Below are 115343 nucleotides of genomic sequence, written 5' to 3'. Positions count from 1 at the left end.
AATGACGACGAATGAGTCGTTCTTCTTCCGGGACAACACCCCTTTTGATCTGTTCAAAAATCACGTGCTGCCCGCAATGGAAAAGTCGCGTGGGGGGCAAAAGCGCCTGCGTATCTGGTGTGCGGCAGCGTCTACTGGCCAGGAGCCTTATTCGCTGGCGATTTTGCTACGCGAAAACTGGATGAAATGGCAGAATTGGAAGATCGAGATTATCGGTACCGATATCTGCACCCAGGTTCTGGAAAAGGCAAAAGCCGGGACATATAGCCAGTTTGAGGTTCAGCGGGGCCTGCCCATCCAGATGCTGATCAAGTATTTCACCCAGGAAGGCGATACCTGGCAGCTTAATAATGACATTCGCAATATGGTGACCTTCCGGTCCTTTAATCTGTTGAACAATTTTATCGGGCTTGGGTCCTTTGATGTGATCTATTGCCGGAACGTTCTAATTTATTTTGACCAGAATACGAAGAAGCAAGTTCTGGAACGCATGCGGAAGGTTTTGTCGGATGACGGCACCTTGTTCCTTGGGGCAGCAGAAACCGTCCTTGGTATTACCGATGCCTTCAGGCCTGTGCGAGGCCAGCGCGGCATGTATGTGCCCAGCGATGGGTCGGCGGAAAAGCTCATGGGGCTTGGCTAAGACCAAAAGAAAAGGCGGCACCGGTGCCGCCTTTTACCTTTTATAGATTGCCGTGGATTGGTTAGCTAGCAGCGGCTTCCGTCTCTTCAGAAGGATTCCGCAGCACATAGCCTCGACCCCAGACGGTCTCGATATAGTTTTCTCCGTCGGACGCTGCGGCCAGCTTCTTCCGCAATTTGCAGATAAAGACGTCGATAATTTTCAGCTCAGGCTCATCAATACCGCCATATAGGTGGTTCAGGAACATTTCTTTGGTCAAGGTACTGCCCTTCCGTAAAGACAGCAACTCAAGCATTGCATATTCCTTGCCGGTCAGATGAACGCGCTGATTATCAACTTCAACTGTTTTAGTGTCCAGGTTGACGGCCAATTTACCGGTCTTGATGATCGACTGCGAATGGCCCTTGGAGCGCCGAACGATCGCATGAATACGGGCGACCATCTCTTCCTTGTGGAAAGGCTTGGTCATATAGTCGTCAGCGCCAAACCCAAGCCCCTTGACCTTGTTTTCCATCTCAGTAAGGCCAGACAGGATTAGAATAGGTGTGTTGACCTTGGCTGTCCGAAGCTTTTTCAAGACATCATAGCCATGCATGTCGGGCAGGTTCAGGTCGAGGAGGATAATGTCATAGTCATAGAGTTTGCCCAAATCCAGACCCTCTTCGCCCAGATCGGTGCTATAGACATTAAACCCTTCCGCATTGAGCATCAATTCGATGCTGCGGGTCATAGTTGGGTCATCTTCGATTAGAAGAACACGCATAATTATTCCCCATGGATTCTAGAGGGAAGACGATTGCCAGGATCGCGCATTCCCCCAAATTCTTCCTGTTGAAACACTTCCGGGAACCCAAAAATACGGCGACCCCATCCCCGGATGGCGCATGTTTCTATGGTTAATGTTAACGAAGGTTAACGAATTGTCCAAGAAAAATCGAGTGAAGTGCAAAGAGGTTTGACTAGTTAACCATGGGCTTTTACCAATCTTTAAAGTGATTGAGCCATTATAATCGCTGCCAGTTGAGAGAACTGCCATAGACTAGGGGTAGTCTGGCCAGATGGGCTATCAGGCAGTTGGGGTTACACGAGGGACAATGCGCAGTCTAATTCAGGAAATTGAGCGAGTTCAGACCGAACGTCGTTATGGACGTGTTACTGGTGTTCGCGGCCTGTTGGTGGAGCTGGCAGGTATCGGGCAGCATATCTCGATTGGGTCGCGGCTTGAGGTAGAGACCCGTAGTTACCGCAAGGTTCCTGTTGAAGTTGTCGGCTTTCGCCATGAGACAGCACTGGCCATGCCATTTGATGCCCTGGAAGGTGTTGGTGTTGGCTGCCGTGCAGTCCTGACCCAAAGCGAACCGGTCGTCTTCCCGTCAAAAGCATGGCTCGGCCGTGTTGTGAACGCGCTGGGCGAACCGATCGACGGTAAAGGGCCAATCCAGCATGGCACCCGGCCTTCGCTGCTCAGAGGAAGCCCGCCACCGGCGCATAGCCGGCAACGTGTGGGCGGTAAAGTTGATGTAGGCGTCAGGGCACTGAATACCTTTATCACCTGTTGTCGTGGTCAGCGACTTGGCATCTTTGCCGGGTCAGGCGTCGGTAAATCAGTTCTTCTGTCGATGGTTGCGCGGCATTCTTCCGCAGATGTCAGCATTATCGGCCTGATCGGTGAACGGGGGCGTGAAGTACAGGAGTTTATCGAGGACGATTTGGGTGAAGATGGCCTGGCAAAATCTGTTGTTGTTGTAGCGACATCTGATGAATCGGCTTTAATGCGCCGTCAGGCAGCTCATCTTACCATAACCCTGGCAGAATATTTCCGCGATGGCGGGGCCGAAGTGATGTGTATGATGGACAGCGTCACTCGCTTTGCAATGGCACAGCGTGAAATCGGCCTGGCCGGTGGCGAGCCGCCCACCAGCAAGGGTTATACTCCAACTGTGTTTACCGAATTGCCAAAGCTGCTTGAGCGTGCAGGGCCCGGGCCTCGGGGCTCTGGAAATGTGACAGGATTGTTTTCTGTGCTTGTTGAAGGTGATGACCACAACGAACCGGTCGCGGATGCCGTTAGGGGTATTCTGGATGGCCACATCATTATGGAACGGGCCATTGCCGAGCGCGGGCGGTTTCCCGCAATCAATGTCCTGAAGTCGATTTCCAGGACCATGCCGCGCTGTAACTCTGACGACGAAAACTTGATCGTGCGTGAAGCAAAAAAATTCATGTCCACGTATGCGGATATGGAAGAAATGATCCGATTGGGGGCATACCGGCGGGGAAGCAACCCTGATGTCGACGCAGCAATCGGATATCATGATTCCTTTGAAGAGTTTCTAAGCCAATGGAAAGACGACAAGACGTCACTTGCTGACGGCTATCTTCAGCTTAAGCAAATTCTCGAAACAGGACCCGCGCAACTGAACCTGTCCGGCGCAGCATAAAGGATAGCTGTGAGCAAACTGGCAAATATTATTAGGCTGAGAAAGTGGGAGCTGGATGAAAAGCGTCGGCGCCTAGCTGACCTCCAGGGCGAGCGGGAAGAAATAGTCTCAGCTATTGATGCCATGGAAGCGGAGGTAATCGAGCAGTCTCGCAACAGTGGACTGGAAGTTTCGGCAGTGGCCATAGGTGCTTACATGGAAGGTGTTCGGATTCGCCAGGATCAGCTTTCCCAAATGTTGGCTGCAAAAGAACGGGAAGTCAGCAAGCATCAGGATATTGTGGCTGAGGGGTTTCGCGAGCTAAAGACCTTCGAGATTGCACAAAGCCGGGAAAAAGCCAGGGTCGTTGCAGCCGAAGCTAAAGTGGAACAGGATGCTTTTGACGAACTCGGGATTCAGAACCATGCGCGGGAGGAAGCTCTAGCTGATCCGCGCTATGTCAACATGCGCCGAAGATAAGCTTTTCCCTGAAGAGCCATCCTGAAATTCCCAGTAGAATCATTTTCTTACGTCACTGTTTCTGGTATTAGGAAAGGAACAGGGGAGAAAATGATGAGCCTTTCGGATCAGGCAATATTGGAACAGCTGCAAGCGCTGGACCGGATGCATCACCTGCATCCCTTTACCGACCCCCAAGCAGTGAAGAAGGCCGCCCCATTCGTAATTGAGCAGGCCAAAGGTGCGTATATCACCGGGCAAGAAATACGGCTGCTTGATGCCATGGCCGGGCTAGGTTGTGTAAATATCGGGTATGGCCGGGAAGAAATGGCTGACGTCGCAGCCGAAGCGATCCGAACGCTCAGCTATTATCATAGCTTTTCAGCTGTTTCTAACCCTTATGCTGCTGCGCTTGCGGGTAAAATTGCGGCGCTTGCTCCAGGTGACCTGAACAAGGTTTTTTTCGCTAACTCTGGTTCCGAGGCTAATGAGACCCTGATGAAGCTGGCGTATCTCTATTGGCGGCGGAAGGGGAGGCCCAACAAGCGTATCCTCATTTCGCGAGAATATTCCTATCACGGCAGCACATTGGCGACCACGCGGTTGAACGGCAACAGGCCAATGATTGAGGACTTCGGTCTCGATGGCGGTGCGGATGTCATCAAAGCAATCTCACCCTTCTGGTACCGTTGCGGTGGCGACCTGGAGCCAGAAGAGTTTGGCCTTCACGCAGCGAAAGAGATTGAAAAAAAGATTTTAGCTGCCGGCGCCGACAATGTTGCCGCCGTGATTGCAGAGCCTGTTCAAGGCACGATGGGCGCCGTCGTGCCGCCCCAGAGCTATTGGCCAGAGGTCGCCCGCATATGCAAGGAGCATGATGTCCTTTTAATCGCTGACGAAGTGGTGACTGGTTTTGGCCGGACGGGAAACTGGTTTGCGCAGGAAACCTTTGGTTTCCAGGCTGACATGATGACCCTGGCAAAAGGTCTGTCTTCCGGGTATGCGCCCATTTCGGCATCCGTGGTATCAGATGAGATCGCTGACGTTATTGAAGGGCAGAGCGGCGTACTACAGCATGGTTTCACCACGTCAGGGCACCCCTTGGCATCTGCATTGGCACTTAAGAATATCGAAATTATCGAAACCGAAGACCATGTTACGAGGGTGCGGACGGATATCGGCCCATACTTTGCTAAGACGCTGAAATCACTTGAAGATCATCCCCTTGTCGGGGAGGTGCGTGTATCTGGCCTGATCGCAGGCATAGAGCTGGCGAAGGATAAGGAAACCAGAGAGCAATACCCATTGGAGGCAAACATATGTAACCATGTTAGCCAGATGGCTTTGGTTCGAGGTTTGATCGTTCGACCTGCAGGTAATGTCGTGGTTTTATGTCCGCCTTTCGTTATCACCCATGCAGAGATCGACTTTATGGTCGGTGTTATGCGGGATGCCCTTGATGAAACCTATAAGGCCATTCATCAGTCTTAGGGTTTCACAGGTTGCGCTTGTGCCGTTTTGCCGCGGCTCCAGGCGACCAGCAAGTTGCCGCCCATCACTAGCGCAAGGCCGACAAAAGCATACATATTCCAGATGTATCCTTCGAACACCGTCGAAATAAGGAGGGCAATCACCGGCGTTAGTACGCTCATGTATGCAGCACGGCCAATACCAATTTGTTCAATCAGCCAGATATACATAGAAAAGGCGATTACTGTACCAACAATGGCTAGATATAGCAGTGACCCTACATAGGACACTGTTGGGTCAAATCCCGCTGGCTTGCCGCTATACAGGGCATAAATGACATTGAATAGCGCGCCATAACCCAATGCCCAGGCGTTGAAAGAAAACAAGGGCATCTGCCGCGAACCACTCGTTCCGGCAAAAGTGTTGCCGAATGAGCAAACAATCGCTGCGCCAAGGCACAAGAGCAGGCCGCGAAAGGCCTCATCATCCAAAGTGAAGCTGTCAATTTCCGGTTTGAAAATAAGGACTAGGCCGAGGATGCCGAGCAAGGCTGCAACCAGTGCGCTGGGCTTTATCGTGTTTCCCAGAAATAGCCGCCCATTGATAATATTCAGGAAGGAAAGCAGCGCAAACGTGATAGCCACAAGTCCGGAAGTGAGATATTCAGCGCCGCTATATGTCAGCACGTAGGTCGCAGAAAACAGAAATAAGCCGGTACACGCTGGCCACAGGTGCTGGTGCAGCGGGAACCTTAATCGTTCCTTCCTGATCAGGCAGACGAGGAAGAGCGTGCTTGAAGCGATGCCAAAGCGGTAAACAAGCGACCATTCCTTAGGAACGACACCGAGCTGTAGCTCAATCGCGTACCAGGTAGACCCCCAAATCAATACACAACCAATAAATGCCAATGTTACGCGCACATCAGTACCCCTAAAAGAACCTTAAATTGAGATACGCTAATTTGTGAATGGTTCAAGTCAGTTATTTCTAGGCAGCCAGTTTTATGCCGACTGTAGCAGGGCTTCGATCTCTACGGGGAAAGGTTGTGCTTCGGTGATGGTCAACTGCCCGTTATAGCCATTTGCGGCCAGGGCAGAATTGAACAGGTCAGAAGCTTCATGGCGGAGCGCCGCCGGCAGAGGCTTTTCTGATCGCATCGCAAGGTCGAAACGATTCTCTCTGACAAGGCCATCCAGCTGAATGGCGCCAAGAATGGAGAATTGGACTTCGACGACGAAACGCTGGGCATCTCCATTTTCATCGTCCTCGCCACTCATATTGTCTTTGCCGCTACCTGTACCCTCTTCTCTCGGCGGCGGTCCGAACAAGAAGGCTACCAACGGCATGTCAGGAAAGCGCAACTCTAGAGGAATTAGCATGGGCCTCCATTCACGCGTCGTGTCAGTGGCAGCAAGCATCAAGCGGCTCAGCTCTGACTTCATTGCGTCAAAAAGTGACTTGTTGGCCTGTTCCAGAGCCCGGGATGCCTCTTGCCCCAACCAAGCTTCGGGGCTGCCACGTCCGGCTGCACTCAGGAAAAATAGCAGGCTGTTCACCAATTTCCCGCCGCCTTGGGCACCTTTGCTTGCGAGTTGGCCAGCCAAGGCGGGGTCAGCTCCCAATACAGTGGCAAAGCTTTGCTCTAGCGTGGGCCATTGATGGGCCCCCAACGTGCTGAGGGCGGAGCCTGCGGCCAGTTGGGAGGCCACATCTACCAGGGGCGTAGGTAATGGGCCGTGCTGCAATTGTGTGGCTTGGCCGGGCAAGATGGTAATCAGGTCTTCGGTGGTGGGGCGCATGCCGTTGGGCATTGTCAGAAACAGGTCACCGCGCGTAGTTTCTATACGGAAATCAGCGCTGGGGCCTTTTGGGGTCAGAAAGGCTCTGACTGTGTGCACGGCCTTGACCTGGGCTTCTCCTGGCGCGCCCGTTGGAGAGGTGTTCTGGCTGACCGTGATCGTTACGGGCCTGCGCTGGCCAGAGCCCGGCGAAGCCAATATTGCATTGAATGTCGCCTGTTTGGTTTGCTGTGCCGTGACTTGGGATTCCTCAGCGACTGATACCTTTATCTGTTCGCCAGAAAGGTTTTGAGCCTGGGCCAGTGGGATTATAAAATTTCCTTTTGACGTTTCGATGGTCGCAAGCGTTCCTGCTGAGGGACCAAATGCGGATATGGCCAACGGAAGGGTCTTAGCCTCATCCGGCGGCAGTGGGCGAACCGACAGAACTGTCGCGACTTGTGCTGGCGAGACCTGACTTATCCTGGCATCCATCACCTGAAGAGAAAGCGCTTGGCCTGACGCTGAAAATGCCTTGATCGATGGCCCCAGGCCATCTTGAGGTCCAGGTGTGCTGATTTCAGTGAGGGATGATCTGGGAATAAAATGGCTGGGGTCAAAGGCTTTTGGCAGGCCTATCTCCTGGCCTCCTGCTCGCATGTATCCTGCGCCTTTGTTGTTACCCTGTTGGGCTGCGATCAGAGTGGCCAGGTCTGGACTACTGTTGCGACTTGCGAGGAAATCTGGATTCCCAGTCTGTCCCGGGTTCGACCCGCTTTTTTGGGTTGAAGCTGTGGCATTATCTTCCGTCGAAACACTGGATATCGATTGATTGGCGTTCAAGGAAGCCGAGTTGCTTGATTGCGGGGTGCGTCCCAGCACATTCACCAGTGTGTCTGTAGGTGCCAGTGAGCTTGATTTTGTTTGGGCGGTAGGTCCATATCCAGTTTTGGTGGGCAGCGGTGCGGTGTTCGGTACTTGTTGGTCCGACGCCGGAGTTGATGGCTGTTGTGGTACATGAATGGCAATGACGATTAAAGAAAGCCTTACCGGAGGGTCAATGATTAGACCGTTTCGCTCGTGGAGGTCTGCGGATACTTTGTGTCCAGCTTCAACGATTTCCAGTTTAACGTCATCTCCGGGACGTAATCCGGCATCAGGTCGCAGAGCGAAGGTTGCTGTCTCGGTTACAATGATTGGCCGGCCTTCGTTATCGATCTTGCTGACCTGTTCCTTGAGGCGTTCGCCAACTTCCAGGTGGGCTGCAGTTGCAGAGATTGAAACGGCGGGTTCGCGGCCCCGCAGTTGTTCGGCCTGTTCATTTTTTGCGGACTGATCGCCCTTGTGCTCGCGCGCTTGTGTTTGCGCCTGCTGCGGGTCCCTGGACACACTGCTGGTTTTGCCGGTCGTTCTCGTGACCGGTTCGACGGGTTTTGGCAGGGGTGGCCCGGAGATATCACTCATTCCGCAGTCCTTTTAACCCGGGCTGCTGAAAGGACGGTTTATCGTCCGGTAATTGCTGCAGCCAGAGCTTTGATGTCCGTTGCCGCCTCCGATTGAGGGTGTCTAATCAGAAGAGGCACTTGGGACCTTATCGCGTCAACGACTTTTGGGTCATTTTTGATAATACCGCTAAGTGGTGGTGAAATCTTCAAAAAACCTTCGCAAGCTCGTTTGATGGCTGCAAAGGCTTTCTCGCCTTCCTTCTTGGATGCGACGTTGTTGACCACAATTGAAATGTCAGCTGTAGGGTTGCGCATATGAGTTACTTTGATGAATGCATATGCGTCCGTCAGGGATGTCGGATCTGCCGTCATCACCACAAGAACGCGCCCCTTGTGCTTGGATAGCGTGGTCACAGAAGGGTCAATGCCCGCGGCCAAGTCCAGCAAGACATGGTCATAATTGTCTGCGAGACGGGTCAGGTCGCTACGCATGCCGACAAGTGTTTCCTTGGACAGTGATCCAAGAGCTCCTGACCCGGATTTACCGGGAAGAACATCAAATCCGGCGCCTGCAGTATCTTTAAAGGGCGTAATGATATCTGCCATCGCAGCATCTTTTGTGATCACTTGGCCGAGGTCTTTGTCTGGCATCATCCCCAATTGGATATCGACGTTGGCTAGACCCAAATCACCATCAAACAACAGAACCTTCTTGCCGGCATGCGAGAGGGCGTGGGCCAGTGAAACCGAAACCCAGGTTTTACCAACACCACCTTTACCCGACGCAATTGTGATCAAGCGTCGCTCCAACGTTTCTTTGCGATCTGTAGTCACAGGGTCATTCATGATTTCTTATCCGTCAGTGGGTCGGTTTTGCTACGACGAGGTAGGGCTGTAATCAGCTTGGAAAGCGCCATCGGTGTGGCCGGATCAAGGCCATCAGCCACAAATGGACTTCTGCTGAGTGCTGCCAGGGATAGGTGGCCGGGCCGGGCGGCCATGATGATGCTGGCGTAGCGACGCGAAGCATCCAGGCGAGTGGCAATAAAGCGCTGGCAGCCCAGCCGGGAAAATACACCTGCAATTTCCTGGGCATCCAGCGCATCAAGCCCAGCCGGCATCACCAGTACGGGCTCAGCGTCTACGGATCTTATGAAGCTCAATATTTCGCGTAGATCGTCCATATCGAACGGGTTGGTTCCTGGGGTATCAATGATAGTCAGCCCGCTTTTATTACTGCTTGAGCGGACCACAGCGCTTAGTTCTTCCGGCGAAGCTGCAGTTGAAACCGTTTGTTTCATTAGCTGAGCAAAGTGGTCCAGTTGCTGGATACCTGATGCCTTCACGGTGTCTGTGGAGATGAGCTTTACGGGGCGTTCATGAAGAACGGCATCTGCTGTAAGTTTGGCTGCGCAGATGGTTTTCCCAGCCCCGGGTGGGCCTACAAGCATGATTGGCCGCGTGGTGCTATCCGTCAGTGGGCTGAAACGAATGGATGTCTCAAGGGCAACGGAAAAGGCGTCAATAAGGCTTCCACCATCAACCGCGCGGGCAGCCTCGCTTATATGAGATGCCGTTTCAAACGGGAGTCCATGATGGTTCAGTACTGCGTTTATGTCAGCTGCATCAAAATCCCGAGATTGCGGGACTGGGTGCGAAATCTCGAACGCGGCAGGCGTTTGTTTCGGTTCGGGAGCCGTCTCAGGTGGTGCAGGTGTTGCTCCCGCTTCTAGTGCCGCCGTCACTCGTACGCCACTCTTGCCTTCCTCTATCTGAATGATAATGGCATCCGGCCCCAGTTCGTTCCGGACCAGCCCCATTACCTCGGACATTGTCTTGGCATGAAAGGTTTTTAACCGCATCGCGTTTGTTTGTCCTTGTGCGAGCCGACCTAGGCTCAGCTATCGCTTAAATTTGGCCGAGAGTTCGAATTTTTGCCTGCGGATGAATTTCGTTCTGGCTCATCACAACGGTGGCGGGTCGGAAACGCTCAACAATTGACCGAACATATGGGCGAACCAGTGGACTTGTAAGCAGGACAGGCGCTTCACCGCGTTCTGCTTGCTGGTCATATACCATACGAACTGAATTGATAAACTCTTGCAGCCGTGTAGGGGCCATCGCCAATTGCTTTTCTTCGCCCTGGCCTACAAGGCTTTCTGCGAAAGCCTGCTCCCACTCTGTTGAAAGGGTGATGAGGGGTACCAGACCTTCCACATTTGAATAGGCTGCGCAAAGCTGTCGCGCCAGTCGCGTACGGACGTGCTCGGTGATGGAAACAATGTTTTGCGTGAACCCTGTAGCCTCGGCGACGCCTTCGAGAATTGTAGGAAGGTCGCGAATCGAGATCCGTTCGGTGAGCAGGGATTGCAGAACCCTTTGGATGCCAGACGTTGTGATTTGATTTGGCACAATATCGGCCACCAACTTTTGGTGATCTGACGGCAGGTCGTCCAGCAACTTCTGAGTTTCCGCATAAGACAGCAAGTCAGACATATTGTCCTTGATAACCTCTGTCAGGTGGGTGGTGATCACCGTAGCCGCGTCTACCACTGTGTAGCCACGGAAGCTGGCCTCTTCGCGTGCGCCAGAGTCCACCCAGGTGGCAGGTAGGCCAAACGCAGGCTCGGTTGTCGCCTCGCCTGGAATCTGAACCGGTTGGCCCTGAGGGTCCATGACCAAAAGCATACCCGGCCGGATATCACCGCGGCCAACTTCGGTTTCTTTTACACGCAAAACGTAGGTGTTCGCCGGTAGCTGCATATTATCCAGAATACGGACAGAAGGCATTACAAAGCCCATTTCTGTTGCCAACTGGCGCCTAAGGGCTTTGATCTGGTCTGTTAGCCTGAAACCGCTATCGTCATTGATCAGCGTGAGCAAGCCATAGCCAAGCTCAAGCCTGAGCTGGTCAATGGCAAGTGCTGACGAGATTGGCTCCTCGGCCGGGACGGCAGATTTCTTTTCTGCATCCTCTGCAATTGCAACTTGTTGGGCTTCAACAGTTTTCTTGTTCGTCAGCATAAATGCTGAAACGCCCAGGATGGAGCCGAACAAGGCAAACGGCAGAAGTGGCAGGCCTGGCATCAAACCCATTGCGAGCAACAGTCCACTCGAAACGCCCAAAGCCCTGGGGTAGCCGCTGAGTTGGCCAAACAAGGCTTTGTCTGTCGCGCCGGAGATACCCGCTTTAGTCACAAGAAGCCCCGCAGAGGTAGATACGATAAGAGCGGGAATTTGTGAGACAAGGCCGTCACCAACCGTCAGGATCGTGTATCGATTAACGGCATCACCGAAGCTAATATCGTTGATGACCACACCTACAATGATCCCGCCGACGATATTAATGATGGTAATCAGGAGGCCGGCGATGGCATCACCGCGTACGAACTTCGCGGCACCGTCCATCGAGCCGAAGAAAGTGCTTTCGTCCTCCAGTTCTTGCCGTCTGCGCCGCGCTTCGGGTTCATCGATCAAGCCGGCGGACATATCGGCATCAATGGCCATCTGTTTGCCAGGCATGGCGTCCAGGCTGAAGCGTGCCGCTACTTCTGCGATCCTTCCCGAGCCCTTCGTGATGACCACAAAATTCACAATGACGAGGATGGCAAAAACAATGATGCCAATGACAACTTGTCCTCCCATCAGGAAGTTACCAAAAGCCTCGATCACTTTCCCAGCAGCATCTGTACCTGTGTGGCCTTCAGCCAAGATCAACCGTGTGGATGCCAGGTTCAGGGATAGCCGCAGCATGGTGGCAATAAGCAGAATGGTCGGAAAACTGCTCATTTGCAGCGGCTTCTGGATAAACAGGGTTGTCATCATCACCATGACCGAGAAGGTGATTGATGCCGCCAGCATGATGTCGAGCAACCAGCCAGGCATCGGCATGATCAACATCATAATGATGGTAACCATTCCAAGGGCAAAGGCGATGTCGGAGCTCTTCAGGCCGGCCATCACTGTGCTGAAGCTCATTCCGCCTTGCTGCCCACCTGGAGCTGAATCATTCATTTGCTACCACTCATTCAGTTGCCCAAAATCCTGCACTAGACAGAGGCCCGATGGTTGCTATCACCGGGTTGTGGAATCGAAACACCGTCTGCATGATATTGGTTCAATTTGTTTCTGAGTGTTCTGATGGAAATTCCCAAAATATTCGCAGCATGGGTACGGTTGCCAAGGCAATGCTTCAGGGTATCGATGATGAGATCTCTTTCAACTTCAGCGACAGTTTTGCCAACCAGAGTTGCTGAAACTTCAGGGTCCACGCCGCTATCGTCGTTGGTATCACCATAGGCAGGCCCTTCCGGAGCACGACTTTCGCCAGACCCAGTAACCGCGAGATTGCCACTTGCATCCGGTAAAAGAACTGCAGCGGCGGAGATCTCATCACCCGACGCCAGCAGTACTGAACGGTGCATCGTATTTTCCAGTTCACGAACATTCCCGGGCCAGTTATGGGCTTTCAGAACCTTCATTGCATCCGCGCCGATGGGCCGCTCTTCAACTTGGTTCACTTCCGCATATTTCTTGGCGAAATATTCAGCCAAGGCCTGGATGTCTGAAGGGCGCTCCCGCAATGGGGGCACCCGCAGATTGACCACATTGAGGCGGAAGAAAAGGTCTTCGCGGAACTTGCCGTCTTTAACCTCTTGTTGCAGATTTCGGTTGGACGTCGCGACAATTCGAATGTTGACATTCACCAACTTCGAGCCGCCGACACGGTCTATCTGGCGCTCTTGGATGGCGCGTAAAAGCTTGGCCTGCAGACGAACATCCATCTCCGAAATCTCGTCCAGCAACAGCGTGCCGCCGTCAGCTTCCTCGAACTTGCCAATCCGCCGTGCAACAGCACCGGTAAAGGCCCCTTTTTCATGGCCGAACAGTTCTGATTCCAGAAGGTTTTCTGGGATTGCAGCACAGTTTACAGCGACAAAGGGTTTGTTCGCTCTGCGGCTCTTTTGGTGCACAAAGCGCGCCATGACCTCTTTACCTGTACCGGATTCGCCGGTGATCAGGATGCTGGCTTCCGACGGCGCAACTTGTTCCGCGAGCGCTGCTACATTTTTCATGACCGCATCGCGGTAAATGAAAGACTGACTATCCTCAGCAACGGCTTCCAGAACAGCGGCAATCAGTTCAGCATCTGGTGGCAACGGAATATACTCTTTCGCGCCCCCACGAATGGCGGCGGCGGCCGTCTTTGGATCCGTCCCAATGCCGCAGGCAACAACGGGGATTGAGAAATGTTCTGCCCGAAGTTTTGGGATGAGCGAGGGGATATCCAGAGAGATTTCAACCATCAATAAGTCTGCGCCACGGCTCCGCAATATCGATAGGGCGGTATCCGTGTCCGGCGCGTGGGTGACTTGGGCACCACGGTCCATCGCAATCTGGCTGGCCGCACCCAATTGGCCATTAAGCGTTCCTACAATCAGCAGTCGCATTTTATAGTCTCCGTTACGTCAATCCACACACTAAGCGGATCACACGCTTCATAGCTGTTATTGCCTGGGCAATTGACGTTTTCGCAAATGATCATTTGAAAAATGTTATCCTTTGGGCAGGCGGTAAAACGGTATTCAGGAGCATCTCAAGGCGCCGCGGATTTTCCTTGCGACGAATAGATGTTGCTCCCATGGCATAAAGGTTGTTCACCAGTGCTTCTTCGTCTGTACAGTGCTCGGTCTTCGCCGCGAGCGGGATGAAGAACAGATGAGCCATCAGGGCACCGTAAAATGTAGTCAGCAAGGCGACGGCCATAGCGGGGCCAATCTGCGCAGGGTTATCCAAATTACCCAACATCCGCACCAGTCCGATAAGCGTTCCGATCAGTCCCATTGCCGGAGCAACATCTCCAGCTCGCCGAAGAAAGTCGACTGACCTCATGTGGCGTGAAGAAGCCGTGCTTGCCTCACGTCTAAGGATCTGTTCGATCTCTTCCGGTTCAGTAGCGTCCACCACCAACTGAATGGCTTTCATCAGAAAAGGTGTGTCTTTTAACTTGGGCAATAAACGTTCCAGTAACAAAATATCATTGTGTTTCCGAGCTTCCACAGCGATCTTCATGATCTTGATGGCTTCTTCGGAGGGATCGCGTTGGCCATGACGAAGCAGCGTCCATATGTTGACTGGCAATGTCATCATTTCCTGAAAGCGGAAGCTGATGGCTGTAACAGCAAAGGTTCCCAGGACGACGATCATGACTCCCTGGAGGTTGATGAAGGCCCATGGCGACCCACCAAGCCAAATGGCGCCTGCAACCAACAGGAAGGCTGTCAACATACCTAAAATCGTGCTCATAAGCCGTCTGTCCCCCTTGAAATCACGAACTTAGTTCGCGCCGCCGTCCAGCTTGATGATTTCTGTCATGGTCACGCCCAAGTGATCTTCTACGAGCACGACCTCTCCGCGGGCTACCAGCCGGTTATTCACATAGATATCAATTGCTTCGCCGACTTTTCGGTCCAGTTCGACGACCGCTCCCGGCGCTAGTTTCAGCAGTTGGCTCACCTCAAGGGTCGATTTACCAAGGACAGCCTGAACCCTAACGGGTACGTCAAAGACGGGTTCCAATTCCTGGGCGGACCGGACCTGTCCATCTTCTTTGGGGGCAAGGTCAGGACTGCGGCTGGATCCATCGTCCAGATTTTGCAAGCCAACGTCGCCTGAATTTTCGTCTTCGTTTGCCATTCAGTAATTCCTTATTCAGGTCCACCCAATGCTACTGGTTCAGCAGCGTCGTCATTCTCAATTATTGGTTCTTTTCCAGCTTCAGCCTGTGAGCCGCTGTCTGCATCAGACATGACGAAACGTTGTACGGCTGTTTCTACTTCTCTCATGATGGTGTCATGTTTTCTTTCCGTGCCGCCGTCAGGCCATTCAACTCTGCAATCCTGCGGGCCTAGCCCAGGTTCTCCGATCAGCACGATATCGCCCGGAAAGCCAGTTGATGCCTTCAGGTCTTCCAGCCGTTCGTTTACCGGGTCCAGCAGTGCCTCGGATACCCGCACAACCAATCTGGGCTCCTTGTGGGCTGTCGCCAAACAGTCTTCAATCAGGGCTTCGATTTCAGCCATCGGGTGTGCCCGGATCAATGCAGGAGATAATTTTGAAGCAATTGCATATGCCAGTTGAACCATGTCCTGCTTGATGCCGGACTCGAGCTGAGACTTCTGCGAAAAGAGTGCATGGGCACCTTGAGCAATCTGGCTCAGGGTTTCCTTCGTTGCGGCTTCAATATCCTGCAGCGCCTGATTGCGGCCTTCTTCGAAGCCGTGGGCATATGCCTCCGACTTGATCGTTTCAGCATCCGCGCGCAGCCGTTCAAGCTCCTCATCGAAGCGGCTTTTGGCACCGCCATCAAAGGCTTGATCAAATCGATATTTTACTGGTTCAGCCATTCGTCATCATATCGCTTCTAATAGATCAATTCGTCTTCGCCTTTGTTATCCGACAGCAGAATTTCACCTGCTTCAGCCAGATCCTTGGCTTTGTTCACCATATCCATTTGGGCTTCATCCACATCCCGCAGGCGTACAGGACCCATGGCTTCCATGTCTTCCCGAAGGATTTTCGCGGCCCGTTCCGACATATTGGAAAAGAACAGATCCCGCAGGGTGTCGGATGCGCCTTTCATTGCGAGAGCCAGTTTGTCCTTGTCCACATTCCTGAGCAGCGTCTGAACGCCACTTGGGTCTAGGTTCGCAAGATCTTCAAATGTGAACATCAGCGCACGGATACGCTCTGCAGAGTCTCTGTTCCGGTCCTCGAGAGCAGCCAGGAACCGGGATTCAGCGCTACGATCAAGGAAGTTGAAGATCTCCGCGATGGTTTCGTGACTGTCGCGGCGGCTGGTTCGCGCCAGATTGTTCATAAACTCGACGCGAAGTGTCTGTTCAACTTTGTCCAGAATATCTTTCTGAACGGCCTCCATCCGCAGCATCCGCATGATGACTTCCATCGAGAAATCCTCAGGCAACACAGACAGGACGCGAGCGGCGTGTTCAGCTTTAATTTTTTGAAGAACAACAGCAACCGTTTGCGGATATTCATTCTTGAGATAGCTGGCGAGAACGACCTCGTTCACATTACCAAGCTTATCCCACATGGTCCGCCCAGCTGGGCCACGGATTTCATCCATAATTTGCTGCACGCGGTCGCCGGGCAGCATTTTCGATAGCAGCCTTTCAGTGCTGTCAAACGACCCGTTCAAGTTCCCAACGGTTGAAACTTTGGACGCGAATTCAACAAAAAGTTCCTCGACATCCGTTGCCGCGACTGTGCCCAAAGTCGACATATGTTGCGACAGTTCCTTGATCTCGTCTTCCGACAGACCTTCCCAGATATTCCGTCCATGCTCATCACCGATCGCCAGCATAAAGGCTGCGGCTTTCTGGGCTCCGGACATTTTGGTCAATTCTGGCATTTGTACACCTGTTTCAATTTAAGTCGCAGGGTAGCGATATCATTCGGCATAGAGCCACGTCTTAACAATTGCTATTGATTCATCCGGATTGGACCTGATGATGTCAGCGACCTTCTTGATCGCAGACTCCTGAATACGGCCTTCAACCTGGGCTACATCAATTTTGGCGTCTGTGCGCATGTCGTCACGCACTAGTGCGCCGGTCTGCTGGGCGTATCTTACTGCAGCGGCAGCGTCTTCGTCGCCAGCAGCGGCTGCGGCCATAACTTCAGCAGTCACTGCACTGCCAGGGCCCATAATTGCAGGCGCTTCTTTCGTCCGGTCTTCTATCTGTCCAGGATCGGGCTGCGCAGGCGCGTCTGGAATTGCTTCAACCAGGCGCATAACCAATGGCCGGACGACCATCAAAATCACCAGGATGATTGAGATAATGACGCCGCCCTGAGTGACGATATCAAGCAAGTCCTGTTTATTCAGGCCCAGGAGGCTGAATTCCTGTGTGGCCTGTGTGATGGGCGCAGGATCGACAAAACGCATTGAGGTAACCGTCACTTCGTCGCTCCGGCCAATACTGGCATCGTCAACGAACGGAATAGCGGTCAAAACCAAACTGCGGAGCTGATCAATTTCGGCCTCGGGCCGCTCTTGATAACTCACGGTATTGCCTTCTTCGTCCAACTCGCGAATGCCATCAACCAAAACGGCCACCCGAAGCTGGGTTATTTCCCCCGGCTCTTTGATTGTTACGGTTTCTGTTTTCGAGTTTTCGAAGTTTGTGACTTCTTCTGTCTTGCTAGCCGTGTTTGACGGCGAGGAGCCAATCCCTTGTGCGTCAGGAAGATTGTTGGCGGTGGTTACTTGTCCGCCTACCTGGTCCGTCTCACGCGATTCTTCCTCGACAACATTTTGGGACAGAATGACCTGATTGTCTGGGTCAAACCTGACGGCGTTGGTTGTGGTTCTGCTCATGTCCATCTGAACGGATACTTCAGCACGCACGCGGCCATCCCCGACCCGGCGGGCCAACAGTTGTTCGATTTTGTTGCGGTACATGCGCTCTTTTGCGAGGCGTGCTTCCTCAAGACTTGTAAAGCTGGAAAACTCACCCTGTTCACTGGCACCGTCCACAAGCAGGCGGCCCGAGGTGTCTGAAATTGTAACCCGCTCGGGAGAAAGGCCCGGAACTGCGGTTGCTACCAGCGACTGGATTGCCTGAGCTTCGCGTCGGCCGAGGCCGGCGCCGGTGGTGCGGATCAGGATTGAAGCAGTAGGTTCAGATGCTTCGCGCTCAAAGGGGCGCCGCTCCGGCATCACGATATGGACACGGGCTTCGCTGACAGAACCCAAATACTTGATGGTTCTGGCGATTTCGCCTTCTACCGCTCGCACATAGTTCACATTCAGTTCGAAGCTTGTGCGGCCAAAGCTGCTTTCCTGGTCAAAGATTTCTTTGCCAACAACACCACCCGTTAGACCATCACCAGCCAGGGTCAAGCGCAACCGGTCAACCTGATCGCGCGGTACCTTCAGAACCCGACCGCCTGCGTCAGTCTCATAGGGGATACCCTCAGCTTCCAGGCGTTGCGCGATCGTCGAAGCATTCGCTGGGTCCAGGTCAGTATATAGCACTGTCATGGGCGCGTTTTGCCAACGGCCCACAATGGCAATGAAAAAGAAAACCGTCAGGGCACCTACTAGGCCGATAAGGATCAGCCGACCGGTGCCGAGATTTCGAAGAAATTGCAGAAAATTTTCCAACGCCCACCTCGGATACAAACACCCAATGGGGATACTCGCCCCAAGTTCACTCTTCAAATTAGTCTGTCAGAGTAAACAGATAGTTAAATCTAGGCAATTTTTGCCTATAATTGTAAAGGAAAAAGTCGAGATGCGTTGAAATTTGTCGATGGATGGGCGGCTAATCAGTTCGATATTGCTGTACGCGGGTGGCCCGAAGCCCGGGCAGGCCGTTCTTGGTGATGGCTTGTTGCCACGAGAGGAATTCTTCAACCGAGAGAGAATAGCGGTTGCAGGCTTCTTCCAGGCTCAGCAAGCCGCCTTGCACCGCAGCTACCACTTCGGCCTTGCGGCGGATAACCCATCTCTGGGTATTGGCCTTCGGGAGATCGGCAAGGGTTAGGGGCTTGCCAGTAGGTCCAATGACATTTGCTCTGCTCGTTCCATTTTGCATAAGATAGTACCTCACCCTAGGTGGTAGGGCGATTATAGGATCAGGTCCTTTAAAAAAACCTAATGGCTACAGTTAAAAGGCCGTTAACTTCTGGCTCCATGCGAAAACCGGGCAGCCAAGGGCTACCCGGTTCCGTGCAAAAGAGTGATTTCAGGCTAGGTTAGCCCAAGTCCTAGAGCCTGGTCAGCTCTTCCAGGATCTCATCGGAAGTCGTAATGATCCGGGTAGAGGCTGAGAAGGCACGCTGTACCTTGATCAGCTCCGAGAACTCGTTGGCGAGGTCAACGGTAGACTGCTCAAGCGAATTTGGTGAGATCGAACCCGCGCCGCCGCGACCGGCTTGCTGGAAGGATGGGTCACCGGACAGGTCCGAGAGGCCAAAGGCATTGCCCTGACGGCGGGTAAGGCCGTCAGCGTTCTGGAATGTGGCGACCGGCAGTTTGAACACTGTCAGGGTCAGACCGTTATCAAAGATCGCGGTTACAGACCCGTCTTCACCGATGGACACACCGTTGACGTTTTCAAAATTCGCACCGTCCACGGCGGAGCTCAGCAGGTTTGATGAGTTGTCGGTCTGGGAGAAACCATCGGATTCGCCATCTGTACCGAAGTCAAAGGCGATGGAGCCACCTTCGACGGCAACAGTTGCGCCATCTGCAGTGCCAGCATAAGTGAAGGTCAGGGATTCACCTGCACTTAGGTCTACTGCGGTGCCCGTGATGTCATTCATCGTTGTGCTGGCCAGATCAATCGAGCCATCATCGTTGAAGATAAGCTGGCCGCTGCCAATGAGACCGTCAGTGTGCGGATCGGCGCCGGACTGCGATAGCACGCTGTCATCGTCAAAATACAGTTCATACTGCCAGGTGTTGGCACCGGCATCAGTTTTCGCTGCGGCCACAACAACAGTGTGCTGGCGTCCAAGCGAGTCATAAACCTGAATGTTTGTTTCAAGCTCTGGCGTCACGGTGCCAGCAGCCAGATCACCTGTACTATAAGTGGTGTTATCGATATCCGTCGCACTTGCGTTCACGTTGGCGCGCAGCGAAACATTTTGAGTGGCAGAACCAAGGCTGTTCAACTCATTGATGTTGATCGGGCTCAGTTCGCTCAGGTCGTTCTGGTTGGTAGTGATGCTGCCGTCTGCTGCAACCGGCCACCCCATCAGATACAGGCCTGCTGTATTTTTAAGGAAGCCTCGGGAATCCTGCGTGAATGACCCAGCGCGGGTATAGAGAACTTCTCCATCTGTGTCTTCTGCGCCTGTGCCGTCCCGGACGACAAAGAAACCATTGCCGTCAACTGAAAGGTCTGTCGCCGAAGCAGACGGCTGCAGCAAGCCCTGCTTGGATACCAGTGTATCCGAAAAGGCGCGGACACCACCTGGTGAGTATGATGAAAGGGCTGCCGTCTCGGTCACGAGGGTCGAAAAACGGGCCCGGGTTTCTTTGTAACCAATCGTGTTAACGTTGGTGATGTTATCGGCGATGACGCCAACGCCCTCTGTAAAGGACTGGAGGCCTGATACGCCTGCTGCCAAAGCAGTGAATGCCATTTTACTTCTCCTACACTCTTTTGCGTTTTCGCGTGCTTTGGGCTTTCTGCTCACTAACCGGGCACTTCAGTCCGGAATTCAATTCAGCTAGTTCCGATGAACAAGCTGCAAGATATCCGACTGCCCAACTTCATTCGGGCCGACGGTAAATATTGGTTCAAGGCCACTGGTGTCGACGGCGGTAATCGTGTCCCTCACCGCAATTGGTGGGCTCAATGCAGCGCCGTCAGCGTTCGTGGCTGAAATGTTCAGGGTGTATTCCCCGGGTGCTACTGGGTTGCCGGCAGTGTCGATACCCGCCCAGTCGAAGGTATGGAGACCAAGCGAAGTCGAGCCAGCCTCTGAGTATACCAGGGTGCCAGTCTCATTGCGCACCTGAACAGTCAGGTCCTCAGTTGCGGCGGTATTCTGGTACTGCCACGTAATCCCGCTGGAGCCATCATGGTCGCCTTTATTGCCCATGATCAGGGCATCGCTACCAAGGAAGGTGGCGGCGCTTGCAATGTTATTCATTTCCAGTAGTGACTGGAGCGACTCCAGGTTCTGGTTGGTCTGGATCTGTTGTTCCACGCTGGAGAACTGCACCAGCTGGTTGGTAAACTCGTTGCTGTCCATTGGATCTGTCGGATCCTGGTTCTGGAGCTGCGTGGTAAGCAGGGTCAGAAAATCATCGAAATCGTCAGCGAGTTTAGTCGCAGAGTTATCACCCCGCGTCGTCCCGGTTCCGGTTGCTGATGTAATGCCTGTAAGATCTACCATAATCTTGCTCTCATTTCGGGTCTGAATTCAGTCCCGTTCCTTAAACTTTAATATCCAAGCCGGTTTCCACGCTCACGTTGGCGAGAATGGTCTCAAGGGGAACTTCTTCCTCCAGAAGGTCATCTTCAGCGGTGGACGCATTTTGATGTCCCATGCCGGAACGTGCTGCCAACTCGTCGCGCATCTTCTCCTGTTGGACAGCTTCAGCGAATGCGCGCCCTGCGCTTTCTTGATCGTTGGTGTCCAGGCTGAATTGAATGCTGCCATCTGTTTTATGGCCAGCGGCTTCGATCGCTTTCTCAAGGCCGCGGGTATCGCGCTGCATAAGCTCCAATGTTTCGGGGCGTTCTGCCATGACCTGAGCGTGTACGCGGCCTCCTTCAAGGAAGCTCAGCTTCACGCGCACGCGCCCTAGTTCCGCCGGATCAAGGCGCATGGTGAATTCTTGCTGGCCGTCTTTAAACGCTTTGGTGACATGCATGTTCAGCTGTTGGCTGACCTGATGAGCAAGCTCCGGCGTTGGTTTGCCGCCCAAAAGTGACATGCTTGCCATGAAGCCGGTTTCCCCTTTGAGGCCAGTCAGTCCCGCTGCCACGGCATTTGCCGACGTACCATCAAGGAAACCGGAAAGGCGTTCTGGGGTCAGTGGCGCGTGAGATTCGCGTGCGGGCAGTGGTGCCTGGGTGTCCGGCAGGGACTGGACAGGTTCGACAGGTTTTGCTGTTGCCGCGTCTTTCACCGTGGCAGTCGCAGTTGCTGCTCCAAGCTTGAGGTCAAAGGCCTCTTTTCCGGCATTCCCGGCTTTATGGCCGGTTTGTAGGTTACGGTCCGCAACTGTCGCTTTGGGTGCTGCTGCCGCCACCTGCTGCTGGGCTTGCTGTGTCATCACACCATTGCCTTCAGCGTCATTCGATTGAGCTTGTGCGCCGGCTGCTGCGGGCGTGGGCTGCGCCTGGTTTGGTTGCGCTGGTGCGTCAGACACCGCCTGTGGCGTCGGAGGTTGGATCGGCGCAGGTGCGCTGACCGGCGTGTCTGGTGATCCAGCTATCGGCGCAGAAGGCTGGCCCGAACCAGCGGCCAGGGCTTGTTCAACTGTTGGCACAGCTGCTTGGCCTGTGGCGCCATTCATTGCGGGCCCGACCGCATCAGGGGTCACTTGGACGGCACTGCCATCTGCAGTCTGCGCCAGGACAGGTGCATTTTCTACTGCCGCGCCAAACAGGCCTTGTGCGGCATCAGCGGGCAGAATGTGGCTATTGCTGGACGTGCCGGCTTGAGCAACTGCGGCCAGTTCTTCCGATGAAGGAAGAGCCGGTAGCTGCTCCAGCTTCAGGCCAAGCTTCTCAAGCGCTGCTTGAGGCAGCATAGGGATGTTTTGTTCAGCCTGTTGTCCGCCGGATGCGGACCATACAGGTATTGCCGGATTGCCTTCGCTGTTGGCAAGGGCCGCCTGGATGGCGAGGCCGGAAACGCCGTTTTTCGCCAGCAAGGCTGAATTCGGATTGCTAGCAGCATCGCCACCAGAACCCGCTGGTGTCAGGCCCATCAGTTGATTGGTCTGCATTTGGGCAGACATCGCATTGGGCGCCAATGTCATTTGAAGGCTGGCAAGCATTTCAGCCTGGTCGGCAGTCAGGTCCTGCGCGGGGGACATTGTGCCCATTTCAATAGCCTGCAGGGCCTCGGCAAACTGGGCCGCAGAAACGCTAGAATCGCCTTGTGCGGTGCCCGATGATTGCCCTGTCCCGATCAATCCAGCGATGGCTGGAGAGGGGGAGGTGGCAAAGCTCTGCATTAATTGATCAATAGGGTTCATGTCTAACTACCAATTTGTTCGCCTCGTTACCCGGCAGGGTTTCGTTCGACCAGATAGAAGCAAAGCGCGGGCCAGTTTTTGTGAAAAATGTGAAACGCCTTGAATCCCAAGGACTCTTCGTATTGGAAGGCCTATTCTAATCGAACGGGTGAGCGGTTCTTGCCGGGCAAAAATAGGATCATTCATGCCGAATGGGCGGAATCACTTGCCTCCGGAAGCCCAAATGCCTATATCCACAGCCAAGGAGCGAAAGCTGACGAAAGTAGTAAGATAATGCCAATGAGCCATGACCAAACAGAATTGAACAGCCTGGGCTTTCCAGGGGCACCAGCCGACACCCGCGTTGTGGTGGCCATGTCCGGCGGCGTGGATAGTTCTGTGACGGCCGCTCTTCTTAAAGAGCAGGGCTATGATGTGGTGGGCATTACGCTGCAGCTGTATGATCACGGCGTCGCGGTTCAGAAAAAAGGCAGCTGCTGTGCGGGGCAGGATATCCATGATGCCCGCCGCGTGTCCGAGGCGCTGGGCATCCCGCACTATGTGCTGGACTATGAAAGCCGCTTCAAGAACCAGGTGATGGAAGAGTTCGCCGATAGCTATATCAAGGGCGAAACACCGATCCCGTGCGTGCGCTGTAACCAGACTGTGAAATTCAAGGACCTGCTGGACACCGCCCGTGACCTCGGCGCCGACTGTATGGCCACCGGCCACTATGTGCAGCGCGTGGTGGGTGAGGACGGCAAAGCCCAATTGGTGCGCGGCATTGATAACGGCAAGGACCAAAGCTACTTCCTGTTCGCGACCACGCAGGAGCAGATGGATTTCCTGCGGTTCCCCCTTGGCCATATGGACAAGGAGCAGACGCGGATCGAGGCTGAGCGCTTCGGCCTGACCGTTGCCGACAAGCCGGACAGCCAGGATATCTGCTTCGTGCCCGAGGGCCGCTATGTGGATGTGATCGAACGGCTGCGCCCCGGCGCGCTGGAGCCCGGCGATATTGTCGATATCGACGGCAACGTCCTGGGCCAGCACGAGGGCATCGTCAAATACACCATCGGCCAGCGCCGCGGCCTGGGAATCGGCGGCTTTGAAGACCCCATCTATGTGGTCAAGCTGAACGCCGCGAAAAAGCAGGTCATCGTTGGCCCCAAGGAAGCGCTGCTGACAACCGAGATCGGCGTCAAGGACGTGAACTGGATTGGCGAAGACGTGCCGGCTGACGGGCTGGCCGTGATTGCCAAAATCCGCTCCACGCGCCCCGGTGTGCCGGCAAGGATTTTCCTTGAAGGCGGCCGCGCCCGCGTGCAGCTTGATGAGCCGGAAGCCGGCGTTTCACCGGGCCAGGCAGCTGTCTTCTATGACGGCGACCGCGTGCTGGGCGGCGGCTGGATCGACAGCGCCACCAGCGCAGACCCGCGCCTCGCAGCCGCCTGATCCCCCAATAAAAAAGCCCCCGGCAATCCTGCCAGGGGCTCTCAACGCACTGAAATATTTGATTATTCCGCAGCCTGCATCACGCCTTCAGGGTGATGGAACCGCTTCATGATCCGGTCCCGCTTCTTGGGGTGGATATAGGCTTTGGTCATGTCATAACCATGCTGTTCGGCCACGCGCTTGTCCATAATAGCGAACCAGATGGGCGGGTTCCAGGCGGCCATGAACATGGTGAAATAGCCCGCCGGCAGCTGCGGCGCGGTATCAAAGTGCCTCAGGCACTGATACGGACGCTCGGCATGCGCATGGTGATCCGAGTGGCGCTGCAGGTGATAAAGCATCACGTTCGACACCGTATGATTGGCGTTCCAGCTGTGATGGGGCTGAACGCGCTCGTATTTTCCGTCGTCGCGCTTGGGGCGCATCAAGCCGTAATGCTCAATATAGTTGGCGGATGACAGCATCAGGTTCGAGAGCAGCGCACCCACCAGCAGGTACGGCAGCACGATCCAGCCCAGCCACAGCACGAAGGCCGCATACATGCCAAGCGTGATCAGCGTGTTCAGGAATACCTCATTCTCAAGGCTGAAAGCCGACTTGCCCTTACGGCCAAGGCGCGTTTTCTCAATGGCCCAGGCGCGCTTGAAACCGCCAGGAAGTTCATGCAGAACAAAGGCATAGAAGCTTTCGCCCATCATGGCGGTGGCGCTGTCTTCGGGCGTTGCCACCTGCACATGGTGGCCCAGGTTATGCTCAATGCGGAAGTGGCCCATGCCGCACAGGCACAGGAGGAAACGCGCCACATTGATGGAAGTCCTGTCCCGCCGGTGGCCAACCTCATGCGCGGTATTGAGGGCCCCCGCACCCATCAAGCCGTTGGCCACGGTCACCGCGATATAGGCGGTGAGCGTGAGATCCATGTTGGCCACATACCAGGCGCCGACAATCCACACCAGATAGGCGGCGGGCAGGGCACTGAAGGCCGACCAGCGATAGAAGGGGTCGTCCCGGAGCCGCGGGATGGCTTCCTTCGGCGGGTTCGACGTATCCTCGCCGAACGCCATTTCAATAATGGGAATAAGGACATAGAAGAAAACAGGCGACAGCCAAAGCCAGGCTTCAAGCCGCGTATCGGCATACAGATACCAGCTCAGAAGCGGAATGCCGGTCAGGAGGACCGGCAGCGGCCACAAATACCGTTTGGTGTCGCGCCAGTCGGCCGCGGCAGTTTCAGCAGACATTGATCTCTCCCTCATGTCCCATTTGGCGGTATCCTCTCATTTATTGATAATATTGTCAATAGAAGGTCAGGCGGCCCAAAAAGGGCACACGAAGGGCACACCCATAGGGCCCAAATGGTCGCAGAAATCTGCGGTTCGCAAAAGGGCATGCCCAAAAGTGCCCGTGCCCCAGTGTGCCCATGCCCCAGTGTGCCCGAACCCCAGTGTGTCCGAACCACATGTGCACTCTTTGATCAGGCTATGCGTTTTCCAGCCGGGTTATGGCGGCCACAAGGCGGGGGGCAATGTCGCTGGTGATATGGCCGCCGAAGGCCTGCGCAAGCAGCGCCGCTTCAGCGGTGACCACGGCCGCAGTGGCTTTCTCACCGATCTCGGCGCCCCGATCGGTCAGCAAGATGCGTTTGCCCCTGCCGTCACTCGGGTCCGGTTTTGTACAGATCAGGCGTTTGTCCACTAGCAGGTTGATCAACTTGGTGACGCCACCGGAACTCATCAGCAGGGCCTGATAAAGCTCGGACGGGCTGAGGCCCCTGTCCCGGTCCGCGAGCAGCAGGCTTTGGAGAATTTCGAATTCAGTGGGGAGCAGATTATAGGGCTTCACGGCACCTTCGGCCACGCCGCGCAGGCGTTCGGACAGCCGGTGGATTGGCACAACCAGCGACGCTACCTGGTGCACCTCAGCACCGGCACAGGATTCGGTCTGTTCCAGGATCCAGGCAGCAGAGCCGAGCTTGCCGCTGGCCGCGTTGATATCCCGTTTCTTCAATGACATGGCGGAGGCCTTCTTTATTTATCTTGACAGAAAGATATTTGTCACCATTTATCTTCCTAGAAAGATAAATAAAGGATTTGACCGATGTATGCAACAACTTGGCAATATCGGGTGCGCCCCGAACATGTTGACACATTCAGGGAAGTCTATGGCGCGAAGGGCGACTGGGCGCGGTTGTTTGCCCGTCATCCTGGTTTCCGGGGCACCAGGCTGTATCAGGACCTGGATAATCCTGCCGGCTTCGTGACAGTGGATGTCTGGCAGGACGAAGCTGCCTTTCTTGACTTCAAGCGCCTCTACGGAGCCGCCTATCAGGCGCTGGATGACCGTTTCATCGGCATGTCTGAACAGTGGCACCTGGGAACAGGGGACGCCGCGGCATGGACAGGCGAGGGGTAACACACCATGTGGCTTTATATCTTACCCGCTATCGCACTCGAGGCTGTGTTTGTGGTCGCGCTGTCTGAAAGCCAGGCTTTTCGGAACGTCTGGCCGTCGCTCATCACCGTTGTCGCGGGGCTGGGTAGTCTCTATTGTCTGGCCAGGGCCGCTGACATGGTGCCTATTTCCGTTGCTTACCCTGTCTGGGTTGGCGGCGGCGTGTTTGCAGCGGCTTGCGTGGATGTCGTCCGGAAAGGCGCGCTGCCATCGCCCCAGCAGGCGGGGTGCCTGCTTCTTCTTCTGGTTGCCATTGCCGGAATTGAAGCGGGCAGGTCAGCGTAACAGCTGTCATCATTGCTGCTTGATTGCCGCCCACTCTGCCGGGTAGAAGAGAAGGGAGAGGGCAATAGGGGTTTGTATGAGTGACAGGCAGAAACGCACCCGGCTGAGCCCGGAAGAACGCAAGCGCCAGCTGCTGGACGCGGCGGTGGAACTGTTCGCCGAATGCGGCATCGGCGAAGCCAAGCACGCCGACATCGCCAAACGCACCGGCGTGTCTGTTGCCACCACCTTTGTCTATTTCCCGACGCGCGAGGAACTGATCGACGCCGTGCTGGATGACGTGGCCGAGAAGAACCTGGCGGTGTTCGATGAGGTCGACCCCACGGGGCTGACGCCCGCCGAACTGCTGACGGCGCTGGCGGAGCATGCCACCAGCCGGCTGGACGAAGACCGCGCCTATGCGCAGGTGTGGCTGAACTGGAGCACCAATTTCGCCCCGCACATCCGCGAAAAATTCCTGGAATGCCAGAATATCGTGCTGGATAAGCTGACGGCCATTCTTGATGCCGCCACGCCCGGCAGGCAAAAGGGCAAGGGCGCGCGCGACGATGCCCGTATCCTGCTGGCCGCCAGCCAGATGCTGACAGTGATGAAGCTGGACGGCATTTCAAAAGAACGCCGCGCCCGCTTCACCGAACACACCATCGACGTGGTGCTGGCCTATACGGGCGAGAAATAGGGGTAAACCCTCCGCCATGCTGAACTTGGTTGGCGTACCGCCAGCTTCGCAAACAGCATCCACGCAGTGCTTGATGCAGCCACACCATGGAAAGGCTTGTGCAATGGACCCTGAACCAAGTTCAGGGTGACGGACTATATAATATGGTATTGCGGCGGGCAGCTTCCGACCCAAGGCGGACTTACCCCTGAATGTTTAAAATCGAACACTTGGGACTTTTTGGAAATTAGATGAACGTAAATAACGAGAGCAATGTTCGGTGGAGCATGGAGACATAAATCATGTTGGTAGTCTCCATGGTAGGTACATTTCCCCTACCTTGGAGGAAAAGGGGCCGTCAATCTCTATAAAGCTTAGCTTTGGGCTCTGCATGGTCCATAAGTTCAGAAATGATAGGTTTTCCGTATTTGGCTTTCAAAGATGTGACAGCATCTGGTTCAACGCTATATAGGAATGCCAATAGTCCACGGAGATAATCCACTCGTTCCAATTCCAATTCTCCCGTTCCATATTTATGAATGAGCGCTCGAATTTCGCGTTTCCGAGAGCGACCAATAGAGACCTTCCCATCTGTAGTGAGGACTAATCCTGTAACCGTTCGTTTCCTCTTCTTGGAAACTGAGACGAGCTTTTGTTCGTTAATTTTCAGGTTCGGATAGGGGATCTCTTCAATCAAGTCGCGGACAAACTGTACGGACTGACCTACCGTGTTTTTCGACTTACATGAAAAGGTCAGGTCATCTGCATATCTGGTGTATGCAATACCATGTTGGTCTGCAAAATCCGAAACTGCGCAGTCAAATTCATATAACATTGCATTTGATATAACTGGTGAAGATGGGGCTCCTATAGTCAAACGGTCGTACCTGCAGACAATGCGGCATAAAGTTTGGGCATCCTGATCGGAAAGGCGAAGCTCATCAGTAAATGGATAAAGTAATCTCAAAATATCTTCGCTTTTGATGCTTTCAAAGAAATTCGAGAAGTCCATTTTTTGCACAAAGTTGCTAGATGTATGAGGTAGGGCATTATCAGAAATACTCTTCCCTTTTATATATGCGGTAGCAGAAGCGTGAACGGGCAATTGCGCGAAAATTCTTTGGGCTGTCCATTTTTGAACCGCCTTCAACCGCTTCGCCGGGTGATATATGTGTCGTAGCCCACCATCACGTTTCTTTAGCGTGTAGAATTTATAAAGATGGTTGGCTGAATTTACGATGTTCCATACACGATTGGGGTCTAGCCCCAATTCTCTCGAAATTCGATCTATGATCATGCGGCTTCCTCCTCGAACAAATCTTGGAAGGAGCCCGTTTCGTAGTAATAGCTATTGATTTCAGCTTTGAGTTCAATTTCTTCTGTTATTGTGGAGTATTGGACAAAGTCAGAGCTTCTTTCTGCTGCAGCAAGTAATTCTCGATCATTTATGTATCGGCAAAATCCACTGCCAATCAAAATACTGACCAGATCAACAACTTCTTGCTGAGGAGGCCTAGTCCTAAAGATAGAAAAAAGAATACGACCCAAGGCGTCTAAATTGATAAACCTAGTTAAATCTATAATGGCATAAATTACTGAAAGTTTTAGAAAATTACCGGTTTCGTTCCAAGTGCTGAAGGAGTGCTTGAAGCGGCGTTTATTCAGGCGCGGATCACCTCGATCACCCAAGCGTCTCTTGATTAACTCAAAATTTGGTGTTTCATAGTCTATGTAGACACATGGCTTGAAATCAGAAACGTCATTGTATTTTGAAACCGGCCCTTGGGATATAAAACTATCTCCAACCTGATACTTGAGATCAATTGCAACCAAGGTTTTCTTGCTAATTTCATCTTTCGCAGAAAACATCCCCAATTCTGTATACGATCCCTCGGCTTCGGGAAATATAATGACACAGTGCGATAAGTCTGCGATCAAGGCTTCAAATTTACCTAGATCAATGTACCTTGCCGGAGCCGCGCCTACGTTGTCACGAATTGCGTCCTCAGGCTTGATGAGTTGATATTGTGGAAGCTGATCGCTAGCAAATCGGACAAACTGCGTACGCATGTGGTTGTCGGTGTTTCCTCCACATACAAATATGATGTTGCTATGCCTGCGCCACTTCGCACAATTGATGAGCTGACGAATTGTAGCTCTAATTTCTGCCGCATCATCTTCCAATAACGGGTGCGTCACAAAAATTCTCTTACCAAGAGCGGCCGAGTTACCCCCCAGCCGGGAAAGTTGAGCAAGTGGCCAAGTTTCCCGGCTGGGGGGTAACTCGGCGCCTGCATGACGTACAATTTTTTCGACCCGGCTAACCACCAGGCACAGTGTGTTCGTTACTTTGATAGTTCGAGCATCAAGCTTAAACAAACATCACCACTAAGAGAATTTGTACTATTATTGAGGGAGTTTGTGAAATCAAGCCAAATCAGGCCTAGAGCAAAGGGGAACTCATGCTGTCATCTGTCCCCTCCTGGCCGAAAGCGGCTCAAGGGAGGCAATGGCTCCCTGTTATAGAAGCGCACAACCGCATTGCCCCGAAATCAGGGGCGCTTTTATGAGAGGCGGCCCAAAGCCGCCCCTTATCTCCGACTTATTTGCGCTTTAACGGCGTGTTTCCACCAGTTTTTTGAGCCTTTTTGGCTTCGTCCCGGGCTCGTTTCTGTGCCGCCGTCCATTTTGGCTTTTTCTTGGCCCCTTTGGCTTTCTTGGCCTTCGGCTTGCTATCCGCTTTTTTCACCGCGCCTGTTTTTTCAGCAGCGTCCGGTGCAGCCGCCCGGTTCTTGGCCTCCTCAACAGGGGACTTGTCCTCTGCTTGAGGGGGCTTGTCCTCACTGTGGGGGCGTTTGGAACGAACCTTTTCATCTTCAATCGGCTTGCTGCGCTGCGCCTTCCGGTCATCCCGCCTGCCGTCAGGCGCACCTGCGGGGCCGCGCTTTTCATACGCTCTTTTTTCCCGAACAGGCATTTTGCTGCGGCTGCTTTCGGCTTCAGGTACAGGACCGCGGAGCTTGTCGACCGTGATGGTTTTCTCCAGTTTGCGGCTGGGGCCAAGGGCCGCAAAAAACTGGTCAACGATATCGGGCGCGAGCTCGACATGCGTTTCATTTTCATGAATGCGGATCGAGCCAATTTCTTTTTTGGTGATATGGCCTGCCCGACAAAGGGTTGGCAAAATCCAGCGTGGTTCGGCGTTATGTTTGCGCCCAACCGACAAAGACACCCACGTCCCGTCACTGAAGTCCTGACGGTTCTTTTGGGGGCGCTCTGCCCTGTCTCTGCCTTTAGACCTGTCCCGGCTATTGTCCCTATCCCGACCATAATCCCGTGTCGGGCCGGTGTCCGACAGCTCTTCCGGCACGGGTTGACCTGTCTGCTGCAAACGAACCAGGGCTGCGGCAATCTGTTCGACACTATGATGGTCAAGAAGTTCCTGGACATGAGGGCGTTCCTCATCGGTCACAGCTTCCGTCAGCACGGGATCATTCAGGAAACGCTCGCGGTCGCGGGCGGCGATTTCCTCCATCGTCGGCGGCTTGGCCCAGGTCGCATCAATCTGGGCGTTGCTGAGCAGCCTTTCCGTGCGCCTGCGTGCCGGATAGGGCACCATCAGGACACAGACACCTTTTCGCCCGGCCCGGCCCGTGCGCCCGCTGCGGTGCAGCAGTATTTCCTTGTTCTTCGGAATATCCGCATGGATCACCAGCTCAAGCCCGGGCAGGTCAATCCCGCGGGCAGCAACATCGGTGGCAACACAGACGCGCGCGCGCCCATCCCGCATCGCCTGCAGGGCATGGCTGCGTTCGTTCTGGCTCAGTTCACCCGACAAAGCCACAACCGAAAATCCACGGTTATTGAAGCGGCTGGTCATATGGTTCACTTCAGCCCGGGTGCTGCAAAAGATGATGGTGTTCGGCGCTTCAAAATAACGGATCACATTGATGATGCCGTTTTCTTTGTCGTTGGGGGCAAGCATCAGGGCCCGATATTCGATGTCCTGGTGCTGCTTGGTGTCGCTTTTGGTTTCAATGCGGATGGCATCGCGCTGATAGCGTTTGGCAAGTCCCATGATGGATTTCGGCACGGTCGCCGAGAACAGGAGCGTCCGGCGGTGATCCGGCGCTGTATCCAGCATATATTCCAGATCATCCCGAAAACCGAGATCAAGCATTTCGTCGGCTTCATCAAGAACAACAGCACGCAGCGCTGTCATATCAAGCGAGCCCCGTTCAATATGGTCGCGCAGCCGGCCAGGTGTGCCAACCACGATGTGCGCGCCCCGGTCCAGATTACGGCGCTCAGTGCGCATGTCCATCCCGCCGACACAGGTGGCGATATCCGCTCCTGCCAGTTCATAGAGCCATTCCAGCTCGCGCTTCACTTGAAGGGCAAGCTCACGCGTGGGCGCGATCACCAGTGCCAGTGGCGCGTGCGCCTGGGTGAGCCTCTCGGCCCCCTCGAGAATATCGGGCGCAAGCGCAAGGCCAAAAGCAACTGTCTTGCCGGACCCCGTTTGAGCAGAAACGAGAGCGTCAGCGCCAATAAGGCCCGGGGCCAGCATTTCTTTCTGCACGGGCGTGAGAGAAGTATAGCCGCGCTTTGTTAACGCCTGGCCGAGCGCCGGAACGACACCATCAAAATCTGTCATCATATTCTTTCGGAAACGGGGTTTAACCGCAAAACTGCCGGCTAATCGCATTAAGAAGCCTGCACGGATACTGCCAAGTGTGCGTTGAGGCAAGCTCAATCTAGCCTGCCTATTGTAGACAGAGTTCAGGCAGTGTCAAAATAATCCCAGATCCTGTGCCCGATGGAGCCCCTGAAAAGGGGCGCGCTGTCACCAAGATGTGTCATTTATCATCCTTTTGAGAAAATGACTTTCCTGGTCACCAGAATCCATCTGAGGCGGCGATGACATACTATGCAACAGGGCCCTGTGGCGGCTTAGTGGTCGTGCTTCTTGGGCTTATAGTCGCGGCTTGAAGAATGGGTGTGCACCACTTTCCATGCGTCCCCGACCAGGCGGAACAGGAATGTCTGGCGCCCGGCCTTGTCGAACTCGCGCCCATTTTTCCGTACCTTGCCTTTGACGCAGCCGACCTAAATGATCATACAGGGACACCGCGCGCGCCGGGCCCATATCCGGCAGCCGCGCCACAAATCGCAACCGCGAAAGGGAGACTTTGGTATGAGCACGACGGGTAAGCAACTTTTCACCACGCTTGAAAGCAACGGCACACTGACCGTCGCGATCGAGGACGTGACTTTCCCTGATCCCACGGGCAATCAGGTGCTGGTTAAAATGGAAGCCGCGCCGATCAATCCGTCGGACCTGGCCATCCTGACCAGTGCTGCCGACCTTGAGAATGCGGACTATTCGCCCGGCAAATATGTTGCCACCATGCCCGAGCCCTTCAACAGCGGCTCGAAGGCACGGCACGGGCTGAAGCTTCCTGCGGGCAACGAAGGCGCGGGTACCGTGGTCGCAGCCGGTGACAGCGATATGGCCAAGGCTCTTGTGGGCCAGCGCGTCGCGTGTGTGCCGGGCAATGCCTACAGCCAATATTGTATCGCTGATGCGGGCATGTGCCTGCCGCTTGGTGATCATTCGGCCGAAGACGGCGCAAGCGCCTTCGTCAATCCGATGACCGCCCTTGGCTTTGCGGAAAACGCGAAAATGGACGGGCAGGAAGCCATCCTGCACACCGTGGGCGCGTCCAACCTGGGTCAGATGCTGACCCGCATCTGTAAGGAAGACGGCCTGGGCCTTGTCAATATCGTGCGCAAGGACAGCCAGGTCGAGCTTCTGGAAAAGCTGGGCTCAACGCATGTGGTCAATTCCGCGGCAGACGGTTTCATGGGTAGCCTTCGGTCCGCAATCGATGACACGGGTGCCTTCTATGGCTTTGATCCGATTGGCGGTGGGCAAGCAGTTGACACCGCCTTCAAGGCGATGGAACAGGTCGCGGTCGGCAGGATGACCGAATATTCGCGTTATGGCTCCAACCAGCCGAAGCGCATGTTCATCTACGGGCGGCTGGATGTTGGGCCGACGATCCTGTCGCCGAGCTATGGTTTTGGCTGGACGCTGTCTGGCTGGCTGTTGTTCCCGTTCCTCCAGTCGGTTGGCATGGAAACGGTTGGCCGGATGCGCAAACGCGTGCTTGAAAACCTGACCACCACCTTTGCCAGCAGCTACAAGAAGCACGTCAATCTGGAAGAAATGCTGACCAAGGAAGCGGTGACGGACTACCGGGCGATGAGAACCGGCGAGAAATATCTGGTGACACCTTGGTCGTGACCCAGGCAGGTGCCCGCAGTCGCCAAGGCGCTGCAAACTTGAATGCATAGTGACAGAGCGACTCTCCGGGGTCGCTCTTCTTTTTTCAGAGGGGGGCTGGTGCCCTTCAAACGCCTGATTGCTGCCGATTGTGGCCCACTTGCCCGGCCTAAGAGCCGCGTGGTTTGGCGCGGGATGTGGCCTGTGCGGCTGCCGGGTCATCCGGCCAGAAATGGCGTGGGTACCGGCCCTTCATGTCTTTGGCGACAGCGGCCCACGAGCCGTGCCAGAAGCCCGGCAAATCCCGGGTCATCTGTATTGGGCGATGGGCTGGCGACAGCAGAATGACCAGAAGCGGCACCTTACCGCCCATGATGGATGGGTGCCCCGTCAGCCCGAATAGTTCCTGTACGCGCACCTCAATCGCGGGGGCTGTCTCATGAGCGTAGTTGATGGGAATGCGCGACCCAGTCGGGGCTTTGAAATGGGAAGGCAGCAGGGTGTCGATCTGCGAGCGCAAATCCCACGGCAACAGGGCCGACAGCGCCCCCTCCAGCATATCAGGGGTGATCTTCGAGATAGCCGTTACACCAGACAGATAAGGCAGCAACCAGTCCGGGACGTCCTTCCCAAGGGCCTGGTCGCTCAGGTCCGGCCAGGGCACGCCAAGGGCTTCATGCAGATAGGTCGCCCGCGCGCGCAGCGCCAGCTGCCCTTTGGTCCAGGGCAGGACATCAAGCCCCAGGTCTTCAATGGCCGAACACAGCAGTTCCGCGGCGGTGTCTGTGTCCTCAACCTTGGCGGAAGCGTCTGCGAGGATAACCTGGTCGATCGCCCGCACCCGGCGCGCGCGCACGCTACGGGAGCCGCGGTCAAACTCAAGACGGGTTTCCTCGGCGATGTGGGCTGAGAAGGTTTCTTCAATCTCCTCCATATCAATCGGTGCTGCCGCGCGGATGCGGCCGTTCGCGGCCTGGCCGGTGATGTCTGTCACCACCAGGAACTTGTGCCGCGCCAGCGCGTCCGTTTCTGGCAAGCTAGCGGCACGCCCGCCCACAAGGCGGAAACGTCCGGGTTTTCCTGCCGCTTGGGCGAGGCGGTCCGGGTAGGCATAGGCGAGCATCTGGCCGATGCTGATCGCCTGTGGCTTTTGCGCTGCGCTGCCCGCCAGTTTTGCCCATCGCCGGGCGAGGGCTTTAGCGTCTTTGGCGCGCGGGCTGCTGTCGGCACGGAACCGGCGCAGTCTTTCGTCAAGATCGATCGCATCGCCACCAAGCCCATGCTCCGACACCAGGGCAGCAACCTCCGCCGCTTCCCCAGCATTGCCACTGATGCCCGCGCGGTGGATCATATGCGCCAGTCGAGGGTGGAGGGGGAAGGCCGCCAAAGCGAGCCCTTCATCGGTGATCTGGCCAGAACCGTCGATGGCATCCAGTTTCCCTAGAAGCGCCGTAGCCTCAGCCCAGGCGGGCGCGGACGGCTGGTCGACAAACTGCATCTGTGCGGGGTCCGTTACGCCCCATGCCGCGAGGGTGAGCGCAAGCGGAGTCAGGTCAGCCGACAGGATCTCCGGCGTGTCGAAGGCCTGGAGGGCTGCGTGCTGGCCCTTGTTCCAGAGCCGGTAGCAGACGCCGTCTTCTGTGCGGCCAGCGCGGCCCTGCCGCTGGGTGGCGGCGGCCTTTGAGATGCGTCGGGTCTCGAGCCGCGTGAGTGCCGTTGCAGGCTCATAAACCGGCACGCGCGCCAACCCGCTGTCGACCACCACGCGGATGCCTTCAATCGTCAGGGACGTTTGCGCAATCGTGGTGGCCAGGACAACCTTGCGCCGTCCGGTGGCTGCCGGGGCGATGGCCCGGTCCTGTTCTTTGGGGGTGAGGCGCCCGTAAAGCGGCGCGATGTCTGTGGTGTCTGTAACCTGCCCGCTCAGGCGTTCTGCCACGCGGCGGATTTCCGCCTCGCCGGGCAGGAACACCAGGATGGAGCCGTGCTCTTCCGCAAGCGCCGTCATCACCGTGGAGACGACATGGTCCTCAATCCGGATCTCCGGTTTTGGTGGCACAAAGCGGGTTTCCACGGGAAAGGCCCGCCCCTCGCTTTCAATCAGCGGCGCATCCGAGAGCAGGCTGGACATGCGCGTGCTGTCCAGCGTCGCGGACATGATAAGGATGCGCAGGTCCGGCCTGAGGATGGCACTGTCGAGCGCCAGGGCCAGGCCGAGGTCTCCATCCAGGCTGCGTTCGTGAAACTCATCGAAAATGACCGCAGCTATGCCTGAAAGTTCGGGGTCGTCCAGGATCATGCGGGTGAAGACACCCTCGGTCACCACTTCAATCTGCGTCCTGGCGCTCACCCGCGTGTCAAGACGCACCCGGTAGCCGACGGTTTCACCGACCTCTTCGCCAAGCGTTCGGGCCATGAAGTGTGCGGCTGCCCGGGCGGCAATGCGCCGTGGTTCCAGCATGATGATGCGTCCCTTGGCCCGCCAGTCCGCCGCCAGGAGCTTGAGCGGCACGCGTGTGGTCTTCCCCGCGCCAGGTGCTGCCACCAGAACGGCAAACGCACTGTCACGCAGCGTGGCGTCAAGCTGCGGCAGCATGGCGTCAATCGGAAGGGGAGAGCCAGCCTTAGTCATGGGTCCTGCCTATTTGAAGCGCTTCACCCACCGTTGGTGATCAGCGTCGAATAGATGTAGCCTGCATAGAGCGCGAGGAACAGGATGCCCTCGCGGCGCGAGAGGCGCTTGCCGCTTCGGATCGCGAGCAGCAGAATGGCCGCCACGCCGATACCAACCCAGACGTCAAAATGGGCGATCTTGCCGTCAAGCGGCACGGTGGCCGCCATGGCGGTGGCCCCCAAAACCCCGAGCATGTTGAAAAGGTTGCTGCCCAGCACGTTCCCAAGCACCACGCCCGCATGCCCGCGGTAAGCGGAGACAAGCGCCGTCGCCAATTCCGGGAGCGACGTGCCGACCGCCACGATGGTCAGGCCGATCACGGCTTCCGACACCCCGAAGGCGAGGGCGATTTCAGTCGCGCCCTGCACCAGCAGATGCGCGCCACCCGCCAGCGCCACAAGCCCCGCGAGCCCCACCAGGAGGGCGCCCGTGAAGCCGAGGCCCGCGGCGGGGATGTCTTCCTCCACATCATGCGCCACCTTCTTCGAGACGCTGAGCTGGGCGCGGCGCTCGGATTTATAGACGAACGTCAGATAGCCGACCAGCGACAGGAGGAGCATGAGGCCAAAGATAAAGGAAATCTGGCCCAGGAAGGTCAACAGCCCCAGAAGCAGGGTGGCGACAAACACGGCAATCGCGTCGCGCATGATCTGGCGGTCATCGCACGCCACGGGGGCGATGGCGGCCGACAGGCCCAAAATCAGCAGGATGTTGGCGATGTTGGAACCCACCACGTTACCGAGCGCCAGGCTGGGCGCGCCCTGAAGCGCCGCCAGGATGGACACCAGGAATTCTGGCGCCGAGGTGCCAAAGCCCACCACGACCATGGAAACCAAGAGGGTTGAAAGGCCGAATCTTTTCGACAGGGCAACACTGCCGCGCAACAGGGCTTCACCGCCCAGGAACAAAAGCACCAATCCGCCAATCAGCTGCAGGTACGCCATAATCTAAACTCTTCTTTCGTTACATCTATGGTGGTCGGGGGTTATCAGTCGCCAGTGCTTTCAAGCGCACCGTTCGCCAGCGCGTGGATCAGAAGCGCGGCTTTCTGGATGTTCTTCTTGAAGCTGGTCATGTCGGCCATTTCGTCCTTGGTGTGGCCGCCCGTGCCCATCAGCCCCATGCCGTCCAGCGCCATGTCTACATGGTCCGCCGCGAAGGAGATATCCGCAGCGCCCGCCTTCCGGGGGTTAACGGCTTCGATCTTGCCGTAGCCGAGGCTTTCGCTGATCTGGCTATAGAGCGCCAGCAGCCTGGCGTTGCCTTCCGTCGGCGCCATGGGTGGATAGCCGGGCGCGAAGGTCAGCGAGGCGCTGGTGTGCAAAAGGCTGTCGGCCACGATGGCCTGCATTTTGGCCTTGGCGTCCGCCAGTTGCTTTGGCGACTGGGCGCGGATGCCGCCCGACACCTTCAGCGCCTGCGCCACCACATTGTTCTTGCCGAAGCCGGAGGTGGTGGCCGTCGCGGCATCTTCCGTCACCCGCGTGCCGCCAACAATGCGCCCGGGGTTGAAGGTCAGGTTTTCCATGCCTTCAAGCTCAAGCCGGAAGCTGTTCAGGATGCGCGCGGCCTCAAGGATCGCGCCGTAGCCAACGTCCGGCGTGAAAATCTGGGAGCTGTGCGCCGGGCGGCCCGTGACTTCGAGCGTCCAGTCTGTGCTGCCGCGCCGGGCAGTCACTGCCGTCTGGATGTTGCCGTCACCGTCCTCGAACCCCAGCGCGATATCGGCCCATACGGCTGCGTCAATGATGGCTTTCTTCGAGAGGCTCAGCGGTTTGCCGCTGGCTTCCTCATCGCCGGTCATGACAATGCGGATGCTGACACCGTCCAGCACGCCCGCGGCCTTCAGCGCGCGCACCACTTCAATGATGATCACGTCGCCGCCCTTCATGTCGGTGATGCCGGGGCCGGCAATCTTGCCTCCCTCAAGCGGGGTGAAGGCTTGGAACGTATCGTCCATGGCGAACACCGTATCCAGGTGGCCGATCATCAGAATTTTGGGGCCCTTGTTCCCAAAGGAAGCCACCAGATGGCCCGCGCGGCCAAAGGCGCTGCCGTCCACCCATTCGGTCTCAAACCCGATGGCCTTGAGTTCCGCACCGAACAGCGCGCCCACCTTTTTGACACCATCAAAATTGAGCGTGCCGCTGTTGATGGTCACGGCTTTTTCAAGCAGGCGCTCCGCCGCCGGCAGCTGGCCCTCAATCGCCTCCAGGATGGCATTTTCTGTTGCGTCGTCCGCTTTGAGGGCAGGGGCGGCGGTGAAAAGGCTGGCAATCAGGGCTAGGCAAAGCGCACGCATGGATGATCCTTCTGGCTGGTTGGGGCGCCCGAATTCGGGTCGCCCCGACCCTGCCAAAAGATGCCATGAAGGGCAATGGCTTTTGGGGAAAAGGCGCGCGTCCTTCTATATCTCGACCTGCAGTGTCTTCATTGATTTGCCATAGCCGCCAGCCATCAGCCCGGTGATGCGTCCGTCTGTGACCGAAAGGTCCACTGTGATCAGGCTGGGGGAGGTGGGGGTCATGAAGTGGCCTTGCTCTATCTCAAGCCTTTGCGTTTTCGCGTCCAGTCGGTCAAACAGAAGGCAGGCCAGCGGCCCGGCGGCCATGCCGGTGGCGGCTTCCTCATCGATGGCATAGCGCGGCGCGAACATGCGGGTGGTGGCGTGCTTGCTGGTGGCTGCATGGTCCGTGGTGAAGACATAATAGCCGATCAGGTCCAGCGCGTCGCTGATGCGCTCAATCGCCTTGAGGTCGGGCGTGAGCGCGCGCAGCGTTTCACCGGTTTTCACGCCAACAACCATGAAGCTGTTGCCGGTGTTCACAAGTGTTGGCAGGGCACGCGGGTCAAGGTCGTCCGCCGCAAGGCCAAGGGATGCCAGCACGTCGGCCTCGCTGATGCCTGCAGCCTGCCAGTCTGGCGCTGATGAATAGCGCGGCGCCAACTGCTCCATAAAGGCCGCGCCGCCTTCAATGATGATCTTGCGCGGGCCGTCGACCGTTTCCTTGGAGGTTACGCCCTCAGGCACCCGGCCAATTTCGGCCAGATAGGAAAAAGTGGCGATGGTGGCGTGGCCGCAATGGGCGATGCGCCGGTTCGGGGTGAAAAAGTCCAGCTTGAAGCCCTCAGTGGCGGAGCGGGAGACAAAAGCGGTTTCCGAGGCGCCAATGTTCTTTGCCACGGCCAGCATCTGTGCGTCGGACAGGCCGTCGGCATCCAGCACGACCCCCGCCGGATTACCGCCCGCACCATTCTGGACAAAGCCGTTCACGATATGGGCAGTGATAGATGATTTTTCATTACTCTGTTTCATGATATTCCTCGCTTTAATATCCAACACATCAGCATTTAATGGCAGATTGATGGTATTTTTAGCGGGAAGTTTCTCTTATGTTCATGACGAAAATTCATGAATTGGCCGCAGGGTTTGTGGCGCTCGGGTCGCCATTTCTTAATCTGCCGGGGTGAAGGTCAGCTTCATGTAGGGCGTATAGGGGCCTTCCTTGCTGCCCGAAATATGCCCCAGCAGCTGGTAACCGCTTTCCGTTTTCATAATCTCCAGCTTGCCGATCACCACGCCACCATTGCCGTCCGGGAAGTCGGTGCCTGTGTTGGCGTTGGTGACGATCAGCGTGTCGCCTTCAAAACCGCCGGTATAGATGTCCATATAGCCGTTGAGGTCATCAAGGAAGGCGAAGCGGTAGATATTGTGGAACCGGTCGTATGACAGGGTCATCTCAAACTGGAATGTGGCGCCGGGGAAGGCCACTGGCGCATTCAGGCGCACGAAGGATTTGCCCAGAACCGTGTCTGCTGTGGCGCGCTGTGCCGGCAGAGGGGTGTCCCAGCCGTCCTCGCCGTGATACTGGGCCACAATGGTCCAGCGCCCTTCCATGAAGGACAGGCGGTCGATGCCGTCTTCACCAGAGGTCGTATCTGTGGCCTGCACCGATACGCCGGCAAAGATGACAAGCAGGAACAGGCCTGCGCTTTTCAGAAGGTGGGTCATGATATCCTCGCGTATTTGTTGACGCGAAATAGTGCGGCGAGCGCGGATATCATGCAACCCAACATTCGTTGACCAGCTTTGGGCCTGGAGTTGATCGGGCTGAAGGGCGCGTTACTCCGCCTCGATGGTGGGCTCGTGCTCAACCGGGCAGTTCAGGCTGTTGGCAATGAAGCATTCCTTGTTGGCGACTTCGTGCAGGCTCATCGCTTTTTCCATGTCGCCGCCCGCCTTGATGGTGATGCGCGGCCGGAGGATGATCCGCTCGAACTTGGAGGTCACGCCCTTGCCCTCCACCATCACGCCTTCGGCGTCGTCCTCATATGCGGTCACCACGATGTTGTTGACCGCGCACAGATGCAGGTACCACAGCATGTGGCAGGCGCTTGTGGATGCCACCAGCATGTCTTCCGGGTTGTGGCGCGTGGGGTCACCGCGGAACGCGGGGTCGGAGGACCCCAGGATGTCGGGCTTGCCGTCCACGGCCACCGTATAGTCGCGGCTGAAGCTTTTGTAGGTTCTGGTGCCTTCATCCCCCGCGCCGGTCCAGATGGTGCGGGTGTGATAATGATGCTCTGCCATGGCGGCCTCCTGTTTCGCTGTCGTCTTTGTCGCTGTCGTGTGGCTGAAGGTACGCCCGGCGGGCGGCGGGCGCCAGTGCCAATTCCGGCTACCAAGAGGGGGCCAAAGAGGCCAATGCTTACCGGGCAGGCAGTTGGCAGCAAGAATTTGATATCCCGGCCCATTCCATTCCCCTAGATCGGAATCACTGAACCTTGGAATTGATGTAGAGAGTAGATGATGAAGAAAGTTAGCATTAAAGCAATTGTGGTGGGCCTGTTGGCCTTGTTGGTGCTGGATAGCGCCGGTGAGCTGCTGTTGGTTTTCACCATGAGCGGTGGCCTTGACGGTGATGCCATTATTGCGGTGAAACAGACGAGTGCATTTCTGGTCTGGCGTTCCCTTGTCACCATAATAACACTGGCTGTTGCGGGCTATTTTACGGCCGCCTTGTCGCGGGGGAATTCCTATGTGAATGCGGGAATAGTTGGCGGCATAGCCATTCTGTTAACGGTTTTGGCCATTGCGAGCGTGGACATGCCGCTGTGGTACAGTGTCATTGCGCTGGTTTCCCAGTTGCCGTTCACTTTGCTGGGCGCGTACCTATTCCAACAGAAGCAAAACAAGGCCGCTCCTCAGTAGGGAGGTTTCAGTTTACCTGTTTGCCTGTCTTTTTTCCTCATGACAGCAAGGTGTTTGCTGGCGCCTCTGTTGCGAGGAAAAAAAGTTCACTGGAATGTGACAAATTCGGCTTGACCTTCGCCCGCGCGCATTTTATACCGGCGCAGCTTTCGGCGGCAGTGTAGCCGTTCCGAGTTGTTCCGAGTAGGATACAGACGCGCCGGGAGCTTGTATATTTTGGCCGAGTAGCTCAGCTGGTTAGAGCAGCGGAATCATAATCCGCGTGTCGGGGGTTCAAGTCCCTCCTCGGCTACCAAATTTCAAGGCTCTGTCCCCAACGGGACAGGGCCTTAAATTTTTTAGCGCAGGATTGGCGCTAACCCCCGTGGGTTCATACGAGCGCGACGCGTGGCGCGCGAGTGACGTCGAGCGAGAGCGAGACGGTCCCGAAGGGATGAAAACAGGCAGCAGGCCTGTTTTCACAATTCCCTCCTCGGCTACCAATCACCAAAGCCAGTCCCTTGCGGGGCTGGCTTTTTGCTTTTGGGCGGGCAGGGGGCGGCTTCAGGGTTCAAGTTCCGCGTCCTGTGGGCTGGCGCCCCGCTGGTAGATGCGGGTGAATTCCACGCTGCTGACACCCCCGTCTTCGGGGGCCGAAGAATCCATGTCAAACGACCTGAACTTGCGGGTATCGTGGGCCTTGACCTTTTCGCCGAAATATTTTTCGACCTTGCCATTGCCGTAGGTGATCGTGGCATCGAAGGTGATGACATAGTCGGTGGTGTTCGTCAAAGCCATATACATGTCATCAAACAGGTTTCCCTTTGGCTGGTCGCGGCAGAAGATGCCCTTCATGCCGCTGAAGGCATAGATCTTGAAGTCCTGGTAGCACTTCTCGTTGTTATGCACTGCCGTCAGGAAGGTTTTATAATGGAAATACCCTTCCTTGCGTTTGTCTTTGTCTGCGGCCTGGGTGCCCTCTTTCGCCTCTTGCGGCGCTATCATCGGAACGTCGGACTGCAGATCACTGGTGATGACATAAGGGCTGTCTTCTGCCTCACCTGCCGTATCAGTTGATGACGCGTCGCTCATGCTCAGGCCCGCAGCAACCTTCTTCCGCTGTTCGGCCAGTGCCTTCTGTTCGGCTTCAATTTTCTTGACGCGTTCACTCGTCGTCATCGGCGCCGATTGCCTCTGTGCCGATGGCGTGGTTGTGGACGCCTGTTGTTGCGTCTGACGCCGTTGCTGCTGCCGGTAGTTCGTGGCACTTTGGCGGTCAGCCGCGGCCTGACGCTCGCGTTTCTGGCGCTTCATGTCGTCAAAGGCTTCCGCCAGTTTTCTGTTGTTCCGGTCGATCTGACGGTTGAAGTTGCGGGCATTCTGTCTGTTGTTTTCAACGAACCTGTTCCAGGCGCGGGCGTTCGCATCCGCCTTTGCCTGCGCCTTGGCCTTGCGGCGGTCTCGCGCGGCCTGGCGTTCGGCTCGCTCGCGGCGCTCTTCTGCCAGTTCAGCCTCGCGTTCCCGGCGTTCCTCGGCTTCTCTTGCCGCCTTTTTTTCGGCATACAGCCTGTCACGGTCAGAGGATGCGATATCCGAAAGGGTGGCATTCTTTTGGCGCAGGCGAGCCTGCAGCTCCGCCTGCGGCATATCCAGCAGCACGCCGTTTTCGACCGAAATCGTGGTCATTTGTGTTTTTGAGAAAATCGGTTCTTCGAACTGAACCGTACGCTTGCCCGTATAGTAGGAATCAAAGCGGGTTTTCTCAATGATCGGGGTTTTGCCCTGGCCGTGTGGCAGGCCCATTTCATCAACCGGCCCGCGGTAGCTCAGGCTTGAGTAGCTGCCTGTTTGGGTTTCTGACTGCACAAAGTCCAGTTCAACGGCAACTGGCCAGCCGTTTTCCCAACGAAATTTGAGGATTTTATTGTCTACCTGACGCCAGCCATGGGCGAGCCCATGGGCAAACCCCTGAGCGTCTTTGCCTCCTTGATAGTCAAAAAATATGACGTCATCGCCCCAGAATTTCGGCATATTGTAGCTTTTGAAGTCACTTTTCTCGCCATACCTGCTCTCGCCGCACCGGAACTTGGTGCTGTAGGGTTTCATCTTCTGGCGCTTGTCCAGTCTTCTGGAAATTGAGCTATAGTGACATTTGGCGAAATGGGCCTGGACATCTGGGTTGCCAAAGCGCGGCAAGGGCGGGGCTTTTCCCGCGCCACCCGCCTCGTTTTGCCAATAGTCGTTTGTCGCCTTCTGCTTCTCACTCTCTGATGGGTAGGTGGCGAAGCGTGGGTCCCAGTATGCCGGCCAATAGATGCCGGTGATTTCTTCCAGGTAATTGCCCCTATCATCCTGCGACGTGAAATAGCCGACAGGGCGGCCCGCCAGATACCGCTTTCTCCAGTCGTAGGTGCGGTAGTTTGTAATCCGGTAGATGCCATTGTTTCTGATGCGGCCGTTTGACGTGAGGATATAGATCATGTCTTCAAGATAATCGTCGCCCAGATTGCTATATTGGCGGTTATATTTGTCGAAGGTCTGGACATGCCGCTTGTTGCCGGATTTGGCATATCCCCGCCACTTTAGACCGATCCGGCGGATCTTCTTTGTGGGGTCGGAAAGTACCCTGAAGTCAGTTTGCAAATAGCCGATCGGATCCGGGTAATAGGAGTTCCAGTCGGAGGTCCACTGAATGTTGTCCAGCTTTTGCGGAACTTTCTGGATTGTTCTGACATCAAGCGGGCGACCAAATACGCGGCTGTAGGCCCCTTTTTTCGTGTTCGGATATCGCCAGTCGCCTTCCTGCAAAAAGCCGTGGGACCAGACACCTTCCATATCGACCTGATTGTCCTGATCCTCGTAGCGGGTCAACTTCCCTTTGCCGTGCAGCATGGCCCAGCGGTTGTCTGGGGATGGGTTGAGGACTGTGCCCAAAACGGTAAATCCGGGGCCTTCCTTGCCTTCCCTGCTGAGAGTGGCGGCATAGGCCCACAAGCGGCGCTTCCTTTTCTGGTCGTCGACTGAAAGGGAATATTCCACGCCCGTGATCGGGGCAGACGCATAGCCTGCCTGCCAGACGGCACCGCATTTCTCGTTCATGCCGCCCTTGAAGGAGATGCCGTGCATGCCGGATGGGGAGACGTCATAGGCCATCATTTTCGATGGCACCTCGCAGCTCGCCATCTTGTAGTCCCACATCTTGTTATGGAAGCTATAGGGCCACTTGTGCTTATCGGTCTCCACCGGCCCCACATACCAGGCTTTTCTTGCCAGCTTCATTTTCTGGCTGGCTGCGGGAAAGCCTTTTTTCTTGTGCCCCTGCACCAGAAGGAGCGGCCCTAAGGGAAGATAGGTCCGGTCGAAGCCGTTATGTGACGTCCTCAGCCCGTCACGCTTGTCATAAAGGGTCCAGTTGACCCGCAACATCGCAAGGCCATCGCGGTAGCCGAACGGGCGGCGACCCGACACAATGGAAATGCCATCGCCGCTGGCATCTACCAGCCTGATGGCCGCAAGGTTGCCGCCGGGCATGACTTTGCCGCCATACTCAAGAAGGGGATCAAATCTTTCCGAATAGGGCAGGTCCGCGAGCAGGTGGGGCAACAGAGACAGGTACGCGGCCTTTTTGCTCACCTCGGACTGGTTGGCCCTGTCGATGGCCGACGCGGAAAGTTTCGCGGCCTGGTACCGCCACTTCATGGCGAAATATTCCTCGAATCCCGGATGCTCGGAAGAATTCAGGGCCAGGCTGACAATGCCGTTCTTGTTGGAGATATAGCGAAGGACCTGGCGCTGCGGCACCATGTTGGCAAAGGATGTTGCCTGATAAACGGTCATATTGACGCTTGGGTAGGCCGCGTTGGGCAGCAGGCCTTCATAAATAACGGCACTATATTTTTGCCCTACAGCAAGCCAGGTCTTCAGGTTGGCTCCGGGCTGCTGGGAAACGGACAGGGTCATGCGGGGGGTCGCGTGAAAGCGTCCAAAGCGCAGCTCAATCGCGTTCAGGGGTTTGCCCTTGGGGATAACCTCGAAGGCCAGCTCGTCATCTGCACGGCCGTACAGAAGGTCATAGATGACGCCCGGATCGCCCTCGATGAAGGGGGTATTGTCAAACTCTTGCGGGTCCAGTGTTTCGCCTTTGAAGAGATTGCGGCTGCCGGTGAAAAGGATGTCGCCGACGTGCAGTGTGCCGTCGACCGCAGCACTGGAGCCCGGCACAACCTTGACAATCTCCCAGCCCAGTTCGTGCGATTTCACGTCAATGCCGTAAGGCCAACTGCCGTCCCAGGTCCGCATTTTTGGGGCTGGGGAAATGGTGATGCTCGGGTCCATCTCCATAAGGATGTCACGCCAGCTTTTATGCAGATACCCAAGGGCGCGCTTTTCATCATCCTGTGTCACCAAGGGTGAAACCGGCAAAATGCCGCGCTTCAAGTCAATCTCATCGGCCGCCTGCGCTGCTGCGCCTGATAAAAAGCAGACAAGAAAAAGAAGAAAGTTAGCCTGATGAAATAAGGAATTGCGGCCCGGTTTCAACCTTTGCATACCTTATCCTTTCTGCGGATTGTCAAAATGTTGGAAACAGATTGCCGACAAGGAACAGGGTTTGGCATTCGGTGAATGCCTCACAGTTTAGGCCGAAAAGCCCCAATTGATCAAGGTAAGCGGCTTTTTTCGGGGTCGGTTATTTGGGGCCATGGCCCGCCCCTTGCCACACCTGCCGCCACCGACTATACCCACACCCATGCAGATTTTTGAGGGCATCATATCGGACCGGGGGTCCAAATATGCGGTGTCAGGCGGGCCGTGTGCCAGCCCGGACGAGGCCAAGGCGTTCATCAAGCAGCTGTGCCGCAAGAAGAAATTCGCCAAGGCCACGCACAACACCTGGGCCTTCATGACGCCCGAGGGGCCGGTCAAGAATGACGACGGCGAGACGGGTGCGGGCATGCTGATGGCGCAGATGCTGGAGCGCGAAGGCCTGATGCATCATATCGTGGTGGTCACCCGCTGGTACGGCGGCAAGCATCTGGGCGGCGACCGTTTCCGCCACGTGCAGGACAGCGTGCGCTATTATCTGGACAACGCAGAGCTGGGTTGACGCCTGAATATCCATCCATCCGATTTCTGGAAAAGTTAATAATCGATTTTGGCGATTGCTGGAATCTGGACTTCCAATTTCCTTTTGGTCTCAAAATGGGCGTATTCTCCGATCTACCATAAAGGGAGCGCAGGCCTGCGCGAGGAACGTCACCCTCGCCACACTAAAAGAAGCGAGCGGACGCCACAGGTCCACACTCTCCAACAAGTATTTGTCAGTTTAAGGGGCATCACTTCTCGCCCGGCACCAACTTGAAGGAGGTAGGATATGCTGAAGAGAAAACTACCAATGATTGTTATCCTGGCGATGGGAACAGCCCTCGCCACAGTGCCGCAAGCCGCGGCAGAACACCATGAGCCCATGGAGACACACATGCAAAGCGCCCCAACGAATGACTATTGGTGGCCAAACCGCCTGAACCTGGAGCCGCTTCGGCTGAACCTGCCGGACGCCAACCCATTGGGGGCGGATTTCAATTACGCTGAAGCCTTCAAGGATGTGGACCTGGATGAGCTGCGCGCAGACATGGAAAAGCTGATGACCACGTCGCAGGACTGGTGGCCAGCTGACTATGGCCATTATGGCCCCTTCTTCATCCGCCTGTCCTGGCACTCGGCCGGTACCTACCGGATGATTGACGGTCGCGGCGGTGCGGACGGCGGCATGCACCGCTTCGCGCCCCTGAACAGCTGGCCGGATAACACCAACCTCGACAAGGCCCAGCGCCTTCTGTGGCCGATCAAACAGAAATACGGCAACAAGATCAGCTGGTCTGACCTGATCGTGCTGGCGGGCACCATCGGCATGGAACATATGGGCTTCAAGACCGCGGGATTCGCCTTTGGCCGGGAAGACGCCTGGATGCCCGAAGAGGTCAACTGGGGCCCTGAAGGCGAATGGCTGGGCCGCGCCGAAAGCCGCCACAAGGACGGCAAGCTGACCGGTTCGCTTTCTGCCGCGCGCATGGGTCTGATTTATGTAAACCCGGAAGGCCCGAACGGCGTGCCGGACCCGCTTCTGGCGGCGCAGGAAATTCGCGACACCTTCGGCCGGATGGCCATGAATGACGAGGAAACCGTGGCGCTGATCGCGGGTGGTCACACCTTCGGTAAGGCGCACGGTGCCTCGAAGGGCTCCAACCTGGGCGCAGAACCTGAAGCTGGCGCGCTTGAAGAGCAGGGCCTCGGGTGGAAGAGCAAATACGGCAGCGGCAAGGGCGCCGACACCATCACCAGTGGCCTTGAAGGCGCCTGGACGGTAAGCCCGGCTGAATGGACGCACAATTACCTGCAGAATCTGTTCATGTTCGACTGGGTGCAGACCAAAAGCCCGGCGGGTGCGATCCAGTGGGAGCCTGATGACGACAGCACAAGCGAAATGGTGCCGGACGCCCACGACCCGGACAAGCGCCACAAGCCGATCATGTTCACGACCGACCTGGCGCTGAAGGAAGACCCGGCCTACCGCAAGGTGTCCGAACGCTTCCTTGAGAACCCGGAAGAGTTCGAGAAGGCTTTCGCTCGTGCCTGGTTCAAGCTGACCCACCGCGACATGGGCCCAACCAGCCGCTATCTGGGTGCCTGGGCGCCTGATGAGACTTACATCTGGCAGGACCCGGTGCCCGCGGTGGACCACAAGCTGATTACTGACCGTGACGCCGACAAGCTGAAGAACACCATCCTCGACAGCGGCTTGAGCCACGCTGACCTGGTGCGCACGGCCTGGGCGTCGGCATCCAGCTTCCGCGGCACGGACATGCGCGGTGGTGCCAACGGTGCCCGCGTGCGCCTGGCGCCGCAGAAAGACTGGGCGGCGAACGACCCGGCTGAGCTTGACCGGGTGCTGGGTGTGCTGGAAGGCATCCAGGCTGACTTCAACAAGAAGGCCCGTGGCGGCAAGAAAATCTCCATGGCTGACCTGATCGTCCTTGGCGGTGCTGCTGCCATCGAAGACGCAGCCGCGAAGGCCGGCCACAAGGTCTCTGTGCCCTTCACCCCGGGCCGCACGGACGCGGCGGCTGAGATGACCGACGCGGACTCCTTTAGCGTGCTTGAGCCAACAGCAGACGGCTTCCGCAACTATTTTGCCGACGGCAATGACCGGTCACCGGCTGAAATGCTGGTGGAAAAGGCCGCGCTTCTGAAGCTTTCCGTGCCTGAAATGACGGTGCTGGTGGGCGGCCTGCGCGCGCTGGATGCCAACACAGGCGGTGCCAAACATGGTGTGTTCACCGATACGCCTGGGGTGCTGACGAACGATTTCTTCACCGGCCTCCTCGATATGGGCACGGAATGGAAGAAGGCGGATACCGCTGGCATCTATGAAGGCTTCGACCGCGCGTCTGGCGAGAAGAAATGGTCGGCAACGCCCGTTGACCTGATCTTCGGCTCCAACAGCGAGCTGCGGGCCGTGGCGGAAGTGTACGCAACAGATGGGTCTGAAGCGAAGTTCGTGGAAGACTTTATTGGCGCCTGGACCAAGGTGATGAACCTGGACCGCTTCTAGGCTTCAGGCACCCGTGTAAATCAAAGGAACGGCGGCGCCCAGCGTCGCCGTTTCGCGTTTGGGGGCGGGGACTGTCAGCTTCTGTCAGGCCTTTTCAGGCTGCACGGTGGGGGCCTCAGGGCGCGGCTTGAAGGCCACCAGAAAATAGGAAACACCCCGATGCAGATACAGCAGGAAGGGCCAGACCACCAGATACAGCTCGCCGCCCAGCATGAGGTTGCCTGCCATCACCGCCACCAGAACAATGAGCGGAGACAGGATCAGGATCTCCGCAGTCCTGCTATAGCGGTTGGCGGTTGGGGCCCTGTCGCCTGCCAGCCAGCGCAGGAACAGGGGCAGGGCATAATCGATGGCCACCCACACGATAAACAGGGTGTTGCCAAACAGGATCATGGCCTCGCGCGGGGGCGGCACGGTCAGCCAATCGTTGAAGGCCGCCGTCATGATCACGAAAATGGGCGCGGAAACGCCCACAAGGGCCGCCAGGAAGCGCCAGGCGGCGCGGCCCTTGCGCCAGCCCTCAAGGGCGCCGATCCGTTCGGTGTGAAACGGAAACATCAGGCAGATGCAGAAGGCCTGCAGATACAGGGAAAAGTCCCAGAACCAGCGGGTGCCAAGAAGGTCACGCGGCCCTGCGGCGGGAAGAAAATAGATGCCCATGATGATGGAAAGATGCAGGCCCACAAGAACCACCGCTGTTCCGGCCGCAACCGCCCGCTTGTTTTCCACACTGCGCATGGCACCAGTTAACCTGAAACAGGCGGGTATGCGCAAATCTTTTCGATCAGGCCGAAGGCGCGCCAACCAGTGGCCGGCCCGCCATGCAGGCCGCCTTCTGTCGGCTTTATCCTGCCATTCGCTGGTCAAATTTCTGGAAAACCGCGCCGACAGCTTCAGGTGTATGCGGCGCGGGGAGTGCCGCCATGGCGGTGAAAAAGTCGGCGTGGCGCCCCGGGGATGACACCAGAAGGAAGGTGGCATCGCGGCCTGATCTGTTCCAGAAGCTGTGGGCGTCGCCCGCCGCCACATGCAGGCTGTCGCCGGGGGTTAAGGCCAGCGCCATTTCGCCGGCGCGGAAGTCCAGCGCACCCGCCAGCAGGCGGAAATATTTGTCTTCACCTGCGGAAATGTGATGCGGCGCCCCATGGTCGGGGGCCACGGTCACAAGCATGACATTGAAGGTACCGCCGCTTTCGGCGGTGGACACCTCAATGCGGCTTGTCAGGCCTGAGAAGGCAACGGTTTTCGGGTCTGTGACCTGTTGTGTGTGCATGGGATATCCCCCTGTTTTTCTGATAGGGCGCTAGGCTAGAGGATATTTATATGATATGAAATTCATCGAATTTTGGCATTATATGACGAAATAACAAACAAATGGATCTTGAACAGCTGAAAACATTCGTGGCCGTGGTGCGCGCGGGCGGCGTGAGCGCGGCAGCGCGGACCCTGGGCCTGCCCCGCACCACCGTAAGCGCGCGGGTGGCGGCGCTGGAAACTCAGATGGACACCATCCTGTTGCGCCGGACCACCCGTAGCATCACCCCCACGGATGCTGGTGCCAGGCTCTATGATCAAGTGCGTCGGTCGGTGGAAACGCTGGAAGCGGTTGGCGACAGTTTCGAGGCGCCGGGCGGTCCCCTGCGCGGTCTGGTGCGCTGCGCGGTACCACAGGATTTCCCGCGTGATGCGCTGGTGAGAACATTGGCAAGCCTGCGGGCCGTGCATCCCCAGATCCGGGTGGATTTCCGGTTCAGCAATGCAGTGGCTCGCCTGGCGGACGAGGATATCGATGTGGCCATCCGGTTTGGCGCGCCGGAGGCGCCGTCGCTGATTGTGCGTCGGCTTGGGGGCACGCGCTACGCGCTGGTGGCAAGCCCGACCTATATGCATGAAAAGGGGGTGCCGGAGCAGGCTTCCGACCTGGCGGATCACCGCCTGCTGGTGTTCACGGCGACCGCGGGAGCACCCAAACGGTCCCCGCTTATGGCCTGGGCGTCGCTGGCGCCCGACGCCGTCATGGCCGCCAACGATATGGCTTTCCTGCGCACCCTGGCGGTGGCGGGTTACGGCATTGCCTGTCTGCCAGCGCCATTGTGCGCGGACGAGCTGGGCACCGGACGCCTGGTGGAGCTGGAAATCGACGGCTGGTCCGGCGAGGCCGGAAGGGAAAGTGCTTTTTGCCTTGTCTTTCCCTCCCGCCGGGAGATCACGGCGCGGGTCCGCGCCTTTGCAGATCACCTGACCCGCGCGCTTGAGGATGCTTAGCTGTAGGTCAGCTTGGTTGGTTCCAGCGTCAGCTCAAGCTTGGCCACATTGGCCGGATTGAGGCTCACCAGCACATGGGCGAACCGGTCCGAATAGGCGAAGTTATAGGCGTCCGACAGGGGTGCCAGCGTGGCGGCCCACTGGTTGAAATATGGCTTTTTCGTCTGCATGCCTGCGAAGAACAGGCTGCCCGGCAGCTGGAACCATTTCTGGCTTGGCATTGAGCCGACCATCTCGCCGGCCGTGACCGTCTCACTGCCCACGGCACCGATACTGATGCCCGAGAACAGATCACCGCTGATCCAGCCGTAGACATCGTTGGCCGGTGCCATTGGCGTACTGGCGCCATCGAAATAGTAGGGCGTGTTGCCGCCATAGATGCCGCTGGGGTTCAAAAGGTCATCGCGCCTGAACAGCATGGTGTGGCCGCCTTTTACCGGCTCATATCTGACGGTAGCCCCGCTGACGATCGCCTCGGCCTGGCTCAACAGGATGTTGAGGCCGTCGTCGATGGTTGCCAGATACTGGTAGCTCTGGCGGGACTGTGGGCCGGAGGCCGGTACGTTCGGGCCGACGCCTGCGAATTCACCCTTGATGATGGCGATCACGCCGTCACCCAGGTTTGGCACCACCGAGCCCGCCTTGGTTTCCGGGCCGAACGTATCCCTGAGATAGACCAGATAGTCTTCCATCAGGTTATAGGGCATCACCGGGATGCCGGTGGTCGGGTAGACGGAAGGGTAGGATGAGGGGCCAATGACACGGGCGAAGTTCGTTCCCGGCTTGGGGCCGCTGCCATACTGCTTGAAATCGCCGGGCACCACGGCGGAGAGCGGCGTGCCGTCTGTCCCGCCGGGGCCGGACAGGCCTGAGGCTGGCGGTGTTGTCAGGGCCTTGAGCTCCTTGTAGACCTGATCTGATGTCGCGCCGCCCTTGAGGCCGCTGTCCTGCTGCACGACCTTGCCGCCAGACCCGTAGCTGGTCAGCGACATGGGGATGGCCCAATAGTCGATTGTGGTCAGGTTCGCGGCGTCCGCAGGGTCCCCATTGAAGGTGATTTCCATCTTGTCGTAGCGCAGGAAGAAGTTGGGGTCTGTCACCGCCTGGCCGGGCTCGTAGCCCTGATATTGTGGGGTCCAGGCCGTGCCGTAGCAAACATAGATGCGGCCGCTGAAATGGCTGATGCTGATGCCGTCCGACAGGTCCTTGAGTGTATACCAGTTCCCGGCCCAGGATTTGCTCCCCATACCGGCATAGACGGATGCGATCGCGTCCCCCGTCTTGGTGTTGGTGATGTCCAGCGGTGCGCCTGCACCCGGTACGAAGCCGATATGCACGTCGCTTGCGGGCAGACTGCTGTTGTTGGTGAAAGTGAAAGTTAAAGCGGCCATTATATCCTCCTACTAATGATTGCCTGAAAACAATCATTGCGGGAAAAATGCGAGGCGGGGAAGCGCCCTGCGTTTTTATGCTGCTGCAGTTGGTTGTATTGGCCCGACAGGCGCGCCAGCACGATGTCTCAATCGCACTGACGACGCCGTAAGTTTCAATATGTGAAGGCTTTTTTCGCTCTATGTGGGGCTTACGCGCACTGGCGTACCGTGACCGGCACGCCGTTCAGGGCGGCGTTGCCGCTGACGGGGTCAAAAAGCTTGTCATCGGTCAGGATGTTGCAGTTGACGCCTTCCTGCTCTGATGCCACGGCAAGTTTCACGCCCTTGGTCTGGTGGCCCCAGCCGTGGGGCAGGCTGACAACGCCGGGCATGACATCCTCGCTGGCGACCACAAGCGTTTCCACTTCACCGACGCGGGACGCGATACCCACCCGCGCACCGTCTTTGATGTCGCGGGCCGCCATGTCGGACGGGTGCATCATCAGGTGCCAGCGTGCCGGGCCTTTGATCAGGCGGGTGCTGTTGTGCATCCAGCTGTTGTTGGACCGCACATGCCGCCGCCCGATCAGCAAAAGCTCGCCGTCCTTCAAGGCCTGGCGGCTGTCCATCAGGCGCTTCAGGTCATCCAGCATCAAGTCCAGATCCAGCTTTACCGGGGCTGATAGGCGCTCCGGCATGCTGGGCTGAAGGGGGCCAAGGTCTATGCCGTGCGGGTGATCCTTGAGCTTTTCAAGCGTCAATTCCATCGCGGCCCCTGTGGCCTTGCCATATGGGCCATATTGGATGCCCTGGTCCAGAAGCACATGCGGTGCCGGCTGCGGTTTATAGTCCTGCCCCTTGCGTTTCGCGATGGCGGCGGCGAGGCCGATCATGATCTCCCAGTCGTGTTTTGTGCCCGCGGGCGGGTCGAACACCGGTGCGTTGTAGCGCGTGATATTCCGGACAGCCAGCCGGTTGAAGCTGATGTCATAATGGTCATGCTCCAGCGGCGATGTGGGCGGCAGGATCACGTCAGCAAACCGGGTGGTTTCATTGAGGTACAGGTCGATCGACACCATGAAGTCAAGGCCTTCGAACGCCTTGTTCAACTCGCCTCCATTGGGGGCGGAAAGCGCCGGGTTGGCCGCAATGGTGAAGAGGCCTTTGATCTGGCCTTCGCCGGGTGTGTTGATTTCCTCCGCCAGCGCGACGGCCGGGAACTCCCCCGAAAAGATGGGCAGGCCGCTGACTCGGCTTTGCTTGGTGGCGAAATATCCAGCGCCCCGGGTGCCGGGGGTAACGTTCCCGAACGCAGGCGTCGGCACCATGATGCCGCCGGGCACATCCATATTGCCGGTGATGATGTTCAGGACCTGGATCGCCCACTGGCACAGGGTGCCGAATACCTGGGTGGAAACACCCATGCGGCCATAGGCGGCAGCGCCCTCTGTGGTGGCCATGGTGCGGGCCAGGTCGCGGATCACATCGGCTGAAATGCCGGTCTGCTCGGCGGCCAGTTCGGGCGTGAAGCCCTCAGCGGCGGCGCGCACGGCCTCAAGCCCGTCAATGTGGCCAGCCATCGGGCCAAGGTCGACAAGGTCTTCCGCGAACACCGTCTGGATCATGGCCATCAGAAGGAAAGCGTCACTGCCCGGGCGGATGAAATGGTGCGCGTCGGCGATGGCCGCCGTTTCCGTGCGGCGCGGGTCGATCACCACGAATTTGCCGCCGCGGTCCTGGATGCCCTTCAGCCGGTTCTTCACGTCCGGCACGGTCATCATGCTGCCGTTCGATGCCAGCGGGTTGCCGCCAATAATCAGCATGAAATTCGTGCGGTCGATATCCGCCACCGGGACAAGATACTGGTGGCCATACATCAGGTGCCCCACCAGCATGTGCGGCAGCTGATCCAGCGACGTGGCGGAAAAATGATTGTCTGTGCCGATGGCGCGGCGAAGCTCGCTGCCGTGGGTCATGGTGCCATAGTTGTGCACACCGGGGTTGCCTGCGAAAAAGCCGATGCTGTTTGGCCCATTTACGTCCTGAATGGCGACCATCTTTTCGGCGACAAGCTCGAAGGCCTCGTCCCAACTGATCTCCTGCCATTCATCGCCGACACGGCGGATGGGCTTGGTCAGCCGGTCCGGGTCTGTATAGAGGTCCTGGATTGCCGTGGCTTTGGGGCAGATGTGGCCGCGGCTGAAGGGGTCGTCCTTGTCGCCCTTGATGGAGACGATCCGGTCGCCTTCTGTCTCAATCGCTATGCCACAGATGGCCTCGCACAGGTGGCAGGACCGATAATGGGTTTTCCTAAGTTCGCTCACGATTGTCTCCCCGGATGACATGGTCTTGTCTTAATCTTCATATTTAAGCGTGAGCTATGGTGATTGGCCTTGGTTTCAAGGTCGGGCCACAAGGAGAGGTGCGCAGCCATTGCGCCCAAGGCGCTTGCCTGCTAGGGCTGTTGGCCACACACTGATCTTAAGCAGACATATTCAGGAGGATTTGTGACCTTACGCGCGACACTTCTCGGCATTGCCGCCCTGTTGTTGGGGGCGGGCAGTTTGAACCTGGGTATGGGGCTGCAGGCCTCGCTTCTGGGGGTGCGCGCCGGTATCGAGAATTTCCCGACGCTGCTGATCGGTCTTGTCATGTCGGCCTATTATGCCGGTTTCGTTCTGGGCAGCCTTTATGCGCCGGGCGTTGTGGCGCGGGTTGGGCATATCCGCACCTTCTCGGCCTTCGCCTCGCTGGCGTCGGCGGCGGCCATCTGCCACGCGGTGTTTGTGGACCCGCTGAGCTGGATACTTTTTCGTGCGCTCACGGGTTTTTGTTTCGCAGCCCTCTGCCTGGTGGCGGAAAGCTGGCTGAATGCGCGCGCCAGCAACCTCAACCGCGGCACTGTGGTGTCGATCTATTTCGTTGTGATGTTGGGTATGACTGCCGCCGGGCAAGCCTTCCTGATGATGGCGCCGCCGGAAGGCTATGACCTGTTCGTTTTCGTCTCGGTTATCATTTCACTGGCGCTGGTGCCCATTGCGCTGACCAGCACGCCAAGCCCGGAAATTTCCGCACCTGACCGCATGAGTTTCCGCAGGCTCTATCAAGTGTCGCCGGTTGGTGCCGTGGGCACGTTTTCAGCCGGGCTGGTCACCGGGGCTTACTGGGGCCTGGGGGCCGTGTTCGCGCAGGCCAAGGGGCTGGTATCGGATGATATCGCTGTGTTCATGACGCTGCTGGTGCTGGGCGGGGTGGTAACCCAGTGGCCGTTCGGGCGCCTGTCGGACCGGATGGACCGCCGGATCGTGATCGGTTTCGTCGCCATCACCATCGCGGTGGTCGGCATTTTGGTATCCACCGATATCCTGCCGGATGACCCGTGGCTATTCATCATGGGTGCGGTGATGGGGGGACTTGTGCTGCCGCTTTACGGCCTTGTGCTGGCCCACACAAACGATCACCTGGAAGCCGAAGATTTTGTGCCCGCAGGCGCGGCCCTTCTGATGCTTTACGGTATGGGCGCTGTGCTGGGGCCGCTTCTGGGCACCTTGGCGATGCGGCTTGTCGGGGCCGGTGGCCTGTTCCTGTATCTGGCTATATCCGCCATTGTGTTGGCCACTTTCACAGCCTACCGCATGACCCAGCGTGCCGCAGTGGATGTCGAGGATACCGAAAGCTTCGTGCCTGTCACCAGCACTACGGCCATGGCCTATGAGCTGGACCCCCGCAGCGAAGATGAGGACGACCAGAGCCCGCAGGAGGACCCGGAAGCCCAGGCTATTCAGATTGCAGACCGGCCCTGACGCCAGGCATTCGCCCGCCTGGCGTGCATTACATTTTGACCGGGTAAATCTTTACGCTACATTAAGGATAAGCATGGGGGCATGCTTTTGGGGCTGGGAGCCAATATGACAGAAGAATCGTTCGACATTGTCGTCTTCGGGGCGACAAGCTTCGTTGGCAAAATCCTGTGCAGCTATATGACGGAACAGTACGGCCTGGGCGGCAGTGTTCGCTGGGCTGTGGCTGGCCGTTCGCGGGTCAAGCTTGAGGCACTTCGTGCCAGTCTCGGCAAGGCCGCCGACAGCCTCGAGCTGATTGTCGCGGACGCCTCGGACGAGGTGGCGCTCAAGGCCATGGTAGCCCGCGCCAAGGTGATCATCTCCACCGTCGGGCCCTATGCCCTGTATGGCGAGCCGCTGGTCAAGGTGTGCGCTGAAACCGGCACCGATTATGTCGACCTCGCGGGGGAGACCCAGTGGATCCGCCGCATGGTCCGGCGCTATGAGGATGTGGCGCAGGCCAGTGGCGCGCGCATTGTTCATTGCTGCGGGTTTGACAGCATCCCAAGTGATCTGGGCGTACATTTCCTGGAGCGCGAGGCCAATGCCAAATTTGGTGCCCCCGCGACCCGCGTGAAGATGGGTGTGAAGGCCATCAAGGGCGGTATGTCAGGCGGCACGGTTGCCAGCCTGATGAATGTCATGAAGGAAGTGGCCAAGGAGCCGGAGCTCAAGAAAGAGCTGGCAGACCCCTACAGCATCTGCCCGCGCGAACACGGCTTCAGCGCACGGCAGCGCAATATCACGGGGGCGAAATTCGACAAGGACCTGGGCCGCTGGCTGGCGCCTTTCATCATGGCTGCCATCAATACCCGTGTGGTTCACCGGACCAACGCGCTGAACGGAAAGGCCTATGGTGCGCATTTCCGCTATGACGAAGCCATGATGATGAAAAGCCGGATGCAGGCCACGGTCGCCACACTCGGCATGGGCATTTTCATGGTACTGGCCGCCATGGCGCCCACACGCTATTTGCTTGAACGCTTCGTGGTGCCCAAGCCGGGTGAGGGGCCATCGCCTGAGGAACAGCTGAACGGCTTTTATGACCTGCGCTTCTTCGGCAAGACAGAGGCGGGCGATGTGATCCGCGCGCGTGTTAAGGGTGATCGTGACCCCGGCTATGGCTCGACGGCGAAGATGCTGGCGCAGGCCGGCATCTGCCTGGCGCAGGACATAGCGAAACCAGACCTCAAGGGCGGTTTCTGGACCCCGGCAACGGCCTTGGGCGACAAGCTGATCGACCGGCTTGAAAAGCATGCGGGCCTTGTGTTTGCGCTGGACGACTGATGACCGCCGCCTGTGCGACATTTCGCCGGTTGGGTGCGCGGGCGCGGGCCTTCACAATGGGCTTCCAAACCTGGGAGAGAACCATGAGTGTATCCGCTGCTGACCTGCCGAAATCAAGCGCCCTGTGGGCCCATTTCAAACAGGGCGATTTTATCGATTGTTACCGCGCCACCGCTGTGCCTGTGGATATGGAGATGGAAGAGGCCGTGCGCACGGCCATCGCCTATATGCCGCCGTGGGTGCAGGCGCTTATGGACCTCCGGAACAGGATTGTCGGCCCTTTGGGGCTGAAGGCCGGGAAGCACAGCCGGAATGAGGCCGAGGCGGAAGCGGGCGCCCTTGAATTGGACGCCGATGGCGAGCGCATCGTCTTTACCGTGCGGGAGCGCCTGAAGGACGAGATTATCCTTGGCGAGGATGACCGCCACCTGGATTTCCGGGTGACAGTCTACCGCACGCCTGTGGCCTGGTACGTTGCCACATGGGTCCATCCCCATGCCTGGTATGGCTGGCTGTATCTTTATACGATTTTGCCGTTTCACAAGGCCATCATGCGACTGTCCGCGAAACGGCTGGAGAAGGCCGCGCATCCTCCGGCCTAGGCTGTTTGCAGCCTGTTAACGTTTGTGCCCATAGAATACCTGGGCGCATGGGGGTGGTTTGGAGTCGAAATGCGTTTGGTTTGGTTGACCCTGCTGTTTCTTCTAGCAACTGTTCCCGCCGGGGCACAGACATTCAAGCTTGTGACTGAAGAACAGCCCCCGATGAATTTCACGGATCCGGAAACCGGCAGGGTTGTGGGTATTACCACCGAGCTTGTGGAAGCCATCATGGCCAAGGCGGGGTACGAGTATGACCTGTCGGTGCTGCCCTGGAACCGCGCCTACCGCTATGCCCTGAGGGACGCCAATACCTGTATCTTCACCACGGTCCGCACGCCGGGGCGCGAGGACAAATTCAAGTGGGTCGGCCCCCTTTATACCAGCGGCTGGGCCTTTTACCGCCGGGCCGGTGCGGATGTGGCCATTGACAGCGTGGCGGATATCGGTGGCCGCGCGGTCACGGCCACCACGGGCACCATCAATATTTCGGGCATAGCGGACATTCCCGGCATCCAGCTTATTGAGGTGCCGACAGACCAGCGGGCGTTGGTGCTGCTGAACGAAGGCCGGGCGGACCTGTGGGTGTCAGGCGTGTTTACCGCCTTTATCGGGGGTGACCAGGCGGGCGTGGTGCCGGAACTGGCCTTTCTGTGGCGGCCTATCGAGCTTTCCCTGGCCTGCAATATCGCCACAGACGATGAGGCCATCGCCCGGCTGAATGCGGCCAACGAAACGCTTGAACCCCTGCGCCAGAAGCTGAAGGCGCGGCATTATTATTACACCCGCGAACGCACACCAGCCGCCCCGTCGGAATAAGCCTGCTCCTTCTTATATCTTTCGTTTAGACGCCTGTTTGATCACGCATTTGTGGGCTTGCGCCCCCCTTCCCATGACCCTACGGTTGGTCAAAATATTTTGAGGGGATACAATATGCAATTCAGGGACATGGGAAAGGCGGCTGCCGTCGGTGCCGTTCTTGCCTTCAGTGCGTCGGCGACCGCCAGCGAGACACCAGAAAAATGGGATGTGAACAACCCGCCGGTCACCGGCGAGGCCAAGGAAGTCACGGTTGATACGGTTGAGGGCACATGGATGAGCCTGGATGTCAGCCCGGACGGCAAGATGATTGCCTTTGACCTGTTGGGCGACATTTATGTGATGCCGGCGTCTGGCGGCAAGGCCAAGGTGATCGCGTCCGGTGTGGCGTGGGACATGCAGCCGCGCTTCTCGCCGGACGGCCAGGAAATCGCCTTCACCAGCGACCGCGCGGGCGGCGACAATATCTGGGTGATGAAGGCCGACGGCTCAGAGCCGCGCCAGATCACCAAGGAAAGTTTTCGCCTGATGAATAACCCGACCTGGAGCCCGGACGGCACCTATATCGCGGCCCGGAAGCATTTCACCACGCGGCGCTCGCTCGGCACTGGGGAAATCTGGCTCTATCACGCGTCGGGCAAGGCGTCCGGCGGCTTGCAGGTGGTGAAGCGCCCGAATGAGGCGTTCCAGAAGGAACTGGGCGAACCCATGTTCAGCCCGGACGGCGAGAGCCTCTATTACACCATGAATGTCACGCCCGGGAACACCTTCCTCTATGCACAGGACAGCAACACGGAAGTGTTCCAGATCAAGAAGATATCGCTTGAGGACGGCACAGTTGAAACGGCAGTGGGCGGCCCCGGTGGGGCCGTGCGGCCCGCGCCGTCGCCCGACGGGTCGAAGCTCGCTTTCGTCAAGCGGGTGCGCGCGAAATCCCGCCTGTTCGTCAAGGATTTGGGCACCGGCGAGCTAACCATGCTGGATGATGACCTGGATCATGACATGCAGGAAGGCTGGGCCGTGCATGGGCTTTACCCAAACATGGACTGGACACCGGACAGCCGCGAGATCGTCTATTGGTCGCGCGGCAAAATCTGGCGCATGGATGTGGCGTCAGGCGAGAAAGCCGAAATCCCGTTCCATGTGCAGGATACCCGCACGGTTTACGCGCCCCCGCGCTTCAAGGTGGATGTGGCGCCCGATGTGTTCCGCACCAGAATGGTGCGTTTCGCGACCCCGTCGCCCGACGGCAAGTCGGTGGTGTTTGAAAGCCTGGGCAGCCTCTATATAAAATCCGGTGAGGGTGAAGCACGGAAACTGACCCGCGGTGGCGACTATGGCTTTGAGCTGTCGCCCATCTGGTCGCCGGACGGCAAGACCATCTATTTCATCACCTGGGACGACGAAAAGCTGGGCAGCATCCAGCGCGTCAGTGCGCGCGGCGGCAAGCCGAAGGCAGTGCTGAGTGAGCCTGGCCACTATGCCGATCTGGCCATCAATGACGCGGGCGATACGCTGCTGTACCGCAAGCGCGGGGGTGGGTATCTCTTGGACGACACCCATGATGAAGGGCAGGGCGTATACCGCATGCCTGCCAAGGGTGGTACGCCACAGCTGGTCACCAAGGAAGGCGACGCGCCGGCGTTCGGCCCGGACGGCCGCATCCTGGTACAGAGGGGCACTGCGCTTGTCAGCCTGACAGCAGACGGCTATGACGCCCGCACCATCGCCAGCGCCAAATATGCGTCTGACCTGCGCCTGAACAAATCCGGCAGCCACATTATCTGGCGCGAAAACTATCACGTTTATATGGCGCCTGTGCCTGCGACCGGGCAGGAGATTTCCCTGACCCCGTCGGGTGGCAGTGTGCCGGTGGCAAAGCTGACCCGTGACGGCGGCACTTATATTGGCTGGGCGGACGATGACACCGCCTATTGGTCCATCGGGCCGGTGATGAAGCGGGTGGATGTGGCCGACGCCTTCGGGGCGGACTTCAAGGCGCCGGAAGGCGGGCTTGACCTGTCCCAGGAAGTCACGGCGGCGAAACCTGAGGGCATGACGGCCATCACGAATGCCCGTATCGTTACCATGGAAGGGGACGAGGTCGTTGAAGGCGGCACCATCCTGATTGACGGTAACCGCATCCAGGCCCTGGGCGCTGACGTTGCAGTGCCTGAAGGTGCAACCGTGATCGATGCTTCTGGCAAGACCATCCTGCCGGGCTTCATTGATATCCACGCCCACGGGCCTTATGGCAGCGGTGAGATCGTGCCGCAGCAGAACTGGTCACAGATGGGGCATCTGGCCTTTGGTGTCACCACCACGCATGACCCGTCAAGCCGCGCGACACTGGTGTTTGCCGCCAGTGAATATCAGCAGGCGGGCAAGATTGTCGCGCCGCGGACATTCTCAACGGCTGAGATCGTTTACGGTGCCAAGTCCAGCTACTGGGCGCCGGTGGATGAGATCAACGACGCGCTTGCCCACGCCCGCCGCCTGAAGGCGCAGGGGGCCATCAGCATCAAGAACTATAACCAGCCCCGCCGCGACCAGCGCCAGCAGGTGGTGGAAGCCGGGCGTCAGCTGGGCCTCAATGTGGTGGCCGAAGGTGGATCGCTTTATCACCAGGACATGAACCTGATTGTGGACGGTAACACGGGCGTTGAGCACACGCTGCCGAACCAGCATATCTATGGTGACGTGCTGCAGTTCTGGCCGCAGACCGAGGTGGGCTTCACGCCGACGCTGGTGGTGGCCTTTGGCGGCATCGGCGGCGAAAACTATTGGTACAAGCATCTGGACGTGTGGAAGCATCCGCGCCTCAGCCACTTCGTGCCGCCCACCGTGTTGCAGCCGCGGTCCGTGAGGCGTGAGGTCGCGCCGGAGGAAGACTATGGCGACGGCCTAAATGCAGCCTTCGCCAAGCAGCTGATGGAACGTGGTGTCAGTGTGCACACCGGCGCACACGGGCAGCGTGAGGGCTTCGGCACCCATTGGGAGCTCTGGAGCTTCGTGCGTGGCGGCATGACGCCGATGCAGGCGCTCAAGACCGCGACCATCAACCCGGCGCGCTATATGGGTATGGACGCTGACATCGGCAGCCTGAAGGCCGGCAAGCTGGCGGACCTCTTGATCATCGACGGCGATCCGCTCGCTGACATCAAGGACAGCGACAAGCTGACCCATGTCATGCTCAATGGGCGGCTATACCGCGCCGATACACTCGCGGAAGAAGCGACGGGCGATTTCGCGCCCAAGCCTTTCTACTGGGCGGATAGGCCAGAGAGCGATATCCGTTGAACGATATCCGCCAAGGGCTTTGGGCTAATTGGGAACAGGGAGGCTTCGGCCTCCCTTTTTCATGGGGGTTACCCCTGCAGGCTGGGGAAGAAGCGGTCCATCACCGCGTGGGTTTTGTCCACCTCGCCTTGAATCCAGCTGGCGAATTCCTTGTATTTGTCCGTCTCGGCGAATTCGTAGGAGCACACAAGCCAGTCTGACGGCTTGACCGCATAGGGCCGCCCGAGCGGCACAAGGAAGCCGTTTTCCACGTCTTGCTCGTAAAGGAGCGCGCGCCCCAGCGCCACGCCAAGCCCGCTCATGGCCGCTTGCAGCGCCAGGTCTGTGCGGTCGAAACGGCTGACGGGGTCAACCGTCTGGGTGAAATCTTTCTCGAACTCGACAAACTCGCGCCAGCCGAAGGGAATGGGGTCCACTTCTGTGGCGTGGTCCATCAAGATGTCATGCTCCACCGTCCAGGGATTGGCGGGATCGATACCCTTTTCCTTGACATAAGACGGGCTGGCAACCGCCTGCATGATGGACGTGCCCAATTTCACGCACCTCAGGCCCGGGTAGGGGCCGATGCCGTAACGAATGGCCACATCGGCCTCGCCGCGGGTGAAATCCACCAGCCGCGTCTGCGCCTGCACCGAAAGGCTGAGCCCGGCGGCACGGGCCTGCATCAGGCGCGGCACCATCCATTTCATCGCCAGCGACGGCGGCACCGATACGCGGATGGCGTTGGTGTGGCGCGCCTGCAGGATACGGTCCAGCGCGTCTTCAAGGTCATGCACGCTCGAGAATGCAGCCCGGCACAGGATTTCCCCGGCATGAGTGAACTTCAGTGACCGGGTCGTGCGTTCAAACAGCTGCATGCCCAGCATGTCCTCAATCGCTCGCACCCGGTGGCTCACCGCGGTCTGGTGCACGCCCAGTAGTTCGGCGGCTTTGGTGAAGTTCAGTTCCTGGTGCAGCGCCGCCAGGAAGGGGCTGGCCTGTACCAATTTGATCAAACGGCTATTCATGAACACATCTCATAATTTCAAGAGAAAAATATATCTTAAAAAATGGTCGAAAGCCACAGATATAATAATCCGTACGAGGATAAGGAGAAAATACAATGTCTACAAGCCATGAGTATAAGTCGAGGCTCCAGGCCTTTGGGCTGTTGGCCGTTCTGGCGGTGCTGTTCCTCCTGAGCGAACCGTCAAACGCCCAGACGCAGGTCTTTTATGTGAATGCGGACCGCAACATTGAAAAGGGCCAGGAAGCCATGAATGAGGGCGACTATGACCGCGCCGTTCGCTACCTGAGGAAAGCTGCCCAGAGGGACCTCGCGAGCGAGCATATGGCGATTGTTCAGAACAGCCTGTGTGCGTCGCTGTTCCTGAAGGGTTCTTATGAAGAAGCCACGTCTGCCTGCTCAAGCGCGATTGCCGAAGATGCGCGTTACTGGAAAGCCTATGTCAACCGCGGGCATGCCCGGAAGGCGCTGGGTGACGCCAGCGGTGCCCTTGCTGACTATTGCCAGGCCCATGCCCTGAGCCCGAGCCACGTCACCGGACCATTCCGATCCCAGTGTGAAGGGTAACGATACCTATACCCCTCACGTCTTGCGGGCTGACCGACGAACCCCCGGTCAGCCCGCTTTTTTATGCCCTGTTCAGGCTTGCCGCCCGCAGCCTTCCCTGCGTAGAATGCGACCCAGGATGGCCACGGGGGACAAGCGCTTGGTGCGGCTCGATAAACTTCTGAACACGGATGATTTCCGCAAGGCGGCAAAGCGCAAGCTGCCGGCTCCCATGCTCCATTATCTGGACGGCGGGGCAGACGATGAATGGACGCTCGCTGATAACACCGATGCCTTCACCCGCTACCCGCTGTTGCCGGAGTATCTCAAGGACCTGAGCGTGGTGGATACCACCACCCGCGTGCTGGGGACTGAGCTGAAGGCCCCGCTGATCCTGTCACCCACCGGCATGAACCGCCTGTTCCATCACGAGCGCGAACCGGCGGTGGCGCGGGCGGCGGCGCGTCACGGGCTGATGTACAGCCTCTCAACCCTTGGGACCACCAGCATGGAAGATGTGGCGGCAGCATCGGGTGGGCCGAAGATGTTCCAGATTTACATCCACAAGGACCGCGGCCTGACCATGGAGTTTGTCGCGCGCGCCAAGGCCGCGGGCTATGACGCCCTGTGCCTGACGGTGGACATGGTGGCGGGCGGTAACCGGGAGCGCGACCTGCGCACCGGCTTCCTGATGCCGCCGAAGCTGACGCTATCCAGTCTATCAAGCTTCATCACCCACCCGGGCTGGACCTTCAACCTCTTGCGCAACAGTGATTTCCGGCTGGCCAATGTGGCCCACAGGCAGGATGCGCTGGCGGGTGGCGCCATGGGCGTGATCGGTTATGTGAACAGCCAGTTCGATCATAGCGTGACATGGGATGATGCAGCAAAGGTGATCGAAGCCTGGGGCGGGCCGTTTGCCATCAAGGGTATCCTGTCCCCCGCCGATGCCGTGCGCGCCCGCGACGTTGGCGCAAGTGCGGTGATGATATCAAACCATGGCGGCCGGCAGCTGGATGGGGCCGCAGCCCCCATTGACTGTGTGGCGCCGATGCGTGACGCGGTGGGCGCTGACATGGAGCTGATCGTGGACGGCGGCGTCCGGCGCGGCAATCATGTGGTGAAGGCGCTGGCGCTGGGGGCCAATGCTGTATCGTTTGGGCGGCCCTACCTTTACGCCCTGGCGGCGGCGGGCGAAGCGGGCGTGGACCGCATGCTGGGCCAGATGGTGGATGAAATCCGCCGCTCCATGGCGCTGTCGGGTTGCGCTACTGTTGCCGCCGCCGGCAGGCACCTTTTGGCGCCCGAAAGGCCAGCAGTTTACCAAAAGTGAACTTTACCCGTGCATACTTGAGCGCACGACCGAGCTGAGGTGCAAATGCGATCAAGTCGACTGTGGTGCATTCTGGGATTGACGACGCTGGTGTCAGCCAGCGTGATGGCCGCCGACCTGCGGCTGATCACCGAAGAAAATGCCCCGGTCAATTACCGCGACCCGGAAAGCGGGAAAATTGCAGGCGCGGCGCATCTGCTGGTGGAGGAGATGCTCAGGCGGGCGGATGTCAGCGCCACGTTCGAGCTGCTACCGTGGCAACGCGGGTTCCGTGACGCCTCAACCACCCCCAATGTCTGCCTGTACGGCATGAACCGCACACCGGAACGGGAAACGATGTTCGAATGGGTCGGCCCGCTGTTTCACAGTGGCTGGGGCTTTTTTGGATATGACCAGACTATTGCCCTTTCAAACCTGGATGACCTGGGCGAGCATACAGTTGTTTCCAAAGTGGGCGACGCTGTGACCATAGCGCTTATGCGCGACAGGCCGGAAACCCGCAATATCACTGTTGAAGATGACGTGGCAGCCATACGCCTGATGCGCCATGGTCGTGGTGACCTGTGGCTGACCGGTATTGTCAACGCCCGCAGTAACGCCGAGCTGGCGGGTCTGCCCATGCCGGACATGAAGCTGATGTGGAAGCGGTCTGTTATCTATTTGGGGTGCGGCAGGGGAACAAAGCCAGAGGTGCTGGCACGGATGCGAGCCATCCTTCCGGGCCTGACGGACTATAGAGACCGCCTGGCCGCAGAACATTGGGGGGACTGGACCCTTGAAGGCAAACCCTGACCGCCTACCTTTGATATGACGCGTTTACTGTACTCCGGTGGGCGTTACCTGTAAGCTAGCCGCAACGCAAACCAGAAAGCCAAGCCGCATGACATCAGTTGCAATGAGCCGGGATTATTCACTGGGTGAGGAAGTTACCCACGCTATCAGCCATGGGGTGGCGGCGGTAGCGGCCATCGTGGGGCTCGTCTTTCTGGTCATGAAGGCGGCTGCAGTGGGTGGTGCGCTGGAGATCACAGCGGTGGCCCTCTATGCGGGCTGCATGATCTTCATGTTCACGGCCTCGACGCTCTATCACAGCCTGTTCCAAACCAAAGCGCGCGACTTTTTCAAGATGCTGGATCATTCGGCCATCTATTTCAAGATCGCCGGCACCTACACGCCTTTCGCCCTGGTGACGCTGCCGATCTCACTCGGGGCCTGGGTGGCAGCGGGTGCCTGGAGCGCGGCGCTTCTGGGCACAGTGCTGAAGGCGCGGGCCTATGTGAAGAAATCCGCCAAGAATTTCAGCCCGGTCTCATTGGGGCTTTACCTGGCCATGGGCTGGGCGGCTGTGTTGATGATGGGCGAACTGTCTGACCGGCTGCCGGGCGCCGCCATCTGGTGGATCATCGCGGGCGGGCTGGCTTACACGCTGGGCGCCATTTTCTATGCGCTCAAGAAGGTGCCCTATACCCACGCGGTGTGGCACCTGTTTGTGGTGGCGGGCGCGGCCTGCCACTTCATCGCCATTTACCTGTATGTGATTTAAGCGGCGTCGGCCCGCCGGATAAAATCCGGTTCCTGTCCTGAGTTTCCGGGCCAAATTCGGTCGCCTGTCTGGCACGATGGGACTATGCCTGAATATCGGCAAGGGGAGGATATCATGAATCCATTGAAATCAATTTTTACAGCTGGCGCGCTTCTTTTGGTTGCTGCCTGCGGGCAAGGGCCGGACGCGACGGAAAGCGCAGACCGCGTGTTCACCCACGGCCAGGTCTGGACAGGCGGGGACGCCGCTGGCGTGGACGCAGAAGCCTTCGCCGTCAAGGACGGCAGAATTTTGGCCGTGGGTGCTTCCACCGATATGGCCGCTTACATCGATGACGGCACAGAGGTGGTTGACCTTCAGGGCGCTTTCGTGGTGCCCGGCCTGATCGACAATCACGTTCACTTCTTTGAAGGCTCTTTCACGCTCACACAAGTACAGCTCAGGGATGCCGCGACGCCCGAAGAATTCACCCGCCGGATCGCAGAGGCTGCAGCCAAGGCGCCTGCGGGCACCTGGGTGCTGGGCGGCAACTGGGACCATGAGCTGTGGGGCGGGGAGCTGCCCGACCGCGCCTGGATCGATGAAGTGACAGGCGATGTGCCGGTATCGGTGAACCGCCTGGACGGCCATATGGTGCTGGCGAACTCAAAAGCACTGGAACTGGCGGGTATTGACGCATCAACGCCGGACCCGGAAGGCGGGGTGATTGTGCGCGACGCGGATGGCCGCCCCACGGGCGTGCTGAAGGACGCGGCTATGTTCATGATGGACAAGGCGGTGCCCAAGCCGTCTGACGCGCGCATGGAGGAAGTCTTTAAAATGGGCATGGCCTATGCCGCCCAAATGGGCGTCACGCAGGTTCATGACATGGCCTACAATTATCGCTCGCTTGAGACCTACCGCCGCCTGAAGGACAGGGATGAACTGGCGCTCAGGATCTATGCCTTCACGCCGCTCGAGGAATGGCAGAGCATGCAGGGCTATGTGGCCGAGCACGGCCGGGGCGACGACATGCTGCGCTGGGGCGGCTTGAAGGGCTTTGTGGATGGGGCGCTTGGCTCCACCACAGCCTGGATGTATGAACCCTATGCCGACGCGCCCGAGACCAGCGGCTTTCCGCTTCTGTCGATGAACGAGCTGCAGAACCGGGTGTTCGGCGGCGCGCACGCGGGCCTCCATGTGACGGTGCACGGCATCGGTTTTCAGGCCAACGACAAACTGTTGGATATTTTCGAGAATGTCGCCGCGCGGGTGGACCGCACGGACCTGCGTTTCCGCATCGAGCATGCCCAGCACCTGACCGAAAGCGCCATCAAGCGGTTCAGTGAGCTGGATGTGACAGCTTCCATGCACCCGTACCACCTGATTGACGATGGCCGTTGGGCTGTAAAGCGCCTGGGCGAGGACCGGCTGAAAGGTACTTATGCGATTGGCTCTGTGATGCGCGCGGGTGGCCGGGTGACCTTCGGGTCTGACTGGCCGGTGGCGCCCCTGGACCCGATCATGGGCATTTATGCTGCCGTGACCCGCCAAACGCTTGACGGCGCCAACCCGGACGGCTGGATCCCCGATGAGAAGATCAGCGTGCTTGAGGCGCTGCGGGCCTATACGGTCAATAATGCTTATGCTGGCTATCAGGAAGACAAGCTGGGGCTCATTAAGCCCGGCTATCTGGCGGATTTTGTGGTGCTGAGCGACAATCTGTTCGCCATCGACCCGGTGGCCATCAAGGATGTCAGCGTGCTCCGGACCGCCATTGGCGGGGTGGACCGCTACCGGGCGGAAGACTAGCCCCGGAACGAGAAAGAGGCACCCTCAATGGGGTGCCTCTCCCGCCTGAGATCGCTACCGGGTGCTGGCTGTCAGCGCCACAGGTTGGCGACGTTGGTCTCCTGAAGGGTGGCTTCGCGCTCTGACCAGTGCGGGAAGAAATTATAGCCCGTCTGGTCCTGGATCGCCTGAATCGTGGTGAGAGACTCTTTGTAGGCGTTGAAATCCAGCTTCTTGTTCTCAAGCACAAAGGCGATGGAGCGCCGTCTGGTGGTGTCGAACACGATCTTGTAGAAGGCGTCTGGAATCTGCACCTTGGTCTCACCCGATGAGCTGTCCATGAAGCGTTTCTCCGCACCGTCTTTATAGATTGGCCCGGTAATCACGATCAGGCTGGTGCCTGGGCGGGTTGCGGCCCAGTTGCGCACGACGCTCTCCAGCTTGCGCCAGGCGCCGCGGTTGAAGCCGATGCCCACCTGCGGTGCCATGTTGGTCAGGTAAAAGCTTTCCATCATGACCTCGTCGCTGCGCTTCATGTCGCCTGCCGGGGCCTGGTGCCCGCGGTCAAAGCCGCTGCCCTTATAGTCCGGCAGCGTGGCCCGGGTTTCGACATTCATACGCACAAGGTCGGGGTCCGCCTGAAACTTGGCGTCGTCCCGGTCGGCCGTGCCCTTGAGGTTTTCAGGGTTCAGGACCTCCACCACCCAGTCCGGGTTGCGGGTTTGTGGGTTGAAGCGGGCCACATAGGCTTCGCGGCACAGGGTGATCATGCCCGTCAGGTCCCCCATGTCTTCCGGCGCCCAGGCCATGATGGGAGAGGCGTCGCAGTCCACGTGCGAGACAGTGGCTTCGGCATCGGGTGCGGTGGCTGGGGTTGCTGCAGCCGCTTCAGCCGCCGGGGCGGTGGCAGGTGTCTCTGTGTCCTGTGCCCAGACGGGGCCGCCCCCGATCAGGGCGGCCAGCAGAAGGGGTGCGCCGCCCTTAAAGAGCCGCGCGCTGCTCACTTGCGGTCTCCGTCGACTTCGGCTGGGGGAGGGGTCGAGCTAGGGGGCTTGGACATGGATTTGCCCATGGCATAGCCCGCGCCGGAGATGCCAAGAAGCACCAGCACATTGCCCGGAATATCAACGAACGTACCGGCTTCGATGCTCAGCGCCAGGAAAAGCCCGGCGATGACGAAGGTGAAAATCAGGAACTGGAACCGGGACAGGCTGGCTTTGGTTTTACCCACCAGAAGCTGCGTGATGTCGATCTTGCCGACCCAGATTTTATAGAGAACGGTGCCGGCGAAGCCGAGCAGGATGAGGCTGAGAACCCCGAAGGTGACAAGGCTGATAAGTTCCGGCCCTTTGAGTGCGCTATCCATGAAAAGTCTCCCCTATTAGACTAGGCGCCTGTTGGCATAAGTGTGTTTTCCGAAAAGATAGATGCCATTACTGCCGGCAAGTAAGGTGACCACCGTGTCGTCCACGTCAGGCAGGCTTGTTGCACCGGTCCCCAGCAGCGAAAAGCCCTGGAAGGCGTAGTAGGCAACGGCGGCGATGGAGGCGAGGAACAGCTGGGCCCGTTCGGGCGCATAATCGCCCTGATGCTCATGCGACATGGCGTCTGTCAGGGCAATATCACCCTGCAGCATTTTCACGACGACAGTCGCGAGCATAAGCGCAAGCCAGATCTGGAGGCCCCAGTTCAGCCAATCATGAAGTGCCATGATCTTCTCCCCTTGCGCGCAATAGTATCGCAAAAAGTTTATTCGCAAAACTATAAAGAGATTAGGTGGCTGGCGTTTGGTTGCATCGCCGCATCGACCGGGTTTGGCTGTGGCTGGCTTTGGAAACCTTCTGTGCGTGGGCACGATTGTGCTATACTCATCTGCTCCCCCATACCTCCATGCCCATATGGGGACTGATTTGACCCGCATTATGGAGGACCATCATGTCTATCGCCCCCCGTCTCCAGCGCTTTATGGAGAAGAATGGCATTGATTATGAAATCATGCCCCACGACAGGGAAGTCGTTGCATCAAAGATTGCCCAGGCTGCTCATATCTCAGGGAACGCCATGGCGAAAGGTGTGCTGCTCAAATCCGACCACGGCTATATGATGGCGGTGGTGCCCGCGTCTCACCATGTAGACCTGCAGACACTGAGCCACCGGGCGCATGAACGGCTCGGGCTTGCCACCGAAGCCGAAGCCTGCAGCATTTTCGATGACTGCGATGCAGGAGCCGTACCGGCTTGCGGCAGCGCATACGGTATGCCCATGATCATCGACACGAGCCTCGACGACCAGGACGAGCTGTATCTGGAAGCTGGTGACCACCGTAATCTGTTGCATATCGACAGGCAGGCGTTTGCCAAGCTGACGGCGGATTCCGAGCACGCCCGGATTTCCCGCCCGCACTAGCTGAAGGGACAAACCGGGGACCCAGAAGAATATAACGGGTGGTACTTTGCCGCGCACCACCCGTTTGCCTGAGGGTATTCTGTCTGCCGTCCGGTTTCTTACCGGCCAAATCCTTACCGGCCAGAAGCAGCGGTTGCCGTTTGCGGCAGGTTGCGCACCGGGCCCAGTTCCTGCCAGAAGTCGGCGCCCGCCACTTCCCGCAAACGCCACTGGTAAGGGAGCGCATCCCACGGCGCGCATTCAGGGAAGCGGATGTCGCACACGATGGTGCCATCTGAGGTCTCGATCGTCAGCACCGCATGATACTGGTTTTCTTCCGTATAGGCGGTGGCGATCAGGAACGACCCGCTATATTCAGGGTAACGGCCACGCAGGATACGGCGCATGGTCAGCGCAAAATCTTCACAGTCGCCAGGGCCAACATCGGTCCGGCTTTGCCAGACATCAGTGCCGTTTTCTTCTTCAGGGATCACCAGCGCTTTGGTTTCGGCCTGCGCTGTGGCGATTTCCGCCAGCATGTCTTCTGTCGCCGGCAGTTTGCATTCCTGTGGGTTGCGCACGCAAAACTCGGCAAAAGCAATCGGGGTAGCGGTTTTCTCGCCAGTGGGCATGGCGGTGTTTGGTGCCAGAGCATTCGTTGAAGCAATTGGGCCAAAGCCTTCGCCGGCGCCCATGCAGGCAGCCAGGGGAAGTGCAAAACAAAGAATAAGCAGCTTTTTGAACACGATACTTCATCCTATCAAACAACAGTTTGTCCATCGCCGGTAAGCCGGCTTAAGTTCTTTTGCCTGATGGAAGTCCGGGGGTCATGAATGTGTCCCGGTCTGCGATTTCCTACTGCCTTGGTGGGCAGTGCCTGAAAGAATCGCAAATAATTCGATACAGAAACTCTGCCAAATGCGTGTTCGTCGCAATATTTTGTCCGATTTTAGCGAAAAATAGCGTAAAAAATGGATGATTTTTCAGGGCTTTCATGGTCTTTGCTGCAAATAAACAGAAAATATCGGTAAATTTTTCTGCGCTGTGAAATCCTGAGTGTTTAATGCGGCTTATGCAGCATTTGCTTGTTGGAAACTGCGACTTGTTTTTGCTACTTTGCGCCGGTTCTGAGTGAAAGGCGCATTGGGCAAAGCATGAAATCGGCCTCAAAAAAAATTATCAGCAACCAGTCGGATGTTCATGAAAATCTGGTTTCCGTGGTGAAAAAGCACCTCGAATCAGAATTCAGGAAGCCGGTGGCCGATCATACACGCCGGGCCTTTGATGCGGTCTGCGCCCGGCTGGATGATGCGCCGAAGCGCCCGCTTATCCTGGATGCCTGTTGCGGTGCGGGTGACAGCAGCCGGGCTCTGGCGGCACAGTATGAAGATCACTGGGTGGTTGGCATCGACAAGTCTGAAAGCCGGATCATGCGCGAACGTCCCACCTTGTTTCGAGACAATCTGGTGCTGATGCGGGCCGATCTGACGGATTTCTACCGCCTGGCGGTGGCGGCTGGCTGGCGCCTGGCGCGGCATTATGTGCTTTACCCGAACCCATACCCGAAATCAGTGCACCTGAAGCGTCGTTGGCACGCCTCGCCCGTGTTCCCCGATATGCTCAAGCTGGGCGGCGTGTTCGAGATGCGCTCGAACTGGCGGCTGTATCTGGAGGAATTTGCCGTGGCGCTCGAGGTGGCGGGCCACACGGGCGAGGTAGCGGCATTTGACGCGCCTGAGCCGCTGACCGCGTTCGAACGCAAATACCGTGACAGCGGCCAGCCCCTTTACCGGCTGACCGCTGATCTCTCGAAGGTCAGTCTTTAAGCGCCATGGGCCCCATGGCAGCCTCATTTACCTGCCCGTCATATTTATAGACAGTGCCGTCTTTCATAACGAAATCAACGCGGGACAGCAGGTTGATGTGCCTGAGCACGTCGCCTTTCACCCCGATGATATCGGCATATTTGCCTGCTGATATAGTGCCCTGTTTATCAGACACCCCCATCATCACGGCGGGCCAATAGGTGGCCGCGCGGATGGTGTCCATGGGCGCAATGTCCATCACATTCACCCACACGTCCATTTCGTTCCAGGTACTCTGGCAGTGGAATTTCATCGGGATGCCGCTGTCGGTGCCCACAAGGAACACGAGGCCCGTTTCCCTGAGCTGGGCAATCTTGCGCTTGAGTGTCGGGCGGCGGAGCGGCGTCAGCTGGGTGTAGCCAAGCTGGCCGGGGTTCTGGATGGACCCTTTAATGTCTGCGATGGTGTCGGCTTTCAGGCCGCGATGCCAGCAGTTGCTGTCCAGTTTTTCCGGGTTGTCGACCGTATGCTGGAAGTTCCACAGGCCTTCTACAGTGGGTGTCCAGTATAAGGGCCCACCCGCCACACGCCCGGTGGCGGTGCGCTCTTTCAGCTTTTCCACCACATCCGCCGGATATTCGGGGGCGGTCGTGAGGCCCGTATGTTCGAAATTGTCGACGCCGATCTCAAGCCCGCGGCGGATCTCGTTCGGGCGGTGCGAATGGGCCACCACCTTCATGCCGTACCGGTGCGCTTCATCGACAATCGTCTGGGCGACGGCGAGCGGCATCTTGTCCTGGTCGATCAGCTTGACGATTTCCATGCCGGCGTCGGCCAGCGTTTTCACCTTCTTCTTTGCCTCAGCAACGGTTTTCACGCCCCAGCGGAAGGCTTCGGTGCCGGGGTAGGGCTCGTCCTGCAGGAAGGGGCCGGATGTGAACAGCCGCGGACCGGGCGTCTCGCCAGCATTGATCCGGGCCTTGACGGAAACGGAAGCGTCGAGCGGCGCGCCGAGGTCCCGCGCGGATGTCACACCAGCCAGCAACAGCTGCGCGGCACTCGCGGGCATGATCTCGTCGGCCAGCCGGTTGATATAGGCCTTGTCCCAATGCTCATAATCGGCGTGGCCGTTCAGCATCAGGTGGGCGTGGCTTTCCCACAGGCCGGGCAGCAGGTCCATGCCGTCCGTGGACACGACAGTATAGCCGTCCGGCACCGGCAGCGTATCCACGGTGCCCACCCGTTCCACCACGCCGTCGTTGATCAGGATAACGCTGTTGGCGATAGGCCGGTGTCCGAAGCCATCAATCAGGCGTCCGCCCACAAGGGCTGTTTGCTCCGCCTGGGCACCGGCGGCCAGAAGCGCGCCTGCAAGCGCGGCTTTGATGAAATGCTTGAGCATAAGTGTCCCTCCCATGTTTTTCTAAACTTAAGATGGCACAGATGCCAGCCAAGTCCATGGCCTGACACAGATGTGATGGGGGGACCGCGTCGGGGTGTTCGTGCCGCAACCGGTCGGGCGGCTCACCCCATAGGGCGGCGTTGACATCCAATCAATGCCGCCACGATGGTTTTCTTTCCCTTGCCGGTGGCGCGGTTCGCCGGAAATGAAGCTAAGGGTATGCGGAAGAGGCAGCCCTTAAGCTGCCCAATCCAGGATCACTTTGCCGGACTGGCCCGAACACATCACGTCGAAGCCCTTCTGGAAATCGTCCACGCCAAAGCGGTGGGTCAGGATCGGGCTCATATCGAGGCCGCTTTCCAGCATGGCGATCATCTTGTACCAGGTCTCGAACATCCGGCGCCCGTAGATGCCGTGGATTTCAAGGCCCTTGAAGATCACATGGTTCCAGTTGATGCCGGAGCCTTCTGGCAGGATGCCCAGAAGCGCGACCTTGCCGCCGTGGTTGATGGTCTCCAGCATGTTGCCGAACGCCTGCGGCACGCCTGACATTTCAAGCCCCACGTCGAAGCCTTCGGTCATGTGAAGTGCGGCCATGGTGTCCTTGAGGCTGTCCTTGGTGACATTCACGGCCTTGGTGGCGCCCATCTGGCGTGCCAGATCCAGCCGGAAGTCATTAACGTCCGTGATCACGATATTGCGCGCGCCCACCTTGCGGGCGATGGCAACGGCCATGATGCCGATCGGGCCTGCGCCGGTGATCAGCACGTCTTCGCCCACCAGGTCGAACGAAAGCGCTGTGTGGGTTGCGTTGCCAAGCGGATCGAGGATCGCGCCCAGCTCATCCGACACGCCTTCAGGCAGTGGGCAGATGTTCACGGCGGGGACCGAGATATATTCCGCGAACGCACCCGGGCGGTTGACGCCGATGCCTTCGGTGTTCCTACACAGGTGGCGCTGGCCGGCACGGCAGTTGCGGCAGTGACCGCACGTGATGTGGCCTTCGGCCGAGACGCGCTGGCCGATCTGGAGGCCCTTGACCTCCGATCCGAGCTCAACAATCTCGCCTGCGAATTCGTGGCCCACATGCATGCCTACCGGAATGGTCTGGGATGCCCATTGGTCCCATTTATAGATATGCACGTCGGTGCCGCAGATGGCGGTTTTCTTTACCTTCACCAGAACGTCATTGTGGCCGACTTCCGGCATTGGCACGTCTTCCATCCAGATGCCGGTTTCGGCTTTTGCTTTGACGAGCGCTTTCATGATTTTGTCCCTCACATGTGCCCGAATATTCGGTCTGTTGTCTTAGCTGATAATGCCCAGTTCGCGGCCGATCTTGCCAAAGGCTTCAACGGCGCGGTCGATCTGCTCTGGCGTGTGGCCGGCAGACATCTGGGTGCGGATGCGGGCCTGTCCCTTCGGTACCACCGGGAAGGAGAAGCCGATCACGAAGATGCCTTCACCCAGAAGCTTGTCGGCCATCTCGGCGGCCAGCTTGGCGTCGCCCAGCATCACTGGGATGATCGGGTGGTCGGCGCCCGCGAGCGTGAAGCCCAGTTTTTCCATGCCGTCACGGAAACGCTTGGAGTTGGCGTGCACCCGGTCGCGCAGCTGAGACCCTTCCTCTAGGATTTCAAGAACCTTGATCGAGGTTGCCGCAATCACCGGCGCCAGCGTGTTGGAGAACAGGTAAGGGCGCGAGCGTTGGCGCAGCCAGTCGACGATCTCGGCGGATGCCGCCGTATAGCCGCCCGACGCGCCGCCGAGCGCCTTGCCGAGCGTACCAGTGATGATATGCACCCGGTCTTGCACGCCGAAATGCTCGGGCGTGCCGGCGCCGGTTTCGCCGATGAAACCAACAGCGTGGCTGTCGTCCACCATCACCATGGCGTCGTATTTTTCGGCCAGGTCACAGATGGCGGGCAGGTTCGCCAATATGCCGTCCATCGAGAAGACACCGTCGGTGGCGATCAGGCGGAAGCGCGCGTCCTGCGCGTCCTTCAGGCACTGCTCCAGCTCGGCCATGTCATTGTTGGCATAGCGGAAGCGCTTGGCCTTGCAAAGCCGCACACCATCAATGATGGAGGCATGGTTGAGCGCGTCGGAGATGATCGCGTCCTCTGGCCCAAGAAGCGTCTCGAAAAGGCCAGCATTGGCGTCGAAACAGCTTGGGTAGAGAATGACATCTTCCATCTTGAGGAATTTCGAGAGCTTGCCTTCAAGCGCCTTGTGGACATCCTGCGTGCCGCAGATGAAGCGCACGGACGACATGCCGTAGCCGTGGTCATCCAGCGCCTTCTTGGCGGTGTCCACCAGGATATGGTCATTCGACAGGCCGAGGTAATTGTTGGCGCAGAAGTTGATGAAGTCTGTGTCGCCACTGCCTTCAACATGCACGCTAGCCTGCTGCGGCGTGGTGATGACTCGCTCTTTCTTATAAAGGCCCGCCTCTTTCACGTCTGCCAACTGTTCCTGAAGATACGCTGTATAGCGATCAGTCATGCCCAATTCCCTTCTGAAGTACACTCGTCATGCTGAACTTGTTTCAGCATCCATGTCTCAACTTAATGTCGTCTCCAACGGACTAGCCAATGGACCCTGAAACGAGTTCAGGGTGACGGCTCTTATGTCGCTCGTCAAAATTCGATATACTAGATACACTGTTCAATATATTGGTCAATAGCCAATATATTCCGTGATACTGCGCTTTCAGGGCGCCAATACCAGCATCAGGGCGCGCGCGGGTGTTTGCCCTTTATTTTCAATAAAGTGCGGCACGTCGGCCTGGTAGCGTGCCGTGTCGCCCGCTTCAAAATGCTGCACGCAGGCGCCGATGCGGACGCTCAGCGCACCTTCAAGCACCGTCAGATGCTCTGTGGTGCCGCTGGCGTGCCCTTCTGATTCGAGGCAGCCTTCGGCCTCCAGCCGCATATCATACCATTCTGTCTTGCTGACCAGGTCAATGGGCCCCAGGATGCGCAGTGTACATTTGCCGTCAGCGCTTTGTATCTCTGGCGTCTGGTAGGCTTTTACCACTTCGATTTCGGGGGCGCTGGTTTCTTCTTCCTGCGGCGTATCCAGGAGACTCGCAAGGTCAATCCCCAGCGATTGGGTCAGGCTCCACAGCGTCCCGAGCGTCGGGTTCGTCAGGCCTCGTTCGATCTGCGACAGCATGGATTTGGACACGCCCGACCGTTTGGCAAGCCCGTCGAGTGTCAGCTTCTCGCGGCTTCTCAGCGCCTTGATTTTCTGGCCCACATCGGGCGGGGAGTTGCGTGTCATGATCTTGTCCTTATCGACCTTTTGTTCACTATATTGAATTTTTTCGCTTGATCCAGCGGGAAATGTGCCGGCGCTTGATCTCTGTCAAACGGCGGTGGTGCATTTGCCGCTAAGGAATGAGAGCGTTCCGAAAACCGATCAGGAAGAATTAGGATGACAGCGGATCACTCGACCGAGGCCTATAAGGCCTATTTCCTTGGCCCCAAGGCTGAGAACGAAACCTGGGTGCGTTCCGAGTTCCAGTCGATACTGGAGCATTGGTTCCAGTGGCGGAAGGACCTGTTCCCCACTGACGTCCCGGTTTCCGAAAAAGCTGAGCGCCGTACGCCAGCTTACCTTGAAGCGCGGGAGCGGATCATCGCGGGGCTTGAGGATCTGACCGACCTTCTGGACGGTGAGGTGCCCAAATTCACGCCGCGCTATATCGGCCATATGGTGTCGGAGCTGACGCTGCCTGCGCTGATGGGCCATTTCGCGATGATCCTGCACAACCCCAACAACACCAGCCGCGACTCGTCGAAGATCGGCTCCAGGATCGAGGTGGAGGTGATTGCCATGCTCGCCGAAATGCTGGGGTTCGACCCCGAGCGCGCCACGGGCCATATCACCGGTGGCGGCACGGTCGCGAATTTCGAGGCTGTCTGGCGCGCGCGTTTCCGGCAGGATCACTGGCTCAGCCTGCTGCTGTATCTGGCGGAAGAACGCGGGGTGACGCTTGACCTGTTCGCGGGTGCCCACATGGGCTGGAAACGCTTTGCCGAGCTTTTGGATGCACATGACGTGGTGCTGGATGACCTGCGCGGCTACAGTGGCGTGGCGACAAATCCGTACGCCTTTGGCGAGCGCATGACGCAAGCATTCGGGCAGCCCTATCGCGGGCCTGTTATGCTGGTGCCCGAGAACAAGCATTTCTCCTGGACCAAGGCGACCAATATTTTCGGCTATGGCGAAGATGCCTTCTGGCCCGTGCCGCTGGACGCGCTGGGCAAAATGGATGTGGCGGCACTTGAGGCGCTGATTGACCGGGCCCACAAGGAAGCCCGCCCGATCAGCATGGTGGTTTCCGTGGCGGGCACCACGGAAACGGGCGAGATTGACCCGGTAGATCAGGTGCAGGGCATCCTGAACGGGGCCAATCGCCGGCATGGCTGGGATATCTGGCACCATGTGGACGCGGCCTATGGTGGCTTCCTCTGTAGTCTCTTGCGCGGCAAGCCTTCAACGGTGCTGAGCGTCTCCAACAGTGCCGCGCTGTCGGCGATCGGAGAGGCGCATTCCGTGACCATCGACCCGCACAAGCTGGGCTATGTGCCCTACAGCTGCGGCGCCATCATCACGCGGGATGAGCAAGCCTATGCGGTTTCGAGCTTCAAGGCGCCGTATCTGGAGCGCCAGCTGGAAGTGCCGGACAAATGGTCGACCACCCTGGAGGGCTCGCGCTCGGCCGCGGGTGCGGCGGCCACCTGGCTGACGGGCAAAACCATGGGCTTCGACACCTCGGGCCTTGGCGGCGTGATCGCTGAGACGATCCTGGCCTGCCGCGCGTTCCGGAAACGCATAGTGGCCGAGCTGCCGTTCGTGCGCCCCTTGAGCCCCAGCGAGACCAACATCCTGTGTTATTCGCTGGCGGAAGAGGGCATGAGCCTGAAGGCCGCCAATGCCGCGACCGAAGCCGTATTCGACCGCTTCGTGGCCTGCGCCGATTTTTCGGTCTCGAAAACCACGCTGTCAGGGAAGGCGCACAGCAAGGTGATTGAACGCCACGTGAAAACTTTTGGCGGCAAGATGGATGATGACCGGCTGGTGCTGATCCGCTGTGTGTTCATGAACCCCTTCTGGCGGGAAGAGGCGGTCGCCGACAGGCTGACGACAGATATCATCGCGCATCTCAAGGACTGGTTCCACCCGGCAAGGGCAGCGTGAGCTGACCTCAGGGGCGGTCGCCCGGTATTTGGGGGAAATGCCGGGCCAGTGCGCCGCTTTTTCGGGTGTTGGAAATCCGCTTCTGCACATGGGTGACCAGTGCCTCGGTCTCGGGGCTTTTCCAGCAGGCCAGGTTTTCCTCGAACTCCAGGATGGGGGCTGATGGGTCATAGCGCACGTCTGCTGCAATCTTGAGTTTGTCAAGCGCCAGTGCCGCATCAATACCGTATGCCAGCACCATCTGCACGCGGCCTTGCTCGAGCAGGCGGAAGGCTTCCAGGGTCGACGGTACCTTGGCGTACTTCAGTCGTCTCAGCGCCGGGGCATAAAGCGAGGTGTCGGTGTGGGCGATGGTGTCCACGGCCACCAGTTGGGCGCCGATGGTGCGGGCGTCCGTGGGCGGGATTTCATGAAGTGCAAACATATGTACTGCAATGCGGTTGAAGGGGCCGGCGAGTATCAGGTTGCTGAATTCTTCCTCAGACAGAACGGAATGGGGAATGCGCTTGCCGCCCGGCAGGGTGATGTTGCCGAACAGGCACTGGCTTTCCTGCCGTACCCATTGCATCACGCCACGCTGACCGGGGTAGATGGTGATGGTCAGGTCCGCCGGGGCGCCGTCCAATAACAGTTCCATTAGCTTGTTGTACGGCAGGTCAGCCCCGGCTTTCAGCAGGTCTGGCATTTCCTGTGCCGCAATGGTGATCACAGGCCTTGGCGTGTCGGCAAAGGTCGGCACTGTACACAGCGCACAGGCAATCAGGCTGAGAAACTTCAATAGGATACGCAAAACACTTTCCTTCAGACCACCCGGGTCCCAAGGATAAAGCGCGCTTGTTAATAAGCGGTTATCGGGTTGGAGCTTTCAAGGATTGTCTCGAGTCCGGTACTGACTGTGCGCTGTCCAGCTGATGCTATTCTGTCGCTTCCAATTGCTTGATTTCTTGAGTGATTGTCCGCTTGGCCATCCCCATATCCGTTTCAGAGATCGCTTTTACTTCAAGTGGCCAGCCACTGGATCGAGATACGGTGGCGTCAATGGATTGGCGAACGTCAAATGACTTCAGTGCCTGCAGTTGCGCCTGCATTTCCTCTGTCTTTTCCGGGGGCATGTCTGGTAGTACCCTTTTGGCCAACGCTTCAACCCCCGCCAGGACGCTTTCGCGGGAATATCCCTGCCGGATTTCCAGTGTGAGCAAATCATCTGTCATGGCAATAATCGTTGATTGACCGGTTATGGCAAGTTCCGTACCTGTCATGTGCCAGGGTACAGTGCCTTCTGCCTCCAGTGGTTCGTCTACCAGCAGGTCAATGCCGGTTACCGAAAAGATTGGCGTTATATCTTTCAGTAACATCTCGGCAGCCTGTTCCGGCCCGAGGTTCATGAAGAAGCTCCTGATGCCTTGTGATTTGTCCTCGCTTGTTTCGTGCTTGGTCAACACCTCCAGTGCGGGGCCAAGGAGCCATTTGCGTACATGGTCCATATCCCTGATCGCAAGCGGTGTGCCGGTTTCGTCAGCGAGATACTCAAGGCTGATGCCCTCAAACATGCCAAGCATCTGTTGAATAGCTGGTATCTTGGCCAGTTCCGGGTCTTCCGGGCGAATGCGGTCGTAGGTCAGCAGGTATACATGGCCATCCGGCTTTTCCCCGAGATACTGAATGGAAACGTCGGTCAGCCCCACAGGTTTGGTGTGCGCCTTGGCACCTTCCGCAATGTCCTGCTTTCGAATTTGATACCTGACGGTATCGCCAACGGCGGGTGCGAACGGCAATGTGATCCATTCCGCTTCTGCCTCTGCGTCGGCGACGCACGCCGCGCTCGTGCTGAAAATCAACGTCAGGATGATCAATAATTTCTGCATGGTTACCCCCGGTCTAACGCAGTGCCCCTGAAACAGGGACCCGCATATTGATCAGGTCCGACGGCAAAAACCAGCTAAAAAAACAGGCGTGTCTATAAGGGACTGAACAGCAGGGGCGTGTCTGTGCTGAGGTCCAGCACTTCGGTGAGCGCGTCGCGACCAACGGGGGCCTGGGTGACGCGGAAATCATCGTCTGTGCGGGCGATCAGCGCGCGGGTGCCCAGCTCTGCGTCCGTCAGGTCGCCTACCGTGCAGGCCCGTGCGCCACGGATGAGCGGGATGTTTTCAAGGTCTGCTTCCATGCACGGCCCGGCGTCGAACACATCCACCTGGTTGCGGAAGCGGAAGCCCTGCTTTTCGAGAAGCGCGCGGGCAGGGCGGGTCTTGTCGTGGGTCAGGCCAATCACCTTCTGCGCTTCATCGGGCAGCAATTCGGTATAGATGGGCACCTTGGGCATCAGGTCCGCGATAAAGCGGTTGGAGACACCCGAGCGCGCGTCGGCTTCGGCGAAATCCAGCTTGAAGAACTTGCGGCCCACGGCTTCCCAGAAGGGCGAGCGGCCGTCCGCGTCTGTCCAGCCGCGCATTTCCGCCATCACCTGCGGACCGAAGCGTTCGCGCTGGGCCGCCATCAGCATAAAGCGGCTGTAGGAGAGGAGCGTGCCGCGCCCGCCGCCCCGGATGGCCGGGTCCAGGAACAGGGTGCCAATTTCGGCATAGCCATGAAAATCATTCACCAGCGACAGCACGCTGGCCTCACAGCGCACGCCGATCTCGGGCGCGCGCGCCGCATGCTTCGACAGCCGGTAGCTATAGAAGGGCTGGCCGTGCCCCAGATTGGTATAGATGGCGCTGACGCCCGACAGCGTGCCGTCCGCTTCTTCCATCACCAGAAGGTAGGTTTCCGCCGTCAGGTCATCCAGAGGCCGCGCGAAAGAGGTGAGCGACGCATCGATACGCTCGTGCCAGGCGGCTTCGTCCTTGGGCAGCGTGGTCATGCCCTGGCCAGCCTTGGCGGCGAGGGCCATCAGCTTGTCAGTGTCTGTTTTTCGGGCGGGGCGAATAATCATGTGTTTCATGTCCTGGTGGCAGTGTTGCGTTACCTGTTCACTATGGCCTGGGCGGGGCCGAATTTGGTGGCGAAGATGCCGTCTCTGGGCTCAGGATTTCCTGAAATTCTGAGCCTGGCCGAATTTTGTTCGGTGGCCGTCAGGCGCCGTCCAGAAGCTCTTCGAGCGGATAGCCGCCAAAGGGCTTAGGGTTCTCGATAATAGGCACGGTCGTGAACTTGGCGATGCCGATCCCGGCACCCAGAAGCCGGTCGGTGAGGCGACTGAGCGCCGCCATGTCCCTGACCGCGATGCGGATCAGATAATCATACCGCCCGCTGACCTTGTGGCACTGGACAATGGCCTTCTCCATCTTCACTGCGGCATGGAACTGCCGGAAGTCCTCCGGCCGGTGGTTTGACAGCGTCACCTCGGCATAGCTCTCCAGAAGCGGTGCGATTTTCGTGACGGCAATTTCGCCCAGATAGCGGGTGATGAAGCCCTGCTGTTCCAGCTTCTTGACGCGCTCAAGGCAGGCGCTGGGGGAAAGATGCACCGCGTCCGCCAGCGCGATATTGGAAATGCGCGCGTCCAGTTGCAGCACCTCAAGGATGCGGCGGTTGATCTTGTCTATCTTGAAGGCTTCTGTTGTCATCCCACGTCCCTTCCCCATGCTTTATATGTAGCACGCGCGGGCCCAATTTTTTGTCGGAACTTGCCCCCTTTCGCCGCACAAGATGCGGTCACCAAATAATATTCCGCCATTCTTTCGGCGTTTTTTATGCTCAAATAGGCTCACGAACATAAGCCCGAGGGACAAGGGATCATGAAGCAGACAAGCAGGCAGGCACCCCACGCAGTGGTGATGGTGCAGCCCCACCACTTTTACCCCAATGAGGAAACAGCGGCGGACAATGCCTTCCAGGAAGAAGGCGGCAACCGCGAACGCACCGAGAAGCGCGCGTTCGACGAAGTGCAGGCCGCGGTGGAGGCGCTGCGAAGCGCGGGGGTGACCGTCCATCTGTTTGAGGACAGGGGGACCGAGACCCCGGACAGCGTGTTCCCCAACAACTGGTTTTCCACCCACCCGGACGGGCGCGTGGTCCTCTACCCCATGTATGCCCCGTCCCGCCGGGCGGAGCGCCGCGATGACATCATCGATTTCCTGCGCGAAACCTATGACGTGTCGGGCGTGATTGACTATTCGTCGTTCGAATATGCCGAAAAATATCTTGAGGGCACGGGCGCCATGGTGCTCGACCACGCCAATATGACGGCCTATGTGTCCCTTTCGCACCGGGCGGACGAGACGCTGGTGACGCGCTTCTGCGGCGATTTCGGCTATGACCCGGTGATGTTTGAAACCCGTGGCCCGGACGGCAACGCCATTTACCACACCAATGTGATGATGAATGTCGGCACCAAGCTGGCGCTGGTGGGCCTCTCAACCATCGTGGGGACGGACAAGCGGCAGGAAATTGAAGACCGGTTGAAGGCGTCGGGCCGCACGCTGATTGACCTCAGCGCCGACCAGATCGCGCAGTTTGCCGGCAACGCCCTTGAGGTGCGCACGGACAAGGGCCTCCTGCTCGTGCTGTCTGACACCGCGCATGCATGCCTGACCGCAGACCAGATCGCCCTCATTGAGGCCGAGATGCCGCTGCTGCCGCTGCATGTGCCGACGATCGAGAAAGCCGGCGGCAGCGCGCGCTGCATGCTGGCGGGCATTCACCTGAAGCCGAAGGGCTAGGCGGGGCGGAATTTCCCTTTGCAATCAGCGCTGAAATCGGTTGTGCTACCCATCTGAACGGATGGGGAGAATGACTGGTGATGAAGAAAACTCTGATTGGTAGCGGCCTGGTTGCCGCCGCAGTGGTCGGCTTTGTGATGGACACGCTGATGGACGCGGGCACCTTCCGCGAGATCAAGCCGCACTATCACGGCACCTGCGACGCGGTCACCGGCGTTGTGGGCGTTGAGGATATCACCATCGACCCCGATTCCGGCTTTGCTTACCTTTCCTCCCACGACAGGCGGGCCTGGGCCGCAACCGGCGCGGCGGACGGCGAGATTTATCTTTACCGCCCCGGCAGCCTCGCGACCCCGCTGCCGATGCCGCACGATTTCGAAGGCCAGTTCCACCCCCACGGCATCGCCCTGTGGCTGGACGCGACGGGCCCCGACCGGCTGATGGTGATCAACCACCCCAACAGCCCGGACGCGGGCGGCATGCCCTTGAGCCAGGTCGAGATTTTCGAAATCGGCCCCGCGCGCCTCAATCATATCCGTACAGTCAAAACAGATGGCCCCTACAGCCTCAATGATGTGGTGGCCACGGGGCCTGACAGTTTCTATGCCAGCATCGACAAGGGCAGCGAAACCAAGCTGGGGCGCAGCCTGGAAAGCTACCTTCGACTGTCGCGCGGCGGTATTGCATACGGTGACGCAAACGGCATGCGCAGGGTCGAGGGCGGCCTGGTGTACCCGAACGGCATCCAGTGGGACGGCGTGCACCTGTATGTGGCGGAAACGACGGGCAGACGGCTTCTGAAGTATAAGCCGGGCGACACGGCGATGGACCTCGACCTGGTGGCGGAAGACAATCTGGGCACCGCGCTTGATAACCTGGAGTGGGACACCGACGGCAACCTGTGGATTGGCGCGCACCCCCAGACGCTCAAGTTCGTCTCGCACGCAAAGGACGCCAGTAACCGCTCGCCCAGCCAGGTTTTGCGTGTCACGCTCGCGGACGGCGGCGTCGACGTTCAGGAAATATACCTGAGTGACGGCAACCCTATGTCCGGCTCCAGCGTCGCAACTCCCTATGAACGCCGCATGCTGATCGGCAGCGTGTTCGAACCCTTCATCCTCGATTGCAGCTTGTAGGGTTGCCAAACTGTCGCAGGGGCGGCTTGTCGCAGGGTAATTTGGGCTGATCCCTCTTATATTTTGTCTCACGGGCACGACGCTTGGAACACGCCGTCGCCCGGTGACCGTAGAGTATGGGAGAGATGAGATGCAAACCACGACGAAGCCAGATCATGGCTATCAGAACCCCCACCATGTGCCCAAGGGCGCGTCGGACCGTATCGCGTTCGGCTTTGTGAAGCTGTTGCGCTTCTTTGCCGATACCTTCTTTGCCAAACGCTATGGCCACCGGGCGGTGGTGCTTGAAACTGTCGCGGCCGTGCCCGGCATGGTCGGCGGGCTGTTGCAGCACCTGAAGGCGCTCAGGCAGATCCGCGACGACGCGGGCTGGGTGAAGGAACTGCTGGAAGAAGCAGACAATGAGCGCATGCACCTGATGACTTTCATTCATGTGGCGCAGCCTACGTTTTTTGAGCGCGTGGTAATCATGATCACGCAGGCGATTTTCTATAACCTCTATTTCTTCCTTTACCTGTTCGCGCCCAAAACAGCGCACCGGGTGGTGGGTTATTTCGAGGAAGAGGCTGTCACCAGCTATACGGCCTACCTGAACGAGATTGACGCCGGGCGGCACGAAAATGTGCCCGCGCCGCAGATCGCGATCGACTATTGGGGCCTGGGCGCTGGTGCCACGCTCCGCGACGTGGTGATTGCCGTGCGCAATGACGAGGCCGGACACCGGGACCGTAACCACCTGTTCGCCGACCAGTTGGCTGCGGGCGAAGTGCCGAAGGGGTCGAGCCTGAAGGTCTAGGTGCGCCGTTTATGGATGCTGAAACGAGTTCAGCATGACGGTTTGGCTAAAATTCCCTGTCACCCTGAACTTGTTTCAGGGTCCAAGAACACGGTGTTACAGGAATTCGACTGTCAGGGTCGCGCCGTTCCCCATGGACTGTCCGGCCTTTTCGATCGCCCCGCCGAAACGGTCCAGAACGCGGTCACGCCGCACTTTCATGGTATGGGTCAGGATGCCGTTCTCGATGGTCCAGGCCTCTGGCGCCATCAGTACCGCGCCTACCTGCGCGTGGCGCTCCAGCCCCGCATTGATTTCTGCCACCCGCTCGCGCACATGGGCTTCAATCTCAGACGCGGGCACATGTGTGGCCGTTTCCGCCACCACCAGCAGGATCACTGTCTGCGGCATGCCATGGCCCACCAGGCAGGCCTGGTCCAGATAGTCGCTCTCAAGGAACTTGGCCTCGATGGGCATGGGCGCGACATATTTGCCCTTGGCCGTCTTGAAGGTTTCCTTCACCCGGCCTTTGAGGATCACGAAGCCGTCTTCATCCAGCTCCGCCCGGTCGCCGGTATGGACCCAGCCGTCGCGGAAGGTCTCCGCCGTCTTTTCCGGCATCTTATAGTAACCCAGGCTGCAGCCCGGGCCGCGGGCGATCAGCTCGCCTTCCTCCGTGATGCGTACCTCAACGCCCGGTGCGGGCTTGCCCACGGTGTGGGGCTTGTTGCTGCCCGCCGGCGTGGTGGCCAGCGGCAGGATTTCCGTTTGGCCGTAGCCGTCCATCAGCGGCAGGCCAAACAGGTCAAACCATTCCTTGATGTGTGGCGGCACGGGGGCGGTGGTGGACACGAGCTTCTCCACGCTCGCGAGTCCCAGCTTGTCGCGCACTGCAGCGGCGGCCATGCTGGCGTGCGGGCCGGTCAGCGCGGCCTTGAGGGCGTCCGCACCACCTTCGGTGCCTGCGATCACGGCGGATGACAGCTTGTCCCAGATGCGCGGCACGCCGAAGAAATAGTTGGGCTTGGCGATGCGCAGGTCCTGCCCGAATGTCTCAAGGCTTTCGTTGAAAAAGATCGTGCCGCCAACACTTAGGGCATGCAGCTCAATGATCAGCCGTTCGGCCAGATGCGCCAGCGGCAGGTAGGAAATGAAGTGCCAGCCGGGGCTGGATTCCGTCTGTTCCACCAGTGTCTTGGTGGCGCGGCCAATGCTGCCCAGCGAATGCATTACGCCCTTGGGTTTACCTGTGGTGCCACTGGTAAAAATCAGCGTGGCGATATCCTCAATGGCATGGCCGGTGGGCGCCGGCTGACCGTCGCCCTGCTTGAGGAAATCGTCCCAGGTGATATCGCCTTCTGTGGCATCAATGCCGGGCAGGGTGACGATGGTGATGCCTTCCGGCACATGGGCTTTCACCTCGGCCCAGTTGGCACTTTCGCCCAGGAACAATAGCTCCACATCGGCGAAATCGAGCACATAGTGGAAGGTCTCTGGCCGCATGGTGGTGAACACCGGCACGGCCACGCTGCCGGACTTCAGGATGGCCAGATCGGCCATGATCCAGTGCGCCCGGTTCTTTGACAGGATCGCCGCCTTATGATCGCGCTCGCCGAAATGGGCGTGGATGGCACGCGCGGCGCGGTCTACTGTTTGTGCGGTTTCGCGCCATGTGAACGGTGTCTCACGGCCGTCTTTCAGGTCCACCAGGAAGGGTGCGTCTGGCTTTTCACCGGCCCAGAAGGCCAGGTCTTCCATGACCGTTTTACGCTTCGTCTCCACACTGTTGCCTTCCCACATGGCTGTATCCCCCGATTGCCTGTTGTTGTTACTTCAGCAGTTCCTGCGCGATGATGGTCTGCCGGATCTGGTTGGTGCCCGCGCCGATCTCGATCACCTTGCCTGACCGGTAGAGCCGGTTCACTTCCGTCTCGCGCATGAAGCCCATGCCGCCATGGATCTGCACCGCATTATCGAGCACCCGCATCATGGCGCGTCCGGTGTGCAGTGCCGCCATGGCTGTGCGCATATGCACCGGGCCCCGGCCGCCGCCGCCGCGCTCAAGGTCGTTGACTTCCTTCAGCAGCTGATAGCTTGTCGCGCGCATCGTCTCCACGTCTGTGTACATGTCAGCGAGGATGCCCTGCACCAGTTGGAACTGGGCGATAGGGCGGCCAAATTGGGCGCGTTCCTTGGCGTAATCGACGGCCAGATCAAGCGCCCGCTGCGCTACGCCGATGGAGGACGCGCACAGAAAGGCACGTTCGATGTTCAGGCCGCTCATCACCACGGCGACGCCCTGGTTCTCCCCGCCCACCAGATTTTCGGCGGGCACGCGGCAGTCGTTGAACACCAGTTCGCCCGTCGGGCTGCCGCGCCAACCCATTTTATCGAGCTTCTGGGCAACCTCGAAGCCCGGGAAGTCCTTCTCGACAATGAAGGCCGAGATGCCGTGCGGGCCTGCCTCCGGATTGGTCTTGGCGTATACCAGCAGGATATCTGCCACCGGCCCGTTGGTGATGAACATCTTGCGACCATTCAGCACATAATGGTCGCCGTCCTGGCGCGCCGTCGTGGCCATGGAGCCAAGCGCGTCAGACCCCGCGCCCGGTTCGGTCAGGCCCAGTGCGCCGATGGCGCCTTTGGTAAAGCGCGGCAGATATTTGGCCTTCTGGGCGTCGTTCGCGTTCCGGACGATATTGTTGATGCACAGGTTTTCGCTCGCGCCCCAACTGGCCGAAAGGCAATGGTTCCAATAGCTGAAAGCTTCCGCCAGCAACGCCTGCGAAATCAGGTCCAGTTCCGCCCCGCCATAGCTTTCCGGCACCGTGGTGCCCAGAAAGCCGGTATCGGCCATGGCCTTGTAGGCGTCGGCCGGGAACCAGTCCTCGTCGTCCATTTTCGGCAACAGGGGCCACAGTTCCTTTTCGCCATACTTGTAGGCGGTGTCGAATAGCGCCTGTTGGTCGGCGCTGAAGCCAAAGCTTTGCAGGTTCGGGATCATGCTGTCCTCCAACCCTGGGTGGCCAGATGGGCACGGGTTTCCGCTGGGCTTGTGATCTCACGTCCGGCGTTTCTCGCGCAGGCGGCTAGCGCCTCAATCATCTCGCCGTTCGAGCGCGCCTTGTCGCCATTTGGCAGGTAGAAACAGTCCTCAAGCCCGGTGCGCAGGTTACCGCCCAAGTCCGCCACGCGCTGGTGAACGGGCCAGACGTTGGCGCGGCCGATTAGTGTCGCTTGCCAAGGGCTGCCCTCGGGCCGGTATTTCACGAGTAAGGGCAGCAGGTCGGCGTCGCACGGCATGCCGGACGCCACGCCCATGACGAAATTCACGTCCGCATGGTCCACCATGCCGTTTTCGATATAGAGGCCGACGGAGCGCAGGATGCCGATGTCGAAACATTCGAACTCGGGCACAATGTCGTGGGTGCGCATGCAATCGAGCATCTCGGCTACCTTGTCCACCGGGTTCTGGAAGGTCATTGGGGGCCAGGCCCAGCTACCGTCCCGGCGCGTCTTGAGGTAATTCAGCGTGCCTGCGTTCATCGCCGCCATCTCTGGCTTGCAGTGAGCGAGATACTCCAGCACCTCCGTCTGGTCGCGGCCCACAACGCCGGTGGTCATGTTGATCACCACGCCAGGGCAGGCGGCGCGGATGGCATCGTTGATCTCAAGCGCCAGCGCACCGTCCCAGCTCGGCAGATGGCCCTTGCCCGGCTCCTGCTGGCGGTAGTGGCAGTGCATGATGGTGGCGCCTTGGTCATAGGCGGCTTTGGCTTCCGCCGCCATCTGTTCGGGCGTCACCGGCACGTTATGCTGCGTCGGGTCTGTCAGCACGCCCGTCAGCGCGCAGGTCAGGATGGCTTTGTCGGTCATGCGGTTTCCCCCGATGTGATGGTGGCAAGAGGCGCGCGGCTTTTCACCTGGGCGCCGATGCTTGCGGAAAGGTCTTCGATTGTGCCGTCCATGTCGGCCCTAATGTGGTGTTCCATTTTCATGGCTTCGATCACGCAGATCAGGTCGCCGGCTTTTACGAGCGCACCCTTTTCAACGGGCACGGCAACGATCTGGCCGTCCATGGGCGCGGTCAGGCGCCCGGTGCCGCCCGCGGTGCTTTTCTCGGCTGGCGCGTGGGTCACGTCACGGGCCTTGAAATGCCAGCGGCCAAGATCTGCTGCGTGCTCATCGCCCATCTGTGTGTGGGAGACGCGCAGTTTTTCGCCCTGATAGAGGAAGCTTTCGCCGTCAAAATGCGTGGTGCGGCTCTTGTGGCCCACCGTGGCCGTGATGTCCCAACCCGTTGGTGTGGGTGTCTCGGATACTTCGACTGGCACGCGCGTGCCGTCCACCTCGAACACCCGCCTCGTATAGCCGCCCGTGTGTGTCCGCCAACCCGCAAGCGCGGGCATGGGTGCGTTCTTGATCGCGCCCGCCTGAAGCACCAGCGCGAGCGCCAGCGCCTGATTTTCGGCAGACAGTGGGATGAAGGGCGTGGCGTGATCCAGCGTTTGGGTGCGCATGGTTGCCAACCGGAAGGGCTCGTCCTTGAGGAGATACGCCAGCCACGCCTTGTTGGTGGCCATGCCCGCAATGCGGCTCTCATCCAGCATGCTGGCAAGCCGGGCGCGTGCTTCTTCACGGGTTTTCCCATGCGCGATCAGCTTGGCCAGCATCGGGTCATAATAGGGGCTGACCATGTCGCCCGCCACCACGCCGCTATCCAGCCTGCAGCCGTCGCCTGCGGGGATGTCGAACACGCCGAGCGTACCGGTTTGCGGCATGAAGCTCTGGGCCGGGTCTTCCGCATACAGGCGGGCCTCAATGGCGTGGCCAGTGAGGGTGATATCGTCCTGCGCCACACTGATCGCTTCACCTGATGCCACGCGTAGTTGCTCGGCCACCAGATCAACGCCGGTCACCAGTTCGGTCACAGGGTGTTCCACCTGCAGGCGGGTGTTCATTTCAAGGAAATAGAAGGCGCCGTCGGCGTCCACCAGGAACTCGACGGTGCCGGCGCCGGTGTAGCTCACGGCTTTGGCGAGACCTACCGCCGCGTCCGTGATACCCGCGCGGGTCTTGTCTGTGATCGTGGCGCAGGGCGCTTCCTCAAGCACTTTCTGGTGGCGGCGCTGGGATGAACAGTCGCGCTCAAACAGGTGCACCACATTGCCCTGCGTGTCGCCCAGTATCTGCACTTCCACGTGCCGGGCGTCCGTTATCATGCGTTCCAGAATGATGCCGCTGTCGCCAAAGGCGGAGCCCGCCTCGCGCCGGGCACTTTCGAGCGCTTCGGTGAAGCCTTTGAGGTCATCGACGCGCCTCAGGCCACGCCCGCCGCCGCCGGCGGTGGCCTTGATCATCAGCGGGGTGCCGATGCGTTTGGCTTCTTTTTCAAGTACAGCCGTATCTGCATCATTCCCGTCATAACCGGGCACCACAGGCACACCGGCCTTTTCCGCGATGCCGCGCGCGGTGCGTTTGTCGCCCATCTGGGCAATCACGTCAGCGGATGGCCCTACGAAGGTGATACCAGCGTCGGTGACGGCCTTCGCGAAGTCTGCGTTTTCGGACAGGAACCCATAGCCGGGGTGAATGGCGTCCGCCTCGGCCTCTTTCGCCGCCATGATGATGGCGCCCACGTTCAGATAGCTGTCCTTGGCGGGTGCGAGGCCAATAGGGACGGCGCGGTCCGCCAGCTTCACATGCTGGGCCTGTGCGTCGGCGTCTGAATAGACGGCGACGGTCTCAACGCCCATGGCTTTGGCCGCGCGGATGATCCGGCAGGCGATCTCGCCGCGGTTGGCAATCAGAAGGCGCTTGATCATGCGTCACCCTCCATCCAGGAAGGGGGACGCTTTTCAACGAACGCGCGGGTGCCTTCTGCCCCTTCATGCCGGAGTGAAATGGCGAACTGTTTGGCGGCGTCATCCAGCGTATCCGGCGTAACGGTTTCGCCCATGCCCATCAGCAATTTCTTGGTGGCCGCCACCGCGCCCGGCGCGGCCTTGCGGGCCTGTTCCAGCAGCTTCAGAAGCCGGTGGTCCATGGCCTCAACCGTTGGCTCGCTATGGTGCACAAGCCCAAGCTTCTTCGCTTTCTTGCCAGTGATGATCTCGCCAGTAAGCGCCAGCTTGCGGGTCTCAGTCAGGCCAATGCGGGCACGCACAAAGGGCGCGATCTGGGCCGGGATCAGCCCCAGCGTCACTTCGGGCATGCCGAAGCGGCAGCTGTCTTCCGCAATCGCGATGTCGGACACGCACACCAGCCCGAAGCCGCCACCCATGGCCGCGCCGCGCACGAAAGTGACAAGCAGTTTCGGGAAGCGCTGGGTACGTTCCATGAGCGTGCCGAAGCGGCGGTTGCCGATGGCGATGTCGTCTGCGTTCTTGCCGCCCGCGCTGAAATCCTTCAGGTCGCCGCCCGCGCAGAAAACGCCGTTCGCGCCGCGCATGACCATCACGCGCACGCTGTCGTCCGCCTCGGCCGCATCAAACGCCGCCATCAGCGCGTCGACCATGGCAAAATTCATGGCATTCTTGACCTCGGGCCGGTTCAGCGTGACATACATCACGCCGCCCGCCTGTGTGATCAGGACCGGATCAACCATTACTCATGCCCATCAGTTTGGTGAGGATACGCAGCATGGTTTCGTCAGACCCGCCGCCAATGGACGACAGGCGGCTGTCGCGGTAGCTGCGGGACACCGGATTGTCCCACATGAAGCCCATGCCGCCCCAATATTGGAGGCAGGCGTCGGACACTTCGCGGGCCAGTCGCCCGGCCTTCAGTTTGGCCATAGAAGCCAGCATGGTCACGTCCGTGCCGTTAATATACTGTTCGGTCGCGTGCCACACCAGCGCGCGCAAGGCCTCGACTTCCGTCTGCAGTTCCGCCAGCCGGTATTGCACCACCTGGTTATCCAGTACGCTGCCCCCAAAAATCTGGCGTTCGCGGGTATAGTCAATGGTGCGGCGGATGGTGTCGGACATGCCTTTGGGCCCGAGCATGGCGGCGCACAGGCGCTCTTCCTGGAACTGCATCATCTGCATCCGGAAGCCGTCGCCTTCGCGGCCGATCAGGTTTCGCTGTGGCACCCGCACATCATCAAGGAAAATCTGCGCAGTGTCCGAGGACCGCATCCCCAGCTTGTTCAGTTTTTCCGAAAAACTGATGCCGGGCGTATTGGTGGGCACCACAATCAGCGACTTGTTCTTGTGCGACGGCGCATCGCCTGTGTTCGCCAAGAGGCACAGGAAATCCGCCTGGGTCGAGTTGGTGATCCACATTTTGGTGCCGTTGATGACATAGTCATCGCCGTCCTTCACCGCGTTCGTCTTGATCGCTGCCACGTCGGAGCCTGCATGAGGTTCGGAGACCGCGATCGAACACACCATGTCGCCGGCGATGGCGGGGGCGAGGAACTCTTCGCGCAGCTTGTCAGACCCGAAGCGGGCGAGGGCAGGGGTCGCCATGTTGGTCTGTACGCTGATGCCCATGGGCACGCCGCCGCAGTCAATGCCGCCCAGCTCTTCGGCCAGAACCATCTCGTAGCTGTAATCAAGCCCCAGCCCGCCATATTCTTCGGGTTTGGAGATACCCAGAAGGCCGAGATCACCCATTTTCTTGAACAGCTCATGGGCCGGGAAAATACCTGCCGCTTCCCATTCGTCGACATGGGGGTTGATTTTCTCCGCCACGAAGCGGGCGACGGTGCGGCGCAGTTCATTATGTTGATCGGTAAAAAGCATGTCTTGTTTCCCCTAAAAGCGTGCAACGCCGAATGTGTTCTGTCGCGTTTCGCGGCTGTCCGCGTCCCGGCAGATATCCAGCAGGTAAATAAGCAGGTTGCGCGTATCGCGCGGGTCGATGATGCCGTCGTCCCACAGCCGCGCGGTGCCATAAAGCGCGGTGGAGCAGGCGTCCATCTGGTCGGCGGTGGCCTTTTCCATGGCGGCCAGCATGTCTTCATCCGGCGTTTCGCCCATGCGCTTGGCTTTCTCTGTGCCCACGATCCTCAGCACCATGCCTGCCTGCGCGCCGCCCATCACAGCGGTGCGAGCGTTGGGCCAGGAGAAGACAAAGCGGGGGTCGACGCCGCGGCCGCACATGGCATAGTTGCCGGCGCCGTAGCTGCCGCCAATGTGGATGGAGATGCGCGGCACGCGGGCGTTGGTGACCGCCTGGATAAGCTTGGAGCCGTGTTTGACCACGCCGCCCGCTTCAGCGTCCTTGCCTACCATGAAGCCGGTGGTGTTATGCAGGAACAGGATCGGGATACCCGCCTGATCACACAGCTGCACGAACTGGGCCGCCTTGGTGGCGCCGATGGGCGTGATGGGGCCGTTGTTGCCGATGATGCCGATGGTCTGGCCCGCGACAGACGCGTGGCCGCAGACCGTCTGGCTGTCATACTCATTCTTGAAATCAAGGAAGTCGGAGCCGTCCGAGAGGCGCGCAATCACCTCGCGCACGTCATAGGGCGTTTTGGCATCTGCGGGCACCACGCCGATCAGGTCATCGACTGGGTAGAGCGGCGCTGGATAGTCATCCTGCCGCGTGTCCGGTTCTTTCCAGGGCAGGCGCTGCATTATTTCGCGTGCGTAACGAATACCGTCGGCGTCATCTTCCGCCAGATATTCTGCCGTGCCCATGACCTGGGCGTGCAGTTCTGCGCCGCCCAGTTCTTCGTCCACGGCGATTTCACCCGTGGCGGCTTTGAGGAGCGGCGGTCCGGCGAGGAACACCTTCGAGCGCCCGCGTACCATCACGACATAGTCGGACAAGCCAGGCTGGTAGGCCCCGCCCGCCGTACTGCTGCCGTGGACTACGGTGATCTGCGGGATACCGGCGGCAGAGAGGCGCGCCTGGTTGGCGAAGCTGCGGGCGCCTTCAACAAACATGTCCGAGACATGACTAAGGTTCGCGCCGCCGCCTTCCATCAAGCCCACAATTGGCAGCTTGTTTTCCATGGCGATAGTCTGAAGGCGCAGGGATTTGTTCAGCCCTGCGGGCGTTACCGTACCGCCTTTGACCGCGCTATTCGAGACAATCACCATGCAGCGCTTGCCTGAGACATAGCCGATGCCGGCGATGGACCCGCCCGCGCCGGAGCCGTCCCGGTCGTCATACATCTTGTAGCCCGCGAGCGCGGAGAGTTCGAGGAACGGGGCGCCGGGGTCAAGGAGGAGAGCCAGCCGTTCCTTCGGCAAGAGCTTGCCGCGCTTGTCAAAGAGCGCGCGCGCCTTTTCCTGCGCGGCGGCCTTCAGCTCTTCAATCGCTGCAATCTCATCCAGCGCCGCCTGCATGGCGCTCGCGTTCGCTTTGAAGCTATCGGACGCTGGATCGATCTGGCTTGTCAGAGCGGGCATCAGCCGTCCCCCCGCAGCGCTGAGGGCGGCACATAGCGGTGGAAGCCCTGGTAGCTTTCGCTGTTTTTGGCACCCTGCGGTGGGAACAGCGGGCTGAAGAGGCTGGCGGCCCCGTCCACCCGGAGCGTGGCGCCGGAGATGAAGGCCGCGCCGTCACTGAGCAGGAACACGATGGCGGAAGCGATCTCCGCTTCCGTGGCGATACGCCCTAATGGAACCAGGTTCTTGAGCTGCGGCAGCATGGCCTTGACGCCCGGGTCGTCATAACTGTCGAACCCCGAGGACGCCACCCAGCCGGGGGCGACGGAGTTGACCCGCACACCGAAGCGGCCCCATTCGACCGCCGCGGTTTTGGTGAAATTGTCGCACGCCGCGCGTGCCGCGCCCGAGTGCCCCATGGTGGGCATGCCGTTATGGAAGTCGGCGGTGATGTTCACAACTGCGCCGCCGGTTTTGTTCATGGACTGGGTGACCAGTTCGCGCGTCATGTTGAAGGCGCCGACCACGTTGGTCTTCAGCACCGTCTCGAACCCTTTGGTCGAGATGGCCTCAAGGGGGGAGGGATATTGCCCGCCCGCGTTATTGACGAGGCCGTGCACCGGGCCGTCCTTCAGGATGCCTGCGATGGCGGCCTTGACCGCGTCTTCCTCCCGGATATCGAAGGCGCTTGTGGTGCATGTGCCGCCGTCCTCGGTAATTTCGGCCTGCACCGCATCAAGCCGGGTCTGTGTGCGCCCGGTGATGATCACCTCCGCGCCCAGTGCCGCCAGTTCATGCGCGGTGCAGCGCCCGATGCCGCTGCCGCCACCGGTGACGATGATGCGCCTGCCTTTAAACAGTCCGTCCTTGAAAACGGAATTGTAACCTGCCTCCCCAGTCATGGATGCCCTTCCACTTGATTTAATTTCTTTCATTAATTAAAAACAAGCAAGCGCTTGGTTGTCAAGTGAAGTTGGATGGAGTAGCGTCAGATCATGACGAACGCGGTGAAAATGAATGCGCCTGATGTGCTTGAGATCAGCCCTGCAAAGGAGCGGATATTGAAGGAAGCCATTGATCTGTTTTATGAAAAAGGCTTCGAGCGCACGACCGTCAGGGACATTGCGGCACGGGCGGGGATCCTGTCCGGCAGCCTGTTCCACCATTTCAAATCGAAGCAGGAAATCCTCTATACCGCCATGGCGCTGACGACTCGCACCATGGGTGAAAGTGCGGAAAAGGCGGTTGAAGGCATTACCGACCCTGCCCGACAGCTGCGCGCCCTGATCCTGAATGAGCTCAACAGCATTCACCGGGAAACCGGCCACGCGGCTTACGTGCTGGTGGACGAATGGCGCAGCCTGGATGATACCTACAAGGAAGCTGTGCTGGCGATCCGCGACAACAGCTATGAAGCCTGCTGGGACGCCGCCCTTGAGGGCTGCGCGGCCAAGGGCCTTCTGAAGGGCGACCTGCGGGTGACGCGGCAGCTGATCCGTGGGTCGCTGGCCTGGACAAGGAACTGGTACCAGACCGACGGCAAGATGACGCTGGCGGCGTTGGCCGATGAAGTGCTGGCCACTTTCCTGTCGCGGTAAACCTTTCTTCTAATCCACCCGTCGCAATCCCACCGCAATTCGCCGCATTCCTTGTGCGTTTGCGAATTCGCCGTCTATAACTGTGCGCCTAGAAAAAGAAGATGGCCCGACAAGGGGAGGGCCGCAAAACAGACCTAAGGGGTTACCATGAAAAAATTCAAGAAAGCCGCGCTTGCAGCGGCGCTGATGGGGATGGCTTTGCCGCTTGGCACGCCGTCCGCGACGGCTGAGGAAGCCACAAATCCATTCTTCCAGGAGTGGAAAACGCCGCATGGCCTGGCGCCGTTCAGCAAAATCGAGAACGCGCATTATATGCCGGCGTTCGAACGTGCCTTCGCTGAAAGCCGCGCCGATATCGACGCCATCGCAAACAACCCGGACGCACCAACGTTCGAGAATACCATCGCGGCGCTCGACAAGGCGGGTAAGCTTTTGAACAAAGTTGCTGGCGTGTTCTATAACCTCACGGGTTCGCACACCAACCCGGAGATGCAGGAAATCCAGGCCACGGTTTCCGGCATGTACAGCCGCCACACCAACGAGACGCTCTTTAACAAGAAGTTGTTTGAGCGTGTGGACGCGCTGTACCAAAAGCGCGACAGCCTGGGTCTGAACGCGGAGCAGGCGCGCATGCTGTGGCGCACGCACCTGGATTTCACCGGCGCAGGCGCAAATCTGGATGAGGAAGCGAAAGCCGAACTGGCCAAGCTGAATGAGGAAATCTCAGGGCTCACGACCAAGTTTGGCCGCAACGTGCTGGGTGCCACCAACGCCTTCGAGATGGTCGTTGAAGACGAAGCCGACCTCGCCGGCCTGCCTGACTTCGTGATCGCGGCCGCCGCGTCCACAGCGGAAGACCGCGGCCAGCCGGGCAAGTGGATGTTCACCGCTACGCGCTCAAGCTTCACGCCCTTCATGACGTTTTCCACCCGCAGGGACCTCCGGGAGAAGCTGCATAAGGGCTATATGGCGCGCGGCGAAAAGGGTAGCGAATTCGACAATACTGAGATTGTGAAACAGATCCTGCAGGCGCGCGAAAAGCGGGCCAAACTGCTGGGTTACAAGAACCACGCGGAATATCAGATGGCGGACCGCATGATGGGCCATCCTGATCGGGCGTTCGAGCTTTTGAACCGCATCTGGGAACCGGCGCTTGAACGCGCCAAGGAAGAGCGCGCGGCGCTGCAGGAAATGGTTGACGCGGAAGGCGGCGATTTCGAGTTGGCAGCGTGGGACTGGTGGCACTATGCAGAGAAGGTCCGCAAAGCCCGCTATGACCTGGATGAGCAGACGCTGAAGCCCTATTTCGTGCTGGATAATGTGCTGCAGGGCGCCTTCCACACGGCAAACAAGCTGTGGGGGCTGACATTCAAGGAACGCACGGACATCGACACCTATCACCCGGATGTGCGCACCTTTGAGGTGTATGAGAAAGACGGCACCTATCTGGGCCTTTACCTGACCGACCATCACGCCCGCGCATCCAAGCGGGGCGGTGCCTGGAACAACAGTTTCCGCTCGCAGAAGAAGGTGGACGGCGTGGAAACGCCAATCGTCGTCAATGTGATGAGCTTCCCGAAAGGCTCTGGCGATGTGCCGGCGCTCCTGAGCGCAGATAATGTGGGCACGCTGTTCCACGAGTTTGGCCACGCCATGCACACGCTGATGTCTGACGTGACCTACGACCGCATGAACAGCATGGCCTGGGACTTTGTCGAGTTCCCAAGCCAGATTTTCGAAGGCTGGGCGTGGGAGCCGGACGTGCTTCGGATTTACGCCAAACACTATAAAACCGGGGAGGTGATTCCGGAGAGCATGATCGAACGCCTGCAGGCGGCATCCAAGTTCAACCAGGGCTTTGCGACGGTTGAGTATGTGTCTGCGGCGCTGATGGACATGGCGTGGCACACCCGCAGCATCGGTGACGATGTGGATGTGGCCGCGTTCGAGAAAGAGCTTCTGGACGAAATCGGCCTCTTGGACGAGATCGTGGTGCGCTACCGCACGACCTATTTCAACCATGCCTTTGGCGGCGCGGCATACGCGGCGGGTTATTATACCTATCTGTGGTCCGAAGTGCTGTCGGCAGATGCCTATGCCACCTTCGCGGAAGAAGGCATCTTCAACCAGGAAGTGGCAGCCCGGCTGCGCCATTCGATCCTGGAGCCACGGGGCGCGCGCGACCCGATGGAAATGTTCGAGGAATTCAAGGGCCGCCCCTATGAGCTGGATGCCATCCTTGAGGCGCGCGGCTTGACCGACTAGGCCTGAGGCACAATCAGAAACACGAAAGCCCCGGTATCCGCCGGGGCTTTTCTTTTGAGAGATATTTACGAACTGTTGGCGTGCTTGAGGATTGGTGGGCTTTGATTAGTCTCGCGGCAAATCGACCGAATAGATGTGCACGCGGCCGCTGGACGCATCGCCAACAATCACCTCGTCGCGGCCATCACCGTTGAAATCCGCCATGGCGGCGCCGCATGGGTTCCGGATTTCCCCAGTCGGCAATTGGACCGGATAGGGCTGATCCGCGTGACCCATCAAAAGGGTAATGCTCGCGTTCCAGCCGGTGATGACGGCATCCCCCAGGCCATCGTTATTGACGTCGCCCGTCGCAATTATCCTTGCGCCTGCCGCCATGGGCACTGATGTCATGCGCCTGAAGTTGCCGGTTCCGTCGCCCTCAAAGACGACAATGCCAGGTGTCTCGCGCAGGCTTGCAGCCACAAGGTCAATATTATTGTCGCCGTTCATGTCAGTCGCATGTACCGCGAATGGCGATGGCATCGGGATCGTGCCCGTTTGCGCGAAGGCAATGTCCGCGCCCGAGCGGTTCAGCAGGAGGCCAAGGTCATTCTGGTTTGGGGTAATGATGTCCGGCTTGCCGTCATTATTGATGTCTCCAACTGCAAAGCCGTGATAGGGGCCACCGCCCGCGTCAACCGCTATTCCCGGTGTCTCAAAGCCACCCTGTGCATTGCCCCGTAATACATAGACCCCAGCCTGATCCCTGCTGTCGAGGATAAGGTCATGCAGGCCGTCAGCGTTCAAATCTGCAGCCGCGATCATATGGGAGTGGGGGCTTGTTTCTATAGGAAGCTGTATAGGCCCGCCGCGGTCAAAAACCGTGCCGCTGTCGCCCCGCAGCAAGCTCACTATTGTTGCTTCATGGTTTGCAATTGCCAGATCGGTAGCGCCGTCGCGGTCGAAGTCGAGCGCGGCCAGCCATGAGGGGTGTTTGCCCGCCTCAAACTCTGCCGTGCGCGTTAATGCCCCCGTGCCATCGTTTGTGTAGAGAATGACGCGGGCATGTTGCTCCTCCGCGATGATGAGATCGATATTGCCGTCATTGTTGAAGTCACCCGGCAGGAAGGCTTTATCTCCGTCGCCTGCGTCTATCTCCTGGATGGAAACCTGCGAAGGCGCGGGATATGCAGATTCTTCCGCGCTTCCGGCTGTGCCGAAGGATGGTGCCGCCAGAAGTGCGACCAGAATAATGTGACGTTTTCTCACGGATTCAGATCCATCATTGTTGAAGTCAGGGTTGCATGGAGTACAGCCTATTGCTGTGGCCGGCATATTGAAAGCATGAACCTGAGGGCATGCCTATAATTGGGGTCCCGTCCGTTCCCGAAAGCGGGCTACCCCAGCGCTTTCCTGACAGTAGGCATGATGCGGCGGCTGATCCAAGCGCTGCATGCGACCGTAAGCCTCATGACCCGAAAATCAGGAGGCTGTTTTGGACTGTAAAGAATGCGAAACCATCAAAGGTCATATTTTTCCGGAGACTTTTTTCTGGATTTACCTGCCGACCACAGAGGCCACGGCCAGATTGAAAAAGATGGTCGAATGCCTTGGTTATACCGGCGAACCACTTGATCAGACTATGTGCCGGGTCGTGGTGCCGGCAACTGGTGTCGGCGCTTTCCTGACGGCCCTCTTTGGGGAATTCAATGGTCAGGAGCTGGCCAATACCAAAATTGTCACCACCCGGGATGACCAGTTGACCCCAGTGGACATGGGGCGCGTGTTTCAGGCGGATGTTTTCATCAACCGGTTCCAGAGCCAGTGGATCATCGAAGCGCTTGAGGCCAAGCGGTTTGAAACCTGGTTCCAGCCGATCTTCCATGCGGCAAGGCCGGACAAGGCCTTCGCCCAGGAAGGGCTGTTCAGGCTTCGGGACGCCAGCGGCACGATCATTCCGCCTGCGCATGTCTTTGATGTTGCGGGCAAATCTGACCTGCTTTTCACCGCCGACCTGCTGGCCCGGAAGTGCGCGGTTGAGACGGCCGCCGCCGCCGGGCTTAAGGGCAAGATTTTCATCAACTTCAACCCGTCCAGCATTTATGATCCGGCCTATTGCCTGCGGGCGACCGCCGCGGCGATTGAATCGGTGGGGCTGAAGCCCGAGGACATCGTGTTCGAGCTGACAGAAACCCATGAGGCGCGGGACAAGGCCCACCTGAAGGGCATACTGGCCTTCTACCGGGGCGCGGGCTTCGGCGTGGCGCTGGACGATATCGGTTCTGGCTGGTCGGGCCTTAACATGCTGCATGAGATGCGGCCGGATTATGTCAAACTGGACATGGATCTGGTGCGGGATGTCCACAAGGACAGCTTCAAGCAGACCATCGTGAAGCGCCTGCTGCAGATCGCATCTGACAACCGGATCAGGACGATTGCCGAAGGCATTGAATGCGCAGAAGAGGCCCGTTATCTGACAGACATGGGCGCGGATTACCTGCAGGGCTATTATTTCGCCAAACCCGCCCCTGTGTTGCCAGCGGAAGAAGGCCCGCTGGCAAAAGCTGGCTAAAAGATTGCAGCTGCCGCGACGCTGAGGCCGATGGCGAACAGGGCCCAAATGGCGATCGGGCGGTGGGATGCGTCGCCGTATTTTTCAAACAGCCAGTCGCCCGTGCGGTTGCCGATCAGCATCGCAGGGTAGCAGACGGTGAAAAGCGTCAGTTCCTTCATGCCGATGATGCCCTCCACTGTATAGCTGGTGGCGGCGAAGGCGGCAGAGAACAGGAAGAAACCCATCAGGAACGCGCGGGCCACCCGCGCCCGGTCATAGACCGCCATGGAATAGATGATCACCGGCGGCCCGGGGATGGCGAGCGCGCCATTGAGTAGCCCCGATGTCAGCCCCGACCACAGCCCGAACATGCCGCCCGCCCGGTGCGGTGCAGGCTTGTATCTCGCCAAAAGGAAACAGGCCAGCATCACGGTGCCGCCAATCAGCAGCCGGAACATGTCCGGGCTGAAGATCAGCAGCAGATAGGTGCCAAACAGGGTGCCGATGGCGGAAGTGACGATCATCCCCGCCATGTCTTTTATGGGGACGTCCTTCCAGTAGCTGCGGATTGTCTGCAGCGATACTGTCAGCGTCAGCAGCACGATCACACTGGCCGCCGTGGTGGGCGCCAGCACAAGGCTGAGGATTGGCAGCGCCGCAAGCGCGAAGCCGAAGCCGGTGAAAGCCCGCAAAATGGCGGCCAGCAAAATCGTCGCGGCCAGCCCCACCATGGTGAGGAGGCCGATTTCGGAAAGGATGTCCGCCACCTGGGTTACGCCGCCTTCTGGCCAAGCCGCACCAGACGGCCGGGCCTGAGGCCTGTAAGCTTGTCGTGCTCAACCACCACCTTGCCGTCAACAACGGTGGCAATATAGCCGGTGGCTTCCTGCAGCAGACGCTGGCCGCCCGCCGGCAGGTCCTTGACCATATGGGGTGCGTGCAGGCGGAGATTCTTGTGATCGATCACATTGATATTGGCTTTCTTGCCAACCTCTAACCGCCCGCGGTCAGTGAAGCCGACATAATCGGCGATCTCGGACGTCAGCATCTGTACGGCGCGCGCCAGCGGGATTTGCGGGCCCTGCTTGCGGTCCCGTGCCCAGTGGCACAGCAGGTAAGTTGGGAAGCTGGCGTCACACACGGTGCCCACATGGGCGCCGCCATCCGACAGGCCCATGATGGCTTGCGGGTGGGTCATCATCTCATGCACCGCGCTATAGTTCAGGTCGGTATAATTATAGATTGGGAAATAGAGGAATTCCTGTCCGTCTTTCTCGAGCAATATGTCGTAGATTTTCGAAAGCGGCGTTACGCCGTCGGCTTGCGCCATCTTGTAAACGCTGGCCTCCACGCTTTGCTCATAGTCCGGATTTTCGCCCAGCTTGAACATCTTGCAGCTGATGAAATCAATCTGCTGCAACAGGATATCCGCCAGCGGCGGGATGGCCGTGCCGTCGCCCGCCACCTTCTCGGACGTCTCGCTCAGAAGCTGTTCCTTGAAGTCCGGGTCGCGCATGGCGTCCACACGTTCCTCCAGCGGCAGGTGGCTGATGCGCTTGTAGCTCGGGAAGCCGATGAAGGGATGGAAAGTGCACTGTAACCCCAGGATCACCCCAATGCCGCGCGGCGCGGTTTGCAGCCGCATGTTGATGCCCTTGTCCTTCGCAGCTTCTGCGCGGGCCAGAATGTTGCGCCACTGTTTGGGCGCGAAATCCCGCTGCATCAGCGACAGCGAAAACGGCCGTCCGCCCGCCGCGCCCGCGAAGGCCTCCAGAAGGTCAAACTCGCGGTCGAACGCTGTCGGGTCCCCGCGCTCCAGATCAAAATCATTCACCGCCTGCAGCACGCCGTGGTCTAATCCCTTGAAGGCTTCAGCGATGCCGACCAGTTCTTCCTTGGTGGCTTCGGATGCCGGGGTCCAATCACCGTCCGCCGTGCGGTGCACGTCAGACCGGCCGGTGGAGAAACCAACCGCCCCGGCCTCAAGCGCCGCGCGCGTCAGCTCGCGCATTTTGGCGATGTCTTCAGCCGTTGCGGGCTCGTCTGATACCGCGCGGTCGCCCATCACATAGACGCGCAAGGGGTCATGCACGATCTGGGCGGCATAATCGATGGTGTGGGGGAAATCGATGGCGTCCATATAGTCCGCGAAGCTTTCCCAGTTCCACGTCAGGCCTTCTGCGAGCGCGGTGCCGGGGATGTCCTCCACCCCTTCCATCAGACGCACCAGACGGTCATGGTCCTTCGGCAGGACGGGCGCGAAACCCACGCCGCAACTGCCCATCACGGCGGTGGTTACGCCGTGGTTGACGCTGGGCTGCAGGTCAGCGTCCCAGGACACCTGGCCGTCATAATGGGTGTGCAGGTCCAGGAACCCCGGGGTGACGATGGCACCTGCGGCGTCAATCACGCGGTCGGCCTCGCCAAGGTTGGTGCCGATGGCAGCGATCCTGCCGTCCTTCACGGCTACATCGCCAGTGATGGGCTCAGTGCCATTGCCGTCATAAATGGTGCCGCCCTTGATGATCAAATCATAAGCCATGGGTGTCCTCCTGAAGTGTCGGGGGTGAATAAGACGTCAGCCGGTCCACCAGCCGGAACGCGCCGGTCACAGCGAAGCCGCCAATGAAATGCCAGATGCCCCAGGTGGCGAGAACCATCGCCCCGGAGCCAAGCCCGCCAAACTGACTGAGCATGATAAGAAGGCCGAGGCCTGAATTCTGGATGCCGATTTCGAACACAAGCGCGCGCCGGGCGGCGCCTGTTCTGAGGCCCAGCATGCCCACAAGGCCGCCAAGGATGAAGGCTGCCGTGTTGTGAAGCGCCACATAGGGCAGGATCTGGTCACCGAAATGTTTGAGCAGATCCATGTTGGTCGCGAGCCCCACGGCCACGATCACCACAATCACGCCCACGGCAATCGGCAGGCATACGCGCTGCAGTTTGTGGGCAAAAGTTGGGCGAACGTGCGACAGGACAATGCCTATCAGCAGCGGCACCAGCAGGGTGAAGCTGGTGTTCAGCACAAACGACAGGCGGTCCAGATGGATGGCCTCAACAAGGTCCCGCGTGGGGGCGTAAAGGCTGGTCCAGAACAGGATCGCCAGCGGCAGGAAGGCCGCGGAAAACAGGCTGGAGCAGGTGGTGAGCGAGACCGAATAGGCCACATCACCGCGGCTGAGGCGCGTGAACAGGTTGGATACATTGCCGCCCGGGCAGCAGGCCACGATGATCATGCCGAGTGCGATGCCGGCCATGGGCTGGAACAGGGTCAGCAACGCAAGGGTGATCAGTGGCAGTCCGATGATCTGCGCCATCAGGCCATAGAGCACGCTGCGCTTGTGGGTTCTAAGGAAAGAGAAATCATCTGTCTTGAGCCCCAGCGCCACGGAAAACATGGTGAAGGCGAGCGAGATGGCGAGCGCGAGCTGCGTGCCCGGCTCAAGCGTGATCACGGCGTCATTGATGGCGCTTGCGTCCATGCTTCCCATCCCTCCCAATGTGTCCCCTTCCCAAAGGACAAGCCAAATCTACTTGACGCATGGGCGCTTGTGAATGACAGTCGGCGTCTAAAAATTGATATTTTACGCCAAAGGCCATTACCAAGTAACACCATGACAGAAACAGTCCTGACCCGCTACCTGACCACGCTTGTAGACGCGATGGAAGCCGATTACGGCGTTGCGTCGGGCGCGCTTTACCGTGCGGCCGGGATCGCGCCGCTCGCTGACGGGCGGATCGAGGAAGCCGACGCGGAGGCGCTGTGGGTGGCGGCGGAGAAGCTGTCTGGCGACGGGCTTCTGGGCCTCAGGGTTGGTGGGCGCGTGCGCTACAGCAGCTATTCGACGCTTGGGCACCTGCTGGTGACCGCCAAAACGGTGGGCGACTCGCTCCGTGCCGCGTGCGAGCTTGCCTTCTATGTGGGGGCCGCCGGCCAGCTTGAGATGGAAGACCGGGCGGGGGAGTGCGCTATCGTCTATAAGCCGCTTAGGCCCAATTGGCGCGCCCCCCATGTGCGCTCGGAAGCGGTGCTTCTACCGATGGTGCGCTTTGCGCGCTGGGCGTCGCCCGGCGTGGTGCCCAAACAGGTGTGCCTGACCCGGCCCATTCCGCGCAACCCGCAAGCTTATGCGGATGCGTTTGGGGCACCGGTCACCTTCGGGGCGGCCTGCCATGAGGTGATCTGGGACGCGGAGGCGCTCAATCAGCCGATGAACGACGCCAACCCGGCCTTGAATGAGATGCTGCGGGCGCACGTGGAAGCGGAAATGCCCAAAAGGGACGGCCTGCATGCAAATGTTCGGGCGCACTTGTTGGCGGCATTGGCGGACGGCGGAGACACCAGCATCACAGCCATTGCACGCCTTATGGGCATGTCGGAGCGCAGCCTGCAACGGGCGCTGTCGGCGGAAGGTGCGGCGTTCCGCGATATGCTCAGTGACGTACGGCGGGAGGAGGCCGGCAGGCTGCTCAAGGAAACCAAACTATCGGTGGCGGATGTTGCGGCCCGGCTGGGATATTCCGAGCCCGCCGCCTTTGTGCGGGCGTTCCGGCGCTGGTTTGACGCGTCGCCCAACCAGTGGCGGAAAAAGCCAAACGGCTGATTGGCGGCCGCCCAAACTTGGGCTAGGGTTAACAAATATGACACAGGTATCAGGGTAGAATAGAGCGCAGATGATGTTGAAAAAAATAGCAAAAGCGGCCGGGCTGACGATCAGTTTTGTGGCCGCGTTAATGACAGTTGAGGGAAGTGTTTCTATGAGTACAGCCGAGGATAAAACCCCCGTCGATATGATCGTGCATGGCCGTTACGTGGTGACCATGGATGACGCCAAGGGCGTGATCGAAGGTGGGGGCGTTGCGGTCAAGGACGGCGCCATTGTGGCCGTGGGCACAAATGCTGAGATCGCGGGCGCCTACAGCACTGACAATGAAATCGCGGGCGACGACCGTGTCCTGATGCCGGGCCTTGTGAACGGCCACACCCACACGGCCATGACCCTGTTTCGCGGCATGGCCGACGACCTGGAGCTGATGACCTGGCTGACCACCTATATCTTCCCGATGGAGGGCCGCTATGTGGACCCGGAGTTTATCCGCATCGGGTCTGAGTTGGCCTGTTGGGAAATGATCCAGAGCGGCACGACCAGCTTTGTGGATATGTATTTCTACCCCGAAGAAATTGCGGGCGTGGTGGACAAGTGCGGCCTCCGCGCCGTGATCACCGCGCCGATGATCGACTACCCCAGCCCGGGCTTTGAGGGCTGGGACGACAGTTTTGCGGCTGGCGTGAAATTTGTTGAGGACTGGCAGGGCAAGAATGCCCGCATCACGCCGGGCCTTGCGCCGCACGCGCCCTACACGGTGTCGAAAGAGCATCTCGCGGATGTGGCCAAGGTGGCCAGGGAACTGGGCGCCCCCATCTCCATCCATGTTGCCGAAGATAAATCCGAGCTCGACACCATTGAAGGCAAATACCAGCAAACTTCCATTGAAGAACTCGCTGACGTCGGCATGCTGGACGCGCAGGTGATTGCCGCCCATGTGGTGTGGCCGTCAGACAGCGACATGGAACTGGTGGCGGGCAAAAGCTTTGCCGCCATCCATAACCCTACGTCGAACATGAAAACCGGTGCTGGCTTTTCGCCCGTACCCAAACTGCTGGAAGCGGGCGTGACTGTGGGGCTGGCGACAGACGGGGCGGCATCGAACAACAACCTGAATATGTGGGATGAAATCCACCTTGCGGCGCTCATTCACAAGGGTGTGGCGACAGACCCGACGGTCCTGCCAGCCGCGACCGCGCTTGACTTGGCGACCCGCATGGGCGCCAAGGCTGCAGGGCTTGAAGGCGTGACGGGCGCTTTGAAGCCGGGGCTCCGGGCGGACATGATCCAGGTGTCTGTGGACAGCCTTCGCATGCAGCCCCTCTATGACGTGGTGTCGCAGCTTGTGTATGTCGCGGATCAGCAGGATGTGGTGACCACCATTGTCGACGGCAATGTCCTGATGGCTGACGGCAAGGTGCTGACCATTGATGAAGCGGACCTGCGCGCCCGTGTGCTGGAGATATCAGCCCGTATCCGGGCTGATGTGGAGAAGGCCAAGGCGGCTGAATAAGCCGCCTTTCTGGGCTGCGGGGCACGCCGAAATGCATCAAATTTGAGGCATTATTTTACAGGACCTTAAAAACCGTGTGTTATGACAGAAAGACAGTACATCAGGCACATCCAGTATTCATGTAGGCGAGGGCGTTGTGAGCGAGCCAGAATTCAGCTTATTCCTTGTCAAAAAGAGCTTCATCGACAAAGCGGATGATCGGTTCAAGACGATCATGCGGTGGAAAGATGTCGACCTTTTCAGACAACCGCTGAGTTTCCTGTTCCCCGCTGACGCTCACGACAGGGTCGAACGCCTGCTGGACCGCGATGACGTGTCCATTTTCCAGAATGTTGTGTTCCCGCGCGTACCGCTCCGCCTCAAGACCGGTGGCTATATCAATTTCGATATGAAGCTTGTGACCACAGGGGCGGACGAGCGCCAGTTGGACTTCTACAAGCCCGGTCGCGCGGACGAGGAAAATGCGACGCAAACGGCCGAAGCCGCCGCACCTGCCGCCGACATGTACAGTTTCTTCAATTTCGTTGAGGACCTGCTGGCGTCCCCGTTCGAGGATGACCTGGACCTGACGATGGTCAGTATGGATGCGCTGAGGGACGGCAGTGATGCCGGCCTGACGGACGAAGAGAAAGACAGCGCCCGGACAGAATTTGAAGCCAACCTGCAGAAACATGCGGTTGGCGGCAAGGTTGGCAAGCTGGATGAGGCCTCCTACGGCCTTCTGACCGGCACCGGCTTTGACGAGGAAGCCTTTGACCTTGAGATGCAGAATGTGGCAGCGCGGCTGAATATCGCGCCCGAAAAGCTCGCGCTCAAGAAAGCCAATATGGCCATCGATGACCGCGATGTTGCACCTGAGAAACTGCACCAGGCGCTTCACCAGGCGCGCGGCGTGTTCGTGGGTGAGATCGAGGACGAGCACGGTATTGAGAAGCTCACCGGCGTCCTTGATGGGATCGAGCACAACAGGAAGCTCATTCAGGACGCGATCAAGAAATACAAATACCGCACCAGCCCGCGGTCGGTCTCGGATAATGTGGCGTCGGTTTCCATCGCCCTGTTGCAGCAGGGCAAGGTGAACCTTGAAGGCCAGATCAGGCGTCCCGATGAGATCATCGTGCTGGCCGACCACCCGGATATCTCGATCGAACATGACCTGGCGCAGCTCGAGGACCTTATTCGCATGCGGGTCAGGAAGCCCGCAGATGAGCGCGAAAAGCCCGATTATTACGAACTGTGCCGTTCCACCATGATCCAGGAACGCTTCATTGAGGAACTGGAGGCCATGCTGACCCGCCACGGCGAAGAGGCGTCGCGCGTGGGCTTCCGCATCAAGGGCATGCCGCCCGTGCGCCGCGGTGGTTTGCACTGGGACGCGCTCAACCGTCTGGCGGCCAAGGGTCACCCCATCTGGATCGACCGGTTCGGTGACGCGGTGGTGGCGCCCGAAGCGCTCAAATGCCTGATGGGCGGCATGATCGAAATGCCGCCGCCACTGATGAAAAAGCTGGCCGGGCACTTTGACGGCAAGGAAATGATGAGCCAACTGGTCGCCACCTGGCAGGCCATGAATGTCCGCGTTGTATCCGCCGACCTGCCGGACTATGACATGAAGACGCTGGCGCAGGAGCTGGGCATCACCATTGCGGTTGAGGATGCGCCCGAAGCATTGGCCAGCTAATCTGCCGCAGGACTTCCCGAACAATTGATAATGGCTTCACCTCTGTATGGCATCTGGGTGATTTTTTGATTGATTTGCCGTCCGTCAAGTCGCACCTTCCAATCAAAAGATATGCTATTATGCATCAAGAATAAAAAGAGGGGGCAACCGTGGCGGAAGATACCAGCCAGCCACGTCGCATGAACGACGACCTGATCACAGCCCATGTGGGCGAAACCGGCGGCCTGATGCGCGCACTGAATGCGCTGCAGCAGCATGACGGCTATATTGATGCCGCCCTGGTTCCAAAGCTTGCCAAGGCCTTCAATATCACCAAGGCCGAAGTGAAGGGCGTGATCAGCTTTTATGACGATTTCACCAAGGCGCCCAAGGGCAAGCATGTGATCCGGATCTGTCAGGCTGAGGCCTGCCAGGCGGTGGGTAGCCGCGGGCTGACAGCAGCAGCGATTGAAAAACTGGGTATTGGCCTTGGGGAAACAACACCCGATGGCCGCGTGACGGTCGAGGCCGTCTATTGCCTGGGCCTGTGTGCGTCCGGCCCCGCCGCCATGGTGGACGGTCAGCTGAAGGGCCGGGTGAGTGCCCACCTCTTTGATGCTTATGCCGAGGAGGGTGAGGCATGACCAAAATCTATGTCCCGCTTGATAGTTCAGCCGTGGCCATGGGCGCCGATGAGGTGGCAGCCAAAATCGAGGCCATCACCGGCATCGCGCCTGTCCGGAACGGCAGCCGCGGCATGGCGTGGCTGGAGCCGCTGGTGGAAGTGGAAACCCCCGAAGGCCGCGTGGCCTATGGCCCCGTCACGCTGGATGACATTGCAGGCCTGATCAGGGACGGCATGATGGAAGGGCGGGCGCACGCGCTGTGCCACGGGTTGACGGACGAGATACCGTTCCTTGCGAGGCAGGAACGCCTGACCTTCGCGCGCTGCGGCATTACCAACCCGCTGTCGATGGATGAGTATGCCAGCCACGGCGGGCTTGACGGCATCCAGAAAGCCATCGGCATGTCTGCTGAGGAAATCTGCGAAGAGGTCATGACCTCCGGGCTCAGGGGCCGGGGCGGCGCGGCCTTCCCTGCGGGCATCAAATGGAACACGGTGCGCGGTGCTGACGCGGACCAGAAATATATCGTCTGCAACGCGGATGAAGGCGACAGCGGCACTTTCGCCGACCGAATGATCATGGAGGGCGATCCGCTCCTCCTGATCGAGGGCATGGCGATCGCGGGCCTCGGGACCGGCGCGACCAAAGGGTACATTTATCTGCGCTCGGAATACCCGGTTGCGAAGCGGGTCCTGACGGCCGCGATCGACCGTGCCTACTGGAAAGGCTTGCTCGGTAACGATGTGCTTGGCTCGGGCAAGGCTTTCCACCTGGAAGTTTTCATGGGGGCGGGTGCCTATATCTGCGGCGAGGAAACCTCGCTTCTGGAAAGCCTGGAGGGCAAGCGCGGGCAGGTGCGCGCCAAGCCGCCGCTGCCGGCGCTTGAAGGCCTCATGGCCAAGCCGACGCTGGTGCATAATGTGATCAGCCTGTGTGCTGTGCCGACCATCCTGGCCAAGGGTGGAGAGTTCTACCGTGACCATGGGATGGGGCGCTCCACCGGCACCATGCCGTTCCAGATTGCCGGCAATGTGGCGCGGGGCGGGCTGGTTGAAAAAGCCTTCGGTGTGACGCTCGGCGAACTGGTGAACGGTTTCGGCGGCGGTACGCGTTCTGGCCGCCCCATTAAGGCCGCGCAAGTGGGTGGTCCGCTGGGCGCCTATATCCCTTTGGACAAGTTCGACATGCCGATGGACTATGAAACCTTCGCCAAAATTGGCGCAGGGGTGGGCCATGGTGGTATAGTGGTGTTTGACGACACGGCGGACATGGCCGAGCAGGCGAAATATGCCTTCGATTTCTGTGCCCACGAAAGCTGCGGCAAATGCACCCCGTGCCGGATTGGCGCGGTGCGTGGCTCGGAAGAGATGGCGAAGCTGATAGCAGGCGGTGACGCCACAACACACCTGACGCTTATTGAAGACCTGTGCGAGGTGATGGAAGACGGATCGCTATGCGCGATGGGCGGTATGACACCGGTGCCAGTGAAAAGCGCCCTTGACTATTTTCCGGAAGATTTCCTGAAGGGAGAAAAAGGATGACCCTTCTTAAAGAAAAAGATTTTGGTACCCCGGCTGTAAAGTCGGAGGAGACCGTAACACTGGAAGTGGACGGCCAGGCCGTCAGCGTGCCCAAGGGCACCAGCGTGATGCGCGCGGCGGCAGAAGCCGGGATTTCCATTCCCAAACTGTGTGCGACCGATATGGTCAAGCAGTTCGGCAGCTGCCGTCTGTGCCTTGTGGAAATTGATGGCCGCAAGGGCACGCCGTCATCGTGCACGACACATGCCGAAGACGGCATGGTGGTGAAAACCCAGACCGACCGGCTGGCGCGTCTGCGCCGTGGGGTGATGGAGCTTTATATTTCCGACCACCCGCTGGACTGCCTGACGTGCCCGACGAACGGCGACTGTGAGCTGCAGGACATGGCTGGTGCCGTGGGGCTTCGGAATGTGCGCTACGGCTATGAGGGCGAGAACCATCTGGATCTCGAAAAGGATGAAAGTACACCATACTTCACCTATGACCCGTCCAAATGCATTGTCTGCTCGCGCTGCGTTCGGGCGTGCGACGAGGTGCAGGGCACGCTTGCGCTGACCATTGAGGGCCGCGGGTTCGAGAGCCGCGTCGCAACGGGCGCGGAAGACTTCTTCAGTTCGGAATGCGTTTCCTGCGGCGCCTGCGTGCAGGCCTGCCCAACCGCGACGCTGGCGGAAAATGACCTGATCGAACACGGCGTGCCCGACCGCACAGTGATCACCACCTGCGCTTACTGCGGCGTCGGTTGCAGCTTCAAGGCGGAGATCAAGGGCGACCGCGTGGTGCGTATGATCCCTGAAAAAGCCGGCAAGGCCAACCATGGCCACAGTTGCGTCAAAGGCCGTTTCGCCTGGGGCTACGCCACCCACAAGGACCGGGTGACCAAGCCGATGATCCGCGAAGCCATCACCGACGAATGGCAGGAAGTGTCATGGGACGAGGCCATCGCCTTTGCTGCCAAGCGCCTCAAGGGTGTGCAGGAAAAATATGGCCGAAAATCCATTGGCGGGATCACCTCCAGCCGCTGTACCAACGAGGAAGTCTGGCTGGTGCAGAAGATCATCCGGGCGGCTTTCGGTAACAATAACGTGGATACCTGCGCACGGGTGTGCCATTCGCCCACCGGCTACGGCCTGAAGCAAACCTTCGGCACGAGCGCGGGCACACAGAATTTCGATTCTGTCGAAAAGGCCGACGTGATCATGGTGATTGGCTCCAACCCGACCGACGCCCACCCTGTGTTCGGCAGCCAGATGAAGCGCCGCCTCAGGGAAGGCGCCAAGCTGATCGTACTGGACCCACGCAAGATTGACCTTGTCGAGACCCCGCATGTGAAGGCGGACTATCACCTGCCGCTGCAGCCGGGCACCAATGTGGCGGTGATCAACGCGCTGTCGCATGTGATCGTATCCGAAGGCCTGCATGACGAAGCCTTCGTGCGCGAGCGCTGCGAAATGGATGCGTTCGAGGAATGGAAAGCCTTCATCCTCGACCCCGTCAACTCGCCAGAGGAAGTGGCCAAGGTAGCGGGCGTGAGCGCTGATGATATCCGCGCCGCGGCGCGGCTCTATGCCACCGGCGGCAACGGGGCCATCTATTACGGCCTCGGCGTAACCGAACACAGCCAAGGGTCCACGATGGTGATGGGCATGGCCAACCTGGCGATGGCCACGGGCAACATCGGCCGTGAAGGCGTGGGCGTGAACCCGATGCGCGGGCAGAACAACGTGCAGGGCTCGTGCGATATGGGCTCTTTCCCGCATGAGCTGGCGGGCTACCGCCCGGTGAGCGACGATGCGGTCCGGAAAACATTCGAAGACCATTGGGGCGTCAGCCTGGATGGTGAACCGGGGCTTCGTATCCCGGGCATGTTCGATGAAGCCTGCGCTGGCACCTACAAGGGCATGTATATCCAGGGCGAGGATGTCGCGCAAAGTGATCCAAACATCCTCCATGTGGAAGCGGCGCTCAGGAATATGGAATGCGTGGTGGTGCAGGACCTGTTCCTGAATGAGACCGCCCGCTTTGCCCATGTGTTCCTGCCCGGCACCAGCTTCCTGGAGAAAGACGGCACCTTCATCAACGCCGAGCGCCGCATCGGCCGTGTGCGCAAGGTGATGAAGCCGCAAACCGGCATTGAGGAATGGAAAGTGACAGCCATGCTGTCGGAAGCCATGGGCTACCCGATGCCGTATGAGAGCGCTGCTGAAATCATGGACGAGATCGCGGCGTTGACCCCCACCTTTGCGGGCGTGTCGTTTGACAGGCTTGACCGCGACGGCAGCCTGCAGTGGCCAGTGAATGATGATGCCCCTGACGGTACGCCGATCATGCATGTGGACGGCTTCGTGCGCGGCAAGGGCTTGTTCGTGGTGACGGAATATGTGCCGACGGAAGAAAAGACCAACCGGAAATTCCCGTTGATCCTGACAACCGGTCGTATCCTCAGCCAGTATAATGTGGGCGCGCAAACCCGCCGCACGGCCAATAATATATGGATGGAAGAAGACGTACTGGAAATCCATGCCTCCGACGCCGAGATGCGCGGTATCCAGACCGGCGACTGGGTGTCTGTGAAGTCAAGGAAGGGCGAGACGACACTGCGGGCTGAAATTTCCGACCGCATGGCGCCGGGCGTGGTTTATACCACCTTCCACCACCCGGAAAGCGGCACCAATGTGGTGACCACTGAGCTTTCCGACTGGGCCACCAGCTGCCCCGAATATAAGGTGACAGCGGTGGATGTTGGGCTGGCAAACCACAAGTCCACATGGCAGGAACAGTATGCGGCAGAAACGCCCACCATGCGGCGGGTCAAAGCCCCTGCCGCCGCGGAGTAAACTGTGGCGCCGAAGGATGTCAGAATGCCCAAGTGGGACGCAGACGTAACTGTGACCGGCAGGCGCGGCAGCGCACATGTCAGATGGCATGTGCCGGAAGAAGCGCCGGTGGCGCTTGTCTACGGCGGGCTCAATCACGCTGTGATGCTGGCGTCCCCCGGGGACCTTCAGGACTTCGCGCTGGGGTTCAGTGTGACCGA

At 58.7% G+C, this 115343-nt stretch carries 96 protein-coding genes and 1 tRNA gene (2 of these 97 cut by a window edge); 40 read left to right on the top strand and 57 right to left on the bottom strand.

What is annotated here, in order from left to right; translation table 11 throughout:
- Positions 1 to 643, top strand: the 3' portion of a protein-coding gene (locus B3Z17_RS16065; protein ID WP_074519363.1) for a CheR family methyltransferase. 200 nt of this gene lie to the left of the window's left edge; the window shows 643 of its 843 coding nt (coding positions 201–843); the start codon falls outside the window, past its left edge; the stop codon is at positions 641 to 643.
- Positions 644 to 704: 61 nt separating this feature from the next.
- On the opposite strand, the gene ctrA is transcribed toward B3Z17_RS16065, so the two are convergent.
- Positions 705 to 1406 carry a response regulator transcription factor CtrA gene (gene ctrA, locus B3Z17_RS16060; protein WP_068303000.1) on the bottom strand — a complete coding sequence of 234 codons (702 nt, stop codon included), beginning with the start codon at positions 1404 to 1406 and terminating at the stop codon, positions 705 to 707.
- A 331-nt stretch (positions 1407 to 1737) separates the two neighbouring features.
- Here ctrA and fliI point away from each other — a divergent pair, with 331 nt between their 5' ends.
- The 3 genes from fliI (at position 1738) to B3Z17_RS16045 (ending at position 5013) form a co-directional block, all read left to right on the top strand.
- A complete protein-coding gene (gene fliI, locus B3Z17_RS16055) occupies positions 1738 to 3084 on the top strand; it encodes a flagellar protein export ATPase FliI (protein ID WP_286830799.1) in 1347 nt (448 codons plus the stop codon).
- Positions 3085 to 3093: 9 nt separating this feature from the next.
- Entirely contained in the window at positions 3094 to 3543 is a 450-nt protein-coding gene (locus B3Z17_RS16050; protein ID WP_068303006.1) for a flagellar FliJ family protein, read from the top strand.
- A 90-nt stretch (positions 3544 to 3633) separates the two neighbouring features.
- Complete coding sequence (locus tag B3Z17_RS16045) at positions 3634 to 5013, top strand: aminotransferase (RefSeq protein WP_286830798.1); 1380 nt, start codon at positions 3634 to 3636, stop codon at positions 5011 to 5013.
- On the opposite strand, the gene B3Z17_RS16040 is transcribed toward B3Z17_RS16045, so the two are convergent.
- The 15 genes from B3Z17_RS16040 to B3Z17_RS15970 all read right to left on the bottom strand — a co-directional run bounded on the left by B3Z17_RS16040 (position 5010) and on the right by B3Z17_RS15970 (position 22814).
- Positions 5010 to 5912, bottom strand: a complete 903-nt coding sequence (locus tag B3Z17_RS16040; RefSeq protein ID WP_068303014.1) for a DMT family transporter — start codon at positions 5910 to 5912, stop codon at positions 5010 to 5012. The genes B3Z17_RS16045 and B3Z17_RS16040 overlap by 4 nt on opposite strands.
- Positions 5913 to 5993: 81 nt before the next feature.
- Positions 5994 to 8234: a hypothetical protein gene (locus tag B3Z17_RS16035; protein WP_286830797.1), complete on the bottom strand. Its 2241-nt coding sequence runs from the start codon at positions 8232 to 8234 to the stop codon at positions 5994 to 5996.
- A gap of 38 nt (positions 8235 to 8272) precedes the next feature.
- A complete protein-coding gene (locus B3Z17_RS16030) occupies positions 8273 to 9061 on the bottom strand; it encodes a MinD/ParA family protein (protein WP_068303024.1) in 789 nt (262 codons plus the stop codon).
- Complete coding sequence (locus B3Z17_RS16025) at positions 9058 to 10077, bottom strand: hypothetical protein (protein ID WP_286830796.1); 1020 nt, start codon at positions 10075 to 10077, stop codon at positions 9058 to 9060. Before B3Z17_RS16025 ends, B3Z17_RS16030 begins: the two co-directional genes overlap by 4 nt.
- A gap of 46 nt (positions 10078 to 10123) precedes the next feature.
- Positions 10124 to 12175, bottom strand: coding sequence for a flagellar biosynthesis protein FlhA (gene flhA / locus B3Z17_RS16020; protein ID WP_286830795.1), 2052 nt, complete (start codon positions 12173 to 12175; stop codon positions 10124 to 10126).
- An 89-nt stretch (positions 12176 to 12264) separates the two neighbouring features.
- On the bottom strand, positions 12265 to 13665 hold the full coding sequence (locus B3Z17_RS16015; RefSeq protein WP_068303033.1) for a sigma-54-dependent transcriptional regulator: 1401 nt from the start codon (positions 13663 to 13665) through the stop codon (positions 12265 to 12267).
- A gap of 91 nt (positions 13666 to 13756) precedes the next feature.
- Positions 13757 to 14521 carry a motility protein A gene (locus B3Z17_RS16010; protein ID WP_068303034.1) on the bottom strand — a complete coding sequence of 255 codons (765 nt, stop codon included), beginning with the start codon at positions 14519 to 14521 and terminating at the stop codon, positions 13757 to 13759.
- A gap of 30 nt (positions 14522 to 14551) precedes the next feature.
- On the bottom strand, positions 14552 to 14911 hold the full coding sequence (gene fliN, locus B3Z17_RS16005; RefSeq protein WP_068303035.1) for a flagellar motor switch protein FliN: 360 nt from the start codon (positions 14909 to 14911) through the stop codon (positions 14552 to 14554).
- An 11-nt stretch (positions 14912 to 14922) separates the two neighbouring features.
- Entirely contained in the window at positions 14923 to 15621 is a 699-nt protein-coding gene (locus B3Z17_RS16000; RefSeq protein WP_286830794.1) for a FliH/SctL family protein, read from the bottom strand.
- Between the two features lie 17 nt (positions 15622 to 15638).
- Positions 15639 to 16646: a flagellar motor switch protein FliG gene (gene fliG / locus B3Z17_RS15995; protein WP_286830793.1), complete on the bottom strand. Its 1008-nt coding sequence runs from the start codon at positions 16644 to 16646 to the stop codon at positions 15639 to 15641.
- A 39-nt stretch (positions 16647 to 16685) separates the two neighbouring features.
- Positions 16686 to 18404: a flagellar basal-body MS-ring/collar protein FliF gene (gene fliF, locus B3Z17_RS15990; protein ID WP_068303041.1), complete on the bottom strand. Its 1719-nt coding sequence runs from the start codon at positions 18402 to 18404 to the stop codon at positions 16686 to 16688.
- Positions 18405 to 18564: 160 nt separating this feature from the next.
- The gene (locus B3Z17_RS15985; RefSeq protein WP_074519365.1) at positions 18565 to 18837 is read right to left on the bottom strand and encodes a DUF1153 domain-containing protein; all 273 of its coding nucleotides are present in this window, start codon (positions 18835 to 18837) and stop codon (positions 18565 to 18567) included.
- 172 nt (positions 18838 to 19009) lie between these two features.
- On the bottom strand, positions 19010 to 20392 hold the full coding sequence (locus B3Z17_RS15980) for a flagellar hook protein FlgE (protein ID WP_286830792.1): 1383 nt from the start codon (positions 20390 to 20392) through the stop codon (positions 19010 to 19012).
- An 87-nt stretch (positions 20393 to 20479) separates the two neighbouring features.
- On the bottom strand, positions 20480 to 21151 hold the full coding sequence (locus tag B3Z17_RS15975) for a flagellar hook assembly protein FlgD (RefSeq protein ID WP_286830791.1): 672 nt from the start codon (positions 21149 to 21151) through the stop codon (positions 20480 to 20482).
- A gap of 40 nt (positions 21152 to 21191) precedes the next feature.
- Positions 21192 to 22814 (bottom strand): flagellar hook-length control protein FliK, encoded by a 1623-nt coding sequence (locus B3Z17_RS15970; protein ID WP_286830790.1) that lies wholly within the window; start codon positions 22812 to 22814, stop codon positions 21192 to 21194.
- A gap of 432 nt (positions 22815 to 23246) precedes the next feature.
- Between B3Z17_RS15970 and mnmA the strand changes: the two genes are divergently transcribed.
- Entirely contained in the window at positions 23247 to 24401 is a 1155-nt protein-coding gene (gene mnmA / locus B3Z17_RS15965) for a tRNA 2-thiouridine(34) synthase MnmA (protein WP_286830789.1), read from the top strand.
- A gap of 62 nt (positions 24402 to 24463) precedes the next feature.
- Here the strand turns inward: mnmA and B3Z17_RS15960 are convergent, their stop codons facing one another.
- A complete protein-coding gene (locus B3Z17_RS15960; RefSeq protein ID WP_068303074.1) occupies positions 24464 to 25642 on the bottom strand; it encodes an alkane 1-monooxygenase in 1179 nt (392 codons plus the stop codon).
- Between the two features lie 238 nt (positions 25643 to 25880).
- Positions 25881 to 26414 carry a MarR family winged helix-turn-helix transcriptional regulator gene (locus B3Z17_RS15955; RefSeq protein ID WP_286830788.1) on the bottom strand — a complete coding sequence of 178 codons (534 nt, stop codon included), beginning with the start codon at positions 26412 to 26414 and terminating at the stop codon, positions 25881 to 25883.
- Between the two features lie 84 nt (positions 26415 to 26498).
- Between B3Z17_RS15955 and B3Z17_RS15950 the strand changes: the two genes are divergently transcribed.
- From B3Z17_RS15950 to B3Z17_RS15940, 3 genes are all read left to right on the top strand, one after another.
- The gene (locus B3Z17_RS15950; RefSeq protein WP_286830787.1) at positions 26499 to 26813 is read left to right on the top strand and encodes an antibiotic biosynthesis monooxygenase family protein; all 315 of its coding nucleotides are present in this window, start codon (positions 26499 to 26501) and stop codon (positions 26811 to 26813) included.
- A gap of 6 nt (positions 26814 to 26819) precedes the next feature.
- On the top strand, positions 26820 to 27137 hold the full coding sequence (locus tag B3Z17_RS15945) for a DMT family transporter (protein WP_286830786.1): 318 nt from the start codon (positions 26820 to 26822) through the stop codon (positions 27135 to 27137).
- 76 nt (positions 27138 to 27213) lie between these two features.
- Positions 27214 to 27816, top strand: coding sequence for a TetR/AcrR family transcriptional regulator (locus B3Z17_RS15940; protein WP_286830785.1), 603 nt, complete (start codon positions 27214 to 27216; stop codon positions 27814 to 27816).
- A 337-nt stretch (positions 27817 to 28153) separates the two neighbouring features.
- On the opposite strand, the gene B3Z17_RS15935 is transcribed toward B3Z17_RS15940, so the two are convergent.
- The 3 genes from B3Z17_RS15935 to B3Z17_RS15925 form a co-directional block, all read right to left on the bottom strand.
- Positions 28154 to 29092 (bottom strand): retron St85 family RNA-directed DNA polymerase, encoded by a 939-nt coding sequence (locus B3Z17_RS15935; RefSeq protein WP_286830784.1) that lies wholly within the window; start codon positions 29090 to 29092, stop codon positions 28154 to 28156.
- On the bottom strand, positions 29089 to 30174 hold the full coding sequence (locus tag B3Z17_RS15930) for a retron St85 family effector protein (RefSeq protein WP_286830783.1): 1086 nt from the start codon (positions 30172 to 30174) through the stop codon (positions 29089 to 29091). The genes B3Z17_RS15935 and B3Z17_RS15930 overlap by 4 nt, the downstream gene beginning before the upstream one ends.
- A gap of 223 nt (positions 30175 to 30397) precedes the next feature.
- Positions 30398 to 32452 carry a DEAD/DEAH box helicase gene (locus tag B3Z17_RS15925; protein WP_286830782.1) on the bottom strand — a complete coding sequence of 685 codons (2055 nt, stop codon included), beginning with the start codon at positions 32450 to 32452 and terminating at the stop codon, positions 30398 to 30400.
- A 540-nt stretch (positions 32453 to 32992) separates the two neighbouring features.
- Between B3Z17_RS15925 and B3Z17_RS15920 the strand changes: the two genes are divergently transcribed.
- The gene (locus B3Z17_RS15920; RefSeq protein WP_068307791.1) at positions 32993 to 34105 is read left to right on the top strand and encodes a zinc-binding dehydrogenase; all 1113 of its coding nucleotides are present in this window, start codon (positions 32993 to 32995) and stop codon (positions 34103 to 34105) included.
- Positions 34106 to 34253: 148 nt separating this feature from the next.
- Here the strand turns inward: B3Z17_RS15920 and hrpB are convergent, their stop codons facing one another.
- The 6 genes from hrpB to B3Z17_RS15890 form a co-directional block, all read right to left on the bottom strand.
- Positions 34254 to 36716 carry an ATP-dependent helicase HrpB gene (gene hrpB / locus B3Z17_RS15915; RefSeq protein WP_286830781.1) on the bottom strand — a complete coding sequence of 821 codons (2463 nt, stop codon included), beginning with the start codon at positions 36714 to 36716 and terminating at the stop codon, positions 34254 to 34256.
- A gap of 23 nt (positions 36717 to 36739) precedes the next feature.
- Positions 36740 to 37702, bottom strand: a complete 963-nt coding sequence (locus B3Z17_RS15910) for a calcium/sodium antiporter (RefSeq protein WP_286830780.1) — start codon at positions 37700 to 37702, stop codon at positions 36740 to 36742.
- Positions 37703 to 37746: 44 nt separating this feature from the next.
- Positions 37747 to 39060, bottom strand: coding sequence for a M20/M25/M40 family metallo-hydrolase (locus B3Z17_RS15905; RefSeq protein WP_286830779.1), 1314 nt, complete (start codon positions 39058 to 39060; stop codon positions 37747 to 37749).
- A gap of 105 nt (positions 39061 to 39165) precedes the next feature.
- On the bottom strand, positions 39166 to 40074 hold the full coding sequence (locus tag B3Z17_RS15900; RefSeq protein WP_286830778.1) for a PhzF family phenazine biosynthesis protein: 909 nt from the start codon (positions 40072 to 40074) through the stop codon (positions 39166 to 39168).
- A 138-nt stretch (positions 40075 to 40212) separates the two neighbouring features.
- Positions 40213 to 40770: a DUF1579 family protein gene (locus B3Z17_RS15895; RefSeq protein ID WP_286830777.1), complete on the bottom strand. Its 558-nt coding sequence runs from the start codon at positions 40768 to 40770 to the stop codon at positions 40213 to 40215.
- 111 nt (positions 40771 to 40881) lie between these two features.
- A complete protein-coding gene (locus B3Z17_RS15890; RefSeq protein WP_286830776.1) occupies positions 40882 to 41349 on the bottom strand; it encodes an OsmC family protein in 468 nt (155 codons plus the stop codon).
- 216 nt (positions 41350 to 41565) lie between these two features.
- On the opposite strand from B3Z17_RS15890, the gene B3Z17_RS15885 reads away from it, so the two are divergent.
- Together B3Z17_RS15885 and B3Z17_RS15880 are read left to right on the top strand one after the other, a co-directional pair.
- On the top strand, positions 41566 to 41970 hold the full coding sequence (locus tag B3Z17_RS15885) for a hypothetical protein (RefSeq protein ID WP_286830775.1): 405 nt from the start codon (positions 41566 to 41568) through the stop codon (positions 41968 to 41970).
- Positions 41971 to 42188: 218 nt separating this feature from the next.
- Positions 42189 to 42265: transfer RNA gene (locus B3Z17_RS15880), tRNA-Met, on the top strand.
- A gap of 248 nt (positions 42266 to 42513) precedes the next feature.
- Here the strand turns inward: B3Z17_RS15880 and B3Z17_RS15875 are convergent.
- Positions 42514 to 46386, bottom strand: coding sequence for a hypothetical protein (locus tag B3Z17_RS15875; RefSeq protein ID WP_286830774.1), 3873 nt, complete (start codon positions 46384 to 46386; stop codon positions 42514 to 42516).
- Positions 46387 to 46696: 310 nt separating this feature from the next.
- On the opposite strand from B3Z17_RS15875, the gene B3Z17_RS15870 reads away from it, so the two are divergent.
- Together B3Z17_RS15870 and katG are read left to right on the top strand one after the other, a co-directional pair.
- On the top strand, positions 46697 to 47053 hold the full coding sequence (locus B3Z17_RS15870) for a YigZ family protein (protein ID WP_286830773.1): 357 nt from the start codon (positions 46697 to 46699) through the stop codon (positions 47051 to 47053).
- A gap of 267 nt (positions 47054 to 47320) precedes the next feature.
- The gene (gene katG, locus B3Z17_RS15865; RefSeq protein ID WP_286830772.1) at positions 47321 to 49558 is read left to right on the top strand and encodes a catalase/peroxidase HPI; all 2238 of its coding nucleotides are present in this window, start codon (positions 47321 to 47323) and stop codon (positions 49556 to 49558) included.
- Between the two features lie 84 nt (positions 49559 to 49642).
- On the opposite strand, the gene B3Z17_RS15860 is transcribed toward katG, so the two are convergent.
- Positions 49643 to 50296 carry a hypothetical protein gene (locus B3Z17_RS15860; protein WP_286830771.1) on the bottom strand — a complete coding sequence of 218 codons (654 nt, stop codon included), beginning with the start codon at positions 50294 to 50296 and terminating at the stop codon, positions 49643 to 49645.
- 106 nt (positions 50297 to 50402) lie between these two features.
- Entirely contained in the window at positions 50403 to 50831 is a 429-nt protein-coding gene (locus tag B3Z17_RS15855; protein ID WP_286830770.1) for a cupin domain-containing protein, read from the bottom strand.
- A gap of 101 nt (positions 50832 to 50932) precedes the next feature.
- Between B3Z17_RS15855 and B3Z17_RS15850 the strand changes: the two genes are divergently transcribed.
- Positions 50933 to 51823: a LysR family transcriptional regulator gene (locus B3Z17_RS15850; RefSeq protein ID WP_286830769.1), complete on the top strand. Its 891-nt coding sequence runs from the start codon at positions 50933 to 50935 to the stop codon at positions 51821 to 51823.
- On the opposite strand, the gene B3Z17_RS15845 is transcribed toward B3Z17_RS15850, so the two are convergent.
- Both B3Z17_RS15845 and B3Z17_RS15840 read right to left on the bottom strand, forming a co-directional pair.
- Positions 51820 to 53214: a beta-1,3-glucanase family protein gene (locus tag B3Z17_RS15845; RefSeq protein WP_286830768.1), complete on the bottom strand. Its 1395-nt coding sequence runs from the start codon at positions 53212 to 53214 to the stop codon at positions 51820 to 51822. The genes B3Z17_RS15850 and B3Z17_RS15845 overlap by 4 nt on opposite strands.
- A 191-nt stretch (positions 53215 to 53405) precedes the next feature.
- The gene (locus B3Z17_RS15840) at positions 53406 to 55541 is read right to left on the bottom strand and encodes a molybdopterin-dependent oxidoreductase (RefSeq protein WP_414672780.1); all 2136 of its coding nucleotides are present in this window, start codon (positions 55539 to 55541) and stop codon (positions 53406 to 53408) included.
- A 162-nt stretch (positions 55542 to 55703) separates the two neighbouring features.
- On the opposite strand from B3Z17_RS15840, the gene B3Z17_RS15835 reads away from it, so the two are divergent.
- The 5 genes from B3Z17_RS15835 (at position 55704) to B3Z17_RS15815 (ending at position 63043) form a co-directional block, all read left to right on the top strand.
- Positions 55704 to 56999 (top strand): MFS transporter, encoded by a 1296-nt coding sequence (locus tag B3Z17_RS15835; protein ID WP_286830766.1) that lies wholly within the window; start codon positions 55704 to 55706, stop codon positions 56997 to 56999.
- Between the two features lie 105 nt (positions 57000 to 57104).
- Positions 57105 to 58325, top strand: a complete 1221-nt coding sequence (locus tag B3Z17_RS15830) for a saccharopine dehydrogenase family protein (protein WP_286830765.1) — start codon at positions 57105 to 57107, stop codon at positions 58323 to 58325.
- Between the two features lie 83 nt (positions 58326 to 58408).
- Positions 58409 to 58927 (top strand): DUF2867 domain-containing protein, encoded by a 519-nt coding sequence (locus B3Z17_RS15825; protein ID WP_286830764.1) that lies wholly within the window; start codon positions 58409 to 58411, stop codon positions 58925 to 58927.
- 69 nt (positions 58928 to 58996) lie between these two features.
- Positions 58997 to 59743, top strand: a complete 747-nt coding sequence (locus B3Z17_RS15820; RefSeq protein ID WP_286830763.1) for a substrate-binding periplasmic protein — start codon at positions 58997 to 58999, stop codon at positions 59741 to 59743.
- Positions 59744 to 59857: 114 nt separating this feature from the next.
- A complete protein-coding gene (locus B3Z17_RS15815; RefSeq protein ID WP_286830762.1) occupies positions 59858 to 63043 on the top strand; it encodes an amidohydrolase family protein in 3186 nt (1061 codons plus the stop codon).
- A 68-nt stretch (positions 63044 to 63111) separates the two neighbouring features.
- Here the strand turns inward: B3Z17_RS15815 and B3Z17_RS15810 are convergent, their stop codons facing one another.
- Positions 63112 to 64050, bottom strand: coding sequence for a LysR family transcriptional regulator (locus B3Z17_RS15810; RefSeq protein ID WP_068307728.1), 939 nt, complete (start codon positions 64048 to 64050; stop codon positions 63112 to 63114).
- A gap of 95 nt (positions 64051 to 64145) precedes the next feature.
- Here B3Z17_RS15810 and B3Z17_RS15805 point away from each other — a divergent pair, with 95 nt between their 5' ends.
- From B3Z17_RS15805 to B3Z17_RS15785, 5 genes are all read left to right on the top strand, one after another.
- Positions 64146 to 64616 (top strand): hypothetical protein, encoded by a 471-nt coding sequence (locus B3Z17_RS15805; RefSeq protein WP_286830761.1) that lies wholly within the window; start codon positions 64146 to 64148, stop codon positions 64614 to 64616.
- A gap of 142 nt (positions 64617 to 64758) precedes the next feature.
- Positions 64759 to 65928: an alpha-hydroxy acid oxidase gene (locus B3Z17_RS15800; RefSeq protein WP_286830760.1), complete on the top strand. Its 1170-nt coding sequence runs from the start codon at positions 64759 to 64761 to the stop codon at positions 65926 to 65928.
- A gap of 45 nt (positions 65929 to 65973) precedes the next feature.
- Complete coding sequence (locus B3Z17_RS15795) at positions 65974 to 66720, top strand: substrate-binding periplasmic protein (RefSeq protein WP_286830759.1); 747 nt, start codon at positions 65974 to 65976, stop codon at positions 66718 to 66720.
- 88 nt (positions 66721 to 66808) lie between these two features.
- On the top strand, positions 66809 to 67471 hold the full coding sequence (trhA, locus tag B3Z17_RS15790) for a PAQR family membrane homeostasis protein TrhA (RefSeq protein WP_286830758.1): 663 nt from the start codon (positions 66809 to 66811) through the stop codon (positions 67469 to 67471).
- Positions 67472 to 67585: 114 nt separating this feature from the next.
- Positions 67586 to 69262: an amidohydrolase gene (locus B3Z17_RS15785; RefSeq protein WP_286830757.1), complete on the top strand. Its 1677-nt coding sequence runs from the start codon at positions 67586 to 67588 to the stop codon at positions 69260 to 69262.
- A gap of 71 nt (positions 69263 to 69333) precedes the next feature.
- Here B3Z17_RS15785 and B3Z17_RS15780 read toward each other — a convergent pair whose 3' ends face one another.
- Genes B3Z17_RS15780 through B3Z17_RS15770 form a run of 3 tightly spaced genes read right to left on the bottom strand, consistent with a single transcriptional unit; the run spans position 69334 to position 70952 of the window.
- Entirely contained in the window at positions 69334 to 70245 is a 912-nt protein-coding gene (locus B3Z17_RS15780; RefSeq protein ID WP_286830756.1) for a DNA/RNA non-specific endonuclease, read from the bottom strand.
- On the bottom strand, positions 70242 to 70607 hold the full coding sequence (locus B3Z17_RS15775) for a hypothetical protein (protein ID WP_286830755.1): 366 nt from the start codon (positions 70605 to 70607) through the stop codon (positions 70242 to 70244). Before B3Z17_RS15775 ends, B3Z17_RS15780 begins: the two co-directional genes overlap by 4 nt.
- Positions 70608 to 70622: 15 nt before the next feature.
- Positions 70623 to 70952: a hypothetical protein gene (locus B3Z17_RS15770; protein ID WP_286830754.1), complete on the bottom strand. Its 330-nt coding sequence runs from the start codon at positions 70950 to 70952 to the stop codon at positions 70623 to 70625.
- A 224-nt stretch (positions 70953 to 71176) separates the two neighbouring features.
- On the opposite strand from B3Z17_RS15770, the gene B3Z17_RS15765 reads away from it, so the two are divergent.
- Positions 71177 to 71647: an aminoacyl-tRNA deacylase gene (locus tag B3Z17_RS15765; protein WP_068307709.1), complete on the top strand. Its 471-nt coding sequence runs from the start codon at positions 71177 to 71179 to the stop codon at positions 71645 to 71647.
- A 113-nt stretch (positions 71648 to 71760) separates the two neighbouring features.
- On the opposite strand, the gene B3Z17_RS15760 is transcribed toward B3Z17_RS15765, so the two are convergent.
- Positions 71761 to 72372 carry a transglutaminase-like cysteine peptidase gene (locus tag B3Z17_RS15760; protein WP_286830753.1) on the bottom strand — a complete coding sequence of 204 codons (612 nt, stop codon included), beginning with the start codon at positions 72370 to 72372 and terminating at the stop codon, positions 71761 to 71763.
- A 408-nt stretch (positions 72373 to 72780) separates the two neighbouring features.
- Here B3Z17_RS15760 and trmB point away from each other — a divergent pair, with 408 nt between their 5' ends.
- Positions 72781 to 73452, top strand: coding sequence for a tRNA (guanine(46)-N(7))-methyltransferase TrmB (gene trmB / locus B3Z17_RS15755; protein WP_286830752.1), 672 nt, complete (start codon positions 72781 to 72783; stop codon positions 73450 to 73452).
- Here trmB and B3Z17_RS15750 read toward each other — a convergent pair.
- The 4 genes from B3Z17_RS15750 to B3Z17_RS15735 form a co-directional block, all read right to left on the bottom strand.
- Positions 73442 to 74833, bottom strand: a complete 1392-nt coding sequence (locus tag B3Z17_RS15750; protein ID WP_286830751.1) for an amidohydrolase family protein — start codon at positions 74831 to 74833, stop codon at positions 73442 to 73444. The genes trmB and B3Z17_RS15750 overlap by 11 nt on opposite strands.
- 237 nt (positions 74834 to 75070) lie before the next feature.
- Complete coding sequence (gene tdh / locus B3Z17_RS15745; RefSeq protein WP_286830750.1) at positions 75071 to 76099, bottom strand: L-threonine 3-dehydrogenase; 1029 nt, start codon at positions 76097 to 76099, stop codon at positions 75071 to 75073.
- Positions 76100 to 76141: 42 nt separating this feature from the next.
- The gene (locus tag B3Z17_RS15740) at positions 76142 to 77338 is read right to left on the bottom strand and encodes a glycine C-acetyltransferase (protein ID WP_286830749.1); all 1197 of its coding nucleotides are present in this window, start codon (positions 77336 to 77338) and stop codon (positions 76142 to 76144) included.
- A 207-nt stretch (positions 77339 to 77545) separates the two neighbouring features.
- Positions 77546 to 78118 (bottom strand): helix-turn-helix domain-containing protein, encoded by a 573-nt coding sequence (locus B3Z17_RS15735; RefSeq protein ID WP_286830748.1) that lies wholly within the window; start codon positions 78116 to 78118, stop codon positions 77546 to 77548.
- Positions 78119 to 78271: 153 nt separating this feature from the next.
- Between B3Z17_RS15735 and B3Z17_RS15730 the strand changes: the two genes are divergently transcribed.
- Positions 78272 to 80041 (top strand): pyridoxal phosphate-dependent decarboxylase family protein, encoded by a 1770-nt coding sequence (locus B3Z17_RS15730; RefSeq protein WP_068307690.1) that lies wholly within the window; start codon positions 78272 to 78274, stop codon positions 80039 to 80041.
- A gap of 7 nt (positions 80042 to 80048) precedes the next feature.
- On the opposite strand, the gene B3Z17_RS15725 is transcribed toward B3Z17_RS15730, so the two are convergent.
- The 4 genes from B3Z17_RS15725 to B3Z17_RS15710 all read right to left on the bottom strand — a co-directional run bounded on the left by B3Z17_RS15725 (position 80049) and on the right by B3Z17_RS15710 (position 83610).
- The gene (locus B3Z17_RS15725) at positions 80049 to 80831 is read right to left on the bottom strand and encodes a hypothetical protein (RefSeq protein WP_286830747.1); all 783 of its coding nucleotides are present in this window, start codon (positions 80829 to 80831) and stop codon (positions 80049 to 80051) included.
- A gap of 124 nt (positions 80832 to 80955) precedes the next feature.
- Positions 80956 to 81906: a hypothetical protein gene (locus B3Z17_RS15720; protein ID WP_286830746.1), complete on the bottom strand. Its 951-nt coding sequence runs from the start codon at positions 81904 to 81906 to the stop codon at positions 80956 to 80958.
- Positions 81907 to 81998: 92 nt separating this feature from the next.
- Positions 81999 to 82976, bottom strand: coding sequence for an arginine N-succinyltransferase (locus B3Z17_RS15715; RefSeq protein WP_286830745.1), 978 nt, complete (start codon positions 82974 to 82976; stop codon positions 81999 to 82001).
- A 139-nt stretch (positions 82977 to 83115) separates the two neighbouring features.
- Entirely contained in the window at positions 83116 to 83610 is a 495-nt protein-coding gene (locus B3Z17_RS15710) for an Lrp/AsnC family transcriptional regulator (protein WP_286830744.1), read from the bottom strand.
- A gap of 171 nt (positions 83611 to 83781) precedes the next feature.
- On the opposite strand from B3Z17_RS15710, the gene ctlX reads away from it, so the two are divergent.
- The 3 genes from ctlX to B3Z17_RS15695 all read left to right on the top strand — a co-directional run bounded on the left by ctlX (position 83782) and on the right by B3Z17_RS15695 (position 86637).
- Complete coding sequence (ctlX, locus tag B3Z17_RS15705) at positions 83782 to 84705, top strand: citrulline utilization hydrolase CtlX (RefSeq protein ID WP_286830743.1); 924 nt, start codon at positions 83782 to 83784, stop codon at positions 84703 to 84705.
- Positions 84706 to 84785: 80 nt separating this feature from the next.
- Positions 84786 to 85841: a hypothetical protein gene (locus B3Z17_RS15700; RefSeq protein ID WP_286830839.1), complete on the top strand. Its 1056-nt coding sequence runs from the start codon at positions 84786 to 84788 to the stop codon at positions 85839 to 85841.
- A gap of 130 nt (positions 85842 to 85971) precedes the next feature.
- Complete coding sequence (locus B3Z17_RS15695; protein ID WP_286830742.1) at positions 85972 to 86637, top strand: alternative oxidase; 666 nt, start codon at positions 85972 to 85974, stop codon at positions 86635 to 86637.
- 96 nt (positions 86638 to 86733) lie between these two features.
- Here the strand turns inward: B3Z17_RS15695 and B3Z17_RS15690 are convergent, their stop codons facing one another.
- The 8 genes from B3Z17_RS15690 to B3Z17_RS15655 are packed head-to-tail and all read right to left on the bottom strand — an operon-like array spanning position 86734 to position 96865.
- A complete protein-coding gene (locus B3Z17_RS15690; RefSeq protein WP_286830741.1) occupies positions 86734 to 88416 on the bottom strand; it encodes an AMP-dependent synthetase/ligase in 1683 nt (560 codons plus the stop codon).
- Between the two features lie 28 nt (positions 88417 to 88444).
- Positions 88445 to 89620, bottom strand: coding sequence for an acyl-CoA dehydrogenase family protein (locus B3Z17_RS15685; RefSeq protein WP_286830740.1), 1176 nt, complete (start codon positions 89618 to 89620; stop codon positions 88445 to 88447).
- Entirely contained in the window at positions 89617 to 90492 is an 876-nt protein-coding gene (locus B3Z17_RS15680; RefSeq protein ID WP_286830739.1) for a 3-keto-5-aminohexanoate cleavage protein, read from the bottom strand. The genes B3Z17_RS15685 and B3Z17_RS15680 overlap by 4 nt, the downstream gene beginning before the upstream one ends.
- Positions 90489 to 92441, bottom strand: a complete 1953-nt coding sequence (locus B3Z17_RS15675; RefSeq protein ID WP_286830738.1) for an acetyl/propionyl/methylcrotonyl-CoA carboxylase subunit alpha — start codon at positions 92439 to 92441, stop codon at positions 90489 to 90491. Before B3Z17_RS15675 ends, B3Z17_RS15680 begins: the two co-directional genes overlap by 4 nt.
- The gene (locus B3Z17_RS15670) at positions 92438 to 93223 is read right to left on the bottom strand and encodes an enoyl-CoA hydratase/isomerase family protein (RefSeq protein WP_286830737.1); all 786 of its coding nucleotides are present in this window, start codon (positions 93221 to 93223) and stop codon (positions 92438 to 92440) included. The genes B3Z17_RS15675 and B3Z17_RS15670 overlap by 4 nt, the downstream gene beginning before the upstream one ends.
- On the bottom strand, positions 93216 to 94364 hold the full coding sequence (locus B3Z17_RS15665; protein WP_286830736.1) for an acyl-CoA dehydrogenase family protein: 1149 nt from the start codon (positions 94362 to 94364) through the stop codon (positions 93216 to 93218). Before B3Z17_RS15665 ends, B3Z17_RS15670 begins: the two co-directional genes overlap by 8 nt.
- 12 nt (positions 94365 to 94376) lie before the next feature.
- Positions 94377 to 95984, bottom strand: coding sequence for an acyl-CoA carboxylase subunit beta (locus B3Z17_RS15660; protein ID WP_286830735.1), 1608 nt, complete (start codon positions 95982 to 95984; stop codon positions 94377 to 94379).
- Positions 95984 to 96865, bottom strand: a complete 882-nt coding sequence (locus B3Z17_RS15655; RefSeq protein ID WP_286830734.1) for an SDR family oxidoreductase — start codon at positions 96863 to 96865, stop codon at positions 95984 to 95986. The genes B3Z17_RS15660 and B3Z17_RS15655 overlap by 1 nt, the downstream gene beginning before the upstream one ends.
- A 93-nt stretch (positions 96866 to 96958) precedes the next feature.
- Here B3Z17_RS15655 and B3Z17_RS15650 point away from each other — a divergent pair, with 93 nt between their 5' ends.
- A complete protein-coding gene (locus tag B3Z17_RS15650) occupies positions 96959 to 97561 on the top strand; it encodes a TetR/AcrR family transcriptional regulator (protein WP_286830733.1) in 603 nt (200 codons plus the stop codon).
- A gap of 147 nt (positions 97562 to 97708) precedes the next feature.
- Complete coding sequence (locus B3Z17_RS15645) at positions 97709 to 99826, top strand: M3 family metallopeptidase (protein WP_286830732.1); 2118 nt, start codon at positions 97709 to 97711, stop codon at positions 99824 to 99826.
- 105 nt (positions 99827 to 99931) lie between these two features.
- Here the strand turns inward: B3Z17_RS15645 and B3Z17_RS15640 are convergent, their stop codons facing one another.
- A complete protein-coding gene (locus tag B3Z17_RS15640; protein ID WP_286830731.1) occupies positions 99932 to 101074 on the bottom strand; it encodes an FG-GAP repeat domain-containing protein in 1143 nt (380 codons plus the stop codon).
- A 226-nt stretch (positions 101075 to 101300) separates the two neighbouring features.
- Here B3Z17_RS15640 and B3Z17_RS15635 point away from each other — a divergent pair, with 226 nt between their 5' ends.
- A complete protein-coding gene (locus B3Z17_RS15635) occupies positions 101301 to 102377 on the top strand; it encodes an EAL domain-containing protein (RefSeq protein WP_286830730.1) in 1077 nt (358 codons plus the stop codon).
- On the opposite strand, the gene B3Z17_RS15630 is transcribed toward B3Z17_RS15635, so the two are convergent.
- Genes B3Z17_RS15630 through B3Z17_RS15620 form a run of 3 tightly spaced genes read right to left on the bottom strand, consistent with a single transcriptional unit; the run spans position 102374 to position 105841 of the window.
- Complete coding sequence (locus B3Z17_RS15630; RefSeq protein ID WP_286830729.1) at positions 102374 to 103126, bottom strand: sulfite exporter TauE/SafE family protein; 753 nt, start codon at positions 103124 to 103126, stop codon at positions 102374 to 102376. The two genes, B3Z17_RS15635 and B3Z17_RS15630, sit on opposite strands and share 4 nt — an antisense overlap.
- A gap of 5 nt (positions 103127 to 103131) precedes the next feature.
- Positions 103132 to 104901, bottom strand: a complete 1770-nt coding sequence (locus tag B3Z17_RS15625) for an N-acyl-D-amino-acid deacylase family protein (RefSeq protein WP_286830728.1) — start codon at positions 104899 to 104901, stop codon at positions 103132 to 103134.
- Positions 104891 to 105841, bottom strand: a complete 951-nt coding sequence (locus B3Z17_RS15620) for a bile acid:sodium symporter family protein (protein ID WP_068307637.1) — start codon at positions 105839 to 105841, stop codon at positions 104891 to 104893. Before B3Z17_RS15620 ends, B3Z17_RS15625 begins: the two co-directional genes overlap by 11 nt.
- A 132-nt stretch (positions 105842 to 105973) precedes the next feature.
- Here B3Z17_RS15620 and B3Z17_RS15615 point away from each other — a divergent pair, with 132 nt between their 5' ends.
- The 7 genes from B3Z17_RS15615 to fdhD all read left to right on the top strand — a co-directional run.
- Positions 105974 to 106963 (top strand): AraC family transcriptional regulator, encoded by a 990-nt coding sequence (locus B3Z17_RS15615; RefSeq protein ID WP_286830727.1) that lies wholly within the window; start codon positions 105974 to 105976, stop codon positions 106961 to 106963.
- Between the two features lie 154 nt (positions 106964 to 107117).
- Positions 107118 to 108479: an amidohydrolase family protein gene (locus B3Z17_RS15610; RefSeq protein WP_286830726.1), complete on the top strand. Its 1362-nt coding sequence runs from the start codon at positions 107118 to 107120 to the stop codon at positions 108477 to 108479.
- Between the two features lie 136 nt (positions 108480 to 108615).
- A complete protein-coding gene (locus B3Z17_RS15605) occupies positions 108616 to 110160 on the top strand; it encodes an EAL domain-containing protein (protein ID WP_286830725.1) in 1545 nt (514 codons plus the stop codon).
- A gap of 149 nt (positions 110161 to 110309) precedes the next feature.
- Positions 110310 to 110783 (top strand): NAD(P)H-dependent oxidoreductase subunit E, encoded by a 474-nt coding sequence (locus B3Z17_RS15600; protein WP_286830724.1) that lies wholly within the window; start codon positions 110310 to 110312, stop codon positions 110781 to 110783.
- Positions 110780 to 112306, top strand: a complete 1527-nt coding sequence (locus B3Z17_RS15595) for a formate dehydrogenase beta subunit (protein WP_286830723.1) — start codon at positions 110780 to 110782, stop codon at positions 112304 to 112306. Before B3Z17_RS15600 ends, B3Z17_RS15595 begins: the two co-directional genes overlap by 4 nt.
- Entirely contained in the window at positions 112303 to 115143 is a 2841-nt protein-coding gene (gene fdhF / locus B3Z17_RS15590; protein ID WP_286830722.1) for a formate dehydrogenase subunit alpha, read from the top strand. Before B3Z17_RS15595 ends, fdhF begins: the two co-directional genes overlap by 4 nt.
- Positions 115144 to 115167: 24 nt before the next feature.
- Positions 115168 to 115343 carry the start of a formate dehydrogenase accessory sulfurtransferase FdhD gene (gene fdhD, locus B3Z17_RS15585; RefSeq protein WP_286830721.1) on the top strand. Its footprint extends 598 nt past the window's final position, so only the first 176 of its 774 coding nucleotides appear in the window; its start codon is at positions 115168 to 115170; the stop codon falls past the right edge of the window.

It is taken from the genome of Kordiimonas sp. UBA4487 (genome assembly GCF_002389025.1).
Classification (GTDB): domain Bacteria; phylum Pseudomonadota; class Alphaproteobacteria; order Sphingomonadales; family Kordiimonadaceae; genus Kordiimonas; species Kordiimonas lacus.
Note: the sequence above shows the minus strand (reverse complement) of the source record. Positions and strands in the feature narration are given on the sequence as shown.

Coding starts and splice junctions, on each gene's coding strand:
- hrpB (WP_286830781.1), bottom strand. CDS start 36,716: ATGACTAAGGCTGGCTCTCCCCTTCCGATTGACGCCATGCTGCCGCAG.
- mnmA (WP_286830789.1), top strand. CDS start 23,247: ATGAGCCATGACCAAACAGAATTGAACAGCCTGGGCTTTCCAGGGGCA.
- ctrA (WP_068303000.1), bottom strand. CDS start 1,406: ATGCGTGTTCTTCTAATCGAAGATGACCCAACTATGACCCGCAGCATC.
- B3Z17_RS15845 (WP_286830768.1), bottom strand. CDS start 53,214: ATGGCCGCTTTAACTTTCACTTTCACCAACAACAGCAGTCTGCCCGCA.
- trmB (WP_286830752.1), top strand. CDS start 72,781: ATGAAATCGGCCTCAAAAAAAATTATCAGCAACCAGTCGGATGTTCAT.
- B3Z17_RS15795 (WP_286830759.1), top strand. CDS start 65,974: ATGCGATCAAGTCGACTGTGGTGCATTCTGGGATTGACGACGCTGGTG.
- B3Z17_RS15885 (WP_286830775.1), top strand. CDS start 41,566: ATGATGAAGAAAGTTAGCATTAAAGCAATTGTGGTGGGCCTGTTGGCC.
- B3Z17_RS15960 (WP_068303074.1), bottom strand. CDS start 25,642: ATGTCTGCTGAAACTGCCGCGGCCGACTGGCGCGACACCAAACGGTAT.
- B3Z17_RS15720 (WP_286830746.1), bottom strand. CDS start 81,906: ATGCAGAAATTATTGATCATCCTGACGTTGATTTTCAGCACGAGCGCG.
- B3Z17_RS15925 (WP_286830782.1), bottom strand. CDS start 32,452: ATGACAGATTTTGATGGTGTCGTTCCGGCGCTCGGCCAGGCGTTAACA.
- fliI (WP_286830799.1), top strand. CDS start 1,738: ATGCGCAGTCTAATTCAGGAAATTGAGCGAGTTCAGACCGAACGTCGT.
- B3Z17_RS16045 (WP_286830798.1), top strand. CDS start 3,634: ATGATGAGCCTTTCGGATCAGGCAATATTGGAACAGCTGCAAGCGCTG.
- B3Z17_RS15900 (WP_286830778.1), bottom strand. CDS start 40,074: ATGAAACAGAGTAATGAAAAATCATCTATCACTGCCCATATCGTGAAC.
- trhA (WP_286830758.1), top strand. CDS start 66,809: ATGACATCAGTTGCAATGAGCCGGGATTATTCACTGGGTGAGGAAGTT.
- B3Z17_RS15810 (WP_068307728.1), bottom strand. CDS start 64,050: ATGAATAGCCGTTTGATCAAATTGGTACAGGCCAGCCCCTTCCTGGCG.
- B3Z17_RS15910 (WP_286830780.1), bottom strand. CDS start 37,702: ATGGCGTACCTGCAGCTGATTGGCGGATTGGTGCTTTTGTTCCTGGGC.
- B3Z17_RS15775 (WP_286830755.1), bottom strand. CDS start 70,607: ATGGATAGCGCACTCAAAGGGCCGGAACTTATCAGCCTTGTCACCTTC.
- B3Z17_RS15945 (WP_286830786.1), top strand. CDS start 26,820: ATGTGGCTTTATATCTTACCCGCTATCGCACTCGAGGCTGTGTTTGTG.
- B3Z17_RS15655 (WP_286830734.1), bottom strand. CDS start 96,865: ATGACTGGGGAGGCAGGTTACAATTCCGTTTTCAAGGACGGACTGTTT.
- B3Z17_RS15665 (WP_286830736.1), bottom strand. CDS start 94,364: ATGCTTTTTACCGATCAACATAATGAACTGCGCCGCACCGTCGCCCGC.
- B3Z17_RS15980 (WP_286830792.1), bottom strand. CDS start 20,392: ATGGCATTCACTGCTTTGGCAGCAGGCGTATCAGGCCTCCAGTCCTTT.
- B3Z17_RS15815 (WP_286830762.1), top strand. CDS start 59,858: ATGCAATTCAGGGACATGGGAAAGGCGGCTGCCGTCGGTGCCGTTCTT.
- B3Z17_RS15985 (WP_074519365.1), bottom strand. CDS start 18,837: ATGCAAAATGGAACGAGCAGAGCAAATGTCATTGGACCTACTGGCAAG.
- B3Z17_RS15750 (WP_286830751.1), bottom strand. CDS start 74,833: ATGCTCAAGCATTTCATCAAAGCCGCGCTTGCAGGCGCGCTTCTGGCC.
- B3Z17_RS15680 (WP_286830739.1), bottom strand. CDS start 90,492: ATGACCGACAAAGCCATCCTGACCTGCGCGCTGACGGGCGTGCTGACA.
- B3Z17_RS15820 (WP_286830763.1), top strand. CDS start 58,997: ATGCGTTTGGTTTGGTTGACCCTGCTGTTTCTTCTAGCAACTGTTCCC.
- B3Z17_RS16015 (WP_068303033.1), bottom strand. CDS start 13,665: ATGCGACTGCTGATTGTAGGAACGCTTAATGGCCAATTGGGTGCGGCC.
- B3Z17_RS16035 (WP_286830797.1), bottom strand. CDS start 8,234: ATGAGTGATATCTCCGGGCCACCCCTGCCAAAACCCGTCGAACCGGTC.
- B3Z17_RS15710 (WP_286830744.1), bottom strand. CDS start 83,610: ATGACAACAGAAGCCTTCAAGATAGACAAGATCAACCGCCGCATCCTT.
- B3Z17_RS16030 (WP_068303024.1), bottom strand. CDS start 9,061: ATGAATGACCCTGTGACTACAGATCGCAAAGAAACGTTGGAGCGACGC.
- B3Z17_RS15940 (WP_286830785.1), top strand. CDS start 27,214: ATGAGTGACAGGCAGAAACGCACCCGGCTGAGCCCGGAAGAACGCAAG.
- B3Z17_RS15660 (WP_286830735.1), bottom strand. CDS start 95,984: ATGCCCGCTCTGACAAGCCAGATCGATCCAGCGTCCGATAGCTTCAAA.
- tdh (WP_286830750.1), bottom strand. CDS start 76,099: ATGAAAGCGCTCGTCAAAGCAAAAGCCGAAACCGGCATCTGGATGGAA.
- B3Z17_RS15670 (WP_286830737.1), bottom strand. CDS start 93,223: ATGGTTGATCCGGTCCTGATCACACAGGCGGGCGGCGTGATGTATGTC.
- B3Z17_RS15825 (WP_286830764.1), top strand. CDS start 58,409: ATGAGTGTATCCGCTGCTGACCTGCCGAAATCAAGCGCCCTGTGGGCC.
- B3Z17_RS16010 (WP_068303034.1), bottom strand. CDS start 14,521: ATGAGCACGATTTTAGGTATGTTGACAGCCTTCCTGTTGGTTGCAGGC.
- fdhF (WP_286830722.1), top strand. CDS start 112,303: ATGACCCTTCTTAAAGAAAAAGATTTTGGTACCCCGGCTGTAAAGTCG.
- B3Z17_RS15975 (WP_286830791.1), bottom strand. CDS start 21,151: ATGGTAGATCTTACAGGCATTACATCAGCAACCGGAACCGGGACGACG.
- B3Z17_RS15765 (WP_068307709.1), top strand. CDS start 71,177: ATGTCTATCGCCCCCCGTCTCCAGCGCTTTATGGAGAAGAATGGCATT.
- B3Z17_RS15805 (WP_286830761.1), top strand. CDS start 64,146: ATGTCTACAAGCCATGAGTATAAGTCGAGGCTCCAGGCCTTTGGGCTG.
- B3Z17_RS15895 (WP_286830777.1), bottom strand. CDS start 40,770: ATGACCCACCTTCTGAAAAGCGCAGGCCTGTTCCTGCTTGTCATCTTT.
- katG (WP_286830772.1), top strand. CDS start 47,321: ATGCTGAAGAGAAAACTACCAATGATTGTTATCCTGGCGATGGGAACA.
- B3Z17_RS15785 (WP_286830757.1), top strand. CDS start 67,586: ATGAATCCATTGAAATCAATTTTTACAGCTGGCGCGCTTCTTTTGGTT.
- B3Z17_RS15700 (WP_286830839.1), top strand. CDS start 84,786: ATGAAGAAAACTCTGATTGGTAGCGGCCTGGTTGCCGCCGCAGTGGTC.
- B3Z17_RS15620 (WP_068307637.1), bottom strand. CDS start 105,841: ATGGACGCAAGCGCCATCAATGACGCCGTGATCACGCTTGAGCCGGGC.
- B3Z17_RS15830 (WP_286830765.1), top strand. CDS start 57,105: ATGACAGAAGAATCGTTCGACATTGTCGTCTTCGGGGCGACAAGCTTC.
- B3Z17_RS15730 (WP_068307690.1), top strand. CDS start 78,272: ATGACAGCGGATCACTCGACCGAGGCCTATAAGGCCTATTTCCTTGGC.
- B3Z17_RS15840 (WP_414672780.1), bottom strand. CDS start 55,541: ATGTCATCCGGGGAGACAATCGTGAGCGAACTTAGGAAAACCCATTAT.
- B3Z17_RS16000 (WP_286830794.1), bottom strand. CDS start 15,621: ATGGCTGAACCAGTAAAATATCGATTTGATCAAGCCTTTGATGGCGGT.
- B3Z17_RS15855 (WP_286830770.1), bottom strand. CDS start 50,831: ATGCACACACAACAGGTCACAGACCCGAAAACCGTTGCCTTCTCAGGC.
- B3Z17_RS15615 (WP_286830727.1), top strand. CDS start 105,974: ATGACAGAAACAGTCCTGACCCGCTACCTGACCACGCTTGTAGACGCG.
- fliN (WP_068303035.1), bottom strand. CDS start 14,911: ATGGCAAACGAAGACGAAAATTCAGGCGACGTTGGCTTGCAAAATCTG.
- B3Z17_RS15610 (WP_286830726.1), top strand. CDS start 107,118: ATGAGTACAGCCGAGGATAAAACCCCCGTCGATATGATCGTGCATGGC.
- B3Z17_RS15715 (WP_286830745.1), bottom strand. CDS start 82,976: ATGATTATTCGCCCCGCCCGAAAAACAGACACTGACAAGCTGATGGCC.
- B3Z17_RS15955 (WP_286830788.1), bottom strand. CDS start 26,414: ATGTCATTGAAGAAACGGGATATCAACGCGGCCAGCGGCAAGCTCGGC.
- B3Z17_RS15695 (WP_286830742.1), top strand. CDS start 85,972: ATGCAAACCACGACGAAGCCAGATCATGGCTATCAGAACCCCCACCAT.
- B3Z17_RS15905 (WP_286830779.1), bottom strand. CDS start 39,060: ATGCGTGCGCTTTGCCTAGCCCTGATTGCCAGCCTTTTCACCGCCGCC.
- B3Z17_RS15740 (WP_286830749.1), bottom strand. CDS start 77,338: ATGACTGATCGCTATACAGCGTATCTTCAGGAACAGTTGGCAGACGTG.
- B3Z17_RS15690 (WP_286830741.1), bottom strand. CDS start 88,416: ATGTGGGAAGGCAACAGTGTGGAGACGAAGCGTAAAACGGTCATGGAA.
- B3Z17_RS15675 (WP_286830738.1), bottom strand. CDS start 92,441: ATGATCAAGCGCCTTCTGATTGCCAACCGCGGCGAGATCGCCTGCCGG.
- B3Z17_RS15645 (WP_286830732.1), top strand. CDS start 97,709: ATGAAAAAATTCAAGAAAGCCGCGCTTGCAGCGGCGCTGATGGGGATG.
- B3Z17_RS15860 (WP_286830771.1), bottom strand. CDS start 50,296: ATGCGCAGTGTGGAAAACAAGCGGGCGGTTGCGGCCGGAACAGCGGTG.
- B3Z17_RS15970 (WP_286830790.1), bottom strand. CDS start 22,814: ATGGGCACAATGTCCCCCGCGCAGGACCTGACTGCCGACCAGGCTGAA.
- B3Z17_RS15935 (WP_286830784.1), bottom strand. CDS start 29,092: ATGATCATAGATCGAATTTCGAGAGAATTGGGGCTAGACCCCAATCGT.
- B3Z17_RS15920 (WP_068307791.1), top strand. CDS start 32,993: ATGAGCACGACGGGTAAGCAACTTTTCACCACGCTTGAAAGCAACGGC.
- B3Z17_RS15595 (WP_286830723.1), top strand. CDS start 110,780: ATGACCAAAATCTATGTCCCGCTTGATAGTTCAGCCGTGGCCATGGGC.
- fliG (WP_286830793.1), bottom strand. CDS start 16,646: ATGCCAGAATTGACCAAAATGTCCGGAGCCCAGAAAGCCGCAGCCTTT.
- B3Z17_RS15770 (WP_286830754.1), bottom strand. CDS start 70,952: ATGGCACTTCATGATTGGCTGAACTGGGGCCTCCAGATCTGGCTTGCG.
- B3Z17_RS15890 (WP_286830776.1), bottom strand. CDS start 41,349: ATGGCAGAGCATCATTATCACACCCGCACCATCTGGACCGGCGCGGGG.
- flhA (WP_286830795.1), bottom strand. CDS start 12,175: ATGGCCGGCCTGAAGAGCTCCGACATCGCCTTTGCCCTTGGAATGGTT.
- B3Z17_RS15950 (WP_286830787.1), top strand. CDS start 26,499: ATGTATGCAACAACTTGGCAATATCGGGTGCGCCCCGAACATGTTGAC.
- B3Z17_RS15650 (WP_286830733.1), top strand. CDS start 96,959: ATGACGAACGCGGTGAAAATGAATGCGCCTGATGTGCTTGAGATCAGC.
- ctlX (WP_286830743.1), top strand. CDS start 83,782: ATGAAGCAGACAAGCAGGCAGGCACCCCACGCAGTGGTGATGGTGCAG.
- B3Z17_RS15735 (WP_286830748.1), bottom strand. CDS start 78,118: ATGACACGCAACTCCCCGCCCGATGTGGGCCAGAAAATCAAGGCGCTG.
- B3Z17_RS15625 (WP_286830728.1), bottom strand. CDS start 104,901: ATGGCTTATGATTTGATCATCAAGGGCGGCACCATTTATGACGGCAAT.
- B3Z17_RS16025 (WP_286830796.1), bottom strand. CDS start 10,077: ATGCGGTTAAAAACCTTTCATGCCAAGACAATGTCCGAGGTAATGGGG.
- B3Z17_RS15870 (WP_286830773.1), top strand. CDS start 46,697: ATGCAGATTTTTGAGGGCATCATATCGGACCGGGGGTCCAAATATGCG.
- B3Z17_RS15850 (WP_286830769.1), top strand. CDS start 50,933: ATGGATCTTGAACAGCTGAAAACATTCGTGGCCGTGGTGCGCGCGGGC.
- B3Z17_RS15685 (WP_286830740.1), bottom strand. CDS start 89,620: ATGATCCCGAACCTGCAAAGCTTTGGCTTCAGCGCCGACCAACAGGCG.